We start from the raw sequence: 115,343 nt of genomic DNA, 5'->3' as shown, positions 1-115,343 counted from the left end.
CGATGGGGATAAAGGTGGAGGGTGGAATAAAACCAAGTGTGGGGTGTTGCCAGCGGCTGAGTGCCTCAACCCCGCACAGGGTGCCCGTCAAAGCACAGATCTGGGGCTGATAGACCAGATGGAGCTGTGTCTTTTGCAACGCATCGCGCAGAGCGGAGCCAATGATAAGGCGTTCGCGCACATTGCTGTTGCCTCCTTTGCCAAAAAACCGGAACCCACCCCGTGCCTGTTTTTTGGTCTGTCGCATGGCAGTTTCCGACGCGCCGAGTATTTCCTCTATTTCCGTGCCATCATCAGGGTAAAGGCTGATTCCTATGCTCAGGGAGGCAACCAGATCGCGGCCTTTCACCTCTATGGGTTCGCGGGATATGCAATTCAGTTCATGGGCCAGTTTGCAGGCCTTGTTGCGATCCGTATCTGGCATGACAACGACAAAATCATCTCCACCCAACCGGGCAACCAGATTGTGACCCCGACAGAAGGCGGCAATGCGGCGGGCAATGGTCTGGAGCAGGATGTCACCGCTATTGTACCCCATGACGTTGTTGACATCTTGCAAAAGATCAACGTCAAGCATCAGAATAGCAAAGGGAGCCTGTTCGGGCTGCGCTAGCATCTGCCTCAGGCGGGTGGCCAGGGCTGTTCTGTTCAAAAGCCCGGTAAGAGGATCAATATTGTTGAAATTATTGATTCTATCGAGTGTTTTTTCATGGCCAATAATAGATGCGCAGGATGGTATGCAACCTGTGACAATTTTCTGTGGCCAGTCAGTAATTTTTTCCTTGTTGCGCGAAAAAAGCGCAAAAATACCGATCAGTTCACCCGCGGCGTTGCATATGGCGGATGCCCAGCAGTCATGCAGGTCGCTGTGCTGGTTCTGCCCCTGTTTTGGGGTCCAGATCAGGGCGCAGGCGTGGTGCGGGTTTGTGCGCAGGTCCTGAATATCAGAAGCGGTCAGAATCAGATTGTCCAGCTTGTTGATCTTGCTGCTGGGCAGACTTTTCCCGGAAAGGATGGAAAGCCCACCCTGTGTGGTAATATGCAGGAGTGTGGCTATGCTGTTGGGAACAAGCTGCTCCACCTTGCCACACAGCATATCCGCAACATCCTGGATGGTTGTGTAGTCTGCCAGAGCCGCAAAAACCTGACTTTGCAGTTCCAGTAGCGTGCGACGGTGGACCTCTTCGGTTACCCCTTTGATAAAAGCCATATAATAGCGTTTGTTGTCTGCTCCGATCAGGGCCGTGGACAGTGAGAGTTCCGCAGCAACATAATCTCCGTTGCTTCGTACAAACGTAACCTCGCGCGATGTGTTGACAACGCGGTGAAGACCCGTCAGGCGATGACGCTCGATGTAGTCATCATGGTGCTTGCGGTGTTCCATTGGAACCAGCTGATCAACATGGTTCCCTAAAACCGCGGAGGCTGGACACCCCCACAGATGCTCTGCCGCGGCATTGAAAAAAACAATTCTGTTCTGGTCATCAATGATGACGACACCATCAGTCGCCTGCTCAAGTATGGCTGCGTAAAATTTATCGACATGGTTCAAGAATGTGAACGGGTTTGTAGGGTCTGGCATGGACTCAATCTTTAGGCAGAAGGCTAAACCAGAGGGATGTCGACCCCATGACACTCATGCCAGATAAAAGAGCAGGCACGGGGAAGGCATGATTTGTTATGGAGCATCTTTTGAAGTTTGAATATACGGGAAAGGGGTAAGTCAAATAAATTTTTCTGTAGGCAAGAGAGAATGAAAGTTCATTTTTCAACAACTGGATTAACATGCAAGGAAAAATAAGATAAACAGAATACAATATCAGTGTTTTTAAGTTGGTTTCAAAAATAACGTTCAAAATATACAAACGCATGCCACATATATTCCCTTGTGATGACATGGATGATGTTTCTATTTTTATTACGTGTGTTAAAAAATGTTTCAGGATTTTTTGAGATTGCGCTGTAGTAAAAAACCTTTCCCTCAAGTTTATCGTGATTTTCGTATCATCATTATCACATTGGCGTTATAAGGGTAGGGGGGACACATATTTGTTAACATTTGGTAAAAAAATATAATTTTACAGTGTGTTAACGGGAAATTCCCCAAGTCTGTTTTTGACGGGGAGAGTGGTTTTTCGCCACAAAATCATGGGGGACGGTATTGTTTGATTCGGTTTTAAATGGCCGAATTTTAATCTCAGGTTTCTACCTCCAGGCGTGATATGCACAACGATCCGTCTCTCGGGTTTATTGTGTGGTGCGTGAGGGATCAGATGTGTGTTTGTGACAAGTAAGGCATGAAGACGGGCTTGATTTTTCTGGCTGCCGCAATAGCCGAAATTGGAGGGTGTTTTGCATTCTGGATGTGGCTGCGTCTGGGAAAAACGCCTGTCTGGCTTGTGCCGGGTTGTTGTTGCCTGCTTTTGTTCGCGTATCTTTTGACGTTGATCGATACATCCGTAGCGGGTCGCGCCTATGCTGCGTATGGGGGTATCTATATTCTGGTTGCGGTTCTGTGGATGTGGTTTGCAGAAGGTATGCAACCAGATCGGTGGGATTTTCTTGGTGCGGGTCTGTGTTTGCTAGGGGCAGTCGTCATTCTGCTGGCACCACATACACGGTGAGTGATGATTTGTTCTGGCGGAGGCATGGTTGTTCATGAACGCAGAGTTCTGGCTTGCAAAATGGCGTCAAAACGAGATCGGGTTTCATACCCCATGCCCACATCATGCTCTTGTGGAGTATTTTTCCATCCTTGGTCTGGCTCCAAGGAGCAGGGTTTTTGTGCCATTGTGTGGAAAAACGCTTGATATCCACTGGCTCATGGCAGAAGGGTACAATGTTGTTGGTGTGGAACTGAGCCGTTTGGCGGTTGAGCAGCTTTTTGCTGAGTTGGGTATTGAGCCCGTTGTGTTCTCTCTGTCTCCAGACATTGAGGTGTTTGAAGGGCCTCATATAAAAATTTTCGTAGCAGATTTTTTTGTGCTGACACACGCCCTGCTTGGTCCGGTTGATGCAGTTTATGACCGGGCGGCTCTGGTGGCTTTGCCGGAAGAGATGCGCATACGCTATACGCACCATGTGATGGAGATTTCCTGTTCAGCAGAACAGTTTTTGATTTGTGTTGAATATGATCAGTCACGTTTGTCCGGCCCGCCCTACGCCATTATGGCGTATGATGTGGAACAGTATTATGGGCAGGTTTATAATATTGCGAGCATTGATCGCCAGACTGTGCCCGGAGGTATAAAAGGAAAAGAGCCGGGGTTTGAACATATCTGGATTTTGCGGAGGCTCAATGCAACACATGCGGGTAGCCGGGAAGTTTAATCTATATTTGGTTTGACTTTTTGCAAATTTGGCGGGTGCGTTGGCTCTTGTAAAAAATCTTTAAAATATTTGTATTCATTACTTAAAAAATATAGAATGTCCGAGAGGTCATCGTATATATTGGTTTTGAACCTGTTATAAAATCCAGCATACGGTTATGCGCGTGAGTCCATTTTCATCCTTCTTTGCTGTTGTTTATCAGGCTTTTAACGCCATAAAAAAGCCGGCAAGTGCGGTGATGGGTTACGGTCTTCCGGTTCTGGTTGTGGCAATCTGCGCTACAGCCGTCGAGTTTGACGAGTATCAGCACGTCGTTGCCAAGATTAACGAGGCTGCGCGTCGGGATAGTCAGGTTTATGCCAATCTGATTATGGAGCGGCTGGATACCCGCTTTACCGAACTGGATATGGCTCTGGCAGCGCTGCGTGGCTCGGAGAACAGGCTTGATCCCCCGCTTTCTCCTCAGGTTGAGATGTCGCTCCGGCATTATCTGCTTTCACGCCCGGCGTATTCGACGTTCAACGTGTTGGGGGCTGATGGTGAGAGCATACAATGGTCCACATCGGACCAGAAAAAAACTCGGGATGAACCTTTGCGGGATTTTTCCCCCGTTCCCAAAATGCCCTATCATTTTTTGGGGCCTGTGCATTATTCGGAAACTCTGGGGACTGTTGTGCTGTCCATGCGGGTGCGTGAGAAAGACAGTGGGAGTGCAGGGTATTTTTTAGGGTCTCCTTACCGGATCAGCAGATTTCTGGATGAGCAGGAGCTGCCGCCAGATTATCGGAACCGGGATTTTACGGTTATTGACACCCGAAGCGGGCAATCCCTGACGCAGTTGTTGCATATGCAGGGGCAGGTCCACCCTCCCTTATCTGCCAGGCAGGAAATGGTCGTGCTGGCTCCTGTGCCGGGTTATCCGTTTGTGGTGCAAACACCGGTGTCTTCCTCGCGCGTGTGGCACACCTACACCCAGCAGGCCCCCGCGCGCTGGAGTGCGGAGGTTCTGCTGCTTGTCCTGCTGCTGCTTTTCAGTGAGTTTTTAATCCGTCGGCGTGATCATGAGCAGATGGCGCATTTGCGCAGGCTGACCGCTTTCAACACGTTTATGGCGCAGGCCAGCCAATGTGCCAGTCAGGCAAATGATGAAGCAGGTCTTTTGCAGGAAATCTGCGACATGGCCATACGCTATACCCATTTTAAAATTGCCCTGATCGCCCGGCCGGATGAGGCGCAGTGGTTTCAGATGCTAGCTATGAGTGGTGCGCGGGCATATCTGGATAATATTGCGATCTCTGCGCGCGCGGACCTGCCGGAAGGGCAGGGCACTATTGGGCAAGTCTGGCGTACGGGTCTGCCTCTTTTCAATGTGTCTTTTTCAAAGAATGCTACTCTCGCACCATGGAAAGAGCGTGCGCTCAGGCTGGGGCTACGCTCCAATACCGCATTGCCGATTTACAGGGATGGAAAAGTCTGGGCTGTTTTTAGCGTTTATCATGAAAAAGTGGATATTTTTGATGACCAGCTTCAGATTTTGCTCAAGGAAGTCTGTATTAATATTTCCATGGGGCTGGACAGAATTTACAGCCAGCAGTTAAGAGCCGCCTTGCTGGATAATTCTCTTGTTGGAATTTTACTTGTAAAAAACAGAGTTGTTCAGATGAACAACTCATATGCCACTTATATGCTTGGCTTGGAGCCTGATGCTCTTGTTGGTAAACCAACCGAAATTATCTATGCGGAGAGAAGCGAGTTCGATCGTATAACCGAGGGTTATGAGCAGATTGCACAAAATCGTACGGTACGGGTAACCGGGGTACGCCTTGCCCGTTCTGATGGTCAGATGCTGATTGTCGATTTTTCAGGCGTGAAATTGTCTGATCTGCAAAATGACATTTCTGTCTGGACGTTGGAAGACGTCACCAGCAGGGAGGTGGCAAGGCGTCTGTACCATGCGCTGGTGAATACTGCCGATGCCGTGCTGCTGGCGACGAATGAAAACGAGATGTGTAGCCGTGCCTGCCAGGATCTGGTGCGGGATACGTTGTTCCATGCGGTGTGGATTGGTCGTGTAAGCGAGTTGGGGCAACTGGAGGTTTTGGCCCATGCCGGGGAGGGTACAGAAGGTATAGAGCAGATCAACACGTGTCTGGATGGATATTGTTCTTTGTCTCCGCCTCTTGTAGTCACGCGGGCATGGCGGGAAAAAGACGTTGTTTACAGTAACGATGAGTTGGCCGAACAGGCTGACAGCCCCTGTTTTGAGTTTATACGCACCAATAACTGGCGTGCGGTCTTGTCTGCTCCTATCCGGCGTGATGGGCAGATATGGGCGATTATGACCTTTGCCTCTCCTCAGATGCAGGTATTTGATGAGTCGAGCATCGCGTTGTGCAAACGGGTTACCAGCCTTTTGGGGCATGCATTGGACAAGCTTGACGTTAATCGACGGATTGAAGGTTTGCAGGAGCAGGAGGCCGCCCGTGCCCGGCATGATGTGCTGACCGGTCTGCCCAACCGTCTGGCGCTTACGGAATATCTGCCGCAAGCACTTGCCCGTGCACAGCGGCAGGCGACCAGCGTTGCCGTGGGTCTGATTGATCTGGATGGTTTTAAACTGGTGAATGATACATATGGGCACGAAGCGGGGGACAGGCTTTTGCAACAGCTAGGGCAAAGCCTGCAAGCCCGGCTACGCCAGACAGATTACGTTGCCCGGTTGGGAGGGGATGAGTTTGTTGTGGTGTTTGAAGGGCTGACAACAGCGCAGGCCGTTGAGCAGGTGGAAGTTGTGTTGACTACACTCCATGCTTCGGTTGAAAAGCCTTTCCCCGTTACGGCGGATGAGACAGCAACAGTGGGCATGACTCTGGGCGTGGCTTTGTACCCACAGGATGGTCTGGATGCCGAGTATTTGCTCAAACGGGCTGACAAAGCCATGTATCATGCAAAACAGAATAAAAAAACGCGTGAAAAATGGTGGTTCTTGGCAAAGGATCTTGCGGAAGAAGCACCAGATGCTCCTCTGCCCTGAGAGTTCTGTATTTTTTATGGTCAGAGAGGGGAGATTTGCAGTCTGTCTGAGTATGCCACCTGCATGCTGTAGGATTGATTGAAAAACCTGATACCAGCAATACAGCGCAAAAATTACCATTTTACTTTGTGTCGGCTGGCCGTTATTACTGCTAAATACTGTCCTGAATACAGGATATTCCTCACAGATATAGCGGCTTCGATGGACACCAAGACTCTTTTTTCCGGCATGGCTCTGGCGTTTGGCGCATATGCGTCTTTTTCGATAAGTGATGCGTTTTCCAAATTGCTGGCTGGCCAGCTTGATCCATTTGAAGTGGCTTTTTCTGGCGGGCTTTTTGGTTTCCTTATTCTTCCCTTTATCCGCAGGTCCGGTGAGTCCTATCTGGATATCGTCAGGCCGCAAAAATGGGGTATGTGGCTACTGCGTGCAGGGTGTGTGTTCGTAGCTACGGCAGCAAGTGTGGAAGCTTTTATGCTGCTTCCCATGCCGGAAGCTTTTTCGCTTATGTTTCTTATGCCGTTGTTTGTGACAATTCTATCGGTGCTGCTGCTTAAGGAAAAAGTGACATTCTGGGCCTGGCTGGCGGTTGTGCTGGGGTTTGCCGGGGTTCTTATTGTCCTGCGTCCCGGGTTCAGGGAGTTGCACTGGGGGCATCTGTGCGCGCTGGTCGCAGCTTTTGCCAATGCGGGGAGTGTTATTGCCTATCGTCTTGCGGATCAGGAGCGTACGCGTCTGTCCCTGTTCGGTTCAAGTCTGATTGGTCCTCTGGTTGGTAATGGGCTGCTTATGGGGTTGCATGCCCAATGGCCTGCAACCCTGACGGCGTGGGTTTACCTGTTCGGCTATGGGTTCCTCGCGGCCTTGGGGCAGTTGATGATGATGATGGCGACAGCCAGAGCCCCAGCCAACCGTGTCGCGCTGCCGCAGTATAGCCAGATGGTGTGGGGCGTGGCCCTGAGTTATCTTGTCTTTCACCAATCGCTGGATGTGTGGACATTTGTGGGTATTATTGTGCTGATGTCCTCTGGTGTCCTGAATTGGGTGCGTCAGAAAATTCGTTATGAGCGGATGGCCGTGAAGGAACTCCTTGCCCGCCGCAAAGCCCGTAAGGCGGGCAGGGCCGGTCAACTCGTGCGTTGACCGGATGGGCTGGATTTTTGGGGTAATGGTTCAGGTTTCGATAATTTTTGAACCAAAAATGGCCGATTGCAGGATAATCGTCATGGCGATGCGAACGTCCATGACCCTGAACATGGTATTGAACAGCATTCCTGTGGCAACGGTCATCGCGGAGCCCCAGAGCGGCTTGGGGAGCGGGCCATATGCTCCGGGTTGATCGGGGTAGTCCTGCTGGAAAATAGGTTCCATGTAAGCCCACATGGCTTCACGCAGGGTGTCCGTGGCAATCAGAGGGCGGAAATGGGCGTCAACATCAAGCATACCTTCTTCCGCTGTGCCAAGTCGGCTGGCAACGCTTGCGAACTGGGTGTTCAGGTCCGGCAAGTCCTGTGCGGAGCATCCGTTCTGTAGCGCAGGGCCGCTCAGGCAGGGCCAGAGGCCGGGGTTGTGTACACTGGCGTCGCCCTGCATCAGAAACTGGTTGAGCGGCTCGCCAAACAGGAAGGTCAGTCCCCCTGCCAGTGTGTGGGCCATTATATCCTGCTCTGGCCGTAATCCTGATTTTATGAGCGCAAGCAGGCTGGTCTGGGTGGCAAACCCACAGACACTCCCCAAGGCGGCAAACAGGGTAGGTGCATGTACGCGCCGGTGATCATCCTGCAAGGGACGCGGGAAGTTGCGCACGATTTCAGTTGTCACGAGATTAAGAAGGGCAGCCTGAGGAAAATCTTTCCAGACAACGCCATCAGAACCTGTTGTCTGGTTTTGTTGTGGGGGAGAGTGGGGCATGCAGACAGGCCTTGGCATTGTGTGTGGAGCAGAGCGTTCCATAACGTGAACAGCGGCTTCCATCCAGCGTGGAAGCGAAGTCAATTGATATTTAAAAAATTATAAAACGGGATATGTGAAAAATAAATCGGAATAGTTTTTAAATGAATATCCCATAAAAAATTCAATAATGTGAGGGGTTTGATTTATCTCATAAAATAAAAATTGAGCATTATGAAAATTATAACTTGCCTTTTTCTGAGGGATATGAGAGAAGAAAAAAGTGGATGCTCTTATGAGGCGGGTTGGTGCGCGTTGTGCCAGCATTGTCCTGTTAGAAGTTACGATTGCGCACGTGTTCTGTGCGCGACCACGACGTTAAAAAGGAGCCTAGTTATGACAACAGGCACCGTAAAATGGTTTAATTCGACCAAGGGTTTCGGTTTTATCCAGCCTGAGGATGGTGCGCAGGACGTGTTCGTTCACATTACTGCTCTCGAACGTGCAGGTATGGCTTCGCTTAGCGAAGGGCAGCAGATTTCTTACGAAATCGAAGCTGGCCGTAACGGCAAAAAGTCTGCTGTCAATCTCAAGGCAGTTTAAGACCAGATTAGCAGAAATGCTGTCTGAAGCCGCCTCTCGGGGCGGCTTTTTTTATGTCTGGGTGTAAGCCTTCAGGCGTGGTCTGGTGCGCGTGCTAACAGGTGGCTGATGACGGCTCCGATCAGGCAGCAGGTGGCACTGGCGAGGAACATGGCAGGATAGCCAGCAAGTTCAATAATCGGCCCCAGTGTAAAGCCTGAGCACGCAATGGCCAGGTCCAGAAAGATGGAATAAGCGCTTAACGCAGCACCGCGGTTATGAGGGCCAGCCTTGTTAACCGCGAGAACTCCCAGTGCGGGGAACAGGAGTGAAAAACCTGCTCCCGTTAAAGCCGCCCCCAGCAGCGCACAGGTATGGGACGGAAAAACACCAATGACAACAAGCCCTATGGCCTCGACCAGTAGGGAAACAATGGAGACAAGCACACCCCCGCGCCGTTTGATCTGTGCTGCAAAGAAAAACCGGATGCACACAAACACCGTGCCAAAAACAGCAAGTGCCGTAGCGGCTCCGTTCCATTGATGGGCCGCATAATATAGGGCCAGAAAAGACGAGATGGCCGCAAACCCAATGGAGCCTGCGGCAAGGGCCGCACCATGCCACAGAACCAGATGTAACGCCTTGCTGAAGGCAATGGGTGTTTCAGTGGAGGGGTGGGGCTGGGCTCCGTGGTAAAAGCCAATAAGGGCAAGCCCGACCAGCGGCAATGCGGCAGAAAGGGCGCCAACCGAGACAAGTCCCCCATACGGGGCAGGCAGAAGAGCAAGTACGGCACCAACCGGAGCCCCCAGAGCAATGCCCCCGTAAGAGCAGATTCCGTTCCACGATATGGCCAGTGCCGTGTTTTCAGCGCCCACGCGGTGGATGTTCCATATGATGACACCTGTTGCTGTCCAGCTTTCTGCCCAGCCCAGAAAAAGGCGGCTGATCAGCACAATACCAAGGGAGGCAGGCGGAGTGTTGTGCAGCAGGCCAGCCCACCCCAAGAGCAGGCCGGAACAGACACAGCTCAGCAATCCGCCAATAACCACGGGTTTTGGGCCTATTCTGTCTACCAGACGCCCGGCGGAGGAGCGGGCGGCAAAGGTGGCCAGATATTGCAGAGCAAAGGTCAGGCCGGCCAGCGTTGTGCTGTAGCCCAGTGTTGTATGCACAAAAATTGTCAGGACTGCGTTGGGCATGCCTATAACAATATAGACAAGCAGGTTGAACAGAACGACGGTCAAAACCTTCCTGATCGGGGATGTCGTGGATGTCTGTGCAATGGCCATGCTGTAATTGGAACAGATTCTGTGCTCTTTGCACAGCAAGTTAAGCGTATGAGCAGCAATGCGACGGGCATGTGGAACCTGAAGAGAGAGGGGCTGCCTGTTGCATGGATGGCGCTAAAGAATACGGCAGAGTAAAAACGGAATTTTGTAGACCAATCGGTCTAGTTGTATTGACTGGGCTCTGTGGATACTCTATTGAATACGCATGAATGTTGTAGAAAAGCATAATGCAGCCAAAAGGCGTATTGTAGAAGCCGCGCGATCTATTGTTGGGGAACGTGGTTTTTCTGCTGTAGGCATTTCCCAGATACTGGAGGCTGCAAGTATTCCTAAAGGATCATTTTACCATTATTTTGATTCGAAGGAAGCTTTTGGTGAAGAACTTTTGCGGATTTACATGGATGATTATCTGCAGAAAATGGACACTCTGTTCTCACCCGATGTCGGCAACGCGGCGGACCAGTTATTTGCGTATTTCCGCTTCTGGCAGGAAACGCATGTGGACGGAAAAACAGGCGATAAATGCCTGATTGTTAAACTGGCGGCCGAAGTATCTGACCTGTCCGAGCGTATGCGCAGAATTCTGGATACCGGTACAGCCAAAGCCATAGACCGCATTGCCCGCACTATTGCAGAAGGGCAGGCGGAGGGCTCGGTGCAGCGCGGTATGGAAGCTCAGGCGCTGGCGGGAGCTTTATACCAGCTCTGGCTTGGTGCGACCCTGATGGTCAAGATTACGCACCGCTCCCAGCCGTTTGACAAGACCTGGCAGGCATCCCAGCGGTTACTTCTGCCCTGATCCGTGCGCGTTATGGCTTCCGCAGCATGTGCATGTTGAGTTGTATCTGCCGGTGATTGATTTTTTTGATGTAATTCCTGGTTTCCAGATATTTGAAAATTCTGCTGGCTGTCTCAAATGTCATGCCCAGATAATCGGCAATATCCTTGCGGCTCATAATCAGTGTTAACACCTGTGTCGTTTGATTGAAGTATTCCGGCTGTTTGCTGTAAGCGAGTAAAAAACCGATCAGTTTGCTTGTTGCCGTTGGGTGGGACATAAGAACGATATGGTTTTTGGCCGCCATGAGGGCGGCTGTTTTCTGTTTGAGCAGTAAGTCCGTTATATCCGGATAATTCCGGGCAAGGGTTTGTACAGCACTCCGGCGCAGGCACTTGAGGTGCACATCCACCAGTGTAATGGCCGACCATGCGTAAACTGCGTCTTCCATAATGCCGAAAAACCTGCCAGGCCACAAAAAATCGAGCACCAGACTACGGCCATTCTCAAGCTGGTAATCCAGTCGGATTGCTCCGGATTGTAGGAAATAGATAAAATCGGCATTTTCACCTTGCCGGAACACAACATTTTTTGCAGGTTTTTTCAGATCGCAGCCAATGCGCTCCAGAGCCGTGCGTGCCGCCGCCATACGCGCATGTGGAGAACCCGGAGTGTGGTGGCCAGAATGCTCCGGATTATGCAGTGAGCGCGTGTACGGCACGGGATTGGTTACCATTCAGGCGGCAGCAAGGTGCCGGGCCGACGGTCTGGTTCATGATGTCTTCCTCCCATACCGGTCAATCCTTGCTGTCGTGATGATGGGGTTATGGTTGATTCCTAAATAAACGAAACGGAACCGTTTCGCAACAGCATCAGGTGCAGACCATTACGGTAGGGCTGGGCCGACCTTTTGTACTGCGGCGGCCATGCTTTACGCCGGGGATGCGATGCGCTTTTCTTCCGCAAGGGCCAGTTGTGTCAGACGTGTTTCGTTCTTGCGTAAAAAAAGACCCGAGCCAAGCAGGCCAATCACGGTCAACACCCCTATGGCTATGCCGGTCGGACCAGAAACTTCCGATATTTTACGTCCCAGCAGGTAGGTGCCCATTGCGTACCCGCCTGCCCAGCATGTGCCGCCCAGCGCATTAAAAAGCATGAAGCGCTTCCAGTGCATGTTACATGCTCCGGCCAGCAGGGCGACAAAAACGCGCAGGACAGAAACAAACCGCCCCAGAAAAACAATGGCGCTACCGTGGTGGCGAAACAGATACTGGCCAAGCACAAGCCGCTCGGGGGTCAGGCCAACCCTGCTTCCATGTTTTTGCAGGAGCGGAAGCCCAAAATGCCGTCCGATCAGATAGCCGAGATTATCTCCGATGATCGCCCCGGCAATGGCCGCCAGAGCAACACCCTGAATGGCCAGATGGTGGGTTTTGAGGCAGTACAGCGATGCGGTGATAATGCAGGTTTCGGCCGGAACAGGCAGACCCATGCTCTCCATCAGGACAAGCAGGGTGACGATACCGTACCCGTAATGCTGAAGCAGACTATCCAGATGATGTAACAGGGGAAGAGTCCTTTTTGGTGTTTCCGTTTTCTGATGCCGTCAGAGATACGCGGGTGGAAAGGTTTTCTGTTGCATGGCTGCGTTTCCCGGTAGGGGAAAGGGCTGCCAGAGATTGGAATGGCTGGAACGTGGTCATCTGACATTAGAGTGAAGAATATATCAAGTTAAAATAATAAAAACAAAAACATGCAGTCAATAAATTTTAAACATAAGTATTTGTGAGAAATTAAAAAAATATAGAATTTACAAAATGAATGTAAATAACCGTTTTTTTAACGATTAATATATTTTTGTTTGTTTTTATTGTTGAGACAAATTCCTGAATAGCGGTATTAACCTGATAAGGAATACAGGCGCATGAAATTTGATCGTGCAGGTGTTTCCATAAGGAAAAATAGCACTGTATTTGTACTGTTTTCTTGTCCCAAGGTTCGTCTGTTCGTTGTGACAGGTCTGGTTCCGGGTCTTCTGGTCGTGCTGAGCGTGGCGTTCCAGAAAGCTGCCCACGCAGAGAATACTCTGTATCTGACCGGGAGCCAGACAACATATAGGGTGAGTGGTCAGGAAAACTTTTTTGTTCCGGTCGGGAACTGTTCGGACACGATAGCCCCTTCCCCGCTCTGCGTGGATGGGGGCGCTACGCTGGAGATTGTGGGGGCAGGGGCTACGGTCGAGTCCACCGCACAGGTTTATGTTGGCTTTAAAACTTCGGGTACCAGCTCCCTGTCCATTCAGGGGGGAGGGGGCCTGCTTCTCAACCACGCGGTGATGCAGGTTGGCTGGAGCGGGGGGAATGGTCTTGTCAATGTTTCTGGTGCGGGTTCCCGGATTGTGACATCGCCAGAGAGCATTCTGGTGGTGGGAACGGGCGATAATGGCAATTATGGCAGTCCGTTCTTCGGCACGACAAATAAAACCTACGGCACTCTTAACATCACCAGTGGCGGGCAGGTTCTGGCGGGCACAGTCGCTGCTGGTCTGTATGGTGATGGTGTGGGCACTGTAACGGTTGATGGTGCCAATTCTCTTTTGCAGGCAAGCAGTGATTATTACGTCAATGGTGGCACGGGGATAGTCGGAGGCACGGGCACCACACAGGTCAGCAATGGCGGTACGCTGGTCGTGGGCGGGCAGGTCTATTTTGGTGGTGACAGGGTAGATGGAGATGGCAGCCTTATTCTGCAGTCCGGTGGCATGCTGGTGTTGGGGGACAGGACTGCCAATGGTCAAACGCTCAGTGCGCTGGTGGATCAGGAGGGGGGCGGGGGACAATCGCATCTGATTTTGGCTGGTGGGGGCATCAGGCTGATCAATTCCGGCCTGAACACGGACATGACCATGCAACTGACCGGTGGTGTGCAGTCTACCTTTGATACGAATGGCAGAACGGCGGTGTTGTCCGGCATGCTCACGGGCAATGGCGGGCTGGCCAAGCTCGGGGAGGGAACACTGATTTTATCCGGGGCCAATACCTATACCGGGGGGACGGATGTGCAGTCCGGGGTGCTGGAGGTTGATGGTGGGGTGGTCAGTCCGGTGAATGTGTATGACGGGGCGATTCTGGCCGGGGTGGGCAGCGTTGGTACAACAACGGTGGCTTCTGGTGGGGGTCTGTCTCCCGGTATGGGCAGTACGGGGGGAGCGTTGCATGTGGTGGGGAATCTGAGCATGAATCAGGGCTCTTCCCTGTTGGTTAATAGCCTGTCCACTACGCAGGGGCTGGTGCAGGTTACGGGGAGTGCGAGCCTGTCCGGCGGTACCGTGCGTCTGCTGGGAGTCGAGCAAAACCTGCATTACGGGGAGCAATATACCCTGTTATCCGCCGCTCAGGGGGTGAGCGGGCAGTATGAGGGGGTGAGTTTTGAACAGGCGGGCGCCTATCCATTTTTGTCGCCTTCCCTGCTTTATACGGCAAATACGGTAAACCTGCAGTTGTTGCGTAATGCCGTACCTTTTGCCGCCGTGGCGCAGACACGGAACCAGCGGGCCGCAGGGAACGGGTTGCAGGGGATGGCTGTGGACAGCTCCGTTGTGCGTGCAGTGGTGCAGCTTGGTGGCACCCGTGTGGTGGATGGGGCTCTGGATGCCTTGTCGGGCGAAATCCATGCGTCCATGCGCACACTTCTCCTGCAGGATTCCATGTATGTGCGGCAGGCTGTTTCTGACCGGCTGGCCGGAGCCTGGTGCGATAACGGGCCAGCAGGGCAAAGCGCACGGGGGATGGGCGTGCGGCTCGTGCGCGGTACGGATGAGGGGTGTGTGGCAGATCGCGCCGCGTTGTGGAGCCAGGCCTATGGTGGTTTTGGCAACAATAGCGGTGATGGCAATGCGGCCAGCCTGCGCCACTCTACCTCTGGATTGATCGTGGGGGCGGATACGCCTCTGGGGGAGGAGGCCCGGTGGCGGATCGGGGGGCTGGTCAGTTATGGCCGTTCCATGGTGGACGGCGGAGGGCGCAGCGCGTCCGGCCGGAGCAACAACATAACGCTGGGGGGGTATGTGGGGGCTCGCTGGGGCGGGTGGCGTCTGCATGTGGAGGCGGACTACGCATGGAACCTGCTTTCCCTTTCACGTCAGGTGACGTTTGCGGGTTTTGGTAATTCCCTGTCGAGCCATTATGATGGTGGCACCGCACAGGGTACGGGTGAACTGGGCTATCGGTTCCATATGGGCCGGGCAGTTCTGGTACCGTTCGGCAACGTGGCATACGTAAACCAGCATACCAGTTCCTTTCGGGAGCAGGGGGGTGTTGCGGCACTGCGTGGGCGGGCAATGGCCAGTGGGGTTACGTTTGCAACATTCGGGGTGCGGGCTTCAGCGTCTTTCCAGACACATGGGGTATGGGTTACCCCGCATGCCCTGTTGGGCTACCGGCATGCCTTTGGTATACTGACAGCCACAACGCATGAGGTGTTTGCCATTGGGGCTGGCGCATATGGCATGGAGGTTGCGGGTATATCTCTCAGCCCGGACGCGGTGGTCATGGATGTGGGGGGGAGTGTCAGACTGACAGACAGAATTGATATCGGAGTGTCTTATGTGGGGCAGTACGGTGGCCCGGCCGAAAGTAGTGGTGCGCATGGAAGTGTAACCGTGCGCTTTTAAACACATACAGCTCCGGTCTGGCTTTGCCTGTTTTGCCGCACAGAGCTGTTTCAGGTTTTTGTATCCTGTTCTGGTATCATATCCGCAGCCGCTGCGCTGGGGGTGGTGGTCGCCAAATCTACGCCACCAGAGTGCCTATAAGGGTGGCGGATAAGCCGTGCAGCAAAAATGCCCGACCCGGAGGGTGCGACGGAGGTCCATAAAGTCTGCCCCGTTACCGTCCAGTTATGGAGGCGGCCAGGGTAGAATGCGTTTGGGTACGAGGAGGAATGCTCTATACGAAAATAGTATAAGAAGGTAATTGGAGGCGTGTGGTGTCATACCTTGTCCGGTCAGGTGTTAAGGTAAAGCTATCAAAGCCGGTTGTGCGGTCGTAAGGTTGCTTGCATGTTGCGGCCTCTCTCGGCGATATTGGGTGTTGATGATTTTGGTTTGGGGGTTACGAGTGCAGGCAGCTTGCCAGAGCTGACAGAATCGTAACAAACTGGAATTATGTATTGTGTGGTCAGGTCTTTAGGAGATTTCCCATGTGGGAAAACCCAAAACATATTATCGTTCCCGTGTTCTTCAATTACCGTGGAACAGCCCTCTTTCATGAGGATCCTGTCAAGGTAAGGGCGAACCCTAACGGCCTGCAGAAATTTATGGGTCTGTTTAACCAGAAGTACCTGCCCACAGACGAAATCCGTTATCAGAAGCATTTTTATTATGGTTTTGAGTTCAACCCGCGTGAGGTCAAGGCAACCCAGTGTCTTATGGGAGGTATTTTTGACTTTTTCCATGCACGTGGACTGACGTTCAATTACCCCGATATTTCCAACCGCAAGGGAACGGAAATCTGGATTGGGGAGTATAAATGCCATCTGTTCGATATTATGGCGGATATCAGAAATCCGCATTTATGCGATTTCGGGTATTTTGATCCCAAAACAGGCGCTGTTGTGCTGGACGATAATAAAAACAGGTCCGATGGCCAGCACAAACCCGCAGATGTGTCCCGTCGGTTTGTGCGTGACAGTTTTTTGAACGGGAAAATTTTCGCCAGTTGCATCAAAGTTATGGAAATGCCGAAAGAAAAGGAACCAGATGCCTGATCTTGTGGTTGTCTGTAGAGGCTGAAGTGCGTGGGGTCTGGGCAGGTTTGAGGAGCAGGGTGCCGGGGCGTGCCGCTCTGGCATAGATGTGAGTGTGGAGTGATCTTTGGTATTTAAAAACACGTGGGAGTCTGCCTGTTTGCACAGGAGAGTACGGTTTTTTGTATGATAATGTATTTAATTATTAAATACATAGTATGTGAATAATAACATTATTTCTTTATGTGTTTGTTTATTTTTTATGATGGTTACGAATTGTAAACATATTTTGGTATTGTGTACTTTTGCTTTTGCGCAATGCATGCGTTTTCAGGAAGGTTCTAGGCTGCTTTATGGAGAATGCAACAAATCTGGATTTAGTGCAGAGACTGTATCGTGCGCTTCTCAACGCGGCCGACGCCGTGTTGCAGGCTTCCTCCGAAAGCGAGATGTGCGATAAAATATGTGCTGATCTGGTATCTGATGCGCTTTTCCATGCGGTCTGGATTGGTCGGAAGGATGAGTCCGACACGTTGCATATCCTCTCCTGCATGGGAGCTGGTGCGCAAGGAATCGCCAACCTGAAGTTTGGCTTCCATGAGAGCTTGCCCCGGTTTCCTGTCGCTGTGGAGGCATGGGACAGCCAGACTCTGGTTTGCAGTAACGATGAACTGGAAGAGCAGAAAAACACTCCGTGGTACGATTTTCTGTATCGCAATCAGTGGCGTGCGGTGCTGGCGGTCCCGATCTGGCGGGGAGGAGAGCGCTGGGCCGTTATTTCGTTCGTGTCGGCCAGAACAGATATGTTCGATGAACAGTGCATTGGCCTGTGCCAGAAGGTATCGGACCTGCTGGGTCATGCGCTGGATAAACTGGATGGCCAGAAAAGACTGGAAAAACTCCAGAATGAGGAAGCAAGGCGCACACGGCATGACCCGTTAACAGGTCTGCCCAACCGGCTGGCGCTGGAAGAATACATGCCACAGGTCATGGCCCGTGCGGTCCGGCAGGGTAGTTCGTTTGCAGTAGGCATACTGGATCTGGATGATTTCAAACAGGTGAATGACGATTATGGGCATGAGGCGGGGGATCGCCTTTTGCAGGCCCTTGGGCGTCGTTTGCAGGAGCATGTTAGGCATACGGATTATGTTGCCCGTCTGGGCGGCGACGAATTTGTCATTGTGCTGGACAATCTGGACCCGCTGTTACGGGTAACCCAGGCTACGAAAATTCTGGATAATCTGCACAAGGCTGTAGAAACACCATTTGCCATTGCACAGAATGCGTTTGTCATGGTCGGCATGACTCTGGGGCTGGCCCTGTATCCGGTTGATGGTGCAGACCCCGACACGCTTTTACGTCGCGCCGATGCGGCCTTGTATTTGTCCAAACAGAACAAGCCCAGCCGTCAGAACTGGTGGTGCATGGCCGACAGCACCCGGCAGTTACCGGCTGAGGAAGTCGTGGAACAGGCGGCTTTTAACCCATATGGGCCAGAATCTGCGGAATTGCTGACACGCGCCAAAACATTTCTGGTCCGGATACGGCAGAGTTTTATCGAATGTTTTTACGACAGTCTGGCAACAATGAGCGAGGCGCGCTTCATTCTGTCTGCCCTGACACCAGAGCAGCTTGAGCATCTGAAGCAGAAACAGGCCGCACATCTGGATTTTTTGCTGGGAGCAGAAACGCAACGACAGGATATTCTGCAACAGGCGGCAGAGCTGGGCGCCATTCACCTGCTCTGTGGCATTCCTCCTGCCCTGTTGGGGGAAGCTTACAGTATTTACAGACGTTTGCTGATTGATGGTCTGGATAAAGCCCTGTTACGCGCATATGACAGGTACCATATTCTCCTGACCACCGAAATGCGCTTGCAAGATGATAAAGGCGCGCAGCTTGAAGCCGGGCAAAAGGTTGAGGAAAAATATTTTGCTCTTCTTGCAGACCGTTTGCCCGCCGCAGGGTGTATCTGGCCGGATGTGAGCGCGCAGGGTGTGGAGGTTTTGGGCAACCTGCCGGGTATTCAGGCTGTCCTGCTATTCCGGATGAACCCGGCTGGTGAACTGGTTGTGGAGCATAGTGGGGGCAGTGCTGGCGCACGACTGACTCAAAAACTCAAGGAGAGAATCAGCCAGCCTGTTGTGAATGCACAGTCGGTATTTGGTAATACTGTTACCGGCCTGGCATGGCGGACACGACAGAAGCAGAGCTGCGCCTCTTATTTCACAAACCCCAATGCGGCGCCATGGCGTGATATGATGCAGGCTCTGGGCATCTCTTCGTCCATCAGCATCCCTGTTTCTGTGGAAGAGGAGCAGGTGGCGGTTGTGCTGACTCTGTTTGGGGCATGTCCAAACCAGTTTGAAACACAGCGGATGCAGCAGTTTGCCCGCAGTCTGCAACATCGCTGGGAACAGATGTGGATGCGGTGCTGTTTTCCCCGTGGTTCCGCCGTGACGGAAGAACAGTCCTGCCATCTGAGGGACAGGCTGTTCAGCGATGGGCTGCGTATGTACGTTCAGCCGATTGTGAACCTGCGTACGGGAAAATTGCTGGAAGTTGAAGCACTTGTTCGCATTCAGGATACAAACGGAATCATTATCGAGCCGGGGAGTTTTTTGTCTCTGCTCGGGCAGAATGAACTCGACAGGCTGTTCCACATGGGGCTTGAGGAGTCTCTGAGCCTGTTGCAGCAGTGGCAGAATGCTGGACAGATCATCAACCTCGCCGTGAATATGCCGCCCACTTATCTTTTGAATGAAGATGGTCCCTTGTGGGTCGAGAGCGCCTTGCAGCGTTATAATATCCGACCCGAGCAGTTAACGGTCGAACTGCTGGAAACACAGATGATCGATCCGACATTGCAGGATATAGCCATCCAGAAATTCAAGGCGATAGGGGTCAAGATTGCCATTGATGATCTGGGGTCAGGGTATAGTAACCTGCTCCGCCTTTCCTCCCTGCCATTTGATATTATCAAGGTTGATCAGGGGCTTTTGCGGAATATCCGTACAGCGCCTCTCCAGACATTCAGCATGGTCAAGTCCGTGTTGGATATGGGCGTTGATTTTCATGAACTGGTTATCGTGGAAGGTCTGGAGGATGATGACATGATCGAGGCCATCTACCATCTGGGCTGCCGTTATGGTCAGGGATATGGTATTTCTCCTCCCATGTCTCCCGAATATTTTACAAAATGGTATGCCGATTACCGCGTAAAAACCCATTCTTGCAGTTACGTCAGGGAACTGATGAGTGATCTGGGTGTACTGGCTTACCACTGGATGTCCACGCGGGGTGGGCAGAGTGCAAGCCGACATTCATTGCGGCATAGTCTTATAACGCATTGGCTGGTCGCGCAGGGGCTGGAAGGCTCGGAGGTGGAGCAATGGCATGAACAATGCCATTACGGAGATGATCCGGCGGAGGCTTCCCGCAAATTCATAGACTGGTTGGTTGAAAGAATAGCCCGAACCAATAAAGATCGTTTGTCTCTGGTGGAACCTCCACAAACGGGCAAATAGACCATGCGCATAGGGCTGCACTTCTGTGCGGTCCTGTATGGTTGGGTGGAAAAGGTCTCATTTCCTGTTTGCAGGATGCTTTTGATGCCTATCAGACGGTCTCATTTCTTCAGGACCGTATTCTGGATTGATCGCCAGTCAAGAATATGGGTGGTAATCATGCGCAGTTCCTCCGCATCATGCGAGACGTAGAGTGTATGTATTTTACATTTTTCTAAAAAATCTTTTATGTAAAAAAGAATATCAGTTTTTATATCCAGATCCAGAGCAGACAGAGGTTCATCCATGAGCAGTAGTCTGGGTTGTGTCAGCAAGGCGCGACCTATGGCCACGCGCTGGCGCTCTCCCCCAGAGAGGGCATGCGTATTGCGGTCAAGCAAGGGCTGGAGGTGAAGGGCGTCAACAATCTCCGTAAAAAATGGCTCTTTTTCGGGGATAAGACGCATCCCAAAGAGCAGGTTTTTTTTCACGCTCAGATGGGAAAATAACCCGCCATCCTGAGGCACGTAGCCGATCGGGCGTTTCCATGGGGGCAGAAAAACAGTGTCGTCCTGCCAGATTTCCTCAGCCAGACGGCAGTAGCCTTGTGGAAAATGATGCAGGCCCGCAATGGCGCGCAGCAGGCTGGTTTTTCCGCACCCCGACGGGCCTTTAATTCCTGTTATGCCAGGCGTGGCAATATCGAAGCGGATATTTATGGCAAGCTGGTTGATAGGACCGTTAAAATGGACCGACAGCCCTGATTGCAGGAGAGAAGGGGGTATCATGAGGGGCGTGCAGTCAGGCGTTTTTGTGTCAGGCGCAGGATCAGAATGGTCACGAAGGCAAATGCCACCATGCCTCCCGCTATGGCATGGGCAGAGGCCCAGTCTCCGGTTTCCACATTATCGAAGAGCATGATGGATAAAAGGCGCGTCTGGCCGGGTATATCCCCCCCAATCATCAATACCAGACCGAATTCGCCTATTGTATGGGCAAAGGCAATAACAGCCCCGGCGATAATACCCGGAGCGGCCAAAGGCAGCGCAACACTCAGGAATGCACGGAATGGTGGAGTGCGCAGCGTGTAGGCGATTTCAAGCGGTTTGCGGCCAGTGGTTTCAAAAGCGGCTTGTGTGGATTGTACAATGTAGGGCAGGGCGGCAATAACTGAGCCCACAGTTAAACCGGCAAAACTGAACGCAAAGGTTGATCTGCCGGTTATGTGGGCAGCCAGCGCGCCAAGTCCTGATGGTCCAAGAGCAAGGAGCAGATAAAAGCCCAGAACCGTTGGGGGCAGTACCAGAGGAAGTGTGATGATGCTGGAACACACATCGCGCCACCAGTTGCGCCGGTTAGCCAGCCACCATGCCAGAGGCACACCAATACCGAGTGCCATGACCGTTGTAACACAGGCAAGCGTAACACTCAGGCGCAATGCTGTAAAAATACTGTTGGGGTCAAACAGGGTGTTTGTTCCCATCATGGTACGTCATACCCATAGCTGGCGATAATGGCCTGTGCGGGTTTGCTTCGCAGATAGGCCAGAAAAGCGCGTGCCGCAGGGTTCTGCTCCCCCTGCCTGAGTAAAAGCGCGTTCTGGCGGATGGGGGGATAAAGTGTGGACGGAACAACCCAGACTGTGCCCGAAGGCTGGTTGTGCAGTTGCGAGAGTGCGATAAACCCCAACTCCGCATTGCCGCTCTGGACGAACTGGTACGCTTGGGCAATGTCCATACCCATGACAATACGGGACTGGAGGGACTGCTCCAGATGCAACTGCGCGAGTGTGGCTACGGCCGCAGCGCCGTAAGGGGCAATGTCGGGCTTGCAAAGGGCCAGATGGCTGTAACGGGCGGCGCGTAATGTGTTTTCGTTTGCCGGGTAGGCGGGGGTATTGCTCCAGAGCGCCAGCTTGCCAATGGCGTAGGTGAACTGGCTTTTATCAACGCCAAACCCATCCCTGAGCAGTTTTGCGGGTTTGGCTTCATCGGCCGACAAAAAGACATCGTAGTCGGCACCCTGTTCAATCTGGATCATGAACTGGCCGCTTGAGCCAAAACTGGGAATAATCACATCGCCCGTTTTGTGCATGAAATCCGCGATCAGTTCTTTGGACGGGCCAATAAAGTTCGCGGCAATGGCAATGCGGGCCTGTTCCGCCCGAGCCATGATGGGCAGGAAAAGCCCCAGAATCACACAGCAGGCCAGCAGAAGGCGGGGCGGTGGGAATGTCAGGTTCATACCATTCGTGTCGTTATAATAACGAGGTGAGTTCATGACATCATTCCAAGAACAGCCTGTATCCGTGACAACAGCAAAAAACGTGCCAAAAATATTCCGTTTGTGCACAGGAAATTTTTGTATGTCATTGCGATCAGGAAATGGCATGATACGAAAAGGGAGCGGAAAGTCCCTTGAATACTATATCTATATCCAAATGGGAATAGATATCCGATAAAAATTTTTGGAGAAAAAATCATGAAAATCAGCGCACGCAACCAGATCAAAGGTACAGTCAGTAAAATTGAAAAAGGTGCGACCACGTCTCACGTTAGTATCGAAATTGCCGGTGGTGTCATTGTCATGGCCGCCATTACCAACGAAGCCGTGGCAGAACTCGGGCTGAAGGATGGTGAGGCTGTTTATGCCGTTATCAAGGCCTCTGACGTTATGGTGGGTGTCGCCTGATCAGATACCACTGGTGGCACTGTACCCTGTAAGGAGGAGTTTTTTACAATACCGTAAAATCTGGCACGGTTTTTGCGTGGTTTTCATGAAACGTTTTTCCTAGCAACGTTTCATGAAACAACGGGGAGGACAGCTGATGTCCATGGGAAGATATCTTCTCTGCCGGATACAAATGACCGGGCAGGATGCAGGCTGATGTTGCAAGGTCAGGAAATGCGGCAAGGCCAGGGTCTGTTCATGAACGGGCAGATGCGTCAGGCGCTCCATTTGCTTCACCTTACCAATGCGGACCTGCAGGCTTATCTGGAGGAACAGGCAGCCTCCAATCCGTTTCTTGAGCTTCCTTCCGTTGACCCTGCCATTTCTTCTCCCGCACGGTTTGAACGCGGGCGGGCGGATATGTTTGTCCAGAGCGGGCAAAGAGATGATGACGGTACGGCCCGCTTGCCTGATGTTCCACTTTCCCTGACGGATCAATTGTATGAGCAACTCCGTCTGTCCACAGCCAGCCAGCAGGATATGCTGATTGGTGCTTATCTGATCGAAGCTCTGGATGCCGCAGGTCGCCTTACGGACAGTCTGGATGTACTTGTGCAGCGCACGGGGCAATCGGCGGAGGACATAGAGCGGGTACGCCAGAATATGATGCGGTTTGAGCCCGTAGGCATTTTTGCCCGCTCCTTGCGTGAATGCCTGGCTGTACAGCTTCAGGAACGTGGTAGTCTGGATCATGCGATGGAAAAGTTGCTGGACCATATGGATATGCTGGCCCGTGGTGAGATGCTGCGTCTTGCGCGGCAGTGCAATGTGGATCAGGTTACGCTGGACAGCATGGTGGCTGAGCTTAAGCGGCTTAATCCCAAGCCGGGGTTTGATGCCGGGGCCGATATGGTACCCGTGCGGGTGTCCGATCTCGTTGTGAGTGCTGATGGGCATGGCGATTGGGTGGTGGAACTGAATGCCCAGACGTTGCCACGAGTTATGCTGGCTCATGACCTGCAGACACGGGTGAGCCTGCGCGGGCAGGGCATACGGCCGCAGGATCGTCAAGTTTCCGGCTTTCTGGAGCAGTGGCGCACGCAGGCGCACTGGCTTGTCCGTGGCATGGAATTGCGTTGCAATACGCTTCTGCGCGTGGCGCGGGAGATTTTCCGGCGGCAGGAAGCTTTTCTGGTTCATGGTGCATCGGGGCTTGTGCCCCTTACGCTCAAGGATGTGGCGGAGGGCGTTGGCGTGCATGAAAGCACTGTCAGCCGGGCGGTTATGGGTAAAGCTGTTGCAACGCCACAGGGGCTTTTTGCCCTGAGGTTTTTCTTCTCATCCGTTCTGGCCGGGAACACACAGCAGGCACATAGTGCTGAAGCCGTGAGAGAGATTATCCGCCGTCTGGTGGCGGATGAAGGACCAAAAGCGGTTTTTTCGGATGATGATCTTGTACGCCAGCTTCGTGAACGAGGGATTGTTATTGCGCGCAGGACGGTCGCAAAATATCGGGATATTTTGAATATTGCGCCATCTTTTATAAGAAAGCGGAAAAATTTATTACGTGGAAGAGGCGCTTAGGCGATACACGGTTGTATTCTGCCATAACCATTCAAAAAGACTTGAAAATCATTATAAAAATTTATGAGATCAAGGGATATTTTTTCAACTATTGGATCAGAAAAAAGTATATTGATAAGTCTATTCGTTTCGGAATCGTTTCATGGTGTGCTGTAGGGGGCGATGTCGGAGGCCCACAGGGTCAGTTGGGTGATCATGCGGTTGCGGGAAAAATGACATGACGCTACGAAAAGAAAGTCAGGGCATTATGTCTGGTGCCACTGGCATAACGGAGACAAGCGCTGAAGTTGCTTTGTCCGGGTTATATGAAATTTCCCGGATACTGTGCTCCCCCATTGAACTGGGCGTTATGCTTGTTCAGGTGTTTGCAACGCTTGAGAATTTTCTTGATATGAACGCGTGCGTGTGTGTGCTGCTTGGTGAAGGAGACCGGGTGGAGCGGATTGTAGGCTCACACGGAGATCCTGTTATTTCCCGTGATTATTTCATGTCCATGCCGGAGCGGGTTCTCGGTCATATCGTTACGCACAAAGCCCCCCTGATTATACCGGACATTGCCAATGACCAGACTATCGGTTTTCGGGCAAAACCTGCGTGGGCCGTCAATCCCCGGCAGGTGGGCCTGATTGGTGTGCCCATTCCCGGACGGGATAGCATTATTGGTATTCTGGTCGTGGATTGTAAGGCTTTTTCTTCAGACTCTCCGGTTGTCGCACTGAATACACGTCTGCTGGCCATGGTTGGGCACCTGATCGGGCAGACCGTGCGTCTGCACAGGCTGGTTGAGCGTGACCGCGAAAGGCTTATGGGCGATCTGGATCGCCGGACCGAGGTGGCCAAGCTGGGGGCCGCAGTGCATGCCGACACGGCAGATGTCCGTATTGTGGGGGAAAGCCCTGCCATTACAGCGATTGTGGAAAAAATCCGCATTGTTGCGCGCAGTAACGCCACGGTGCTTCTACGGGGGGAGTCTGGAACCGGCAAAGAGGTCTTTGCCCGTGCGTTGCATCAGTTTTCACCGCGTTCCAAGGCGCCATTCGTCAAGCTCAATTGCGCAGCCCTGCCCGAAACGGTTCTTGAATCTGAGTTGTTCGGGCATGAGAAAGGAGCATTTACCGGAGCAGTTGCGGCTAGAAAAGGCCGTTTTGAGCTGGCCGACAGCGGTACATTGTTTCTTGATGAAATTGGTGAGATTTCAGCATCTTTTCAGGCAAAGCTTTTGCGTGTTCTGCAAGAAGGTGAATTTGAAAGGGTCGGGGGCACACGCACCTTAAAGGTGAATGTGCGTATTGTCGCAGCGACCAACCGGGACCTGGAAGACGCGGTAACCAAAGGCAAATTCCGTGCCGATCTTTATTACAGGCTCAGCGTCATCCCTGTTTTTCTACCTTCCCTGCGGGAACGTCCAACAGATATCCCTTTGCTGGCAAAGGAGTTTCTGGATCGTTTCAATCAGGAAAATGGTACTGAATTGCAGATTGATTCCAATGGGCTTGCCGTTTTAAGTGGCTGTTATTTCCCGGGGAATGTGCGTGAGCTGGAAAACTGTATCCGGCGTACGGCGACCCTGTCACGCGGGAGCGTTATTGGCGAGGATGATTTTGCCTGTCATAGCGATGGCTGTCTCTCTTCTGTGTTGTGGCAGGTTGGTGGGGCGGAGAGTGTTCTATCCTCTTCTGCCAAGCAATCCCTTCTGCTTCCCATGCGCGAAGAGTCTGCGCCATCCGCTTCGGTCGATACGACAGCGCCCGGACGTTCGGAGAAGGAAATGCTTGAAGATGCCATGGAAAAAGCGGGGTGGGTTCAGGCCAAAGCGGCACGTATCCTTGGTCTGACTCCACGGCAGGTTGGATATGCTCTGCGTAAAAATGGAATCTCGATCAAAAAGTTCTGAATCAGAACGTCAGGATTTGTTTTTTTAAACTAATCCGTTTTTATGTGGCGCTGTCATGGTTGTGCGCAGCATGCCTTGCAGGGATTATCCCCGGTAAATTCATCCCCCCTTTATTTAAAGCCACTGTGCAGTTTGGCACGAATTTTGCGGCTTTTCTGCTAAGCAACAAAGGGGAGAAGGGCAGATGGCCGGGCAGTTGATCGGCCTGCAGAATTTTGCAGGTAGTGATGCAGAAACCATGCGTGCAGCGCTCTCGGGCGGGTGCTCGTCGTCTCAGTGCGGGAGCTCAGACAAACCGGATTCCATGCCTGACGAAGTATGGGCAAAAATCAAGGATCATCCATGCTACTCGGAGGAAGCGCATCATTATTTTGCGCGGATGCATGTGGCTGTGGCTCCTGCATGTAACATTCAGTGTAACTACTGTAACCGAAAATATGACTGCGCAAACGAAAGTCGGCCCGGTGTTGTCTCGGAAAAACTGACACCAGAGCAAGCGCAGCGCAAGGTGATTACCGTCGCCAATGAGGTTCCGCAGCTTTCTGTGCTTGGGATCGCAGGACCAGGAGACGCCTGTTATGACTGGAAAAAAACACGCGACACATTTGGGCTGATCGCGGCGGATATTCCAGATATTAAACTGTGTCTTTCCACCAATGGTCTGGCTCTGCCTGATCATGTGGACGAAATTGCGGACATGAACATTGATCATGTCACAATTACCATCAACATGGTTAATCCTGAGATCGGTGTGCAGATTTACCCCTGGATTTTTTATAAAAATCGACGCTGGACAGGGCTGGACGCCTCAAAAATCCTGCATGAACGGCAGATGCTCGGTCTGGAGATGCTGACCGCGCGTGGTATTCTCACCAAGATCAACTCAGTCATGATCCCGGGAGTGAATGATACGCATCTGATGGAGGTCAACAGGGTTGTTAAGGAAAAAGGCGCATTCTTGCACAATATCATGCCACTTATTTCCGACCCGGCGCATGGCACCCATTATGGATTGACCGGTCAGCGCGGCCCCACGCCTGCTGAACTCAAGGCTTTGCAGGATCAGTTGGAGGATGGCGCAAAGCTTATGCGGCATTGCAGGCAGTGCCGGGCTGATGCCGTAGGGCTGCTGGGCGAGGACCGTGGTCAGGAGTTTACGCTGGATCAGCTGGAAGAGGCTGTTGCCTATGATCCATCCCGTCGGGGGAATTATCGTGCCCTTGTTGCGGAAATGCGCGGAGAACATGAAGCGGCCAAACGTGCAGCAAGTGAATCTCTGGTGGAAGTTCAACAGGCTCCGGTCGCGCTGGTCGCAATAGCGACAAAAGGTGGTGGGCGCATTAACCAGCATTTTGGTCATGCTACGGAATTCCAGATTTATGAAGTCTCCAGTCAGGGAATCAAGTTTGTCGGGCACCGCAAAACCGAACAGTACTGTGAGGGCGGTTGGGGAGAGGATGCAACTCTGGACGGGGTCATAGCCGCTCTGGAGGGAGTAAGCGCTGTGCTTTGCGGAAAAATTGGTGACTGCCCCAAGGAATCTCTGGCGGCGGCAGGAATTGTTGCAACGGATGTCTATGCCCTTGAATGGATTGAAGAGGGGATAGGTCATTGGTACGAACAGCTGAACGGGCAACAGGAACAGCGCCAGAGCGCTTGATCTAACAGTAGTTTTTATGAAAGGTTGAAGTCATGGCTTATAAAATTGTTACGTCTCAATGCACTGTATGTGGCGCTTGCGAATTTGAATGCCCCAATGCGGCAATTTCTCTCAAGAATGATCTGTATGTGATCAACGCCAAAAAATGCACTGAATGCGAGGGGCAGTTTGATACACCGCAATGTGCTGCGGTCTGCCCTGTTCCAAAGACCTGCATTCCAGCCTGAGGACTCCAGCGGCCGTGCCAGATCATGCCAGCGGAGACGATCAGCTCAGGGATATTTCCGCCTGGGAGACAGCCGAACCGCATGACTGGCTCGGCCATAAACTGCAATGTCAGGGTTGCCGCCATGAACAGTTGCACCGTGATGGCCGGTGCCGTCGCGGGCGTGTCTGTGTGCGTGATGCACGCGCACGCCGGATAGAGAGATTTTTCCGTGAAAATCCCTCAGGGGCTAATGATTATCTTGATCATCCCTATTTTGAAGTGCGGACATTGGCAGTGCGGTTTGCATCCGTATTCCGTCTGCCAGCACTGATTAACGATCCCGATGCCGAAGTCCGGGCAGGTGTTGCTCTGCGCCTGCCTGTAGCGCGGATTGAAGCATTGGCAAACGATCCGGACAGGCGGGTGCGCATTGCGGTGGCAAGCCGCCTTGGCGGTAAAGCCCTGATGAAAATGCTGGCTGATGAGGACTGGTTTGTACGTCTTATTGTCGTAAGACGTCTGTCAGCGAGTTGCCTTGTTGGTGCGGTGCATGATCCTGAGCCTGACGTACGCCGTTGGGTGGCGCGGGGCATTGACCTGAAATATCTGCCAGCCCTTGCATCCGACCCTGAACCAACCGTGCGTCAGATTGTTGCTACGCGTGCGCAGGAGGGGTTGTTGCACCAGCTCGCACATGATCCCGATATTCGGGTCCGGTTTACGTCAATTGAAAGATTGCCATACCCGATGCTTGCAGCGCTGGAAAATGATGAGGAAAAAATCATTCGTGATCTGGTTGCGCGTCGTCTCGCCGAGGAAAAGCAGACAGGTCATCCAGAAGGGGAAGATCATGGGATTGGGACGTGAGGAAGAAGTAGAAACACGCGGCAAGCCTGTTTTCATGCCCGGCGCTAAAGTCCGGGCAACACGATATGTCAAGAATGACGGAACTTTTGCTGGTCGTGAAATTGGAGAAATGCTCGTTCACAAAGGTGATGTCGGGTACGTGCGGGATATCGGTGTGTTCTTGCAGCGTTACTATATTTACGCGGTCGAGTTTGTAGAACGCGGCACCATTGTTGGCATGCGCGCTCGCGAACTTCATGCGGAAACTGAGAATAGGAAAATGCCATGAAGGTGATGTTGCGCCGGAATGACCGGGGTTTGTCGGTTTATGTACCCAAAAAAGATCTGGAGCAGCCGGTGGTCGCCCAGGAAAAAGAAACGTTGTGGGGTGGGTGGGTCCGGCTTAAAAACGGCTGGGTGCTTGAACTTCCTTCCATGGAACACGAAACAAAATTGCCGGTAACGGTCAATGCGCGTCGTATTGGCGAGGAGGGGGGTTTATGATCAGCTGGGATCATCTTTTTGCACGGATCAGTGCAGGACATCTGGTACCCTATCTTGGCCCCGGCATGACGGCGGTTGCTCTCGATCTACAAAAACAGTCTGCACAGGCTGCGGGACAGAGTAAGGAAACGGACAGCCCTGTTCCGTCCAATACAAAGGAACTGGCTGATTTTTTTGCACGGCATGTGGCGTTGCCAAAGCGTGCCAGGGGTAATCCGTGGGCTGCGGCACAGTATATTGAAAGCAAACGCTACCGCCAGACACTCGATGCCCTGATGGACCGCGCATTTTCCCTTCCCATTGCCCCTTCTCCCCTACATTTCAGTCTGGCGGCGAGTGCCCCCTCCATGATTGTCGATACATGGTATGATGGGATCATGCGGGTTGCTCTTGGTTGTGTCGCCGGTAACCGCTGGGGAGAAGTGCAGGGCACTCCACGGACAGGTGTGCGGGACTTTACCTGGTATTGTGCCTACGATGCACAGGGCGATGCCGTGACCATGCAGAATGCAACGGACTGGAAAACAGTACTTTACAAACCGCATGGTTCCGTTTCCCCGGCACATCATTATCTGGTCGCTGATTCAGATTATGTCGAAGTGCTGACAGAACTCGACATTCAGACGCCGATTCCTGACATTGTGCAAAAGCGCCGTACACAGGTCGGATTTTTGTTTCTGGGATGCAGGTTTGATGACCAGATGCTGCGTTCATATGCACGTCAGATCATGAAGCGTTCGAGCGGGCCACATTACGCGATTCTGCCAGATGTTGAACTGACACGGAATGAAAGGCGTTTTCTGGACGAAATGCAGATTACCCGGCTCGATCTTCCTCTTGTCGGGGCAGATTATGTCCACAATCTTGCATAAGGGCAGGTTGATGGAGGGGGTACTGGTTTTTGGGGTGTCATTATAAAAATATAATTTTTTCATAGAGATATTTTGAAACGGATTCGTCCGGATAAATCCTCCCTGTTTACATATTTCATGGTTTTGGGCCTGTGCGACGGAGAGTTTGGCACAGTATTTGCGGGATAACAGGGTGTGTCGGACGCGTTGTCCGAAACAGGCAGTTCCATCAATACAGGACCGAAATCATGGGTAAGCTTCGTCAGATCGCCTTTTATGGCAAGGGAGGGATCGGAAAATCGACCACTTCCCAGAATACGCTCGCCGCTCTCGTAGAGATGGGGCAGAAGATCCTGATCGTTGGATGTGATCCCAAGGCTGACTCTACGCGTCTGATTCTGAACGCCAAGGCGCAGGATACGGTTCTCAGCCTTGCTGCTGAAGCGGGTTCGGTAGAGGATCTCGAACTCGAAGATGTTCTCAAAGTTGGTTATAACGGGATCAAATGTGTTGAATCCGGTGGTCCGGAGCCCGGCGTAGGTTGCGCAGGGCGTGGGGTTATTACCTCCATCAACTTTCTGGAAGAAAACGGCGCTTATGATGATGTAGACTATGTCTCCTACGACGTGCTGGGAGACGTGGTGTGCGGCGGGTTTGCCATGCCAATCCGTGAAAACAAGGCGCAGGAAATCTATATCGTCATGTCCGGCGAAATGATGGCGCTGTATGCAGCCAACAACATTGCCAAGGGCATTTTGAAATACGCCCATTCTGGTGGTGTGCGTCTGGGCGGGCTGATCTGCAACGAACGCCAGACCGACCGTGAATATGATCTGGCTGATGCTCTGGCCAAGCGCCTGAACTCCAAGCTTATTCATTTTGTGCCGCGCGCCAACATTGTGCAGCATGCCGAACTGCGCCGCAAGACGGTTATTGAATACGCGCCGGAAAGCCAGCAGGCTGCGGAATATCGTGAACTGGCCCGCAAAATCCATGAAAACTCGGGTCAGGGGACCATTCCTACCCCGATTACCATGGAAGAGCTGGAAGAAATGCTGCTCGAATTCGGTATCATGAAGACCGAGGAACAGCAGCTGGCCGAACTGGCCGCCAAGGAAGCTGAAAAAACGGCCGCTGCAATAGCGTGATCCTGAGCCGGGCGGGTCGGGTTTGTTCCGTACCCGTCAGGCTTTTCGCTCTCGAAACCCAGGAGAAAGACGATGAGCCTCGATGAAGGGACCATCAACGACCCCACGCTGCCTGAACGCCTGATAGCAGAGGTTCTGGAAGCGTATCCGGACAAATCCCGCAAGCGTCGCCAGAAGCATCTGAGCGTTTCTACAACCCCTGATGCCGAAGAAAAGGCGGATGGTGCGCTAAGCGAATGTGACGTCAAATCCAACATCAAGTCTATTCCCGGTGTCATGACCATTCGCGGCTGTGCTTATGCCGGTTCGAAAGGCGTGGTCTGGGGGCCGGTCAAGGACATGGTGCATATCAGCCATGGGCCTGTCGGGTGTGGTCAGTATTCCTGGTCGCAGCGTCGGAATTACTACATTGGCAATACCGGCGTGGATTCATTTGTAACAATGCAGTTCACATCTGATTTTCAGGAACGTGACATTGTTTTTGGTGGTGACAAGAAGCTCGAAAAGATCATTGATGAAATTGATGAACTTTTCCCGCTGGCAAAAGGGATCTCCATTCAGTCCGAGTGTCCGATCGGTCTGATTGGTGATGACATTGAAGCGGTTTCGCGCAAGAAAAAGAAAGAAACCGGCAAAACAATCGTGCCTGTAAGGTGTGAAGGTTTTCGCGGTGTTTCGCAGTCTCTTGGCCATCACATTGCGAATGACGCCATTCGTGACTGGGTGTTCAACCAGGAGGGTGCGGAAGATAAATTTGAAACAACTCCTTACGATGTCAACGTTATCGGAGATTACAACATTGGCGGCGATGCCTGGTCTTCCCGCATTCTGCTTGAAGAAATCGGGCTGAGGGTAGTCGGCAACTGGTCGGGTGATGCCACATTGGCCGAGATGGAGCGCGCCCCCAAGGCCAAGCTCAATCTTATCCACTGCTATCGGTCCATGAACTACATCTGTCGTTATATGGAAGAGAAGTACAACATTCCCTGGGTGGAATATAACTTCTTTGGTCCGTCGCAGATCGCAGCCTCCCTGCGCAAGATTGCGGCTCTGTTTGACGAGACCATTCAGGCGAACGCAGAGCGTGTGATTGCCAAGTACCAGCCTCTGGTTGATGCAATTCTGGCCAAATACAAGCCGCGGCTCGAAGGCAAGACAGTCATGCTCTACGTGGGTGGTCTGCGACCGCGCCATGTGGTGAATGCCTATGATGATCTGGGTATGGTGATTACCGGCACAGGGTACGAATTTGCACATAGCGATGACTACCAACGCACCGGTCACTACGTGCGTGAAGGCACGCTGATCTATGATGACGTGACTGGCTACGAGCTCGAGCGTTTTATTGAAGGCATGCGTCCTGACCTTGTCGGGTCTGGAATTAAGGAAAAATACCCTGTGCAGAAAATGGGTATTCCGTTCCGCCAGATGCACTCGTGGGATTATTCCGGCCCTTATCATGGTTACGACGGCTTTGCGATTTTCGCGCGTGACATGGACCTGGCCATCAACAACCCGGTCTGGGGCCTGTTTAAGGCACCCTGGAAAAAAGAAGCAGCCTGACGCTGCTTCTTCAAAATGAACTGAACAGGCGTGTGGTGCCGTCTGGCGCACCCGCGACCTGAAGAGGAGCAAGGACAATGCCACAGTCCGTTGATAAAATTCTCGACCATGCGCCACTGTTTCGGGAACCTGAATATAAGGAAATGCTCGCTCGCAAGGCCGAGTTCGAGAACATGCCTCCGGTCGAGCAGGTTACACAGATTGCTGACTGGACAAAAAGCTGGGATTACCGGGAAAAGAACTTTGCCCGTGAGTCATTGAGCGTCAATCCTGCCAAGGCATGCCAGCCGCTTGGTGCTGTGTTTGTGGCCTCGGGTTTCGAGCGCACCATGAGCTTTGTGCATGGCTCGCAAGGCTGCGTGGCATATTATCGCTCGCATCTGTCCCGGCATTTCAAGGAACCATCCTCGGCTGTCTCCTCGTCCATGACGGAAGACGCGGCTGTGTTTGGTGGCCTGAACAATATGGTTGATGGGCTGGCGAATACTTACAAGCTTTATTCGCCCAAGATGATTGCTGTCTCCACAACATGCATGGCAGAAGTGATCGGCGATGACCTGAATGCCTTTATTGCCACAGCCAAGGAAAAAGAGTCGGTCCCGGCAGATTTTGACGTTCCTTTTGCTCATACACCGGCTTTTGTTGGTAGCCATGTGACCGGCTATGACAACATGCTCAAAGGAATTCTTGAGCATTTCTGGAAAGGCAAGACAGCCACCCCCAACGGCTCTTTGAACATTATTCCGGGTTTTGATGGGTTTGCTGTTGGTAATAACCGTGAACTCAAACGGGTTCTGGATCTGATGGGCGTGGATTACACGATCCTTTCAGATGTGTCTGACCAGTTTGACACGCCCTCGGATGGTGAATTCCGCATGTATGATGGCGGCACCCCGATTGAAGCGACCAAAAATGCGGTCAATGCTTCGGCCACACTGTCCTTGCAGGAATATTGCACTCCCAAGACGCTTGATTATGCCGCAAGCTTTGGCCAGAAAACAAAATCCCTGCATTATCCCATAGGTGTTGGCGGTACAGATGACCTGCTGGGCAGCATTTCCGAACTGACCGGCAAACCTGTGCCCGAAGCTCTGGAGCTTGAACGTGGGCGTCTGGTGGATGCCATGGCCGATAGTCAGGCCTGGCTGCATGGAAAGACCTACGCCATCTACGGTGATCCGGATTTTGTTTATGGCATGGCCCGCTTTGTGCTCGAAACGGGTGGTGAGCCCAAGCACTGCCTTGCAACAAACGGTTCCAAGGCATGGGAAGCCCAGATGCAGGAACTGTTTGACAGTTCGCCATTTGGTGCAGGATGCAAAGCCTGGGGCGGGCGTGACCTTTGGCATATGCGTTCGCTTCTGGCTACGGAGGAGGTCGATCTGCTGATTGGTAACTCCTATGGCAAGTATCTGGAGCGCGATACAAAAACACCTCTGATCCGGCTGATGTTCCCGATTTTTGATCGTCATCATCATCACCGTTTCCCGGTATGGGGTTATCAGGGTGGTTTGCGTGTTCTGGTAACAATCCTTGATAAAATCTTTGATTGTCTGGATCAGGATACGATCGAACCGGGTGTTACGGACTACTCATTCGACCTGACGCGTTAAAAATGTCTTTTATCCTGCCCCGTTCAGTCTGAATGGGGCAGCTCTCATAGGAGAATGGGCATGGCGGAGTCCCTGAACGCGAAGATAACCGCGCTCTTTGATGAGCCAGGTTGCAACACGAACGTCGCCAAAGGTGAGAAGGCGCGTAAAAAGGGATGCTCCAAGCCGCTTCAGCCCGGAGCTGCGGCCGGGGGATGTGCGTTTGACGGTGCCAAAATTGCACTCCAGCCTATAACGGATGTTGTGCATCTGGTGCATGGCCCATTGGCCTGTGAGGGGAATGGCTGGGATAACCGCCATGCAGCGTCGTCTGGCCCGACGTTGTACCGTATTGGTGCGACAACTGATATTACAGAAACCGATATTATTATGGGCAATGGCGAAAAGCGGCTTTATCGCGCCATGCGTGAGGTTGTGGAGCGTTATGCTCCTCCCGCCATTTTTGTCTATTCAACCTGTGTGACGGCCCTGATTGGTGACGATATTAACGCCGTGTGCCGCCACGCGACAGAGAAGTTTGGTATTCCCTGTATTCCTGTTAACGCACCGGGTTTTGTTGGTTCTAAAAATCTTGGGAATAAACTGGCTGGTGAGGCTTTGCTTGACCATGTGATCGGGACCATGGAGCCCGAGGTTACGACGCCAACGGACATCAATATTTTAGGAGACTATAATCTTTCAGGGGAGTTGTGGCAGGTCAAACCCCTTCTGGAGCAACTGGGTATTCGGTTAAATGCCTGTATTACGGGGGATGCCCGTTACCGTGAGGTCGCCACCGCGCATCGTGCACGGGTAAACATGATGGTCTGCTCCACGGCTTTGATCAATGTCGCCCGCAAAATGGAAGAGCGATGGGGAATTCCCTATTTTGAAGGCTCTTTTTATGGAATTAGCGATACATCGGAGGCTTTGCGCACTCTGGCTCGGCTGCTGGTTGCACAGGGGGCAGATGCCGGACTGATTGTGCGTGCCGAGAACCTGATTGAAGCGGAAGAAAAAAGAGCCTGGAGCAGGCTGGATGCTTATCGCTCTCGGCTGGCAGGCAAGCGGGTCCTACTTTATACGGGTGGGGTTAAATCCTGGTCAATCGTCTCTGCCCTGCAGGAAATGGGGATGGTGATTGTCAGCACTTCTGTTCGTAAATCTACCGATAATGACAAACAGAAAATAAAAGACCTTATGGGTGGAGACGCGCATATGGTGAACTCCATTCCCCCGCGTGAGATGTATGCCCAACTGCGCAGGGGGGATGCGGATATTCTTCTTTCGGGCGGAAGAACGCAATTTGTTGCGCTTAAAGCGCGCACTCCATGGCTGGATATTAATCAGGAACGCCACCATGCCTTTGCCGGGTACGATGGCATGGTCACTCTTGTGCGCCAACTGGATGCATCGCTGTCCAACCCGGTCTGGAAGGATGTCAGGCGACTGGCTCCATGGGAGCAGGAAGACGGCGAGACAGGATTTGATGATGAGGGTGTACCCGCCCTCGTACCCATCGGATAAGGGAGAAAACAATGGCGACCATTATCCAGCGCCGTAAGGCGGCTTCTCTCAACCCGCTCAAATCATCAGCTCCTCTGGGGGCCGCCCTTGCTTACCTGGGTATTGAAAAGGGCATCCCTCTGTTCCATGGCGCGCAGGGATGTACCTCTTTTGCGTTGGTTCTGTCGGTAAGGCACTTCAAGGAAGCCATTCCCCTTCAGACAACAGCCATGGATGAGGTGGCCACGGTTCTGGGGGGAGCTTCCAATCTGGAGGAGGCTCTTCTAACGCTGGTCCGGCGGATGAAGCCTGGTTTTATCGGGGTTGCCACCACGGCGTTGGTGGAAACGCGCGGGGAGGATAGTGAGGGTGATCTACGCCTGATTATGGAGCGGAATCCTGAACTGGCGGAGACAAAGGTGGTTCTGGCCTCCACCCCCGATTATGCTGGCGCGCTGGAGGAAGGCTGGGCAAGCGCGACCACCGCGATCATTAACAGTCTGGTCGAACCGTGGTCTCCTTCCATCCGTGCATTTCAGCAGATCAATGTCTTGCCCGGTGTGCACCAGACTCCGGCTGATATTGAAGCCCTGCGTGAAATTATTGAAAGTTTTGGATTTTATCCGGTTATTCTGCCCGATATTTCCTATTCGCTTGATGGTCATATCGCCGAAAGCTGGGTGCCGACCTCCCTTGGTGGCACATCGTTGTCGGAAATTGCGAATATGGCGCGCGCGGTACATACCATTGCTATTGGCGAGCATATGCGTGCGCCAGCAGATACTCTGACAGCCGTAACCGGTGTGCCTGCAACGGTGTTTCCAACACTCACGGGTCTGGAGCCATCAGACCGTCTGGTTTCTTTGCTGGCGCGTCTTTCGCTCAGGCCCGTGCCGGGTCGGTTGCGCAGGCAGCGCGCGCAACTGGTTGACGCCATGCTGGATGGGCATTTTCATTTTGGCGGCAAGAGGGTGGCTATTGCTGCTGATCCGGACCTTCTGTTCAGCCTTGCGCAGTTTTTTTCAGGCATGGGCGCATCGATCGTCACAGCCATTGCGTCCACGGGGGGGAATCGCAGCCTTCAGCACATCCCTGTTGAGACTGTTGTTGTGGGTGATCTTGTGGATCTGGAAGATGGTGCCGCGCAGGCGGGTGCGGATCTTCTGGTGACGCATAGCCACGGCCGACAGGCAGCGGCCCGGCTTGGAGTTCCGCTTATGCGCGTTGGCTTTCCAATCTTTGACCGGCTTGGTGTCTCGCATGAGGAAACAGTGGGTTATCGCGGCACGCGTTCACTGATCTTCCGGGTGGCCAATCAGTTCCTTGATGAGAGCCATGCGTGCGGGCCGGAAGATTTTGAAAGTGCCATTCCAGCACCAGTCATTATTACTGAGGAGGGGCGTCATGCCAGCGGTACATTTGCAACTCATTGAAACAGCACAGAACGGCCCGCAGGACGATCTGCCGCAGGACGCTCCACGCCTGCGGATTGCCATTGCCACGCGGGACATGAAGTCCCTGAATGCGCATTTCGGTTCGGCCCAGCGCTTTGCAATATGGGATGTTACGCCACACAACGCACGCTTTGTGGAAGCCGTGGCGTTTGATGATGTTTCGGACGAAAGTGGAGCGCACCAGACCGAAGGGGATGACCGCATTGGCCCCAAGGTGGAAGCGCTGGCCGGGTGTAACCTGCTGTTTGTGCTCGCAATCGGTGGTCCGGCAGCAGCCAAGGTCGTGCGGGCGCATATTCACCCGGTCAAGCTTTTGAACCCCGAAAGCATTTCTTCGGTCATTGAGCGGGTACAGGCCATGATGGTGGGCAATCCTCCACCGTGGTTGCGCAAGGCCATGGGCGTTAAACGGTCAATGGATTTTCTGGACGAGGATGATTGATATGTCTCACCAAGTGTCACCTGCAACGTTGGTGCAGGAAGAAGACCCAATGAAAAGTCCCTTTTTGAAGGCGTTAATCGGACGTATCCGTGCAGAAGATTCCTTTGGCGCATGGGAAAACAAGCCGGATGAATGGCTGCTGCGTGATTATGTTGTCAGCCGGGAAGAAAAACGCGCCATGCCTATCATCAGCGATCCTGATCCGGATGTTGTCTCTCGTGTGGAGCACTTTTATCAGGCCGTTGGTCTTGCTGTGGAACAGGAGTGTGGTCTGATGGCCTCTCCCATGATGAAAATGAGCCATGAAGGTTTTGGCCGTGTGATCCTGACGACTGGCAGGCTGGTCATTTTTTCAAAAACACTGCGTGATGTGCATCGCTTCGGTTTTGAGAATCTTGGCGTCCTTGCGCGGGAGGGTACGAAAGCCGTGCAGATGGCTCTTGATATTATCAGGGAATATCCCGAAGTCGCCAAAGCGTGAGAAGAGGGTATTATAATGGATGATATTGAAGAACTTCGTGCGGAAATAAAAAAACTTTCGTCACGGGCAGTCAAGGCGAAAATGGATCTGCATGATCTGTCAGAAGACCTGCCTGTCGGCTGGACCAATATTCCCGAGGTGGCTGCCCGTGCGCACGATGCCTACGCCATGTTGGAGGCGCGCCGCACGGCATTACGTGCGCTGGAAGAAAAAGGGGTTTGAATATGAGTGCAACAACCCGGGACGGCCGTAGTTGGAGTCCTTCCTATCTGGACGCCATAGACCCTGCGGTGTGTATTGGCTGTGGCCGCTGCTACAAGGTGTGTGGTCGCGGTGTCATGACCCTGCGTGGTGTAAATGACGAGGGCGAAATTGTTGATGACGAGGAAGATGAAGACGATATTGATCGTCGCGTCATGGCCATGGAGGATGCTGGTGCGTGTGTGGGGTGTGGTGCCTGCGCCAGAGTATGCCCCACGAATTGCCAGACTCACATAGCAGCCTGATAAGCCCGGAGGAACTGGTTATGGGAGCAGCAGATATTCATGCCTGGTTGATGGCGGCTGTTCATGGGGACATGTGCGAAGGATTTGATGCGCATGTTCTGGCTTCCATATTGGCTGTTGGTCTGGCGGATGCCAGAGAGCGTAACTGTCTGCCATCGGAAACGCTGGGAGTTGGCGGGGTGCGCCTGAGCCAGCTGGTAGGACAGGTGTTTCCATCCGTTCATGCGCTTTTTGAATCTTTTGAAAGTCAGGTCGAGCCCATACTGGATGAAGATGAAAGCTGCCTGCGCGATCTTTTGCGCAGAGCCACCACGGGGGAGGAGCGCGAGCTGCTGTTGGCCGATATGGTGGCGAGGCGCGCCATGGCGCCCAACCATTTATGGCAGGATCTGGGGCTACGCTCACGGCGGGAATTGTCCTGGCTTATGGAACGGCATTTTGAACCATTGGCCAGCCGCAACACGGGAGACATGAAATGGAAAAAATTTCTTTTTCGTATGATCTGCCGTGATGAAGGGTTTCGGCTGTGTAGTGTTCCGGTCTGTGCGGAATGCGATGATTTTGAGGACTGTTTCGGGGATGAAAGCGGTGAAAGCCGCATGGCGCGCATCCGAAAAGGGACCGATTGAGTTGTTCAGGCTGGTTCGTCGCTCTCATATAATCATCCGGTGTTTCCCCTGATGGCGCTTTGTGTCGCATTCCGCTCATAACGCGTGTACTCACGTTACAAACGGAACAGCGTTGTTTACTTCCATAAAAATAAACGTCTTTTTCATTCTGATATATATTCCCGTAGTCTGTGTTTGTCGTATGCACGGGCTGTTCTCATGGTCGCACAGCACATATTATTTTTTGCCATGCAGGCAGGCGGTTCTGGCACGATCCTTGCGACATTTCTTTTGAGGAAAAGAATTGAGGCGGAGGGGAAAATGATCCAGTTGACCAATGCAGCGCGCGATGCCGTGCGCTCAGCCATTGCCGGTTCAAGTAACCCGGCGGAAGGCATCCGTATCATGGTTGAAGCCGGTGGGTGCTCGGGCTTTAAATATATGATGGGTCTGGTCTCTGCGCCAGAGAAAGACGACATTGTTGTTCTTTGTGATGACGTGAAGGTTTTTGTAGATCGCGAGAGCAGTCCGCACCTTGAGGGCACAACGGTTGATTTTGTGGTCTCCCTCGAGCAATCCGGATTTTCATTCGATAACCCGAACGCGGCATCCAAATGCTCCTGTGGGAAGTCTTTTAATTAAAATCCCTGTTGGCGGGGGGAACGGGAGTAAGGGGTCATGTGGGAATATTCCGATAAGGTTAAAGAATATTTTTTCAACCCAAAGAATGTTGGGGTCATAGAGGACGCCAATGGTGTGGGTGAGGTCGGAGCCATTGCCTGCGGGGATGCGCTAAAACTGATGATTCAGGTTGATCCCGACACGGACCGTATTACCAGTGCACGGTTCCAGACATTCGGGTGCGGGTCCGCCATTGCGTCCTCCTCAGCCCTGACGGAAATTATCGTCGGCAAAACGGTTGATGAGGCTCTGAAGATTACGAACCAGGACATTGCCGATTTTCTGGGTGGTCTGCCGCCGGAAAAAATGCACTGTTCGGTCATGGGGTATGAGGCCCTGCGTGCCGCCGTTGCCAATTATCGGGGCGAAACATGGGAGGATGACCATGAAGAAGGCGCTCTGCTGTGCAAATGCTTTGGTGTTGATGAAGGCATGCTTGAGCGTGCGGTACGCAACAATAATCTGACCAGCATGGAGCAGGTCGCCCAGTACACCAAGGCAACGGCAAGTTGCTCCACCTGTGCAGAGACGGTTGAGGAGGCTCTGGAGCGTATTAACGCGGCAATGGTGAGCGAGGGTGTGCTGGATGCGCGGGATGCCTTTGTGGCAGGGGCGCTGCCCCCTACGCGGCGCGCGGCGCGCAAGACTTCTCCCCTTGTTGAACTGAGCACACCGACAGCTCCCGCCAGATTGACCACAGTGCAGCGTATCCGTGCGGTGGAGGAGGTGCTGACCGAATTGCGTCCGGTTCTCCAAGGCGATGGCGGGGATTGTGAACTGGTGGATGTGGACGGCAACAAGGTGATGGTCCGGCTTAGTGGTGCCTGTGTGAACTGCCAGCTTGCATCCGTTACGGTGCAGGGCATTCAGCAGCGTCTGGCCGAGCGGCTGGGTGAGCCGGTTCGGGTTATTCCGGTGCCAGCCGGTCATTGATGTTTGCCATGTGTTCCATGAGGTGATGACAAAAAATGCGCCGGAGGGTCACCGGCCACGAGTGGGGGAAAGCAGATGAAGCCGGTCTATCTCGACAATAATGCGACTACGCGGGTTGACCCGCGTGTGGTGGACGCCATGCTGCCTTATTTTACCGAGCAGTTTGGCAATGCCTCATCAATTCATGCATTTGGTGCCGATGTTGGAACGGCCATCAGACACGCGCGGCGTCAGCTTCAGGCATTGCTGGGTACGGAATTTGATCATGAGATTGTTTATACAGGCTGTGGAACGGAGGCGGATAATATGGCTCTCCTTTCCGCGCTGGAAACTCAGGCTGGTCGCAACGAAATTGTGACATCCGCCGTGGAACACCCCGCCATTTTGGCACTTTGCGCATGGCTTGAAAAAGCACGGGGTGTAAAAGTTCATTATATTGGCGTGGATTCTCGCGGGCGGCTGGATATGGATGCTTACCGCAAAGCGCTGGGGCCACGCACAGCCATTGCTTCCATCATGTGGGCCAATAACGAAACCGGCAATCTGTTCGATGTGGAAACACTGGCTGAACTTGCGCACGAGGCAGGGGCGTTGTTCCATACGGATGCGGTGCAGGCTGTGGGTAAGGTGCCCATGGATCTGAAAACGTCCGAAATCGACATGCTTTCGCTTTCTGGTCACAAATTTCATGCACCCAAAGGCATTGGCGCACTGTATGTGCGCCGTGGTGTGCGGCTGCGCCCCATGATCCGGGGTGGTCATCAGGAACGGGGACGGCGCGCGGGAACGGAAAATGCACCCTCCATTATCGGACTGGGTGTTGCCGCCGAACTGGCTCGCACGCATCTGGATGAGGAAAATACGCGAGTGCGTGCCCTGCGCGACAGGTTGGAAAGTGGCCTGCTCCAGCGGATATCGCACGCAATGGTTACGGGTGATCCCGAACGCCGCTTGCCCAATACAAGCAATATCGCGTTTGAATACATAGAGGGCGAAGGTATTCTACTACTGCTCAACAAGGCAGGTATCGCGGCGTCTTCGGGGTCTGCCTGTACGTCCGGGTCCTTGGAGCCTTCGCATGTTCTGCGGGCAATGAAAGTGCCTTATACGGCCGCGCATGGTGCAATCCGCTTCTCCCTGTCCCGGGAGAATACGCCGGAGGATGTCGAGCATGTGCTGGAGGTCATGCCCGGCATTGTCGAGACCTTGCGTGGCATGTCCCCATTCTGGGATGGCGCGTCAGCAACACGAAGTGCATTTACGCCCAGCTATGCCTGATTTTTCTTAATGAGATAAAGGGCGCGAGACATGACAGCCAAGCCGCTCAAACGGTCTTCATGCCGCCTGAAACTGAATGACAGCACCCTGCGTGATGGCGAACAGGCGCCGGGTGTTGCGTTTACTCCGGCTGAGAAATTGGCAATAGCCTGTCTGCTGGATGAGGCAGGGGTGGATGAGATTGAGGCTGGCACCCCTGCCATGGGGCCTGAAGAACAGGCAATTCTGGAACAGATCGGGCGTTCCGTTACCCGCGCGCGGGTTATTCCCTGGTGCCGGATGGTGTCAGGGGATCTTGCTCTGGCGCGGGCGACGGGGCTCGGCAGTGTACATCTTTCGGCTTCTACGTCTCCAATGCAGATTGCGGCAAAGTACCGCACAACACCTGCGCATGTGCTGGATATGACGCGCGATATTGTTGCGCGGGCAGTGGATATGGGGCTCATGGTGTCGGTGGGGGGGGAGGACGCCAGCCGGGCTGAACCGGGCTTTCTGGCTGATTTTGTTGGAATGCTCGGGCAGGCAGGTGCCATGCGTTTCCGTTACGCTGATACATTGGGTGTTCTGGACCCCTTTGCAGCCTTTGCAGCCATAACCCGGCTTCGTGAGCAGACGGAGCTGGAAATAGAATTTCATGGTCATGATGATTACGGTCTGGCGACGGCCAATACGCTTGCGGCTCTCAGGGCGGGGGCAGATGTTGCAAGTGTGACTGTTCTGGGTCTGGGGGAAAGGGCAGGGAATGCCCCACTGGAAGAGTTGGTATTGGCTGCCCCCCGTTTTCTTGGGTGTGAGACGCGTGTGGACCTGCTGCGCCTGACGGCTCTGGCGCAGCTTGTGGCACAGGCGTCTGGCCGTTGTATTCCCGAAGGCAAGGCCGTAGTGGGCTCATCGGTATTTCGCCATGAATCCGGTATTCATGTGTCGGGCCTGCTGCGTGATGTGAATACCTACGAAGCTCTGGACCCCGTACAGCTAGGCCGTGAACGCGAGATTGTTTTTGGCAAGCACTCCGGGCGGGCGGCCATCAAGCATGCACTGGCCTGTTTAGGCCTGCAAGCGTGCGATGGTGCCGCCACACAATTGCTACAGGCCGTGCGCCATCTGGCCGAACAACGCAAAAGAGCCATCACTTTGGATGAAATCGCACTTTTGTTCTCAGGCTTACAATGCCGTGCGGCCTGAAGCGTCGATGTTAGAAGGAAAAGTGAACAATGCAGGTTTTACAAGAACTCCGTCGTCTTTCAGCCGCCGAGGAATTTTTCGAGCAGCTTGGTGTTCCCTATGACCCTACCGTGCTGAATGTGGCACGGCTGCATATTCTGCGGCGCATGCGCTCCTATCTGGATGAACAGGGACTGGACACGGAACTGGATGAAGCAATGGTACGCGAACGGTGCCGTACGCTTTTGTCGCGTGCCTATCAGGACTTTGTCGTATCCACGCCCATAGCCGAACGTTCGTTCAAGGTACATCGCGATGCCATACGTCCGTCCCGTCAGATCATGGTGGGGCTGGAAGATCTGACTGTTGTGGCGGAACTGACGGAAGGCAGTAAGACATAATCTGGAAGTGTGAAAAAATAAGACCTTATTTGTCGTTTTTCCGACATGGAGGAAGGTGAATATTTCCTCTGTTGGTATCTTGGATCAAAAAGGTGGTTTTTCTGGCGCATGGCATCGGAATGGCATGCGGCTTGCGGGGATCACGGGGAAGGACAGATAAAAGGAAGTAGGGCGATGCGTATCTTTGTCTGCATTAAACAGGTTCCGGATAGCGCACAAATTCGTGTGCACCCGGTTACAAACACCATCATGCGGCAAGGTGTGCCGACAATTATAAACCCCTATGACCTGTTCGGGCTGGAAGAAGCGCTACGTTTGCGTGACCGTTTTGGGGGCACGGTGACAGTGCTGACCATGGGGCCGCCCATGGCGTCCGAAAGTTTGCGTAAAGCACTCGGTTATGGCGCAGACCGTGGCCTGCTGCTGACAGACCGTTTTTTTGCAGGGTCCGATACACTGGCGACAAGCTATGCTTTGGCCAGGCTGATTGAAAAAGCCGCTGAAGAAGAGGGCATGCCCCAGATCGTGTTTTGTGGCAAGCAGACCATTGATGGTGATACAGCTCAGGTCGGCCCGGGTATAGCCCAGCGTCTGGGGCTTTCTCAATTAACCTACGTGTCTGCCATTGATGAGATTGATCCGGAAAAAGGCAGCATTACGGTGCGTCGCCGGGCGGATCATGGTGTGCAGGTGCTGACCTCCCGTCTGCCAGCCATGATTACCATGCTTGAAGGGAGCAACCATATCCGCCGGGGTACCCAGTCTGACGTGCTACGCGCCGCACAGGCAAAGATCACCCAGTGGAACGCGGCAGCCGTTGGTATTACGGATCTGTCCCTATGTGGTCTGCGTGGTTCACCCACAGTGGTCAAGCGGGTATTTGCGCCTGCGGCCCGATCCGAAAAAGCAGACATGATTCCCGCAACAGGTGGTGGCAGTGCCACAGCCGCGGCGTTGATTGACGCCATTTTTGCGCGGCAGCCAGCACTGGAGGAAGACCTGATCAGCGCAGCTGGCGGGTATTGAGCGGCGCTGACGCCGTGAAAGGAAAAGGGCGACCATGAATACTTCACAAACCCCGGTCGCTGGCGCTTCAGGCTCGCGCGCTGGCATGAAAAAAGAACTGCCGGAACATTTCCGGTCTTACAAGCATGTCTGGGTTTTTATCGAATTTGAGCTCGGGCGTATTCACCCTGTTTCTCTCGAACTGCTGGGTGAGGGCCGGAAACTGGCTGACCAGCTTGGTGTGGAACTGGCGGGTGTGCTGCTTGGTAGTGGTGAGCATGGGCTGAATGACGCGACCGGAAGCTGCTTTGCCTATGGGGCGGACCTTGTTTATCTGGTCGACCATCCCGTTCTCGCGCAGTACCGTAACCAGCCTTACACAAAAGTCATGACCGAACTGGTGCTGAAGTACCAGCCCGAGATCATGTTGCTGGGTGCGACCGTTCTGGGGCGCGATCTGGCCGGGTCTGTGGCCACCACACTCAAAACCGGCTTGACGGCGGATTGTACGGAACTGGCAATTGATGATGAACGCTCATTGGCAGCCACACGGCCAACATTTGGCGGCTCCCTCCTTTGCACCATTCATACGCTGAATTATCGACCACAAATGGCAACCATCCGCCCTCGTGTCATGGCCATGCCCAAACCCGTAGAAGGGCGCGAGGGCCGGGTTGTGCCCTATACGCCAGACCTGCAGGAAGACAGCATTGTTACCAAGGTGCTGAGTTTTCTGCCCGATGATGCTTCGGAAGCGTCCGGGCTAGCCTTTGCGGATATTGTGGTCGCGGGGGGGATGGGCCTGCGCTCGGAAGAGAACATTCAACTTGTGCGCAAGCTCGCGGCAGTTCTGGGGGGGGACTGGGGTGGCTCACGTCCTCTTGTGCAAAAAGGCTGGATCGGGGCTGACCGTCAGATCGGGCAGACCGGCAAGACCATCCGGCCCAAGCTGTACATTGCCGCTGGAATTTCGGGGGCCATTCAGCATCGGGTTGGTGTGGAAGGCGCGGACATGATTGTCGCGATCAATACGGACCCTAATGCCCCGATTTTTGATTTTGCCCATCTTGGAGTTGTCGCGGATGCGGTTACTCTTTTGCCATTGCTGACCGAGGCTTTTCGCCAGCGTCTGCTTGTCAACCGCTTAGCTGGTTGAGGGAGATAAGACAGCCATGAGTAAAGTTGTATTTGACGCCATTGTGGTCGGAGCAGGCCCTGCGGGAAATTCCGCCGCATATACCATGGCGAATGCAGGGCTGAATGTGCTCCAGATTGAGCGTGGGGAATATTCTGGTTCCAAAAACGTGCAAGGTGCCATTCTATACTCGGACGCGCTGGAACAGATGATTCCCGACTTCCGCGAGGAAGCGCCATTGGAACGGCATATCGTTGAGCAGCGGATATGGATGATGGATGATCGTGGCCATACGGGCATGCATCATAGAAGCGATGATTATAATGAGGATCTGCCAAATCGTTATACCATCATCCGCGCCCAGTTTGATAAGTGGTTCAATCGTCAGGTGCGAGATGCGGGGGCTACGGTCCTGTACGAAACGACTGCCACAAGTCTGCTGCGTGATCCGGGCGGGCAGGTGATAGGCGTACAGACTGACCGTGAGGGCGAGGGTTTTTACGCCAATGTGGTCGTGCTGGCCGAAGGTGTGAATGGTCTGGTCGGGCAAAGATCAGGGTTGCGCTCGGAACTGCGTCCAGAAGACGTGGCGCTGGCGGTCAAGGAAATGCATTTTCTACCCCAGGAGACGATTGAAAGCCGTTTCAATATTACAGGAGATGAAGGTGTCGTTATTGAGGCCATGGGCACGATTACCGATGGCATGATCGGCACCGCGTTTTTGTACACCAACAGGGAGTCCATTTCCATTGGGATCGGGTGTCTGGTGAGTGAGTTGAGCCGCATTGGCAAGGATTCACCATACCAGCTTCTGGATCGGTTCAAGGCGCATCCTTCCATCCGGGGGTTGCTGGAAGGCTCGGAAATGAAGGAATATGCCGCACATCTGATTCCAGAAGGTGGATACAGGGCTATTCCGGACCTGGTGGGAGATGGCTGGATTTGCGTGGGTGATGCCGGGCATTTTGTAAACGCCGTGCATAGGGAAGGTTCAAACCTTGCCATGACAACAGGGCGGTTTGCGGCAGAAACCATTATTATGCTTAACAAACGCGGGCAGGCCTGTACCAAAAAGGCCCTTGGAGCCTACCGGCAGAGGCTTGATGACTCGTTTGTCATGAAAGACATGAAAAAATACAAGGATGTTCCCAGAATGCTGGAAAAGCAGGGGAGCACGATCATGGATACGTATCCCCGCCTGATGAACGGAGCCGCTCAGACATGGTTCCGTGTTGATGGGCGGGACAAGAAGACCAAGGAAAACGAGATTGTAAAATCGGCCTGGCGTGTGCGTGGCCTTGGGCTTTTGGGTGATGCTGTTAAACTGGCGAGGGCATGGCGATGAGCGACGATGTTGAAAACAGACTGTTTCAGAACCGCTATGTGGTTGATACAGGGAAGCCACATATTCATGTCGTCCCGCATGAAACACCATCGGAAGAACTGAAAGCCATGGTGCATGTCTGTCCAGCTGGCTGTTACAGTCAGAATGAACACGGACAGGTGGAAATTGTAGCGGATGGCTGCATGGAGTGCGGGACATGCCGTGTTGTGTGCCAGAACACGGGCGAGATCGAGTGGAATTATCCGCGTGGTGGGTTTGGCGTACTCTTCAAGTTTGGGTGACCAATGTTCCATGTGCCAACAAGTCTGCTGGATGCAATATTGGCAGAGGATGCTCCGTGCGGAGACCTGACAACCCGCGCTCTGGGCTTTGGCGGGCAAGGGGCACGGATCAGCTTTACCGCACGGATGCCACAGGTTGTTGCCTGTAGCGAGGTGGCTGCCGCACTCTTCCGCCACGTTGGGGGACATGTCTGTTTTAGTGCCCCCTCAGGGCAATGGATGCCTGCGGGGGAACAGATTTTGCAGGTAGAAGGATCAGCAGATGCTTTGTTTCTGGCCTGGAAGCAGGCCCAGACACTTATGGAATGGGCTGGAGGGCTTGCAAGTGATACCCATGATATTGTGCAGGCAGCACGGGCGGTAAGGCCCGATGTGGTTGTAGCCTGCACCCGTAAAGCCCCGCCAGGTATGCGCGGACTTGCTATACGTTCCATTATGGCGGGTGGCGCGGTTGTACACCGTGCGGGTTTGTCAGAAACTGTTCTGGTATTTCCCGAGCATCGTGCTTTTCTGCCCGAAGATGGACGCGAAGCCGTGAAGCACCTCAAGCAGAGTTTGCCAGAACGCAAGATTGTTGTGGAGGTGACCTCGGTCGAGGAAGCTATGGTTTTTCTGGAAACTGGAGCAGATATTCTGCAACTGGAAAAATTCTCGTTGCAGGATGTTAAAAAGCTCAGGACCTTCCTCAATGGTTTGGCCCCAAACCAGCCCGTGCCATTGTTGGCGGCTGCGGGAGCGGTAGGGCCCGATAATGCGGCAGATTATGTGCGGGCCGGAGCAAGTATTCTGGTCACGTCCCATCCTTATTTTGCGAAACCACGGGATATTCAGGTGTTGATACGGCCTCTTTCCTCCAAATGTGATCATTGAAGGATTGATGAGTGTATTGAATGAACAATCATGGAAAGCAATGTTAAGATAAAACACACTATGGCATCATTTTTGCGTCTTATTTTAAGATTATAGAATTGTCTGGGGAGTATTTATCCATGACAGAATCCAATTCTGTTGTAAGGGATAATAATTTTTCCAAATAAAGGAAGTATAACGGAGCCGGTGTTGAGTGCGTTCCTGCAAGTGTTAATGGTGGATATTTTTCATGATCGAAACAAAATCAGATATCCTGCCCGTCGAACATTGTGGAAATATGTATTACGAAATACTCAAGCAGGCGGCTGACGGTGTTATTATCATCAATGATGAAAATAACATCATTTTTTTTAATACCGCAGCCGAGCGTCTATGGGGGTATGAAGCTGCGGAGGTCATGGGGCAGAATGTTAAATGTCTGGTGCCACTCGAACATCGCGCCAGACATGATGACTATATTGCCCATAATCGTGCAACAGGTCTTGACCGTATTGTCGGTACGTCGCGCGAGATTACCTTTACACGCAGTGCCGGTGATTATGCGGTGGCCGAGATGTCTGTTTCAGCCATTACTTTCGCGCCTACGCATAAGCGTTATTATATGGCGATTGTAAAGGGAGTTACGGAAGAGAGCCATCGTAAAAAGCTTATAAACATACAGAACAAGGTTTTTACGGAACTGGTAGGAAAAGCGACAGAGCAGGATATTGCCGACATGCTTTGTGCCGAGGCCGAAAAGCTGGTGCTCAACAGCGTGGCTGTGCTGTTGCAGATCACGCCGGAGCGTGGTCTTGAGATATTGTCTGGTGAAAGTCTGCCACGGCGTAAGGGTAGAATGTTAACACGCATGACATTGTCCGAGGCGGATATGATCGCCCTGCGCACGCACCCGGAGGAAGCCAGAACGGTTGTCTGGCAAAACGCCAGTACCGTGGAGCAGGAAGTCGGGTTGCTGGATTGCTGGGCTTCAGCTGTGTGTGACGGCGGGGGCTCTCCAATTGGTATTTTTGCGCTCTACTCACGGAATAAGGACAAAATTACCAACTGGCCGCAAAAAATTGTTTCGGGGTGTGTTCCGTCATGTGCCGCGATTATTGAGCGCGGAAAAACGAGACAGAAGTTGCATCGCCTGGACCGGTATGACTCGCTAACAGGTTTGCTCAACCGCAATGCAGTAACCATTATTCTTAAAAACATGATGGCACAGCCAGCCGGTTGGCCATTTGCGCTGCTTGTTCTGGATATTGATCTGTTTCAGGATATTAACAACCTTCTGGGCTACGATCAGGGGGATCTGTTACTTCAGATTGTAGCGCAACGTCTGGCCGCGCAATGCCGGAGCAATTTTGTAACCGGACGTTTGGGGGGAGATGACTTTGTTATCATCATCCCCGGGGGAGACAGGAATACCGCCAGAAATTTTGCAGAAACATTAATCGAGATCATGCAGGAACCGATTATTATAAACGGGCATGAACTGATTGTATCTGTCAGCACGGGGATAAGCCTGTATCCGGATGAAAGCAGGGATGTGGAGCAGGTGCTCAACCGCGCGGAAGTGGCAATGTTGGAGGCCAAAAAAACGGCACGCGGCAGTTTCCGTATTCTGGATAATGCTTCTGACAGTGAAGTACAGTCTAGGCTTATCGTGGGTTCAGCTTTGCGTAAAGCCATCCAGAATTCGGAGTTATCATTATTTTACCAACCGCAGATCTGCGTTATAACCGGTAGATTACATGGTGTTGAGGCGCTGGCGCGTTGGCAGCATCCGGTTCTGGGCGCGGTGCCTCCTTCCCGATTCATTCCAATAGCGGAGGAAACCGGGCAGATTGAGGCGATCGGTCGGTGGTCTATTACTCAGGCGTGTCAGCAGCTTGCTCAATGGGACCGGCAGGGGATTATGGTGCCTGTTGTTAGTGTCAACATTTCAGCCGGGCATTTTGCCAGTTCCGAACTATTGCAACAGATTGTGGATGTACTGGACACCTATCATCTGGCCCCGGAGCGTCTGACAATTGAAATTACAGAAAGTGTAATGATGCGCCAGAGTTCGGAAGCGCTGGCGACATTGTCTGCACTACGCGGGATTGGCGTTGGGCTTTCGTTGGATGATTTTGGTACGGGGTTTTCCTCCCTGTCACGTCTGAGCACCCTGCCGCTGACGGAACTCAAGATTGACCGTAGTTTTGTTATGGATTTTGAAGAAAATATCAGTTCTCTCATCGTAACAGAGGCGGCAATTACCATTGGTAAAAGACTTGGTGTGAGAATTGTGACCGAAGGTGTGGAAGAGGGCTCTCAGGAAGAAATGCTGCGCTCAATGGGGTGTGATGTCATGCAGGGATATCTGTTTGGCAGACCTATGCCTCCCGCAGCCCTTAATACCTGGATTATGGAGCATCCGTCAGGAGAGGATAAACACTATCGAAAAATAGTGTGAAATATTTTTCAAGTTTTATCTTCCTGTAGAGATTTAATAGCCACCCTTTTCTGGATAGGGGAAACAACATGACCATCATTACTCCAACCACACATGTCAGTGATGGACAAAACCTTTCCGATCTGGAGTGCCGTCGGCAGTTCATGGGACTGACAGAAGCTGACTGTGAGGCTATTCGTTCTATAAAAACCATTATTGATAGGGAACTTCCGCAGGCATTGGACGGGTTTTATACGCAGGTACGTCGTACTCCGCAAACCAGTACGTTTTTTTCGTCCGAGACACATATTGAACAGGCCAAGGCAGCGCAACAGGAACACTGGAAAAACATCTCATCGGCCAGTTTCGGGCTGGAATATGCTCAGAATGTGGGGCAGATTGGCAGTATTCATGCAAGAATTGGACTTGAACCCAGATGGTACATTGGTGGGTATGCTCTTGTCCTTGATCATCTTATTCATGCCATTGTTGCCAGCGCTTTGCCTGGAGGTGGTCTGTTTGACAAAAAAAAGATGGTTCCCAAAAAACTTTCCCACCAGATAAGCAGTTTATGTAAGGCAGTACTTTTTGAAATGGATCTGACCATTTCAGTTTATCTGGCTGAAGCTGAAAAATCGAGAGCAACATTGCGGGATGAAGCCATATCCAAGGAACAGGTGTTTGTCGCTGAAAGTTTTGGTTCTGTTCTTCAGGAGATTGCAGAGCAGAATCTGACCCGGGATATGAAGAGTAATGTGCCGGAGCCTTATCTGCCATTACGGGATAATTTGAATGCAGCCCTGCATGCTCTTCGTACTACTTTGAAGGTAGCAAGTGATACGGCTTACAATATAGATGTTGTTACACAGGAAATCAGCGCTGCATCAGGCGAACTGGCGCAGCGTACCGAACGGCAGTCGGCATCGGTAGAGAAAACCGCTGCTGCTGTCGAGCAGATTACTGCTACGGTCAGTTCCACGGCGAGCCGTGTGTCTGAAGCCAATAATTTTGTCGCAAACTGTCTGGAGAGCATCCAGCACTTTGGTGGCATGATTGATCGGGCGAATGAGTCCATGGCGGAAATTGAACGTTCGACTGAAGCTATTAACAAAATTACGGATATTATGGATGCGGTTGCCATTCAGACTAATATTCTTGCACTCAACACGGCTGTTGAAGCTGCTCGCGCAGCAGGTGCAGGGAATGGGTTTAAAGTGCTTGCACAGCAGATTCGTGAACTGGCGAACCGCGCGGGGGTGGCCTCCAGAGATGTTCGTGGGTTGGCCAGTGCTTCTCAGGTGCAGGTAAGTCAGGGGGCTTCCATTATGAAAGAGGCGAGAGAGGATATGAAGTTCATTATTTCTGGTATTTTTGAAATTCGTTCTCGTCTCAAAGCAATAGAGGACGCGGCACGGGAGCAGGCTGCGGCATTGCAAAGTGTTAATGGCGCTGTAGCAACTATTGATGAAGGTACACGACAGAACGCTGCCATGGCAGAACGGACTTCCACGGCGAGCGAAGGCATGGTGCAAGAGACGAGGCAGTTACGGCTGCTGCTGGATGGGTTTCATCTCTCATAAGAATGGAATGTGCAGAAAATATTACACGAATTAGGAGGAATTAATTTGAGATATGTCAGTGCGTGACGGGGATTATATCTTTGGTCATGAAAAATGAATGACTGAATGATATCTGGTTGTTATTACAAATAAGCGACAAAAATGTGAATTGAAAATTTTTAAAATCCGGTTTATTTTGTAAAAAAGCAGTCATAAGAAAAAGAAAAAATGTCTGATAAAATGATGTCCCATGCTCTTCCGGACCTGAAACAGCAGAGTAAAGTGACCGTGGGCTTGTCTGCCGTACGCAAGCCGTAAACGCGCCCTTATTCTTCAAATTCAGGAATGTTGTGCCTCTATTCCAGTATGGATTGGAAGGGAGGCTTACAGCTTTGGATAAAGCCATGCCCACATTTTGGGATGATAGCTGCAAAGTTTATGCTTTGCGGTGTAATATCTTCTGTTTCCTGCCAAAAGCTCATGCAGCTTTTGGGCTTGTTCTGCTGGTGATGGCTCTTCCCTGCAAGGTGAAGGCGCAAGAGGTTAAAACCCCACCCTTATCTGTGGGAGTGGCGGCCAGTGGGGTGAATGGCGCTGCATCTCCGCCAGTTAAACGTAAACGGCCTATTGCGGAAGATCGTCTGGAACCTTTGTTTCAGACGGAAAGCATTTCCTCATTATTAAATCATAATGAAGATGCCTTGCGGCGGGGAGACGTTAGTGCTGGTTATTATGTTTCCGAGCAGGCTTTCGGGAACCTCATGCCCTCTCTGAAACCGCTGCGGGATCGTCTGGCCAACCATGGTTTCAGCTTTGAGCTGACCTATAAGGGGGAGGGCATGGGGAATATGAGCGGTGGTCTTTCAAAAGGAATGGACTATACGCACGAAGTTCGTATTGCCATGCTGTTTGATCTGGGCAAGCTGACGAAATGGAAGCCGCTGGATGGCTGGTTCCTGCATGGAATTGTTATGAACCGCGAAGGTCGGCAGGTCGGGTGGGATCATGTGGGTGAGCGCAATGTTCTGCTGACCGAGGTCTGGAGTATTCATGGCCCCGCCGCAGCACGTCTGGCCGATCTTTATGTGGAAAAATCGTTCCTGGACAAGAGGATCAATATCAACCTTGGGCGTATTGCGCTCACGCATACCTATTCCACATCAGTGTTGCTTTGCACGTTTATGACCATGTGTTCCGCGCCTATGGCTATTCGTGAACCTGCGGGTTGGAGTGTGTACCCCAAAACATCGTGGGGTGGGACATTCCGCATACGCCCCACGCGGGATCTGATCTTAAGAACAGGCGTGTATCGTATCGGTCCAAAAGCGGTTGATAATACAGGCTGGGCCTGGGGGAGCGAGCCGTATACCGGTATTCAGACCCCTGTGGAACTGACCTGGGAACCCTTTTTTGGCGAGCGTAAACTGCCCGGTCATTACAAAATCGGATATGGGCATGATACCTCCCCTTATGCTGATATGATCGGGATTGTTCCACCTGCGTTTGCCGGGTCGGTGCAAAAGCATAAGGAAAAACCCAGAGATACGTTTTATATCGAGACGGATCAGATGGTTTATCGCAGTCATGGTCAGCACCAGATGGCGGGTGGCTATGTACTGGCTGGATTTATTCATAATACACCAAGCAATTCTACATTTTCCAACGAGTTCTACTTTGGAGCCTCTTTGCTGGGGATTATTCCTGGACGCCCGTTTGACCGGTTCGGGGTCATGTATTCCTATTATCAACTCAGTCCCCGGACAACGTACGGGCAGCAATTACGCCAGTGGGCAGGCATGTCCATGGGGGCTTATGTAAATGCGCCTCAAACTCACTCTGCTATTCTGGAGGCGTATTATGGTATTCCCATCGTGCCGGGTCTGGTAGTGACCCCTGAGTTTGAATACATGATGCGTCCGGGAGAGACTTCCGTCATTCCCAACGCCGTTTTGGCAGGGCTTAAAGTGATCAGCGCTTTGTAAAGCAGGGCCAGTCGGGCGGTGTTTCAGGCCGCCCGCATCTTCCAGATTCCAGCGTGCTTGTTACAGGCCCGATCTTTTGGGTGTGAGTGTCTTCTTTGGTCGCCATATCTTAATTCTGGACATGTTTTTAGCCATTTGAGCTATTTATCATTCCGGAATCATAACTATAATTCAGGTCGTGCGCTATGTGAGGAGGCTCGATCTGTCAGAGATTCAGGAAACCGCATTTATCAGGCGTGGCGCCAATTTCTCGTTTGGTCAAACGGCTTACCCCGATGGAGGGGAGTTCAGGGTCACCAGTGGTGCCTATGCTGCTCTGATCCTGTTGGAAACAGGTGCCATGAGCACGGTTATTGATAGGAACCGGCGCGAGCTGCATGCTGGTGAATGCGGTATTTTTATCAACAGAACAGGCCGTCGCTCCACCTACGCTCCGGGCAGCCGTGTGATGTGGTGCGAAACACCGCTGCTCAAGTCTGCCCTACCTGCCAGAAGTGATTTTCTGGGGGACAGGGTTCGCGCATCCCAGCGCATTCTCACGTTGTTTCGTGAGGGCATTAACTGCGGTCTGCATAGCTCGCCCACGCTGGATACATTGCGCAATGCTTTGGGCGAGGCCCTGTTTGCGGCATGGCGTATAGAGGCGGGGCAGGACGTTATCGGGCATATGCCGCCCTCCCTGATTGCGGCAAAATCCTATATCGACCAGCATTATGCTGAAAAGCCATCTCTTGAGACACTGGCTAGCGTGGCTGGTGTTACCTCGCCTTACCTGATCGACCTGTTCCGCCGTCATCAGGGCACGACCCCTATACGGTATTTACGTAACGTAAGGGCCCAAGCGGCTTTGCGTCTTATACGGCATACAGACATGTCGCTTGCCAGTATTGCCGATATTACCGGGTACGGATCGGCATTTCATCTCTCGCGTGAGGTCCGGCTGATGAATGGCCAGAGCCCACGCAGTATCCGGCAGCGCGGTATTCATGGCCAGACATCCCATACTATGGGAGACGCCACCCGCCGGCCTGACGACCAGCATCTGTCTTTACGTCCTGCGTTTGAAAGGATACGTCCGATGGTACCCCCTATTCCTGTTATTGATATTGCAGCACTCCGGCATGGCAGCAGTGCGGAGCGTAAGGTAGTGGCTGCAGCTCTTGGCAGGGCATGCCGTGAAGCCGGTTTTTTTTACATTACCGGCCACGGTGTTGCGCCTGAAATGATGAGCAGGCTTTTTGAAGCTTCACGCATTTTCTTCAACCAGCCTGCCAGTGCCAAGGAAAAGGTCGCCATGAGCAGGCTTGGCAAAAATCGGGGTTATGTTGGCCTGGGCGTCGAGCGGCTTGATACGACATCCCTGCCCGATAACAAGGAAGCCTTCAATATCAGCCCCCATAATGTGGATGATGCAGACGTATGGCCCGATTTTCCGGGGTGGCGGGACCTGATGATGGCGTATTTTACAACATGTCTGGATATAGGTGCGGCCTTGCACCGTGGTTTTGCGCGTGACCTTGGTGTGGATGAGAACTTTTTTGTTGATAAGTTCAAAAACCCCATGGCAACGCTGCGTCTGCTGCGTTACCCGCCTTCTCTATCAAAACGTGCCGACCAGGCTCCGGGGGCAGGGGCGCATACGGATTATGGCAATGTGACCATTCTGGCCGTTAATGGTGTGTCCGGCCTGCAGGTGCGCCCGCGTGGGAGTGACTGGATGGATGCGCCACTTATTCCCGGCACGTTTATCTGCAACATTGGGGATTGCCTGATGCGCTGGAGTAACGATGTGTATGTCTCCACCCCCCATCGTGTTTTGCGCCCAGAAGGGGAGCGATATTCCATTGCCTTTTTTCTGGACCCGGATGCGGATGCACAGGTTGAACCAATTGTCAGCCAGCAAGGTGAAAGCGCGCACTACCCACCTGTGAGTGGCTACGAATATCTGCAGGAAAGGCTACAGGCAACGTATGGGCACCAGAGCTAAGGCTGAATAGGTCAGTTCATGTTTTCCATTTTGATCGTGAGTAGAGAACATGATCAATAATCAAAAGATTTCCTGAATCTCATAGTTCAGTCGTACATGGCCGGAAGGAACTGGGATGAAGTGCTGCGAAACAAATGCAGGTGTGTCAGGTTGTATAACAAAGGCTAAATCAGCACAGGATAATCCAGTTGATGAAGTGCTGCCCTTAAACAAGCTGATTATCTATGGTGTTCAGCATGTCTGCACGTTTTATGCCGCTGCGGTTATTGTGCCTATCATTCTGGCCAATGCACTTAACCTGTCCAGAAATGACCTGCTGCACCTGATCAATGCTGACCTTTTTACATGTGGTATTGCGTCTTTAATACAATCAGTTGGTATTGGAAAAATTGGTGTCCGTTTACCGCTGTTACAGGGTGTTACCTTTACAGCCATGGTGCCGATGGTCACCATTGGTGTAGCCGCAGGTGGCGGAATAGAAGGATTGCGAGAGATTTACGGTGCAATTCTCATAGCGGGTCTGTTCGCGTTTGTAGCGGGAAAATATTTTTCCAAAATTGTAAGGTTTTTCCCGCCAGTGGTCATGGGATCAACCATTCTTATCGTCGGGCTTGCCCTGCTTCCCATAGCCGCAAATGATATTGTTGGTGGCCAGAGCCCGAGCATTATGCAGAGCTCTGTTAATATCAGGAATATTTATTATGCGTTGGGTACTTTTTTTCTGATTGTCATCTTACAAAGAGTGTTACGCGGGTTTTTTTCCACCATAGCAGTGCTGTTGGGTTTGCTTCTATGTTCGGGCATTGCCATGATGCTGGGTGACATGAAAGTGCATGATTATAATGCCCTGCCTTGGGTGGCTTATACTCAGCCATTTTATTTTGGGCTTCCTGTTTTTCATATCGCTCCAATTCTGTCGATGACAGTTGTTATGATCATCGCCATGATCGAAACATCTGCCGGTGTTTATGCCATTGGCTCAATTGTAAAGCGTGATATTCATGCTGATGATATTGCCTCTGCTATTCAGGCAGATGGTTTGGCGACTGTTCTGGGCAGTATTTTCAACTCATTCCCTTATACATGTTATGCAGAGAATGTTGGGCTGGTGCGTATGACTGGCGTGCGGAGCCGTTGGGTTATTGTGTCCGCCTCTGTGATTATGATCATTCTCAGCAGTTTTCCGGTATCAGCGGCTCTTGTCGCCAGTATTCCGGCTCCGGTACTGGGGGGCGCTGCCCTTGCCATGTTTGCAACAGTCGCAATGATCGGTGTTCAGATCTTAAGTCAGGTTGATTTTGATGATCATAGTAACATCATTATTGCGGGGGCCAGCGTTGCATTGAGCATGCTTGTTACGGCTCAACCGCATATTACAGATAGCCTCCCATCATGGGTGCGGATTGTGTTCGGGAGCGGGATTACCGTTGGTGCTCTTACGGCTATTTTCCTTAGCCTTCTTTTCAATCATGTTTTGCCTCCTTCAAAGTCAGATAAAAATCTGGCCAGCAATTAACGGCGTTCGTAATTGCCAGAGGATATGCCGTGCATGTGTGGGAAGGGGGGTCAGTGTTTGAGAAGAATGCTGGATATTTGTGCAGGGATGCTCTGGTTACTGAATGGTTATCTGGAGCAGGGCTTTATAGTTTACCAACTGAATGTGGTCAGGACAGAACAGAGTGATTGCTGGTCAAAATAGGGCAGGGCATCTGTTAAGTTTCCTCTGCTCCTGAGGCGTTACCTGTGGGGCAGCGCGTTGCCGTTCTGGCATGGTAACGTAGCTTCTGCGTAGCCCGGCTGCTGGAGGATGCGCTTATCGCTACTCCAATGGGTTAATACCCCCTGTATTGTGTGTTGCAGTCTGGGTTTTGGACGCTCTGTTCTGGAGAGGAATAAAGTGGCTGGCGATGAATTGAACACCCTCTCAATTATTCAGGCTTGTATTCATAGCATATTTTTAGATACGTTATTGGAACATATTGGCCGGTTTCCGTTACAACAAAAGTGAACTTTTCTTTTCACCTCTTTTTCGTACAGTTCTGATCATTCTATTTTGGTCACCATGCTACTCTGCACGAGCAGTGTTTGAGCCAAAGAATTTTTCGCCAAGATTCCTTTCTTTCCCTGACAGGAGACATGCCATGGTTGCCCCTCTGCCACCGCACATACAGCAGGAGTTTCAGGAGCGTGGTTTTTCCCGCAGGCAGATCGGTCGCATTGGTCTTGTTCTGGGTGCAGGGGCTGTTATGGCAGGTATGCCCTGGCACAGGAGCCGGGCGGATACCTTGCCTCTAGGCGGGGTTTACCCTGCGGGGGCCATTCTGCTCAACGGGAATGAATTCTGGACGGGTCCTTTTCCTTCGGCCTTGCCTGCCGGGCAAAAAGCGCTGCTGAACGGCAACCGTTATCTGACCGGTAAGGAGCGTCAGGCGCTTGTTGAGGCCGTGGCAACGTACGACCATATAGGACCAGAACTGGTAACGCCCTGGCCGGGGTCGAGCGACCCGCTGTGCCGGACTGTGATTTCTTTCTGTTCGCCTACACAGGGCCTTGTAACCAGCAACCCTACATATGAGACGGTATGGGGTGTCGCGGAATGGCTACAGATTCCCCTGACCAGAGTCCCCCTACGGCCAGACAATGGCTACAAGACAGATGTGCGGGCCATGCTCAAGGCTGATCCGCATGCAGGCATGTATTATATATGTAGCCCTAATAATCCTACAGGCACCGTGACACCGTTAGCGGATATTGCATGGCTTGCCCGTAATATTCCTGAAAAAGCTGTACTGGTGGTGGATGAAGCCTATCTGCATTTCAGTAATGCGGCCTCTGCGGTTTCTCTGCTTGGGTCGTGCCGTAATCTTGTTGTTTTACGCACTTTTTCCAAACTGTTCGGTATGGCCGGTCTTCGTTTGGGGTTGAGTATTGCTCACCCTCATCTGCATGACCGAATGATGCGGTATGATGGGATTTACCAGACCACCATGCTCTCTGTTCCCGCTGTTTCTATTGGCACGGATAGTCTGAAAGATCAGTCTGAAATTGCAAAGCGGCGTTCTGAAACACGCCAAAATCGTCAAGTCATGCAGGAGTGTCTGAGCCATTATGGCGTCCGGACTGTTCCAAGTGACGCCAATATGCTTATGGCGGATTGGCGCACAGCACCCGGACCAATTGTGAAAACATTCGCCCAGAACAATGTGATTATCGGACGAAGCTGGGATATTTGGCCAACCTGTTCCAGAATTACCGTGGGCTCGGCCAGTGATGTGCAGGTTTTTTGTAAAGCTATGGAACAGGTTGCATCACTGATTAAGTGACAAGCTGATTGTGCTGCAACATCACTAGAAAAAGAGGAGGGAGAAGAGCTACTTCTCCCTCCTCTTTTTTATAAAGCGTAGTTTCCGGGTCTGGGTAGTCAGAAGAGACTTTGAAAAGTTGTAGTAAGGAAATATTTCTTTAAAAAAGATAATCAGCTTTCAGAACAGCGTTCAACAGAACATTGCTGCCCGCCGTGACATCTTCCGGTGTGGCGCTTTCTGCCTCGTTATGGCTGATGCCATGCAGGCATGGCACAAAGATCATGGCTGTTGGCACAACACGGGAGACATAAACGGCATCATGCCCGGCGCCGGAAACAATATTACGCATGCTGTAGCCAAGTTCTTCCGTGCTTTCCTTCACGCTGGCAATGCAGCGTGGGTCAAAATGAACGGCCGGGGAGTTCCAAGTTGGTGTAACCGTGACCTGCACATCATTTTCCAGCGCGCAGGCTTGCATACGCTGTAGAAAATCTTCTTCCATAGTCTGCAGGACAGATTCTGACGGGTTACGCAGGTCTACTGTAAAGCGGACCTCCCGCGGTACAACGTTGCTGCTGGCCGGGAGCGCCGTAATAATGCCAATGGTGCTCAACCCTTCAGGCGCATGGGCCAGAGCCACGGCATTGACCTGTTCAATCATGCGTGCGGCAGCCAGGAGTGCGTCCTTGCGCATGGGCATGGGCGTTGTGCCCGCATGGGCGGAGCGGCCACGGACAACAACCTCGTACCAGCGCATGCCCTGCACACCTGTGACCACACCTATGGTGCGGTCTTCGGCCTCCAGAACGGGGCCTTGCTCAATGTGCAGTTCAAAATATGCAGCGGCAGGATGCTGGCCACAGGGTTCGGTGCCAACAAAGCCACCGCGTTCGAGTTCCTGCCGCAAGGTTATACCGGCCCCATCGGCGCGCGAACCTGCGAATTCCTCGGTAAAGGCTCCCCCAAAAACACCCGATGCCAGCATGGGTGGGGTAAAGCGGGCGCCTTCCTCGTTGGTCCAGTTTACAACTTCCAGCGCATGCCTGGTTGTAACTCCTGCATCATGCAGGGCGCGCAAAACGGCAATACCTCCCAGCACTCCCAGAATGCCATCAAAGCGACCACCTGTGACCTGTGTGTCCAGATGGCTGCCCATCATAATAGGGGGGAGGCCATCCTGCGTGCCGGGGCGGCGTGCAAACTGGTTGCCCATGGAGTCATAAGTAACCGTGCAGCCAAGTGCCGTGCATGTCTGCTCAAACCAGGCGCGAACCTGCCTGTCTTCATCCGTCAGGGCAAGGCGGCAGACGCCACCTTTTTCTGTGCCGCCAAAGGCTGCGGTTGTGACAAGGTCCTGCCACAGGGCCTGTCCGTTTACTGTCAGGTTGGCGTGCTGGCTCATATCCTGTCCATTCCCTGTTTCAAGCTATTCGGTTTTTAGTAACCACGTGCTGTGTCACACAGTAACGCGGGCTTTTCCCCTCGTTCCAGACAGCGCACCACGTCGGCTACGTAACGGGCCTGCACCTCCCGTGCGGCCTCAGAGGCAACATGGGGGGTTATGGTCAGGCGTGGATGGTGCCACAGGGGATCTTCTGGTGGCAGGGGTTCTGGTGTCACCACATCCAGCACTGCGCCACAGAGTGTTCCATCATCCAGAGCGCGGAGCAAATCGCTTTGCACCACGTGGCGGCCGCGCCCGACATTGATAAACCCGGCCCCTCTGGGTAACTGGCTGAGCAGGGTGTGGTTGATCAGCCCATCAGTTGCTGGGGTTGCGGGCAGAAGGTTGACCAGAACATCCAGCCCGGCCAGAAAATCGGGTAACGTGTCCGTGCCACTCCAGACCGTTATGCCATCCAGTTCGGCAGGGGTACGCTTCCAGCCCGATACGCAAAAGCCGACCTGCGCCAGCACCTGTGCCACATAGGCTCCAAGGTGGCCCAGCCCCATAACGCCTACTCTGGTCGTGCTGGATGTGCGGCAGCATACATTGTTGCGCCATATGCCCTGCTGCTGCTGCAACGCCCATGTCCGGGCATCCCGCAGCAGAGTGATAACCGCCCACAGCACATAATCAGCCATCAGCCGTGCGGTTTGCTCCCCACCCATGCGTACAAGTGGCACAGTGCGGGGGAAGTGCTCGTGCGCCAGAAGGTGGTCAACACCCGCCCCGGTGCAGATAATCCCCTTCATGCCTGCAAGGCGTTCCATATGCTCCGGCTCGGGGGTCCAGACGAGTGCGTAATCATCCCCCCCGACTTCCCACGCAGGGTCATACCATGAGCAGACATCCAGATCAGGCGCGACGGCAGCAAAGACCTGATGCCAGCTTTCATACGCCTTCTTGCCATCTGCGCTGATAACAATCCGTGCTGGCATCTGCCCCTGCTCCTTTAGCTGCTGCCTTACGCGGTCTGCAAAGACTGACGGCGCAAGGGCATGGTCATGCAATGAATGCTGCCTCCCCCACGGGAGAACTGGTTCAGTTCCGGGTCAAGCACACTCAGCCCTTCGGCCCGCAGCATGGCATTGATGCGGGTGGAATGGCGCGGGCTTACAACCCGGTCACGCCCCAGAGCCAGTACATTGCATCCCATGTCGCGCATGGCTTCGCGGTAGGTTACGGGCAGAATACGGATACCCTGTGCACGGAACCATTCCAGATCAGCCTCGTCCAGCACATCGACTGCCGCAATCGCCAGATTTTCTGCAACCATGCAGAAAATAACGTCCAGATGCAGGAAATGTTCGGGAAAATGGATCATGCGGCAGGTCCAGCCTGCCTCTTCAAACCAGTTGATGAACTCGGCGGCCCCTTTTATATCCGTGCGCCCACCACTGACCCCTACGGCCAGAAGACCGGGGCGGATGATATGAATATCCCCCCCTTCAATCCGGCCTGCGGTGCAGGTGCGCCAGATTTCGTCGGGTGCATAAAAGGTGCGGATTTCCTTTTCTTCCCCCACCCGTTCGGGGCGGGAAAGGTTGGTGACCACCGTGCCAAATGGCGTGGTCTGCGAGCTGTCGCGGGTATAAACCTCGTAAGGCATGCCCTTGTGGGGCGTGAGAAAATGGCAGGAAACATCCGCCCCCTTGAGGGTGGAGACCAGTTCGTTGAACTGGCTGCTCAGGACGTTCCGGTCGATACTGCCACCGCCAGCCATGGTCTGAATGGCGATGTCGTTGCTCGGAATCCATTCATAATAATCTGGCGGGCATAAAAGAACATCTGTCAGCACACCGGTTTCGCTATCAATAAACCACCTGTTTGCAGCCATGTCTTGTCAATCCCCAAGGTATCTGTTTTCCCTCGCAGGCTATCCGAGCCTCGTTTCGGGCCCAATATGAACAGATATGAGTTTACTTTGGTTTTTTCGCAAACATAGACAAACAACGCGGAAAACCGTCATTCTCCTGCATTCTGGCGCATGCATGTTTATACATTGCGTCGGTTCTCTCTTCCCATCATATATTTTCCACGTCATAATTATTCTGGATAAAGAACGATAACGGTTTGCCAGCATAGAACAGGAGCTTTTGGCAGCACCTTCCGCCCTCTTCTTGACGCCCCATCTGACAGGAGCATTCAAACCATGACGGGAAGCAGCCATAAAACACCCCGCCCCAGAAAAAGGCCACGTGGTTTTCAGGGACATGTTTCCGAAATTGATCTGCGGCTGCTGCGCGTCTTTCACACTGTGGCGGAACAGGGGGGCTTCAGTGCGGCCGAAATTACGCTGGGTAAAAGCAAATCGTCCATCAGTCTGGATATTTCCGCGCTGGAAACCCGTCTGGGCCTGACCATCTGTCTGCGTGGCCGTAGTGGTTTTGCCCTTACGGACGAAGGGCGTGAGGTGCTGGAGGCCACCCGCAAACTCTTTGTTGGTCTGGAGCACTTCCGCCAGCAGATCAATCAGGCCAGTGGCGTGCTCAGCGGCACCTTCAACCTGTATGTTCCAGATAACATACAGACCCATGGCGAGACACCGCTGGTCAAAGCCATTCATACCTTTACGCAAAGCCACCCCAGTGTGTTCATGAATCTGCATTCCGCTTCCACCAAGGAGGTGGAAGTGGCGGTCATGACCGGGCAGGCCACGGCTGGCATTGCCCTTTATGCACAGGGGCAGGCCCCTTTGGGCTGCCGCCCGCTTGTGGCGGAGGCGTCTTTTCTGTTCTGTGGTTCCCGCCACCCCCTTTTCCATATGCCTGAAGAAGACATCACGCTTGATGTGCTGACCAGCCACAGCATGCTCAGCGTGGCGGATGCCGCCACATCCGACAGGTGGGAGGAGATACGCCCGCTGTTTACCTATCGCGCCAAGGCCGATAAGGTGGATGCACGCGCGCTCCTCATTCTTTCTGGCAGTTACATGGGCTTTCTGCCGGAAGTTTTTGCCGCCCCTCTTGTTGCACAGGGGTTGCTGCGCCGGATTGTTTTTAACGATCTGCGGCTGATTACCTGCTGTCATTTTCTGGCACGTACGTCTCCCGAAACCAGCCTGATGGTCGAGACGTTCCGTACCCTTCTGGAAGCTTCCTATTAATGACCAGCTTTTTCTCCCATCTGCGGCTTCCCCGCAGGCTTCGTCCGGTTGCGGCCCTTGCTGTTGCGTTCACCGCAGCGGTGCTGCCTGCTTCTGCCCGGGCTGAACAGATCCCTTCGTTCGTGCAGGATGGTACATTAACCATCTGCACCAACCCCACACTGCCCCCCATGACCTTTGTAAAAGGGCAGGATGTGACACACCCGGAAGGGTTTGACATAGACGTGGCACAGGCACTGGCCACGCGCTGGCATGCGCGCCTGTCTGTGATCACCATGGACTTTACGGGGCTGTTTCCCAGTCTTTCCGCCCAACGCTGCGGTCTGGTCATGAGCGGTATTATCCGCACTCCCGCGCGGGAAAAAAGTTTTGATGCCGTTTCGTATCAGGATACGGCGCTGGTTGTTGTCGGGCGCAAGGCTACCCCCACCCTGAGCAGTATGGATGAGCTTTCGGGCAAGGATGTCGCGGTGGAATCCGGCACCAGCTACGTAACCCGGCTGGGGGTTGTGAACGATGCCCTGATTGCTGCGGGCAAGCCCCCCATGATTATCCAGCAATATCCGACTGAAGAACAGGTGGTGCAGCAGGTGCTGATCGGGCGTGTTTTTGCCTTTGTCAGTCAGGATGTCGAACTTTTCTACCGCATGCGCCAACTGAGGGATAAGCTGCATGTGCTGATTACCCCCGATATTCCCGATTACCGCCATTTTGCCATTTATATCCGCCAGAATCCGGAGGACCGGACGCTGCTGCAGAACGCCATATCGGCGCTGGACGGTGATGGTACGTTGCAAACATTCCGCACCAAATGGTCTGTGACCGATCAGTCCACAAAAGGTGGCGCAGCGGAGGCAGGGACTGGCGGGATGTTTGACTGGGGCGCATTTTTTTCCGCCCTTACGTCCATGGCATTTCTGCATGGTGCGTTCATTACACTGAGTGCGGCGCTGATTTCGCACGGTATTGCCATCATCATTTCTGTGCCGATCGCCATTGTTTTGAACAGCCCGCAAAAATCACTGCTGAAAGTGACGCTGGAAGGTTATGTGTCCCTGTTCCGGGCCGCGCCTACATTGCTCCAGCTTCTGTTTATCTGGAATGCGGTGCCGCAGTTTTTCCCTATTTTTCGGGAACAGTGGTTTACGCCTTTTCTGGCGACCATTCTGGCCTTGTCGATTAATGAATCGGCCTATCAGGTCGAAATCAACCGTGCTGCCCTGAGCGCGGTTGATCTGGGGCAGGAACTTGGTGCAAGCGCTCTGGGCCTGAGCAGGCGCGATATTTACTGGCGCGTTATTTTTCCACAGGCTTTTCGCATTGCCCTGCCGCCAACCATTAACGAATTTATCAATCTGCTAAAAATCACGTCGCTGGCGTCCGTGATTTCGTTGCAGGAGTTGCTGGCTGTGACCCAGATACAGGTAGCGCGGACATTCGCCTTTACCGAGTATTATGCCGCTGCACTGATTTACTACCTTGTCATGGTGTTCTTTTTCCTTTTCCTTCAGAAACGGGTGGAACGACGTTTTTCCTGGTCTGACCGCAAAAAGGTTGTTTCCAATGCAGCATGAAATCACAACCAATTCCATGATCTCCGTGCGGGGCATGAGCAAACTGTTCGGCAAATTCGTTGCTCTGGACCGTGTGGATTTTGACATAAGCCGTGGTGAAAAAATTGTGGTTCTGGGGCCATCCGGGTCGGGAAAATCAACTCTCATCCGTACGCTCAACCAGATTGAACCGCATGACAGCGGTACGCTCATTATTGATGGCAAGCTGATCAACGCAAAGACCGACCCCATACAGCTCCGCTGCATGGTGGGCATGGTGTTCCAGAACTATAATCTGTTCCCGCATCTGAGCGTACTGGAAAACTGCATTCTTGCCCCCATGCGGGTCAGGCGCATGACCCGTATGGAAGCCACAGCCCTTGCCCGCCGTTATCTGGAACAGGTGGGGATTCCCGATCAGGCGGATAAATACCCCATTCAGTTGTCTGGCGGGCAGCAGCAGCGTGTAGCCATTGCCCGTGCCCTGTGCATGCAGCCAGAAGTCATGCTGTTTGATGAACCAACAGCCGCGCTGGACCCCGAGGCCATTGTGGGTGTGGTTGGCATTATGGATGAACTGGCAGAACAGGGCATTACAACCGTTTGCGTGACCCACGAAATGGCTTTTAGCCGCCGGATTGCTGACCGTATTGTTTTTATGGATCAGGGAAAAATTGTGGAAATTACGCCTCCGGAAACTTTTTTTACCGCACCCCAATCGGAGCGGGCCCAGAATTTTCTTAACCAGATGCTCCGTTATTGAAACGCTACAGGGCCGCATACCAACAAGCAAAAGTATGATTTAGTCATTTTCAAACGAATGAGTTGAATATTTCGTTATCAAATAAAAATGAAAAGACCGGTTGCCTTATAAGCCCAGAGCCGGTTCCAACTGGAATGAAATCAGGAATACGGGCATGAAATCCTATTTTTTACGTCGGTCCTTCCGCCTTCTGGCCTCGGTTCCAGTGTATGTTAGTCTGCCAGCTCTGCCCTGTCTGCTTTTGGCATCCACCTCACCACTGGCAACAGCGGCGCCCGCTGCTGCAAGCCCGCCGTCTGTCGATGCAAGCCACAGTGCCGCAGGCCATAAGCGTACGGGCATTGCGCCGCGCCGCAAAAGCTCTGCCCCCCGGCAAGGGGGGGCAGAGCAGGTTGACGTTACGCAGACCCACGCACATCGCTATCTGTCCGAGCCAACTACGGTCAACGTGATCAGCGGTCAGGAGCTTCGTTCGCTCCATCTTGAAAGCCCCAAGGATATCGCATCCTTTACTCCCGGTGTGACGGCTACCAACGCTGTTTCTGGTTCCGCTCCCATTTTTTCCATTCGTGGCGTTGGGCTGGATGACTATGTTGGCACAAATATGGGGGGGATTGGTATTTATCTTGATGGCGTTTTGGCTCCGTTCCCCGTGTTCTACACTGGCCAGATGCTGGATGTGGAAAGTGTTGCAACGGAAAAAGGCCCGCAGGGTTTTGACATGGGGCGCAGCACCACAGGTGGTAGCATTAACGTGCAGTCCGTAAAACCATCTGACAAGTTTGGTGGTTATGCGGAGTGGGGGTATGGAAGCTACAATACAAGCCGTGGCCGTTTTGCCATTAACACTCCCATTACAAGCAAGATTTCCAACCGTCTGGCCTTCAACTATGTTAAAGGCGATGGCTGGCAGAAAGATGTCGTAACAGGTGCGCGCTATGGATCGCAGGATTTGCTGGCGATGCGTAACCTGACCAAGTTTACAGTGGATGACACATCATCCTTCCTGCTGAACATCCACTATACGCGCGATAAGGGGAAATCCACGTCTCCGCAGGATGTGGATACGGTTGCCAATGGTGGTGTGGGGGCAAACCCCGATCCGCATGCTGTCAATGTTGGCGATACTCCGCCGCAACGCAACGAAAACGGTGGCGGTGTTTCGCTTAACTTTACCAAAATTTTTGATTTTGGTACATTCGCCTCCACAACCGGGATTGATTTTTACCGCCGGAACGATCTGGACAACTACGATGGTCTGGGCACCGTTGCTGGTGGAGTGCGCTCCGATGGTACAGGCGTGGTTGGCGGCATTGGTACCAAATATGCCGATTATCGCTGGAACGACACGGCCATTGCCCAGTCGCATGACATGCACCTGCGCATGAATCTGGCCAAAATTTTCCATCTGACCGTTGGTGTGTTCGAATCTTATGACAAGATTGACGGCAGTTACACCAGCTATCGCATGGATGACCCTGACAGCATGGTCAACCTGACCAACCATTTTTCGCAGCAGAATCTGTCTACCGGGGTTTATGTCAACACGGTCACCAACATCACGAAAAAGCTGGATTTTATCGCGTCTGGTCGTTTTTCTTATGATGAGCGTGGCTTTAATGGCGGTTCGGTGTATTCGGCTGTCGGGAACGGAAGCCCGCGTCTTGCCGCACCCTACAATGCAACGCTTGACGGCCCGATCAATCACCTGAACCAGCAGCACGATTACGAGCGTTTTACCGGGCGTGTTGGTCTGCGTTACCAGATTGTGCCGGGTACTTACGCTTATGGCACCATTTCCAACGGTTATAAGGCTGGCAGCTATTTTGCGGCCCCTGTGCTGGCTCCTGCGGCACTGGATTACGTCCGTCCGGAAAATCTGATTGCTTATGAAATCGGGATCAAATCCTCCCTTCTGCATAACAAGCTTGTTCTCGAAGGTTCTTTGTTTGACTATGAATATCACAACCGTCAGACACTCTTCTTTGGCACGTTCCACCCATATGCGAATTCAAACATCTCCAGCAACTCGCTGACGCTGGGCACGATCCCGCGTGCACGCACACGGGGTGGCGAAGTTTCCACCACTTTGCATAACGTTATTCCCAATCTTGATCTGCGTGGTTCCTTTGCTTACCTGGATGCACAGATCAAAAGCCCGGTTGACTCGCTACCCGGTCTGACACTGGACCCAAAGATCGCGCATAATTCCCAGCTTCCGTTTGCGCCACGGTTCTCATGGAGTGCTGTTGCACGCTACAACATCGACTTTAACCGTTACCGCACCACATTGCAGGCCAGCTACACATGGAAAGACAACATGTGGGCCGCATTGGGCGACAGTAACGCCCAGACCAGCAAGATCAGCTCACTTGGTCTGCGGATGGAAGTCGGGCCCAAAACCGGCAAATGGACGGCTGCTGTTTATGTGGACAACCTGCAGGACAACCATGGTTCCACCTACTCCTTTACCGGAAGTGACGGGAACCGCTCCCAGTACATCCAGACACCCCGCTGGGTTGGCTGCGATCTGCACTATAACTTCTGAGTCCTGAATGGGAACCGGGAAAGCGATGATGAAATTTGAACTTTTCCGAACGTTGTGGGGAGACGGTCGTCGGTGGGATATCTCACTGGCGGAAGCACGCGCCGCCGGGTTTGTCGGGTTGGAGGCGCGTATTCCTCCCACCCATGCTGCCGCGCAGGAATGCAGCACTATTTTGCGAGAAGAAGGAGCACCGTATATCGCCATTGCCATGACAGGTGGCGGCGTTATTCCCAACCAGAGCGCCTCCGTCCAAAACCATCTGGATGACCTGCGTTGTGCTGTGGACCGGGCATTGCCCATGACCCCCCGGTTTATCACCATTCTGGGGGGCAACGACCGCTGGCCTGCAAGCCAGCAGGCAGAGTTTGTTGCACAGGCACAGGAAATCTGCCGCTCGGCCAATATACTCTGCTGTTTTGAAACGCACCGCTCGCGTATTCTGGCGACACCGTGGGTAACACTGGATGTGCTTGCGCAGGTGCCCGACATGCTGTTTACGGCCGACATAAGTCACTGGGTTGTCTGTTGTGAACGCCTGCTGGATGACCCGGCAGATGACCTGTCCGCTTTTGTCGAGCGTGTGCATCATATTCAGGCCCGTGTGGGGTATGATCAGGGGCCACAGGCACCTCATCCCGGTGCGCCGGAATATGCGTCCGCCCTGCGGTTCCACCAGAGCATCTGGCAACAGATCTGGCAGAGCCAGCTTGCGCGCGGATACACGACAACCACCATGACGCCAGAGTGTGGACCAGACGGGTACCTGCACACCTTGCCGTTTACCAACATGCCGGTTGCGGACCTGTGGTCTCTTAACATCTGGACTGGCCAGACAGAGCGCCAGCATTTTCAACATGCCATGTCAGAGACAGGGCAGTAAAAAGGAACTGGGTTGATGTCCGTTTCCACCACAACTGAAACTTTCACCCGTATTCCCGTTATTGATATCAGTGGTCTGTACAGCCCTGATATTGCGCAACGTCAGGCCGTAGCGGACAAGCTGGGTGATGCTGCGCGCAATGTCGGGTTTCTCTTTATCTCCGGGCATAATGTGCCCGATGACCTGATCGAGGGTGTGCGCAAGGCTGCGCGTGATTTTTTTGCCCAGCCTTTTGAAAAAAAGATGGAATACTACATCGGCACTTCTGCCACGCACAAAGGGTTCGTGCCAGAAGGGGAGGAAGTGTATTCCGCAGGCCGTCCGGATCACAAGGAAGCGTTTGATATTGGCTACGAAGTTCCAGCCAATCATCCGCTTGTACAGGCCGGAACCCCGCTGCTGGGCCCCAATAACTGGCCTGAGCTTCCCGGTTTTCGGGCTGCGGCGGAGGCTTACTATCGTGCGGTTTTTGATCTGGGCCGCAAGCTCTTCAGCGGTTTTGCGCTCGCTCTGGGGCTGGAGGAAAACTACTTTGATTCCGTAGCCAATTTTCCGCCCTCCAAACTGCGTATGATCCATTACCCGTATGACGCACAGGCGCAGGATGCTTCTGGCATTGGCGCCCATACGGATTACGAATGTTTTACCATCCTTCTGGCAGACAAGCCGGGGCTGGAAGTGATGAACGGGCACGGAGACTGGATTGACGCGCCGCCCATCCCCGGAGCCTTTGTGGTCAATATTGGTGACATGCTTGAGGTCATGACCGCGGGCGAGTTTGTGGCAACAGCACACAGGGTACGCAAGGTTGCCGAGGAACGCTATTCCTTCCCGCTCTTTTACGCCTGTGACTACCATACCCAGATCCGCCCGTTACCGGCTTTTGCCAAGGATGATGCGGCTTCCTACGAAACCATCACCATTGGCGAGCACATGTGGGCGCAGGCCTTGCAGACATACCAGTATCTGGTGCGCAAGGTTGAAAAAGGGGATCTCAAGCTCCCCGCAGGGGCACGCAAAACAGCAACGTTTGGACATTTCAAGCGCGTTGCCTCAGCCTGAAACCAATTTTGTGAATTTAAGGACACCATAACAATGACAGTACAGCAGACAGAACAGGAACTGCGCGAGGACCTGGCAGCCGCATATCGGCTTATCGCGCATTTTGATATGACGGATATGGTGTATACGCACCTTTCCGTCCGTCTGCCCGGTGAGGGACACCGTTATCTGGTTAACCCGTATGGGCTTCTGTTTGAGGAAATTACGGCCAGCAGTCTGGTTATTGTGGACGCAGATGGTGTTCCACAGCAAAAAACAAGCTGGAACATCAATCCTGCCGGGTTTGTTATTCATTCCGCTATCCATGCCAACCGGGCGGATGCTGCCTGTGTCATGCATACGCATACCCTTGCCGGTATGGTGATTGCTGCACAGGATAAAGGGATTCTCCCGCTTAACCAGATCAATATCGAGTTCTACGGCGCGGTTGCCTTCCATGCTTACGAAGGCATTGCAGCGGATGACAATCTGAGCGAACGTGAGCGTCTGGTGCGTGACCTTGGCACACGCAATGCCATTATTTTGCAAAACCACGGCCTTCTGACAGTGGGCAGCACTGTGGCGCAGGCATTTTACCGCATGTATTACATGGAACAGGCCTGCAAGATCCAGATTGCGGCCCAGTCCACCGGGGTGCCGCTGCACATTCCGTCGGAAGAAAAAATGCTCCGCGCCAAAAACCAGTTTGATACCGACCCTGATCAGGGGCAGATGATCTGGAAGGCCCTACGTCGCAAGCTCGACCGGGAACAGCCTGACTATAAAAACTGATCAGTCATGCCTGACCTTGCAAGGGAGAGGTTTTCGAGCTTCTCCCTTGCATCTGTCCGCCCATCTGCGCCAGAGGCAGCACAACAGATGCGGCCAGCCCGCCAGAAGGAATGCTTTGCGGGATGCAAAGTGTGCCCAGCCAGATTAACAGTCATTTTGCAGGCCCATGCGTGACCGTTTTGCGCACAGGGGTAGCGCATGCACGGCAAACTCCCTTATGCTAGGTCTTCTATTCGCCAGTTGACCACATAATTAGGAATACGCAGCTTGAAACGCAGAGACCTGTTTGCGGCCTCTCTGGCAGCCGGAATAATGGGGAGCACTCGCCGGGTCCGGGCCGCAACCCCAGACGCATCGGCTGCTCTTGGGCGTACGGCCCTGCACGGCACCATCCCGCGTATTGTGCCTGTTCGCGCTCACGCGGACCAGATCATGGATATAAAGGTCTGCCTGCGTCCGTTCCGTCCCGCTGGTCCACGCATGGATGTGGAGCATGTGGCGGGCAAAACAGTGGTGCATAATTACGGCCATGGCGGGAGCGGCTGGTCGCTTTCATGGGGGGCGGCTTACATGGCGGTTGGGCACGCCGCGGCTACGCTCGAACGCAAGGTGGCGGTTGTAGGCTGTGGCATTATTGGCCTGACTTCGGCCCTGACCGCGCAGCGCGCGGGGCTTGATGTCACCATCTATACCCGCGACCTGCTCCCCCATACCCGTTCGGTGCGGGCGAATGGGAGCTGGACGCCAGATTCGCGCATAGCCCTGACCCAGCAGGCTGGCCCCGAATTTGCCAGAACGTGGGAAAAAATGGCCCGCTACTCCTGGCAGACCTATCGCGACTATCTGGGCATGCCGGGCAATCCAATTGATTTCCGGGATAACTATACCCTGTCCGATACTGCACCGGATGCGGCAGACCATGTGCCTGTTCCAGCAGATGCGGCCAAAGGCACCTTTGCCACCACAGGCATGCCGCAGAGCAGTGCGGAATTCGCTGAATATGCCAGCCGGATAAGCGATATTATTCCCGCACCCGAACTGCTGGCCGGGGCCGATAACCCGTTCCCCGTGGCCTATGCCCGGCGCACGCCGCTCATGATCTATAATTTTGGCGCCTATGGCCACCTTCTGCTCGAAGAGTTCCATCAGGCAGGCGGGCGGATTGTGATCCGCGAGTTCCATACGCCTTCCGATCTGGCGGACCTGCCTGAGCGTGTGGTGATCAATTGCCCCGGTTATGCCGCGCGGGACTGGTGGAACGATAAATCCCTTATTCCCGTCCGCGGGCAGACAAGCTGGCTTCCACCACAGCCCGAGGCCCCTTACGCGCTGGAGTACAAGGGGGCAGCCATGATTTCCAAATCCGATGGCGTGATGATTCAGGGCTATGACATGTACGGACTGGGCGAGATGGATGGCGTGGGCAACAGTTTTGAACATCCGGACCGCGCCGAAGCAGAAAAGGCCATTGCCATTATTGGCGATCTTTTTACCCGCTTTCAGCTCCGTGACGGATAAGAGTGCTATCATGACCCTTTCCTTCACTCTGCGTGTTACTTTTGTGGTCTCTGTGCTGGTGGCCTGCCTCCATATAGGTCAGGCATGGGCCGGTCCGCATTCTACGGCTCAAGCTGGTAGCCAGAGCGGCAGTGGACATGCAGTCTCGTTTTCGGCTGAGCAGGTGGCCCATGGTGCGCAGATTTATGCTGGAGCCTGTGCCATGTGCCATGGTGCGGACCTTGAGGGTGGGCATGACGTGCCGGACCTGGGTACGTATTTTACCGCACGCTGGGCCAATACCCCGATTGATCAGCTGGCCGGATATATATCCCGCGCCATGCCCCTGATGGCTCCGGGCACCCTGCCGCCGCAGGATACGGCCGCTCTGGTTGCGTTTCTGCTGCACCAGAATGGTGTGATCTCCGCCACCGATGCGCCTTTGCCTATGGAAGAAGCCCGATTGGCCAAACTCCGTTTTCCCGTCCCCTCTGCCAGTTCTGTTATGGGTGGTAAGCCGTGAAGGGGAGTTCTGTTTGTTCCCGGTGTCGAACCGTGTTGTCGTGACATGGGCTGACATCCAGAGGCCGCCGCAATTTGCCTCCACATCCGCGCCGTAGCACGGGGATTGCTTTTGTACGCCCACATTGTTGTACGGTAAATCCTGATGCACACAGCATAAAAGGCTCTGACAACCTGGGCTGAGGCTGGGTTTCATGCTGCGCAGAAATCACATGCATTCGTGATTAAGTTCAGATAGATAAGCGTTTCCTGAAAGTTCGGGGGGCTTCATATTGAGGAAAGTTCTGCGTCTCGATATGGAGTTGAGCTGAAGTGTGAGTGCTTGATTCAGGTATAAAGTACATCAGTATGAGTTTTGAAGATTGGGCAGATGATCTTCATGTGGTGTAGAATGAAGGTTTTGGCATGTCTGTTTCTAAATATATAAATATATCACTATCTGATGTACAAGGAGTTCTTATTGATCTGGATGATACACTATATGTGTATGAGGATAACCATGATCGCGCCTTAAAAGATGTTCATAAAGAATTTTTTTCGGATATGGACTATTCGGAATTCGCCCGATTCTACAGAAACGCACGGAATGCCGTTACACAGCGTCTGGTGCCGCAGGGGGCATGCCGGTCCCGGCTTTTTGCTTTCCAGAATATTTTTGAAACGCTTGGAGTACAGCAACCCTTTGTTAGGGCTTATGTGGCAGATGCTCTTTATTGGGACAGTTTTATAGCCAATATGGTGCTCGCACCTGCGGCGGATGCTTTTCTTGTGCGGTGTGAGACATTGGGACTACCGGTCTGTATTGTGAGTGACATGACTGCTCATGTGCAGATCCGCAAGATCGAGAAGCTCGGTTTGGCGAAGCGTATTGCCCATCTGATCACCTCGGAAGAAGTCGGTGCGGAAAAACCAGATGCCCGTATGTTTCTGGCTGGAATGCAGAAGCTTGGAATCCGCCGGGGTGAGGATGTTATCATGATTGGGGATAGTCTTGAGAAGGACATAATTGGGGCGCAGACTATAAACATAAGAGCATATCAGGTATCTCTTACGCAGGAATTTTAGTCTATGCAGCGGTATAGGGATATATATATTCATTTTTTTCGGTTTATAATTGTTGGTGGTATAGCAACCATTGTAAATTATTTGGTATTTTTGGAGCTTCTCGACTCTGTGGGCGTGCAGTACCTGATAGCCGCATCCTGTGGTTTTCTGGCTGGGGTAATGGTCGGGTTTCCACTTAACAAGATGTGGACCTATCAGCATGCCTCAACCATCAGCTGGGGCATGTTGAGTAGATATGGGTGTGTTTATCTTTTTTCTTTAATTGCCAACATATGCGTTTTGAGTTTTCTGGTAGGTATTTTTCGAATAGATGCACGTATTGCAAGTATTGTTGGAATAGGATTTACAACGGTAACTAATTTTATTGGAACAAAATTCTGGGTTTTTGGGTCTAAATAGGTTTTGATGGGATGTGGAAGAACTTCTGGCTAAACGCACAAGACCGCCTGCGGTTGAGTGACATAATCCGTAGCCCATTATTCTGGAGCATGGCGGTACTGAAACTGCTGTCGGGGATGTTTCTGGGGTCAAGCTATTTCAGTTCCCTGTTCTTCCCATTTTTTGAAAACTTTGCAACCAATCCCTTTCAAAGCCCGTACGTAATCTCGTGGCATGAAGGAGATGCCGCGGCCTTTCCCTACCCGGCTTTCATGCTTTACTTCATGGTGGCCCCCCGCCTTTTGATGGCCCCTTTCGGTGCGGCCATGTGGCCTCTGCCGCTCAAGTTTCTTCTGTATCATATCCCGTTATTCGTCGCGGATCTGACCATGCTTGCGGTGTTTATCCGCTGGTTTCACGGTCGTAGCCGACGGGTTATCCTGCTGCTGTGGTGTTCCCCGGTCCTGTTTTATATCAGCTACATTCATGGACAACTGGATGTGGTGCCGATCTCGCTCCTGAGCGTTTCGCTCTATCTGCTGTTCCGGGAGCGTCTGACGGGTTCGGCCATTGTTCTCGGCCTTGGTCTGGCGGCCAAAACGCATCTGGTCATGACCTTACCGTTCTTCCTGCTGTATATCTGGCGGCACCGGGAGCGCACACAGGCCCTGTTGAGCTATGTTGGCCTGGTTGTGTTGACCTTTGTTCTGGTTAATATGCCGTTCCTGTTCGACCATGCTTTCCGGCATATGGTGTTTGAGAACCTTGAACAGAAGAAAATCGGGCAGGTTGCTTTCCGTCTGGCACGGAATAGCCCCGAATTTTACGCCATTCCGGCGGCTTACATACTCCTCGTGTTCTATGCCTTGCGGATAAAGATACAGAACCGTGATATTTTCATCATGTTTCTGGGCTTTGCTTTCGGGGTTATGCTGCTTTTCATTAATCCCATGCCCGGCTGGTATTACTGGGTTGTACCTTTTCTGGTTTATTTTTTCTCGCGGGCTTCTCTGGTCCAGTGCCTGCTGTTTGTGGCCCTGCAATTCTCATACCTGCTGTATTTCGGGTTAAGCCCGACTTCGGATTATCGCGAGGTTTTTCAATCCGTATTGCCGCAATTTGCGCAGGGGCCGAATCTTTACACCCTTTTTGCTTCTGCCGGCTTTAATGCACCCATGCTGTCTGATGGGGCGTTTACGTTGATGCAGACGCTGCTGATAGCCAACTGCCTGTGGATTTACTGGCGTGGCATCAAGGCGCTCCAGTATAACAAGTTCAGTTCCCATTCATTTCTGATCGGGATTGCCGGGGATTCAGGGAGTGGCAAGTCCACCCTTACAGAAAACCTTCTGGAACTCTTTACCCCCAGCCATATGACGGCTCTGTGCGGCGATGATATGCACAAGTGGCAACGCGGGCATGCCAAATGGAAGGAATATACGCATCTCAACCCCAAAGGGAACGAGTTGCATCAGGAGTTGCACTACCTTGCTGCCCTGCGGCAGAATATGACCATCTTCCGGCGGCATTACGACCACACGACCGGCGAGTTTACAGAGGCTATTGCCATCACGCCCAAGCCACTCATGGTTATGGAAGGGCTGCATACCTTTCTGCTTAAACCCACCCGGACCATGCTGGACCTCAAGATTTTCATGTCACCGGATGAAATGTTGCAACTGCACTGGAAGATCCAGCGCGACATGCTGAAGCGTGGCTACAGTAAGGAGCAGATTATTGCATCGGTTGAGGCACGGCGGACTGATGCGGAGCGCTATGTTAAAGTACAGGCCCATGCGGCGGATATTGTTTTTACTTTTTTCCCGATAGAACCCATTGGTGATCGTTTGGGCGATCTGGACTACAATCCGGCGGTGGGTCTGCGGATTATGCTTTCCAACAGGTTTTATCTTGACCCTCTGCTGGATGGAATTTCCGCTCTATACCAGCAGAACGTTAAGCATTATTACGAATGTGAAAACTGGCAGATAATCGAGTTCATGGACTTCCTTCCATTTGAGGCGATTGAACAAATTGGAGAAAAGTATGTCTCTGACATCCAGGACTTCGGGATCTACGCACCAGCCTGGAAAGGTGGATGGGAAGGCGTGCAACAAATTATCGTCGCCTACATTATCTTCCATGACGGAACCCGTTTCCCCGAATTCTGACGGCCTGCACAAGCTGGCGCATATCTCTCGCCAGCTTGGTCGCAACAAGGCGTTTGTGCAGGGTGGGGGCGGGAATACCTCGTTCAAAAATGATGCCCACTGCATGTGGGTCAAGGCGTCCGGGAGCGAACTGGCGCATGTAACCCCCGATAACGGCTTTGTCGCAGTTGATTATGCCGGAATACGGAAAGGCTTGTCAGCCTGCGGGACTGAGTCGGAGTATACGGGCCTTGTCCGTTCCGCCATTTTATCTGAGTCTGATGCTGCAAATGTACGCCCTTCCATCGAGGCAGGCTTTCATGCACTTCTGGGGCCCTGCGTTCTGCACAGCCATTCCGTCATCACCAATCTGCTCGCCTGCGCCAAGGACGGCGCTGCGCTAACTGCGGCCATTCTGCCTCATGCTGTGTGGGTGCCCTATGCGTCTCCGGGGCTGCCGGTTACGCAGTCGGTCATGGACAGGATCATAGCCCTGCAGGCCCTTGCCAACGGGACGGCGGTGCTGCTCCTGCAAAACCATGGGCTGGTTGTGGCGGCGCATACGCCGGAGGAAGCCTGGCAACTACATGAAGAGGTGAATGAGAGCGTTCGTTCCCATTTCCATCTGCCTCCCCCTGTTGTGGAAGAGGCCCCCTTCTGTGCAGCGGATGCCGAGCACCTGCTTTTCCCCGATCAGGCTGTGTATCTGGGGCACGAAACCCTGCGTCTTTCCAAGGCGGGGGAAGAGACACAGCAGGCTTATAATTACCTGCGCCAGACCATGCAGGCACTGGGTCTGGCACCGAATTTCCTTCCTGTGGAAGAAGCCGATTTCCTTCTGAACATGGAAGCAGAGAAGTACCGCCAGAAGGTCGCAAAATCATGAATGAATGGCAACTGATCATCCCCATGTCAGGATTGGGGTCGCGCTTTGTGCGCGCGGGTTATACAGACCCCAAACCCCTGATCACGCTTGATGGTCGGCGTCTGATCGAATGGGTGCTGCGCATGTTCCCCGGTGCGGAAGATCCGCTGTTCATCTGTCGGCGTGAGCATATTGAAACCACCCCGATGCGGAGCATTCTGACCGCTCTGCGCCCCAAGGGGCGCATTGTGGTTATCGAAGGCGCCAAGCTTGGGCCGGTTGATGCCCTGCTCAAAGCCGAAGATGCCATTCCCGATAACCGGCCCGCGTTAGTGAGTTACTGCGATTACTACATGCACTGGAATTACGCCGCTTTTCGCGGTGCAATGGAGGCGGTGGGGGCTGCCGGGGCAGTACCGTGCTATACGGGTTTCCACCCACACCTGATGCCCGAAAAAAACCTGTATGCCTGTTGCCGCGTAGATGGCGAAGACCGGATGCTGGAAATTCGGGAAAAATACAGCTTCGAAAAAGACAAGACACAGGCCCGTCATTCGCCAGGGGTCTATTATTTCAACTCCGGCGCGACCTTGAAAAAATATGGTCATCAGTTGATGGCACGCGAAGATTCCCTGAACGGTGAATACTATGCGAGCATGATTTTCAATCATCTGGTCGCAGATGGATTGCCCGTCTACGCCCCGGCCAATGTCAACCATTTTTGCCAGTGGGGCACGCCACAGGATGTGGATGAATACCACTACTGGACCAAAATTGCTGCGAGACTTGCCAAATGAACATTCTTATTCCCATGGCAGGAGCGGGCAGCCGTTTTGCCCAGCAGGGCTACAGCCTGCACAAGCCGGTCATCCCCACAACACTGCGGCGTACAGGCACAAAAGTACCCATGGTGGTTGCCGCCGTAGCAGACCTGCCAATCAACCCGCAGGCAGCAGGGACAAACCTGACATTTGTGGTCCGCGACTTCCATATTCGTGATGGAGTTACGGAGACAATCCGCAGCTACTACCCCAACGCGGATTTTATTCCCGTGGACCGCCTGACAGAAGGGCAGGCTTCCACCTGCCTGCTGGCCCGTGAACGTATTAATACGGACCAGCCCTTAATGATTGCAGCCTGTGATAACGGCATGGACCTGCTGCCCTCAGCTTTTGAACAGGCGGCAGAACAGGCTGATGCACTTATTTTCACCTTCCGGCAGAACGAGGCAGTCTGCGCCAATCCCCATGCCTACGGCTGGGTGCGGACAGAAGGCGATAAAGCACTTGGTGTGTCCATCAAAACACCCATCAGCGACACACCGCAGGAAGATCATGCCGTAGTTGGCACTTTCTGGTTCCGCCGGGGGTGTGACTTTGTTTCCGCAGCCGATGCCATGATTGCCGCAAACGACCGGATTAATGGCGAGTTCTATGTGGATCAGGTGTTCCGTTACCTGATTGAACAAGGGCTGAACGTGCGCGTCATCGAAATTGATCGGTATCTGTGCTGGGGCACCCCGGCTGATTACGAACTTTACGAAAACACGATCCAATACTGGGTTGATTTTCTGACGGAAGAAAAGGCACGATGAGCCTCCTTTCCATAGTGATCCCCTGCTATAATGAAGCAGGCAATATTCCCCTGATTTTCCGCCGACTGCGCGAAACCCTTGGGTCGCGGCAGGATGTGGAAGTCATTCTGGTCGATAACGGGTCTGGTGATACCTCTCCGGCCGTTTTTGAGCAGGAAATGGCCACACACGCAGATCCGCGCTTCCGCGTTGTGCGGGTGCCGGTCAATCAGGGCTATGGTTATGGGATCACACAGGGGCTTGCCGCTGCACAGGGGGATGTTCTGGCATGGACCCATGCGGATATGCAGACCGACCCCAAAGACGTGCTAACGGCGTTTGACCTGTACCAATCCCTGCCTCCGGCGCAGCGGATTATTAAAGGCAAACGGCGTAACCGCCGCCTGCTTGAGGCTCTTTTTACATTCGGCATGCAATGCGTGGCTTCTGCGGCACTGAAGGTAAGGCTGGATGATGTGAATGCCCAGCCCAAACTCTTTTCCCGTACATTTTATGAGCGTTATATCCGGCACGATGCCCCCAAAGACTTCTCGCTCGATCTCTACCTGCTCTATCAGGCGCGCCGGAATGGTTATGAGATTGTCACCATCCCGGTCGATTTTTCCCAGAGGCTTCATGGCGAAGCCAAGGGGGGCGGAAGCTGGAAAACACGCATCAAGCTGATCCGCCGGACGTTTGCCTATATTTTTGAGCTGCGGAATACCCTGATCACCGTCGTAATGCGCTGACGCAGATCGAAGCGACACCAGTACGGTTCGGGGTGGAAATTGATCTACGGAACCACGGGAACGATATTCTGGTGACGCATGATCCGTTTATGACCGATGCACCCCGGCTTGAGGAATGGTTGGAACAGTACAAGCATCGCTTCCTGATTGCCAATGTCAAGGAAGAAGGCATGGAAGAACGCCTTCTGCCCCTGCTTGAGCAGTATGGGGTTCAGGATTTTTTTATTCTTGATGAGAGCTTTCCGTTTATTCGCAAATATGCGCGCGCGGGAGTGCCCAACTTTGCCCTGCGTGTATCAGAATTTGAAGATTACCGGACAGCTCTGAACCTTGTCAGTGACCTCAAAGTCGTAGAGCGCCACGTGGACTGGGTCTGGGCAGACAGCTTTACGGGAAATCCGTTACATGCCGACGTGATGAAAGCCTTACGAGACGCAGGTTTAAAAATCTGCGCAGTCTCGCCCGAGTTGCACCATGTTCAAGAACCTGATGTATGGGACAATCTTGTCCTGAGCATGCAGGGTAAATTATCAGATTTGAATATTATGCCAGAAATGGTTTGCACCAAGTGCCTCACACTCTGGGAAGATTTTTCAAATGCGTAACAGGCAGAACCTACGGATTTTTTGAGGAAACAAAATGTCTGGTAATAATAAAATCTATACCAATCTGGTGTTGAGTTTCCTTGTCGGAATAATTCTTTCTGGCATACCTTTGCTGATTGATGGGAACGCATATTATCGGGATGATATGCAGACCCAATATATGCCTACATTTTACTCTATCGGCAGCATGCTTCTGAACTACCATCAAATTCCATTTATGACCACGCATAGCTGGTTCGGTGGGAACATTGTTGGTGAGTTTCAATATGGTATATTTAATCCGGTAGAATTGGTTCTGTATTCTTTTCTGCCCATTATTCAGTCCTTATCGGGTGGGGCTGGGTTTCTGGCAGTTATCCATTACGGCATGCTCTCTTCTGGCATATTTTTTCTAAGCAGAACTCTGGGTATTTCTAATAAATATTCATATCTTGCTGCTATTACCGTTGTTCTGAACAATTTTATTTTTTACTGGTTTGCAGAAAGCTGGTTTCCTGAATTTTCTTCCATAGCGTTCATGGTATGGGCTGTAGCATTTGTTTTTCGGGCCAAAGATTCAAAGTGGGATTTCTTGGCTGCTGTTGTTGCGACATATCTCACCATTACAAGCGGCTTCCCGCAAACGATCGTCGCTTTTGGTTTATGTGGTCTGATCTATTCAGGCATGGAAATATACCAAAACAGAAACCTGCCTTCCTGTTTACCTTTTCTTTCCCTTTGTCTGGGAGGAATGGCGGCTTTAATGGCTGTTGTGCCGACATTGGCTATGGTGCTGATTTCAGACAGAACCAAATCCGATATGACAACCGTGACGTCCATGATTCCAAGTCTGGGCGATTTGCTGGCGGTCTTCAACCCTATTCATCCCTCACATATTCTGTATCCGACAGAGATGAATATTAAAGCATCCATATACTATGTGGCGTGGTTTGTTTTGCCAGCATTGATATTTACCAACTGGCAGTCGGTACGACGTATTCCACAAAAAAATATATGTATTTTCATTTATGTTATTGTATTTTTGGTTCTGACACAGGGGGCAGGGGGCATCAATGTAATGAAGCTTCCTATTAGATTTGCAGTATTTTTCCAAATTTTCCTGACTCTGGCCACACTCTATCTGTGGAGCCATTACAGGGGTAAAGAATTATCTAAAGTGAAAGTATACAGTTTTATATTGGTTCTGATAGTAACAGGGATAATGTCAATTCTGCAATATCCGCATAAAATTATTGGTATTGCTCTTGCCGTCGCTCTGTGCGTATATTTTGGTTTGAAATTTGCACAAAAAGATTTGAGTTTGGCTAAACTGATTGCCATGACTCTTGTGCTTGCGGTTGTCTCTCGCGTGTCCGGTGGGGGATATAATAATCTATTTCCAAAAGCAATTTTATACCCTGAAATATCCCAAAACATTAATTTAAATACAACTGATACCGATTATAACATGTGCCTTATTTATGATGTGTATAATGATACTTGGATTGTAAAAGGGAGTGACTATATAAAATACATCTGGTTCGGCAATATGGGGCTTGTTTCCGGGCGACCGAGCGTTAATGGGTATTCGCCAATCAAACAGTATGCTTTGCAAAAAAGATTTTTCCGAATGGTTCAGGGATTTACGCCGATAGAGTCCGGAATAGCTGGTCTGGAACTGGAGTCCTCTACCGGAATGTCCTTTTTTGATCTGATGCGTGTCAAAAATGTCATCGCTACAAATGGGCCGCAGGTTGACGTCTTTATGCGCGAAAAACCGTCTGACTGGCAGGAGCTGGCTGCAACTAACCCGTATACCCGTACCTTTTCTCACACTCTGCCGAATGAAAAATTGCCGGGAACATTATCGTGGCCGGTGAATGGTGTATCCGTTGTGGAAAGCTCGACTGCCAGTGCTGCGCTTGAAACACTGGCTATTACATCTCGCAGTAAAGGTGTGAACAGGCTTATTTTCGCCCGGACTTCCTGGCCGGGTTATGAGGCGGTCTTTAATGGTGTGTCTGTGCCTGTTTCCACGGTTGCAGGCTTCCTGCTGGCGGTAGATCTACCCGATGATGGTTCAACAGGAATTGTGCAGCTTACTTATCATGTGCCCGGTATACGCATCACGTTGCCTCTGTTTGGACTGAGTATTGTTCTGACAATTTTGATTATGAACATGAATTTTTTATGGAATGGACTTTACAGGATTCCTTACAGAAATAAAGAAGAGGCATAGAGAGGCCGTTATGGACCGCATGATTTTTCTTAAAATAACCTTGTTATTTCTTGCAGTTTCAGTCGTATCTCCTTTGTCGACGTGTTTTGCTGAGGAAATGTTTGTATGCAACAATGCTGGTATCGCAAATAAATACTGGGGTTATATGAATGAAAAAGTACAACTGGATCAACATATAAACCGGGAGTATATTGATAGAATTTATAATATTTTCATTCATGATGATTCTGAATATGTCGATCCCAAGATAGATCAATGTATGTGGATAGAAGGGAAGGATTTAAGCTTTTTTACAAGCGATGGATATGGCGCCTTGGCTGTAACTGATGGTGTGCATGATATATGGTTCAAAAACAAAGCGTCTTTTGGTTGGATTAATTCTCAATTTTATAGTTATTTCAAAAAGACTATTTCGAAAAATCAGGATTAAAAAATAGAGTCAAGGGTTTTTAGGAAGTCTTCATCTTCTACAAAACTCTGGGCAGACAGTCTGCCTTTAATATCCCTCCTGTTCTGATTTTCTACTTTTTTCATGTCGTTCAGGTTCACGTCATTTTCCCCTGTTATGAAGGTTATGACTTTCAACAGGGTGATTATGAACGTGAGTGTAAAACGAGGACAGGCAAATACCGCAAACCAGTTCGCCCGTTATGGGGTCATGATCCTGTGTCTGGTTTGTGTGAGTCTCCGGCCCGCCCATGCGGACGATGCTGCAGATGATATTTGCAAAACTGCCGGGCAGGGCATTCGCCTTCATATTGATGGCACTTATGGTGGATACCCCTTTTCCGTATTGCGTGATGCGGTATTGGGTGGTTTGGCCTGTCCATCCGACGCACTGCAATTGCAGGCCTTTGCGGTTATAGCAGTCCCGCCGCCACATCTGCGGATCACCGTCATGCGGCCTTTGGGGCAAGGGCAGCAGGGTACAATCTCTGCCATGCTCTATGCTCAGGGACGCTTTGTCATTGGGGAGCGGATGTCACTCTCCTCTTTCTCCCGCACACAATCTCCGGCTTCAGTCAAGGCAGACATAAACCTCGTAACCACGAATTTATGGACCGATCTGGCGGCGCGCATCACACATCACAAGCCCATTATTCCTCAGTGATTGTGCCATGAGTCATCCAACGTGGTCCTTCCTTTTTGTGGGTGTGGCTTTCTGGATTGCAGGCATGTCTTCCCTACAGGCCCAGACATCCCAGAAAATGCTGTCCTTTCATGATGCGGTCAGCATGGCCTGGAGCATTGACCCCGTGCGTAAGGCACTTCAGGTGGGGCATCATTCCGCCAAAGCGCGTGCCAGTGCGGCTGGCTCCTGGTTTGCGGGTGGGCCAACGCTTTCGGGCGAGTATATGGATGATCATGCGATAGGCAGTAATGAGGGATATACAACCTATCAGGGTGGTCTGTCCGTACCGCTCTGGCTACCGGGGCAGGGGAGTGCCACCCGCGAGGTCGCTGGTGCGGAATCTGAATCCATTAATGAGCAGCTTAATGTCGAGCATATGGTGCTTTCGATCAAAGTGCTGGAAGCTGCCGCCGCATTGCAGATCGCGCAGGCGCGCCTGAATGTAGCAAACGCGCTGTACAGTGCCACAAGCCGGATCAACCAGAATGTGACGCACGCAGTGCATGCAGGCGAACTGGCTCTTTCTGACAGCCAGATGGCACAGGCAGGACTGGAAAATGCCCGCAACGAACAGACCCTGGCGCAAGAGGCCATGAATAATGCCCTTGCCGAGCAGGAAGTCCTGCTGGGGCGTGCCAGTGACGTGGACTTTAGTAGTGGTGATGGGCTGGCACATGCACGTTTTGTGGACCCTCATGATATGGAAGAGAACGACCCGCGCATAAAAGTCGTGCGCCATAATGTTGAGGCAGCGGAAGCAAACATGAAGCTGGCGCGCCGGTCTTTTATGCCTAATCCCGAAATTGGCATTGATGCCATCCATGAAAAACAATACGGCAGCCCATGGGATGACCGTGTAGGCATTAACTTCAGCGTTCCGTTGCCGAGTGAAGTGCGTAATACCCCCATCATGTCCGAAGCCAGCAACCGGCTGGCCACGGCCAATAGTGAGGAAATACAGGCGCGCCGTATGGTGCATCTGGAAATTACGCGGGTCCGCGAGCGCCTTATGGCGGCAACAACCGCCCGGCAGACCATGCGCACAGCCGCAGACAGTCTGGAAAAACGCGCCGTGGCGCAGGAGCGGGCATGGCGGGTTGGTGAGGTCGCCTTGAATACGGCCCTGCAAGCCCGGCAGGAAGCCTGCAACGCCCAGATGGCCAGTGCGCGGGCAGATATAGAATGGCGTGTTGCAACCATCCGCATGCTGCTTGCCATGGGCGTCGTGCCATGAAAAAACTCCTGTTCCTTTGCTTTGCAAGCGCCTTCCCGCAGTTTTCCGCCTATGCCGCAGAACAGGCGTTACCGGCCGATATCTCCCTTGATGCCGCTGCGGTCAGCCATGAAGGAATTACGGTTTTTACCGTTGCATCTGGCACGGTTTTTCCGACCATACCGGTCGTCTGTCAGGTCATGCCCGACACCACGCGGCTTGTGCACATTCACCCTGCTGGCAGTGGTAAGGTACTCGCAGTGCTGGTCCAGCCCGGAACACATGTGCGCTCCGGACAGCCATTACTGCGTTATCAGGACCATTCCCTGCACGTTGCCCAGTTGCAGGACGCACAGACACAGGCAGCCCTGAATGCTGCCATTGCAGCGCAGCATGATGCAGCACAGGCTGTACAGCGTGCGCAACTGCTGGCGGGGCAGGCCGTATCCATTGCCGAGTTACACCGCAGACAGGATGCGCTGGCGCAGGCCAATGCCAATGTGCGGACCCGTCAGGCCGATGCCGATACGCTGGGCCATCGCTTCAAGGAGGAGTTCAACTCGGTTTCGGAACAGGGCGGACGTAAAGGCCGGGACGAAACGTCTACCCTGATTGCCCCTGTGGATGGCGTGGTGCAGACACTGGATGTGAGCGTTGCGGCAGACCTTTCTCCCGCACAGGATGTCATGACACTGGCGGATCTTTCCAGCGTATGGATCGTCTCCGATGTGACGCCGGAGCAGGCAGCGCACATTCAGCCCGGTGCCCGGCAGAGCACGGAGACAACAGCAGGACCGGTTGTCTCACGCATTAATACGGTGGGCGCAATGGCCAGTGCCCTTACGGGGCTGGTCAGGCTGATCAGCGTTGTACCCAACCCGACTGGCGCACTGGTGCCCGGTATGGTGCTCAATGGAACACTTTCCGAAAAAGACGGTATTCGGGGTCTGGTCGTGCCCTCCGAAGCCATACAGAAAATTGCAGGCCAGTCCATTGTGTTTGTCCAGAAAGACAACACACATTACCATCCGGTTGTGGTGGATGTTGTCATGGACAATGGTGAGCAGGCCGTTATCCACGCAGGACTGAAGGAAGGGGAACACGTTGTAGCCCACGGCAGCTTTGCGTTGCGCTCCGTTGTGGAGCTGGCCGGAATGGACGCGGACTGATGGTAGGTCAATACCTGCAAGCGCTGCTGCGCAGCCGTCTGCTGGTCATGGGGGGGCTGGGCCTGTTCATGGCTGCCGGGGTTATGGTGGTCATGGGGCTGCCGGTGGAGGCCGTGCCCGATATTTCTCCCAAGCAGGTCCTTGTGTCCGTTGTCGCCCCCGGCCTTGCGACCGAAGAAGTGGAAAAACTGATTACATTCCCTGTGGAAACAAGCATGACCGGCATTCCCGGCATGACGGATCTACGCTCTGTTTCCCGCAGTGGGGTTTCGGTTGTTTACGCACAGTTCGCTGATGATACGGACATCAACCTTGATCGCACACGTGTCAATGAACGGATCCAGCAGGCCCGTGCGACCATATCCGTTCCCGGTATTACACTCAGCATGGGGCCACTTGCCACCGGCATGGGTGAGATCATGCAGTTCCAGATCAAGGGAGCGGGGCATTCACTTACAGAACTGAACCGTCTGATGAACTGGGTAGTAGTGCCCCAGATGCGTCTGGTGCCCGGTGTGGTGGATGTAAACGTGAACGGGGGTGGAGAGGAAACATATGAAGTCACACTGGATCAGGCACGGCTGATTGCCAGCAATCTTTCTGCTGGAGACGTCTACCGCGCTGTGGATGGCAACAACGCCGCATCTGGTGGTGGGTGGATTACACACCATGCCGAGCAGCAGATTGTTGTCGGTCGTGGGCTGGTGCGCAGCCTGAATGATTTTGGAAACATCCCGGTCCGGAGCAACAGTGATGGTTCCATCCTGCGCCTGAGGGACCTTGGACATGTGGGCATGGGAATGCGCACCCGCCTTGGTGCAGTCACCCGCGACGGACAGGGTGAAATCGTCATTGGTGTGGTGATGATGGAAAGCGGGGCAAGCTCGAATGCAACGCTGGCGGCCATAAAGGACGCCCTGCCCCGCATCCGGCAGTCCCTGCCGGAAGGCGTTACGCTTGACCCTTATTATACCCGTGCCACACTGACCGACACAACCATTGCCACAGTGCGTGACAACCTGCTTATGGGGGCCGTGCTGGTGCTGGGCGTGCTGGTTGTTGTGATCGGCAACTGGTGGGCAGCTCTGGTTATTGCATCCGTTATTCCGGTAGCTCTTGTCACAACCATGGCTGGCATGCGGTATTTTGGCATTTCAGCCAATCTGCTGAGCCTTGGTGCCATTGATTTTGGCATGATTGTTGATGGCTCACTTGTTGTTGTCGAGCATATTCTCGCACGGCGGGAAGAGGAACCTGATGTGGACTTCACGGCTCTGGTTATCTCATCCGTGCAGCAGGTCATACGCCCGGTAGGGTTTGCCATACTTGTCATCATCATGGTGTATCTGCCGGTGCTGACGTTGCAGGGCATAGAAGGACATATGTTTCGCCCTATGGCGCAGACTGTCATTATGGCGCTTCTGGCTTCCCTGCTGTACTGCTTCACCTGTGTTCCCGTTCTTTCCGTTTTGCTGCTGGGGCGCGTGCGCCCTAAAGGCGAGACGTATCTGATAACCACCCTGCGCGCCCCCTACGCCACCATGGTCGAATGGGGGAAAGGCCACCCCGGCATTCTGTTTGGTGGCACTCTGGCCATTCTGGTGCTCTCCGCCGGATTGGCAATACGGCTGGGCGGAGAGTTTATTCCCCAACTGGATGAGGGGGCTCTAACAGTAACAACAACGCGCCTGCCCTCGGCATCCTTAAACACGGTGCTTGCATCCGTTTCTCTGCAGGAGCAGATCCTCCGCCGTTTTCCTGAGGTCAAAGCCGTGGTCAGCAATACCGGCACCTCCGCCATTCCAACCGACCCGATGGGCGTGAACGAAACAGACAGTTTTATTTTTCTCAATGACCCATCAACCTGGAAAACAGCGCACACTCAGGCCGGGCTGGTTGCCGCAATGGATGAAACCCTGCGGCGGGAACTCCCCGATGCGCTTTACTCCTGGAGCCAGCCTGTCCAGATGCGTATGGACGACCTTCTGTCGGGTGTCAGAACCCAGATTGCCGTGTCCATTTATGGTGACAACCTGCAAACCCTTGCCAGATTAGGCGATCAGGTGGCTGCGGCCATGTCTGGCGTGCAGGGAGCAGCAGACGTGGCCCCTGCGGGTGATGGCACCGTGCCGCTGATTGTCATTAACGTGGACCGCATTCAGGCGGCCAGCCGCAATGTTGCCATGCAGGATATTCTGGATACGGTAGAAGCTGTAGGTGGCCACATAGGACGCCCCGTGACTGTTGGTAATGCCATGATCAGCACTCAGGTCCGGTTTGATGCCCGTCAGGTCGCGTCCATTGCTGCCATCAGCGCACTGCAGATCAGGCGGGCTGATGGTCTGGGGCGTGTCATGCTGTCACAGGTTGCGCATGTGCATGAGGTGGACGGCCCGCCACGTATCAGCCGGGACAGGGTGCGCAGGCGCATGGTCATACAGGCCAATGTCAGGGGCAGGGACCTTGCTTCCTACGTGGCGCAGGCACAGGCCCGCGTCAGGCAGGAGGTCAAACTCCCCGCAGGTTATACAATGGAATGGCAGGGGCAGTTCCAGAACCTGCAATCCGCCACACGTCGGCTGGAGCTTGTTCTGCCCATTGCTCTGGGGCTGATTTTTGCGTTGCTGGTTCTCGCGTTTGGTGCCCTGCTTCCGGCCCTGCTCGTGTTTATCAACCTGCCGGTGGCTGCAACCGGCGGCGTTATTGCCCTTACACTCAGGGGAATGCCGTTCAGTATTTCCGCTGGTATCGGGTTCATTGCCCTGTTTGGCGTTGCTATTCTTAATGGCGTTGTGCTGGTCAGTGAAATATCAGCTTTGCGCGCCAGAGGCATGCAGGTTGCTCAGGCTGCTTTCAGGGCTGCCCAGTCGCGCTTCCGGCCGGTCATGGCTACGGCTCTTGTGGCAAGCCTCGGATTTTTCCCCATGGCGTTTTCCCAGAGTGCCGGAGCAGAAGTGGAACGGCCATTGGCCAGTGTTGTCATCGGTGGGCTTGTATCCTCCACTCTGCTGACGCTTCTGGTGCTCCCTTTGCTATATGCCCGGACCGTGCGGGAAAAGGAGCAGAGTTAATGCGTATCCTTATCGTTGAAGATGAACAGGATCTGGGGGCGGCGGTACAGGAACGGATTGGTCTGGAAGGGCATGCCGTGGACTGGTTCATGACACTGGAGGACGCCCGGGCGGCCCTTGCTGCGGTAGAGTATGACTTCATCTTGCTGGATATGGGATTGCCAGATGGCCATGGACGCGAATTACTGCGTGAAATCCGCCAGACATCGCGCAATGTTGCCATCCTGATTACCACGGCAGAAGACCAGATTAGTGACCGGATTACCGGCCTGTCTGATGGGGCGGATGATTACATCGTCAAACCATATGATCTGAACGAACTGGTCGCGCGGATTGCGGCTGTCGCGCGCAGATATGTCGCACCCCGTAAGCAGGTGATCCACCACCTTGGTGAACTGACCATTGACCGCGAAAACCAATCTGTCTCGCGCAATAACCAGAGACTGGACCTGACAGCCCGTGAGTGGGCTATCATGGAACTGCTGTCGCGCAATCCGGGCAGGATTTATTCGCGCCAGCAGATTGATACCGCACTCTATGCCCTCGATCATGAGGTGGACAGTAACACCGTGGAGGTTTTTATCAGCCGTTTGCGCAGAAAAGTAGGGAATACGGTCATACGAACCATACGTGGCCGTGGGTACTGCCTGAATGACAAGAAGCACAACGTATGAAAAGCTGGAAGCTTTCGACACGCATTGTCAGCGGCATATTGATGGTGGTCATGCTGGGCATGCTGCTGCTGAGCACGGCCGTGGGTGGGTTTACCCGTTATGAGGTGACGGAAAGACTGGATAATTCCTTGCAGGAAGTCTCTGAACGCCTGCAGACGATTGTAGCGGACCGGGTGCGCAACCAGACCTCTGTTTCCGTCGCATGGTTACCAGAAGTTGGCCCCCGGACACTGGCCTATCAGGTGCTGGATGATGCAGGGCATGTTGTACTGCGCTCCCAGAATGCCCCCACTACTCCTTTTGTGCAGGATGGCAAGGTCGGGTTTGTCAACGTGGCGCAGTTTCGTGTTTATGTCGCAGCCCCCTCGGCTGATCATTACCATGTTCTTGTGGGGGAGCCTACGTTCCACCGGCAGGAGGCCGTCCGCCGGGCAATCATGATTTCCATCGTCCCGATGCTGCTTTTTATGCCGGTCATCTGGCTGCTAGTGCGTCTGATTGTGCACCGGGCCCTGCGCCCCATGGACCGTCTGCACGATGAAATGCGCGCCCGTGGGAGCGGGAACCTCCGCCCCATTCTCTCCCTGAACCTGCCAGATGAGCTGCTTCCCATCCAGCGTTCCGTCAACACGCTTATGGAACGACTGGAAACCGCCTTATCGACTGAACGTGCGTTTGCCGCCAGTGCAGCACATGAACTCCGTAACCCGCTGGGCGCACTTATGGCGCAGGTGCAAATGCTTGGCCGTATGCTCCCCGCTGGCTCGGAACTGGAAGAGCGCGTGGAACTCATAGCCAGCCGGACCCGCAGACTGGCCCGGACTGTAGAAAAACTGCTGCAATTATCACGTGCATCCTCCGGTATTGCATTCCGCCGAGACCGTTTTGATCTTTTGGCTGTCATACACGTTCTGGTCGATGACCTTTCCTGCAACGTGTATGGTGATGTGCATATTATTTTAAAAACAAATGAAATATCAAAAATATTTGTCTATAGAGACATGGATGCCACGGGTATTCTGATCCGTAATCTTCTGGAAAATGCCCTGCTGCACCGTCATGCGGCAACACCTGTTATTGTAACGGTTTTGCCCGATGGTTGTATAGACATTACAAATGATTGTGTTGCTTTACCTCCGGAAACTCTGGCCAGATTGACAAACCCGTTTGTACGGGGTGCTCACGCAGTGCATGGTAGTGGGCTGGGGCTGGCTATTGCCAGTAATATTGCCAAACAAATGGACGCTACACTTTCGCTCTGCTCTCCCCTTGCCGGAACAACACGTGGTTTTGGTGTTTCCATCCGCTTTCCGGATCTGGAAATCCAGAATGAAGAACAGGGTGATTAAGACAGGCCGCCAATAGTCATGCCTGCTCAGGACAGGATCATTCTGCTCCTGACCTTTCCCCGCAAACACGCAGAGGACCAGTAACACCACTACATATCTACATTGCAAAAGAGATTTTTTCACTTCCGTGATCTAAATTAATAATTCCCAATCTTTGTGCAAACATATTGTGTGTTGATAAATAGTGTCGTATATTCTATTATAAATAATAACAGATCAGTGTGTGAGTTTTTCACAATAACTGCTTATATTAAATACAATAATTCACAAAATAATAAGCAGTTGTTTGCGTGCGACCCTCATACAGGAGCTGGAATAAAATCAATCATGCCGGGCATGTCTTCTCACCCAGATCGCCACTTCAACACTTACCCCAAAGGGAATCCCTTCATGTTCTTGTTGCAGAGGATCGGTGTCTTTTGTGAAATCACTGGGTTACAAAATAAACGGCATTTTACCTGCACTGACGATCAGACAACCTTGCAACAATGGCGGTTTGCAGCATGACTAGTCTGTGCAAGATTCTGATGATCTTTCCACTTTTCAACGCAGGGTCATTCTGGAATTATAAGGAAACCTGTGCTCTGACCGGCGCGCGCTACCCGGCGGCGCCACTCGGTCTCATTACCGTTGCAGCCTTACTTCCTAAAAACTGGGAAGTAAGGCTGGTTAACCGTAATACCGAAGACCTGGCTGATACGGATCTTGACTGGGCGGATATCGTGATGACTGGCGGCATGCTGCCCCAACGCAACGATACTCTCTTTCTAATCGAGATGTGTCGCGCTCATGGTAAACCAGTGGTGGTCGGTGGTCCGGATGTCACATCCAGTCCTTTTCTCTACGGCACTGCCAACTTTCAGGTTCTGGGCGAAGCTGAGGAGATCATGGCCGACTTTATCACCGCCTGGCAACGTGGTGAAAGACGTGGCACATTCAAAGCCCCAATGGGCAAAACAGATGTTACAAAAAGCCCTCTCCCCCGTTTTGACCTGCTGAAACTCAACCAGTACCTGCATGTTGGTGTTCAGTTTTCGCGGGGATGCCCGTTCAACTGCGAGTTCTGCGATATTATCGAACTGTATGGCCGGGTTCCCCGTACCAAAACCAACGCGCAGGTCATAGCTGAACTTGATGCCTTGTACGTGCTTGGCTATCGTGGATATGTGGATTTTGTTGATGATAACCTTATTGGTAACAAAAAAGCGTTAAAGACATTCTTGCCAGATCTCAAACACTGGCAAAAAAAGAAAAACTTCCCCTTTGAATTTTCAACTGAAGCATCTATCAATCTTGCTGATGATCCTGAACTGTTGCGCAGCCTGTCTGACACCAACTTCTTTGCCATTTTTGTTGGGATAGAAAGTCCGGATACGGATTTACTTGTCCTGATGCAGAAAAAGCAGAACACACGGCGCAGCCTGCAACAAAGCATTGAAACAATCCACGGGGCCGGGATTTTCGTTAATGCGGGGTTCATTGTCGGGTTTGATAGTGAAAAAGGCAGTGTTGCCCACGGTATGATTGATTGCATTGAAGAAACATCAATCCCGGTCTGTATGGTCGGCCTGCTGTATGCCTTGCCCACAACCCAGTTAACACGGCGTCTATTGGCCGAAGGGCGTCTTTTTTCTGGCGACGAACAAACACAGTCTGGAGATCAATGCACGGCAGGTCTGAATTTTAAAACAAATCGTCCACGTCAGGATATATTAAACGACTACAGGACTGTTCTGGCAACAATCTATGCTCCTTCGGCCTATTTTGGTCGCGTGCGCAGGCTTGGCCGGATGTTAAGGCGTGAACGCGCCCACAGGATGATAAAAGGAGATCTGCGCAGCTTTGTCCGTCTTATCACCCGTATCCATCAAGCAGGACCAGGCACTGCCGGGTCATTCTGGCGCATGTTGCTGGACTGCGCCTTGCATAATCCTAAAGCCTTGCCGTACGTTATTATGATAAGCGCACTTTACCTGCACCTTGGTCCTTTTTCACGACAGGTCATTGCTGAAATTGACCGAGAAATTACGGATATAGATCGTGGTCTCTGGCATACACCGCCCCTGAAGCATCTCATCGAACCAGAACTTGTACCTGCCTGACCTGTTTGAAGAAGTAAGCGTGATGCAGCATCATTGTCGCATGTATTTTACAGTCAAACGCCTTTTATACAAATTGCAGCGCACGGGTGCCATTTCGCTCATGAAAATATACATGGAACTGATAAAGAGAATATTTTTTTGATTTTATTATATTTTTTGAAGGGTATTCATTTCAATCCACGCTATGTCAGCATCATTCAGGGCCTTGTTTGTCAGTTTTTCTGCTTTCGAATACAGGCAGGTTGATGGCAGTCTGTTCAGTTTTGCATCATGTTTGAATGGATACGTTCTTCTGAATGAACGAAAAATCCAGTCTTTCTCCAATACATTGTGATAAAATCAAAATCCTTTTTCACTGGATTTATACAACCATTATCATGGTACAATTCGTGACCTCGAATGTATTGGGGCTGTTTCAGAACTCGCTCTTCCTGCTCCAAGATCATGAACCTCATTGAAAGATGGACGGGCATTTCAGCCTATATCAAACAATATCACCCACGTTCGCGCTCATAACATAACCACTCCCTCTGACGGTATGAAGCAGAGGGGGAGCATCCTGCCCCAGTTTTTCCCGCAGGCGACAAACATGTGTTTCAACAATATTTGTACGAACCGGAAAATCCATATGTCAGACATCTTTCAGCAACATCTGACGGGAAAGAACTGTGCCGACATTACGCATAAAATATTCAAGGAGCTTGAACTCCTGTGGTTGCAGAAGAATTTTTTCTCCGTTACGGGTCACGACCAGTGTCAGCAAATTCAGCTCTACATCATCTACATTCAGGATTGCCGTATTCGGGAAAGAGGATGCTCGGCGGAGCAGAACCTGCACACGCGCAACGAGTTCAGGCAAGGCAAAAGGTTTAACCATGTAGTCATCCGCACCATGCCGTAAACCGGCTACGCGGCTTGGCACATCGTCCATGGTGGTCAAGAACAGCACGGGTGTCATAATGCCCTGAGCGCGCATACGCATAAGAATACTCAGCCCATCCAGACCCGGCAACATCCGGTCCAGAATAATGACATCCCATGGCAGGGAGAATACATAATGCGATCCGTCATTTCCGTTTGTCACGGAGACGACATCAACCTCGCATTTTTCCAGCCCCTGTTGCAGGTAATCCGTCGTAACAGGGTCGTCTTCAACCAACAGCAGGCGGGGACGTGTGACCGATGTCATGACTGTAGACCAATCACCAGTTTTGCATCTTGCTGAAAGCGCATTCTCTTCTGTCTCACGGTATCAGGATCAGTTCTATATGGCACTACCTATGATACAAAACCGGGCATGATTGGGAATTTTTTAATTTATCAATTACTGGATATGGAACACACCCTCACCTTCATACCTTGCGAGATTACGACAATGCGTCATTATACTCCATGATATTCGGGAACAGATCACTCAAACGCCAGAGTGCCGCGGCACGGCGTATCATGGCCACAACATCGTTTCGTATTGTCACGCTGTTTACCAGTCTTTTTATACTGGGTGGCACGGTCATGACCGTAACATCCGGCCTTTACAGCCAGTCCACCCTGCGCCAGCAAATCCTTCAGGCGGTAGAAAACGAGGGCTACGAGACATTTGCTGATGCAGGCACGGCAGATGTGCGCCACCTCCTGCCTGTTGTGCAGGGGCTGATCGAACATGAACCCGGCTTTCATTATCTTCTCCAAGGCCCTGGTCAGGGAGTTGTTACGGGTAATATGCTGCACCTGAAACCCATAGCAGGAGAACGCTGGCTAACCTGGTCCCACCGTCTGCCAAAGGAAGAAAATCAGAACATTGTTTACGGCATAGGCTACCTTCTGGATGATGGCGGTTATTACTTTGTCGGCATGGATGCCTCCTCTCTGACGCATTTACAGCATGCCTTGTGGACTACACTCCTATGGGGAGTTGCCGGTTTCGGGTTGATGGGAATGGCTGGCGGTCTTTTCCTGAGCAACCTGATCCTGAAGTGGATCGAAACCATAAACAGAACGGCGCGCAGCATTATGCAGGGGGACATGTCGCGCCGTATTCCTCTGCGTGGCACGAATGATGAGCTTGACCATCTCTCTGAAAGCCTCAATGCCATGCTTGATCAGAATGAATTCCTGATTGCCAGCTTAAAACAGGTTTCCAATGACATTGCACACGACATGCGCCGCCCACTGGCCCGCATGCGCCAGAACCTTGAACGTGCCAGTCTGGCCCGTTTACCAGCCGAAAACATGCAGGAGCAGGTCGAGCTTGCGATTGTGGAACTGGATGCAGCACTGAAAATATTTTCCTCCCTGCTCAAACTCGCCCAGCTTGAAGCAGGCGCATGGAACAAGGAAATGGAACTACTCGACCCTGCTCAACTGCTGGAATCCGTGCTGGAACCCTATCGTTCCGTCATAGAGGATCATGGACAGCACTTGCTCGCCCCACCTATGCCAGCCTGCCCTGTCATTATTGGGCATCCGGTGCTTTTGCGGCAGGCTTTCTCCAACCTGATTGAAAATGCCATACGGCACACCCCCAGCCAGACCACCATTACCGTGGCCATTAAGGTAATGGGCAACAATATCCACATAGAAATAACCGATAACGGACCCGGTATTCCGGACGAGGCCATGCTTCGGGTTTTTGATCGTTTTGTCCGGCTGGATACAAGCCGCACGCATGATGGCAATGGACTTGGGCTCAGTATGGTCAAGGCGATCATACAACTGCATGCAGGTACAATTACCTTGTGCGATCATAAACCCGGTTTACGCTGCATGATCTCACTACCTATAAAAACTCATTAAGAAATCATAATTTATCGTGGATGTTATTATATGACTTCCTTATTCCAACCGCACTTTGGCGGAAGATTGGGGGATTGTAAGCTGACACCGCCAGAAGCCTGAGCCAGATGTGGTGCCCAACCTACATTTTGAGACGCAATTGCATGCAGTGCTCCCAATATGCAGGAACCAACATCCGGGGTCTGATAACGAATGCTCCTCTGGCTCCTTATTCTGGTTGCATCAATCGCAGCATTTGGCCTGAGCGCTGTATCCGGCGGTGGGGCAGGACTTATTCTGATGCCCCTACTGGGGTTGGTATTGCCGGGTAACCAAGTGCCTGCAACCCTGTCGATCGGCACAGCCGCCAGTTCCGCAGCGCGCATTCTTACCTTCAGGCATGCAATCCGGTGGGACATTGTCCGCCATTTTGCCCCCACGGCATTACCGTTTGCAGGACTAGGCGTCTGGGCTCTGAGCTGTATGAACCCGGCTTATCTTTCCCTCCTTCTGGGCCTGTTCCTTATGGGGAACCTACCGCTTCTTTTTCGTAAACCCATGCCCAGCCGCGCTGTTGCGACAGTTCCTGTTGCAAAACTGCATATGCCGGGGGCTGCGGCTGGCTTCATATCCGGTTTTACGGGAGCCGTTGGTCTGGTTTTTAACGGGTTCTATTACCGGCTGGGTCTGCGGAAGGAGGAAATTATAGCAACCCGCGCAGCCAACGAAATCCTGCTACATCTGCTCAAAATCATTCTTTACGCTGCATTGGGCCTGCTCAGTGCCCATGCAACTGTTGCGGGGCTTGTCGTGGCAATGGCCGCAATCCTGTCTTCCATGGGCATGAAGTACCTTCTGCCTTATCTGCATGACCGCCTGTTCCACTATATTGGTCATGCAGCCATGGTGATAGCCGGTATCATGATGGTAATCATTGCTGGTGAGCAGATTGCACAACAGGAGAACATTACCGTTTATTTCGCCCATGCGGATGAAAGAACTCAAAGAGATTAACTGACTGTCTCATTGCCCTGTCGTACCATGGAAGGATGACTGGTAAATGTGCATTTGATGATTCAGGATACTGATTCCATCGACGAGCAGTCAGGGCTGATCGAGGGCCAGATCCCTGACGTTAGTATTGTTCTGACTTGCGCAGTTCTGTTTTTTTGGTTCCGCGCACTTAACCGTGTTGACGGCACTTTGTTCAGGTTCGTGTCATATTTGCATGATAGGATTAACGGGATGAAAGACAAATCCAGTATTTCTGCAACGCGCTATGATAAACCAACAATTTTTCATTGGGGTGTGCAGTCATTATCATGGTGTTGTTTGCAACCGCGACGGTAGGGAGGTTGTTTCAGAATCCGCTGCACCATCAAATAGTAGTCATGCCTCTGACAGCAGGAATAGTTTGGGGCGTTCTGTTCCCCGCTCGGCTGTTGTGGCGTCTGGGGTGGGGGAGCGTATTCGTGCCGTTTGATGCCATGCTGGCGGGGAGTGTGGCATATGGCCTGTATGGACGGGTCTTGCTGGAAATCCAGCTTGGTTATTTGTGGCGGCGGGGTAATGGGTAATCCATGAGTTTCCTGCCCTGTCAGATCAGGCCACCTTTTGGTAAATTTTCCGCATCAACCATGAACTGGTTACACGGGTTGTAACAATGAAATGATTGACTGATTATCGTGCTGGCTACAGGTCATGTGCTGGCCGCATGTTTTCATGACTTTATTCTCAAAGATAATGTTTTTCAAAGAATGCTTGTGACAGAGGATCATTCCGATGCATACAGAAAGTAATATACCGGCATACACCAAGGAAAACCACGTAACATCCCGACTAGGGTGGTTACGTGCCACGGTTCTGGGGGCTAATGACGGGATCCTGTCAACATCCAGCCTGATTATTGGCGTTGCCAGCGCTCATGCAACACAGGCAAGCATTCTGCTGGCTGGAATTTCCAGCCTTGTGGCCGGAGCCATGTCTATGGCGGCTGGAGAATATGTATCCGTCAGTTCACAGGCAGATTCAGAAAAAGCAGACCTGAACCGTGAGAAAAAAGAGCTTAGTAACAGTTGGGATGCCGAAGTCAATGAACTGGCCAGCATATACCGCCAGCGCGGGTTGGATGATGCTCTGGCGCACGAGGTTGCCCTCCAGTTGATGAAGCACGATGCACTGGGATCTCACGCGCGGGATGAACTTGGCATTTTTGAAGCAACAGCCGCGCGTCCGGTGCAGGCTGCTTTTGCATCCGCAGGTGCGTTCTCATCCGGCGCCATACTGCCTGTGCTGGCTGCGTTGATGTCTCCAGCAAACGTGGTCTCGTGGACTGTATCAGCCGTATCCCTGATAAGCCTTGCTGTGCTCGGGATTGTCGGGGCACGCGCTGGTGGTGCTTCTCCTTGGCGTCCGGCAATGCGGATTCTGTTCTGGGGCATTGTGGCAATGATTGTAACTGCTGGCATCGGGAAGATGTTTGGTGTGCAGGCTTGAGGTTTTCTGGTCTTTCATTGATCTTGTTTAAAATGCGATGGGTTTTCTACGCTCTGTCGTCCGTTCAGTCCTGAATGTGGCAGATAAGGAGTGTACTGTCTGGTGAGCTATGCAGGGTGTCCCCCATTTTATGGGGAAATAGACGGATACGATGCTAACGTTCAGTGAGTTGCAATCATTGTCCGTCTTAACTGGCGACACATGCTAAAATTAACTAAGGGCAAGGCTTACTTTAATTGCCTGATCTACTTTTTCCATAACGTGTTCTGGCAATCTGGAGATCACGACAGATATACGGTTTTTGTCGATAGTTCTAATCTGTCCACACTCAATTACTGAGTCATGACCATTGTTCCCTCGCTCTTTTGATGTGACAGGTACTTGTATTGGTAGGTTTTTATTCTGGTTATGATCGGTCAATGGGACAATGATTGTCATGGGAGAAAATTTGTTTCCCACATCATTCTGTACTATGAGGCAGACAATATCTTTTCCATTCCGCTCTGTTCCAAGAGCACCCTTTAGATTGGCCAGTACGACATCACCACGGCGGAGAGTGTTTAAATTAAGTGACATATTCAACGCTTTGCAAAAAATTATGGACCTTGCTGATGCAAGGCCCATAACCCTTTAGATTACTGGAAGAGAGACAGAATGTTCTGAGACTGACCATTCGCAATCGTCAGGGACTTGATGGCCAAAGACTGCTTGGTTTGCAGGGAAGTCAGTTTTGCGCTTTCGGCGGCCATGTCGGCATCGGTCAGTGCACTCACACCGTTTGTCACAGCATCTGTGAGGGAGGACGTATAGGTGCTCAGGCCAGACAGCGTGTTGCTGTAGTTGCCAAGGTTCTGCATGACGGAACTCATGTTGGTGATGGCAGACTGAATGGCAGAAACTGCGGTTGTTACCCCCCCTTTAATCCCAACAGCTATCTGGTCGGCAGCGGAGCCGTTCGTGGCTGTAATTGCTTTAATCGCTACAGAAGTTCCGGGAGTGTCCGCAGCATCAGATGAAGCAGCATTGCCCTGAGTAACAGAGAAGGTGCCAGCGGTCGCACCGGGAACTGTGTAGGTTAACGTAGAGCCGCTGGCGGTTAGACCCGTGATACCTGCATTGGCAAGAGCCGTAGCAACATCGCTAGCAGTCGGAGTAGTGGAACCAACGGTAATTCCGATATGTCCGCCTGTTGTTTTGCCGTTGGTCAGATGAGCAGTGCTGGTTACAAGTTCATAGGTGGTGCTACCGATTGTGAATTGATCACCTTTAGCTGACCCGTCAGCTCCATCGCCCACAGCAAATGTTGAGCCTGTAAGAGTATGCGTCTGAGATGTAGCAATTGTAGAACTGAGAAGGGTGCCAGTAACATCGGTTGCTGGGTCAGTTCCTCCTGTATAGACGGCAATGGAATTGTCGCTGTTGAGAGAAGCGTTGACGCCAGCGCCATTCATGGAACTGACCAAAGCTGACAGAGCATTTTTGGTCGAAAAACCGCTATCAAGGCTAACTGCAATATTTGACGAAGTGGAAACACTTGCACCACTTTGTACAAATTCAAAAGTTTTCCCGCTAATCGTAACAGTTGAACCAGCGGTGGTGCCGTCACCTAACGAAATCCCACTAGGCGTCAGATTACCTGTCTGCAGTTCAGCAACATTGTTTTTATTAAGAGACGAAAAAATGCTCTGCGTGGAATCTGCCGCGCTACTACCGGCAGCAGAGTTGCTTGTAAGGCCCAGAGCATCCACGAGCGTTGTGTTGGAGCCAGACATTGTTTTGAAAGTCTGTGTCTGTCCCTGCACATTCGCAAGAGTCTGCAAGGTCGTGCCATTGTAAGCATTCACAGCATCGCTCCCGCTGGTCAGCAGATTGACACCAGAGAACGTGGCGTTGCGCGCATACGAGTTAATGCTATCAAGTGTGCTCAGAATCTGGGTAGCCATGGCGCTGGCGTCAGTTCCGGTCTGGCCTGCTGTGGTGACGGTATTCTGCAAAGTTTGCAGAGAAGATACAATTTTATTGCCAGCAGTATTGGCGGTGGCAACGACCTGAGCACCAAGAGAAAGAGAATCAGATACGGCAGTCATACCCTGTAAATTGCCGTTCATTTGTGCGGCAATAGAGTAAATAGCCGGGCTGTCGGCAGCGTTATCAACTTTTTTACCGGTAGAAACTGTGTTTTCTGTTTTGCTCAATTCCGTCTGCGTAGCATTAAGTGCTTCAAGAGCGACCAGAGACGACGAGTTGTTGTTGATCGAGAGTGACATTTTCGAACCTAACCTCTAGGTTTCGAAACACTTCGGCCAACGGCAGAAAATCGTTTGTGTATTGTCGTAAAAGGTTGTCACGAGATGCTTTATGGATATGCGCGTGTTTCCACCTCGAGAAAGGATGAGGAAGGGGTTTTTGTTCAGACAACATCTTCTCAAATTGAAGCATTGATAAATTCTGGAGTAAATTTATCGAATATTTTTGAAGATAGGGTATCTGGGAAAGAAAAAAATCGTCCAGGTTTGAACGCAATGCTTGAAAAAGTTCAATCTGGAGACGTAATTATAGTTTGGAAGCTTGATAGACTAGGGAGATCGGTACGAAATCTTTTAGAATTGGCAGAAATTCTTAAATCAAAAAGTGTGACAATCCGCTCTATAAGTGATGGCATAGATACTGGTGGTGCCTTGGGTGGTTTTTTGATGACCATTCTGGGTGCCGTGGCGGAATTGGAACGTGAAACGATAGTGGAACGTGTAAAATCAGGTCTACAGGCAGCTAGAAACCGTGGAATTCAAGTTGGTCGTAAACGGGCATTGTCTCCTCAAGCCTGTAAAGATATCCGAAATTCTATTAAATATGGGGAAAGAGTGTCTGATATTGCCAGGCGTTATAACGTTAGTAGGGCAACTGTGTATCGCTCTATTGAGAGAGCTTAGAGTTTCACTTTGTTTCCGCATGAAAAGAAGAAGGAAAAGAAACATCATAAAGAGGAACTTAATTTTTTTTCAGGCTGAAAATATTTTCTTTCCATTAACCTTCTGATAACCATTCACGGCTAGGCTTCGAAGTGTCGCAAAAACTAGTGTTTCCGGACGCCCTGAAAGTTTTTGTGCAGCCTATTTTCCTTTGTCACGATCAGGCTGCCAGCCAGAAATGTGCAATTTTATGGAAACGAGGTCACGTTTCGTCCACGGCAGAAAAAGGGTCAGAGAATTCTTGCTGTGATGGTGGTGGATGAATGGTGCCGTCAGCGTTGCCCCTGACGGCATAATCAGACCCTTTAAGGAGTTAACGCGCTTATAGGGCTGTCGTTCATTATTGCGGGGGTTTAAGCTCAGAATTCATTCTTTGAGATAGAATAAAAGTCTGCCGCGATGTGGATTATGGACATGCATGTATGAGCGCGGCGGTCATATCTGGTGACAATACGCCGCCAGTCTTTCAGTGTTGCGAACATGTTTTTGATCAGATGGTGTTTTTTATACACATGCCAGTCGTAAGAGGGTTTTGATTTCCGGCCTTCTTTGGCGGAATACAGAGCGAGGTATTCCTCTTTACAAGAGGCTGCCTGATTTTGTTACTGTCATAACTACGGTTCGGTCGCGTAGATGGTATTTACTCTTCTGGGGTGAATAGTGTTGCCAGTTCCATGCCTGGTGGGAAAATGGTTGTGAATGACTTTTCGCAATCCAGGCGCAGACCAGGACCAAGGCCACCTTCAGCATCCAGAAAAACAATCCCGAGCGAGCAGAGAGTCTCGCGGATCGCCTTCAGGGTACGAGGGTGTGGCGATCGTGTTCCCGTTTCAAAATCAGCCAGTGTTCTGGAGCCAACCTCGGCTTTTTGAGCAAGCTCCTTTTGGGAGAGTCCAAGCATGGCGCGCGCGGCTCTGCATTGTGAAGCCAGCAGAATGGACATTTCGGTCATCCTTGTCGGTTGCGGGACGTGTTTGCGTCTGCACTTCCATGTTGCGCTAAAATTGCAGTTCCCATGTTGGTTGTCAAATGAACTTGGGCATCTGACACCGAAAAATTGTTCGTAGATATACATAAATAAGGCAATATGGAACCAAATATGTTTGCAATTGCGTTTTGGCGCGATAAGGAGGTGTTCTAGAGAGTGACATTCTGCGTCGATCAGATGTCAGATGGGATGCTGAGGGGTAATGGGCGTGGCGCGGTATGGATATGCGAGGGTCTCAACGGAGGATCAGGTTAATGAGCCTCAGATTCTTGCGTTACAGCGTGAGGGTATAGAAACGATTATTACTGAGGTCGTGTCAGGAGCCGTGCCCGCGCGTGCTCGGCTTGAGTTGTCCACCTTACTGGGGCGTCTGGGGCAGGGAGATAGTCTTGTTGTCGCCCGTCTTGATAGATTGGGGCGTGATACGATGGACGTATTGGCCCTTCTGCGTGAGCTGGATGCGCAAGGTATCCGTGTGCGCATTCTCAACGTCGGAGCGGAAACCGGGACGGCCAATGGAAGAATGTTTTTGACGATCCTGATGGCTATAGCGGAATTTGAACGTGAACTGATCAGGGAAAGGACACGTGCTGGGCTGGACGCGGTAAGAGCTGCCGGGAGAAAACTGGGACGTCCCTGTTCTCTGTCAAAACTTCAGAAAATACATGTGCGGCGCCTGCTTGATGAAGGGATGTCTCTGCGGGCAGTCGCTCTTTTGTTCAAGGTCAGCAAGTCAACGATCCATCGTGTTATCAGTGCGTAATGGGTTGATTTATGCGCCGAAGGACATGCCGAGCGAACACTGTTCGCCGGATTGTTTCGTGAAGTGGGTAAAACATGGCTTACATTTTTATGAGTCACGTAATGGCTGAGCCAATCAGGCTTCCATGCGGATAGTAAGTCGATACGGAGGAGACCATCATTTGGTATAATGGTTCGCTGATCTGGCAGGAGTAATGCCCGGTGCTGTGGCATTACATCGCGCCGGGTAAGCTATACCAGAACGGGTTCGTCGAGAGTTTCAACGGCAGATTCCATGACGAATGCTTCAATGAGCATCTGTTCCGCAATCTCTGTCACGTCCGTTCAGTCATCGACGCATGGTGGGCTGACCACAACGCCATCAGGCCCTAACTCAAAACTGAGGGCACGTTCGGGGCAGGGTCACTGCCCCCAATGCCTCCATGTTCGCCTGAGTTTCCCTTCCACTTACACTGGCCCATCCCGTTAGTCTGGAATTCTCAAAACAGCTTCTGACTCACGCCAAAATAGCCGTTGCCGCAGGCGTCAGATATGGTGCAAATGGTCAAGGCGTCCGGATTGCTCTGGTGGAAAACGAACAACGCATCCGGCAGGCAGCCCGCAACGTCAAGCGCTACCTGAAGTCAATGGGCGTCAATGTTCCATCCGGTAACAAGGTCTAACAATGTCGATCTTTCACGGTCTGTCCGCTTTCCCCATTACGCCCGCCAACGAACATGGTGTGGTGGATATGGAGGGTGTCATGCGCCTGACATCACATCTATCCAGCAACGGTGTGGACTCCATTGGCCTGTTAGGCAGCACCGGAACCTATGCTTATCTGAGTCGCACCGAGCGGTGCCGCGCCATTCGCGCAGCCGTCAAAACGGTCGGAGGGAAAACGCCGCTGATCGTGGGGATCGGCACGCTGCGCACCGACGATGCCCAGAGCCTTGCACGCGATGCCGCGGCCGAAGGTGCCGACGGTCTGCTGATGGCGCCTGTATCCTACACGCCACTGACGCAGGAAGAAGCCTATCAGCATTACAAGGCTGTAGCCGAGGTTACGTCTCTGCCGCTCTGCATCTACAACAATCCCAGTACAACCCATTTCAGTTTCAGTCGTGAACTGCTTGAACGGCTGGCGGACGTTCCCAACATCGCTGCTGTCAAAATGCCCGCTCCGGCAGAAGGCACGATCGCGCAGGAACTGGCCGCACTACGATCCAGCCCGATTGGAAAACTCGCTATAGGCTACAGTGGAGACTGGATTGCGGCGGAAGCCCTGCTTGCCGGAAGTGATGGCTGGTTTAGCGTTCTGGGCGGTTTCCTGCCAAAGCTGGCCAAAGCGATGGTGACAGCCGCACAGGAGGGCGATGCCTGTACCGTAAACCAGTATCAGCAGATGCTGGAGCCGATGTGGACACTTTTTCGGAAATTTGGAAGCCTGCGTGTTGCTTATGCTGCCATCAATCTTCTGGAATTGTCGTCCGCCCAGCCTCCCCGTCCAATTTTGCCTTTACCATTGCAAGACCGGAAGAGAACCATGGATGCTCTGAAAGCATGCACCGCATCTTAAGATAAATAGCGACGTCTGCTTGCGAATTTCATCAATCGAAAGCCGACATTCCATTTGCTCCCTAAGCGGCCTGTCTGCTCAATGATAAGAGAGCAGACAGGCTGCGTTCGCCTACATCTCGGTCATACGCTGGGCCGTTCGAGTTTCCCGCAGGCGGACGGTCGGCAATAGTTTTCGTTATTCGCGTCCGCAAATCAGACCGCTCTGAAACCTGCGACATTGTAGTGAGCGATGTTAGCCCACATCAGGCGGATTGGCTGAAAAATGGAAAACTGGTTATAAAATGAATTGAAAGTGCAAGAGGATTTCATTTTACCGCACACGAATATCAATAGTCGCATGGGCGTTTTGCGCGTCCGCAAGAGTGATGTGAGCAAAGCCGGGTGCATCGGGCGTCCAGGACGGTTGCGCACCGGGCGGCACCTCCAGCGGAATGCCATTGATATACCAATGATAGGGCGGATGGCCACCAGAGCCTTCCAACCCGACGGGAAGCATCGTGCCCCCGGAAGAGCGGCTTTCAATTTCGGAATGATTGCGCGGAAAGATGATCTGCGGTGCCTGCTGTTGTTGCAGGGTACGCAGAGCAGGTGACAGGACTGCAACAGCACGATGAAGTTGAGCACTGGCTGGCGGGGCTGATGTATGCAGGGGTGAAGAAAGCAGAGAGAGAAGAACTGCCAGCACTGGTCCTGCCGTATCCCGTCCTGTCAGCCCGGGAGAGGCAGTGCCATCCGGGCGTCCGGCCCAGACACCGACTGTTGCCTGTGGGGTGGAGGCCATCGCCCATCCGTCACGATTGCCGTAGGATGTGCCTGTCTTGAAGGCAATTCCCTCCCATGATGGGACGCCAGCTGGTGGAGCGGTGCCGCGCAGGATTGTACGAATATCGGCATTTGCTCTGCTGGACAGCAGGACTGTCTCGGATGCAGGGCCTGCCGATTTCAGGTCTGTTGGTTCACGGCGTAGGGGGGCGACGTGACCATTATGGTCGAGTGCCGCATACAGCATTGTCAGGTCATGGAGTGAGATGCCTGCTCCCCCGAGAACGATCGCAAGGCTCGGTGCGCTTTGTGTGCCATCCGGGTTTTCTGGCAGTCGCAACCGCACACCGCAGGCGGAGAGGCGGTCCATGAACCGGGAGGGGCCAACCCGCTCCAGCGCCTGAATGGCAGGCACATTGAGTGAAAGCTGAAGGGCTTCACTCACGGTGGTTTCACCCCGGAAAGCATGGTCAAAATCCCTGGGGGCATAGCCGCTAATGGCAAGTCGGCTATCGCGCACACGTGTGTGGGGTGTCATCCAGCCTTTTTCGAACGCCATGCCATAGACAAACGGCTTGAGTGCGGAGCCGGGGGAGCGGGGCGCCAAAACAGCATCTATTGCATTGCCCGGAGCCTTATGCTCGGCTCCTCCGACCCATGCAACGATCTGCCGTTCATGGTCGACAATCAGTGCAGCAAAGGTTCCACGCAGCGGGGCAGGGTGGCTGGCAAGCACCTGCCGTGCGTTGCGCTGGAGCCTTGCATCAAGCGTTGTCACCACCACGCCGTTGCGCCCTGCGCTAAGAAAATGACCAGCGAGTTCAGGGGCGTCATGCGGTACGCCGCGTGTGTCTGGTGTTGGCCATGCAACAGGCTGTAATGAAGTGGCGCGTTGTAGTGTGCGGTGTGCAGCGTTCAGCAGGGCGTCAGGGTGGCGGTCCGGGCGGAGTGCGGCGGGCCGCCGGGGTAAAGTCACAAGAAACGCGGCCTCGGTGGGTGTCAGATGGCTGGGCTCATGTCCGAAATAGAGCAGGGATGCCGCACGGATGCCTTCGATATTCGTGCCTTCAGGAGCCAGCGTGAGGTAAAGGTTCAATACACCCCGACGCCCGAAACGCCATTCAAGCTGAAGGGCGCGCAGGATATCGCGCAGCTTGCCGCCCCATGTATGACGGTGCGGAGTAAGGAGGCGGCTTGTCTGCATGGCCAGCGTGGAACCACCCGAGACAATATGACCACGCCGGGCCAGTTGCCAGATGGCACGCGCAAGGGCTTGCGGGTCAACGCCCGGGTGGCTTTCAAAACGGTGGTCTTCCGTTACCATCAGAAGTTTTATGTAGGTCGGGTCAACATCCTGGCTTTCAACCGGCATACGCCAGAAGCCATCGCGGCTTGTATGGCCGTCAAGCAGTGTATGGTCGCGGGCTTGAACAAGAAGGGCGGCTTGCCCGGCCCGATGCAGGTCTGGCGGATTAAAATGGTCGGCCACCAGCAGACCAGCCGGAATGAGGCTGGTGAGCAGCAGGCCGAGTGTACAGTTTCTGACGAGGCGGCGGGAAGCCCTCAATGTGCGGTGATCTCGACAGTCCCTGATGCCGTGCGCGCCATCAGGCTCGGAAGACTCCGTGCGCTGACCATCGCTTCAGGCAGAGTGAAGTGGCCCGGCGTAATGGCGCGGACGATGTAGGCGACATGGAAACTCCGCGCTGCAAGGTCTGGAGACTGCGTTGTGAAGCTTACCGAAGCGTTGAACCGATCATCCAGCGCGGCCGCATGTTCGGTGCTACTGAGTGTGCCCAGAAAAGCGTAAGGGGGCTTTGTGCTGTCGTTTTCAGTGTTGTCCCCGTCATGGTCGTCGTTGTCCCTGTCATGGTCGTCAGGTGCGGCATCCCCAGGAGACACAATGCTCTCGATTTCCCATCCGGCAGGAAGCAGGCTGGTGATGCCCACCAGATAATGACCGGGATGGAGGGCCGTGCCTTTGAGACTGACGATAAACCGGTCATTCTGTTGCATGTGTGTCAGGTCAAATGGCTGGCCAGTCAGGGTAAAGCCCTGCATGGCCAGTGTCAGTCCGTTGGTGAGAGGTTTGACATTCCCGGCTGGCTCACCCTGCACGGTCAGGGTGCTGAACAGCATCTTCCTGCCGGTATTTTCAACCTGAAGACCTTTTCCGAGTGCAGCGGACTCAAACGGATAGGCAAGCGGCAGGCGCAGCGGTGTGGCGTTAGGGCGCCCCTGCACACGCACACTCCGTCCCTCAGTATCCTTGTTCAGAGCGCTGGCGGCTTCGAGCAGGGCCGTTCTGGTTGCGGTTGTCAGCGTATCAGGCGATAGAATCAGCTTGCCAAACCGCTCGATGAGCAGGTGGGTGCGCCGGTCGTCATGCGCTTCGGCGGTCAGGGCAGCAAGCCCGGCCAGATCGCGCACGTAGGTCCAGTATCTGTAATCCCACAGATCCGGCTTTCCGATGCGGGGCGGCCCGAGTGCCGCGATGGCTGCGTCCAGCAGTGCTTCTGGCGATGTCGCGCTGTTGTCCTTCGGTGCATCATCCATTGCGAGTGCGACAGCGAGATGCCCAAGGGCCAGAGGATTGGCCTGTGCATTGGAGCCAGCCGTGTCAGCCCAGACATAGCTGACACGGGTACCATCCTGCCGCGCGACGAGCGAGGCCGCGAGCGTATGGATTGCATCAGGGTGGAGGCGACCAGCACGGGCCAGCACGTACGCCGCGTAAGCGCGAGTATTCAGCTGTTCTGCCTGCCTTTCACTATCATCATCATCGACGCCTTGAGACTGGAGCTGCTCGCTTTCAATATGGTCGAGCAGCAGGCCGAGCCGGTCCTCCGGCACGGTGTAGCCAGCGGCTTTTGCCCGGATCAGGAAATCGGCAAGATAGTCCAGATCATCAGGGAGGCTGAGGCCATCTGAGCGGTCCCACTGGCCAATCTCACCTGACGGGTTCTGGCGATCAAAAAGCGTATTGATGGCTGACTGGATGGATTTACCCGGAGTGTCGCTGTGGTCGTGAGTCTCGGAGGAGGCCGGGTTGCCTTGTTGCAGCAGCGCACGAGCCTGAGCCGCCAGTGTATCAGAATCCCCCCAGACGCTGGATTGCAGGGATTCTTGCAACCCGACCGTATCAAGACCGTCCGATGCGGAGATGTTGAGGGTTATCCGCGCGTCTGCCGGGTTGAAGCCCGCCAGTTCCGTGCGGTCCCATGTCTTGTGGCCACCGGGTGGGAGCGGTGCAGTCCGGCTGACGGTCAGCGGAACATGCGCCAGCCGGATGCCGATGGGCCAGCTTCGCGTCAGCAGCGCTTTTGATGAGCCGGATCGACGTAATGTAAGATGGACATGCGCAATGGCGGTACGGTCCGGCAGGGTGGGGGTGGCAGCCAGCGCAACACGCAGGTCAGCGCGCTCACCGGGTTTGACAGGGGCGCTGAGTGTGCCGGAGCCAAGAACACGGAGCGGCCCATCCGTGGTGATCTGGATCTCGTAAGGAGCTGATGGCGCATCAACATTGATGATGGAGACCTGTGCCTGTGCCGTATCCCCTGGGGCGAGGAATCGTGGCAATCCCAGGTCGGGAAAAACCGGGTCTCGTGTAGTGATGTCTGCCTGTGCGTTGCCAACGGCATCTTTGCTCCAGGCTGAGGCCATCAGGTGAAGCTGGCCGTCAAAATCCGGCACATCGAACGAGAGCGTGCCGTGCCCGGTGCTGTCGAGTGCGACCGGACCATCGAACAGTGCGACGCTTTCCGTTGTCCGCACGGGCGGGCCGTCCGCGCCGCTGCCGTTTGACGCTGCATCCCCCCCAGAGCGGATCTGGCCATTTTTCGCATCACTGAGCAGAAGGGACCCGTAGTTGTCCAGCATGTCCAGTCCAAGACGGGGGCGACCGTAAAGGGCATCAAACAGGTTGAGCGGCGTGAAATGCGTGAGGTTGAGAATACCCTGATCGACCGCGGACACCGCGACCTGCACCTGCCCTACCGGGAGACCCTGACTGGCCTGCACTGTCACGGGAATGGTGACGCGACGGCGCGGCGTGACCGTGCCGGGCACATCCAGCGCTACGTTCAGCCGATGTGTGTCCTGATTGACACCAATCCATGTGACACCAACCGCCCGCACGGGGTCATGCGGGCGCAGGCCGGAGGGGCTGTTGAGGGGGCGATAGAGTGTGACCAGTGCATAGGCGCCGGAATGCCAGTCCGGTGTGGCGGTTACGGGCACGTCCAGCCCTTCTTTCGGAACATCCACAAAGCGTGTGTTCAGCACACGGTCTGTTGCAAGCGTTATCTGGGCCTGCCCGGCAAAACCGCCACCAATGTGGATGACCGTACTACCGCCTGACATGATATGGGTATCGCGCACGCTGAGCGGCAGATGGTCCGGTGTGCTGGCATCACCGCTACCACCCCAGCCGACCTGAAAGCGGAGTGAACTGCCTGTTACGCCGCCACTTTCGCTCGGGACGGCACTCAGGCGATATTCACCCCAGTCCAGTGTTGGGGTAATCCGTGCTGTGCCTTTGGCATCTGTTACAAGATCGCCCGAGCGCATGGGCACGTCCACGGTGTGGCTGCTGAAGGTCCAGCCGTTGTCGGACGTGTGGGACCAGTTATAGATATGGTTGACGCGTGACAGGGTCCAGTGAATTTTGCCGATGGCAACCGGACTGTTGTCAGGTGCGAAACCTGCAAGATCGATGGGGATAACAGCACTGCCCATGCTGGCGGAGGCATCGGTCGCGACATGGAGGCCGATCAGCGGTGCGGTGCGGCGGACGGGAATTGTAAAGTGCTCTCCCACGCGCCGCCCCATGGGGTCAAGAAAACCGGCACGCACATCAAGGGCGAGCGGCCGGGTAAGGTCCTGAGGAATATCCGGGGTGAAGGTCAGTTGCGTATGGCCTTCTTGATCGGTTGGATCCGCGCTGATGTCGCCGCTGTCTGATGGTGGCTCTTCGTTCTCAAACCCGAAAGCCCAGCCTGTGTGGTCAGGGATTGGATCGGTCGCGGGAACAAGTTTGTAGGAACTGTCACTTTTAAGGTTTGCACCGGGCGCGCCGTAGAGAAAACGTACCGAGGCATCAATCACAACGGTCTGTTCGGCGATTGCGGAGGAAGGTGGCTTGAAGCTGGCTTCGATACTGGGTGGTACGAAATCCTGAACGCTGAAACGGGCCGAACCGATGGCAGGCAGGGAAGGATCGAGCAGAATATCGGCACGCCACAGGCCCGTGGGAGCGCTGGCGCTCAGGGGCAGGGTGGTAGCGTAGCCGCCCTCTGCCGCACCTGTAAGCGGAATGCGCCGTTCTTCCATCATATCGGGACGGTACAGAACAAGAACCGGGTGCGCGTCTGGAATAGCCTGTCCTACCCGGTCACGTAGAAGAGTGAGGAGATGCACGCTCTCACCGGGACGATAGATCCCGCGGTCAGGCTGCACGAGTGCGCGACTGTTTCCCTGAAAAGGGCTGACTGCTCCTTCAAGATGCTGTTCTGAAAAATCGAACCATTGCCGGTCAAGATGCAGAAAGCCGAAATCCTCTCCCTTGCTGGCCAGCAGGACCGAGGAGCGGTCTGCCATGGTACCACGGAGCAGGGGGGCATCAAAATGCCCGAGGCCACTCGCATCCGTTGTGACTGTTGCCAGAGTGCCGCCATCACGGGCGCGCAGTGTCAGCGTGACATCAGGAGTAGGCTGCCCGCTCATCAGGGAACGGGCACTGACTGTCAGCCCGTCTTCACCCCGCAGCATGGTCAGGCCAAGGTCGCTCAGATTAACCCAGTGGGCAGCAATAGGCCTGCTTTGCAGAAGATCGGAGTTGGTGTTCCCACGTTTCAGTGCGGTTTCCACGGGGCTTTTTTCGGGCGGCGTAGCGGCGTCTTCAACCGTCACCAGATAAAGTCCGTTCTGTCCTGCGCCAATTGTTTCTGCCAGCGGGAAGCCAGTTGTCACAGATTGGTCTGGAGCATGATCGATAGCCATGGTGCCATGCCAGATTTCACGCATGGTCGTGTCCAGCAGGTTCTGGAACGTATAAAAGTCAAAACTGGTCTGGTTCAGATCAGGAAGTGTGTTGTCGATATGATCTGTGCCGGGAAATTGCTGATATGCAGCGACCCGAAAGACGTGGAGACGAACCGTGGAGACGTTAACAGTTTCAATAGCGAGGGCAGGCGTGTGCCCGGTCGTGCGTCCGGGTAGGATAAAGCCATCTCCTGTCAGCCCAACGCGCGCATCACGACGCCCAAAACGGGCGCTGAGCGTGAGGGGGGCGGCGAGATACTCGCCATCGGCTGAAGTAAAATCCGGGTCGACCTTCATTGTGTAACTTTGCCCGAAGGCAAGCTTGCCAAGGCAGAATGTGTCATTCTCAACACGCGGCGTGAAGGCGCTTTCTGGTGAGAGATGGACCGAATGGGCCAGCGTTGCTGTTTCCCGTGCGTTCAGGTTCTGATTGAAATGCAGGCAGATTTCAGGGTGTTCACCTGTTGCATCGAGAGAGGTGCGCTGGAACGCGAAAGGCGCGGACTCAGCGGAGGCCGCCCGACTGCATGGCGCGAGGTACAGAGCCGGAAGGGCAACAAGGCTCAGGGAAGAAAGCAGAAGGCGTGGCGACAATGTCTTGAACCCTGAACAGTTTATGCTGAATTACGCGATGTAAACAGTCCCAGAATGAGTGGGGACCGGGTTTCACAAACTACGCGGCCAAGAGGATTTGGTCTATAGCAACGTAAAAATGTTATTCGGTCTCGGCGGGCGTGACGTTGAACGGTATTGGTTGCCGGAAAATCGTTATTCACTCTTCGCATTGCTATGACAAAACATTCAGGAGCATGGGTAGGGTAATCCCCCCATAAAAAGAGTAGATTTTGAATGAGAATTTTCTCAGCGTATGGAATGATGAGATTCTGATGAAGAGTGATCGCTTTACTGACGCACCGATCACCTGCCTGACGGCCTCAGCCTTTGCGGGAAAAGCGCAGGCCTGCGGCACGGAGTGTTACTGCGACAGTCTCGGTGTCCGGCGTGAGTTGAAGGACCATCTCAATCGTTCGTTCCGTCAGCTTTTCACGACCGAGGCGGTGGACTGAAGTAGACAGCCCGGCACCGACCTAAAGAGGATTATCCGCGCTTATCTTGCCGTTCCGACAGCAATCACCTTTAACGCGCCTTTGTAAAAGTCACACACTCCACACCGGCTCCAGTCGGTCACTAAAACCACCCAAGGTTGCCCAGTCGTTCTACAACCATATGCTCCGTATGGATTAGCCCCACCCGCTGGGTGCCGTCCAGAGGGGCATATGACGTATCAATTGTAAAATCTGCCGACCCTGTAGAGCAGTCCGGCCGGCCGGATTACGAGCATGCCCAATGGAGTATCAATCACTCAGTCGAACAGACCGAAACTTTCCGAGCTATCAACCTCGTATGCCGGATAGTCTTATATTTTTGAAAGTGGGATCCAGCCTGATGTCGTCAGGCTAGATTTTTTATTCCTGCGATTAACCGCTGATGCCTCCGTGCGATGTCACTGCGGAATTCGACAAGGAATGGTGCCAGACCGTATTCCCATTGAAAATTATGGAAAGCTGCTTCTCAGATCCGTGGGAACCAGATGAGAATATGCCGTAGTAAGGGATAAAGTTTGTGCCGTCCTCCTTGGATTTGGTGAAAGCGTATTTCCAAACTTCATGCCCACTATCAGTGAAGCTGGTATCCATCGGATCACCAAATTGAGCACGAACCTGATCTTTGGTTGTGACGCCGTCCTGAATTTTCTGGTCGATAGTCGTCCCAGTTTCGTTCTTGATGGATTCATTCCCGCTTGAAGCACAGGCAGACAGGGCCAGAATAGCCGTCAAGCATCCAGCCACGGTAACATTTTTCATAAGCAAACCTTCAATGCATAATTTCTAATTTAAGATTCCGCGAACAGAGCCGCAGTAATTGTATAGCACATATCTGGACTTTCTGTGAATAATAAGCCTAAGTTTAGCAATATTTTTCAGTCGTTAAGCGCTGAATTGGATATTTCCGTATAAATAATTTCTAAATTTATCTTATAGAAATTCTCTATTTGTGAGGTGTAAGAAACATGTAGCTGCCTTGCCCAGAGGCTTCACCACAAATGAATGATGCCAAAACGGATCAAGACCTTCGTAAACAAACCGCTCAAGGCTCTACGGGAAATAGGGAGGTCGAAGATCGATACCCGGTTTCATAGTCGGATCCTGCGTCGGCTGGATGTTCTTGATGCGTCTACAAGCGCGGATGACATGAACCTATCTGGGTTCGATTTTCATGCCCTGAAATATATATCAACCCGTTATGCAGTTCATGTAAACGGTCCTTGGTGTATTACCTTCGAATTCAGAGATGACGATGCTTACGTTCTTGACTTTGAACAGTACTACTAGGAGATAATTATGGCTCTCATTGTTAGCACTACAGTTGCATTTTATGTTGAGTTCTGAATCTATGGGTAACCATGATTCAGGATATGATGAGTGGCGGCGCATCTGTTAAAGAGACGCT

General features: G+C 52.8%; 96 protein-coding genes and 2 pseudogenes (1 of these 98 running past the window's edge). 80 read left to right on the top strand and 18 right to left on the bottom strand.

Annotation, left to right across the window (positions count from 1 at the left end):
* Positions 1-1,582 carry the 5' portion of an EAL domain-containing protein gene (locus tag HNR55_RS06405; RefSeq protein WP_166114055.1) on the bottom strand. It extends 623 nt beyond the left edge of the window, so 1,582 of the gene's 2,205 nt are visible here — the first part of the coding sequence; it begins with the start codon at positions 1,580-1,582; the stop codon falls past the left edge of the window.
* A 715-nt stretch (positions 1,583-2,297) separates the two neighbouring features.
* Here HNR55_RS06405 and HNR55_RS06400 point away from each other — a divergent pair.
* The 4 genes from HNR55_RS06400 to HNR55_RS06385 all read left to right on the top strand — a co-directional run bounded on the left by HNR55_RS06400 (position 2,298) and on the right by HNR55_RS06385 (position 7,507).
* Positions 2,298-2,624, top strand: a complete 327-nt coding sequence (locus tag HNR55_RS06400) for a YnfA family protein (protein ID WP_166114059.1) — start codon at positions 2,298-2,300, stop codon at positions 2,622-2,624.
* A 34-nt stretch (positions 2,625-2,658) separates the two neighbouring features.
* Complete coding sequence (tmpT, locus tag HNR55_RS06395) at positions 2,659-3,330, top strand: thiopurine S-methyltransferase (protein WP_166114062.1); 672 nt, start codon at positions 2,659-2,661, stop codon at positions 3,328-3,330.
* Between the two features lie 157 nt (positions 3,331-3,487).
* Positions 3,488-6,364 (top strand): sensor domain-containing diguanylate cyclase, encoded by a 2,877-nt coding sequence (locus HNR55_RS06390; protein WP_221441732.1) that lies wholly within the window; start codon positions 3,488-3,490, stop codon positions 6,362-6,364.
* A 201-nt stretch (positions 6,365-6,565) separates the two neighbouring features.
* Positions 6,566-7,507, top strand: a complete 942-nt coding sequence (locus tag HNR55_RS06385; RefSeq protein WP_242005511.1) for a DMT family transporter — start codon at positions 6,566-6,568, stop codon at positions 7,505-7,507.
* A gap of 30 nt (positions 7,508-7,537) precedes the next feature.
* On the opposite strand, the gene HNR55_RS06380 is transcribed toward HNR55_RS06385, so the two are convergent.
* On the bottom strand, positions 7,538-8,275 hold the full coding sequence (locus HNR55_RS06380; protein ID WP_166114068.1) for a hypothetical protein: 738 nt from the start codon (positions 8,273-8,275) through the stop codon (positions 7,538-7,540).
* 375 nt (positions 8,276-8,650) lie between these two features.
* Between HNR55_RS06380 and HNR55_RS06375 the strand changes: the two genes are divergently transcribed.
* The gene (locus tag HNR55_RS06375; RefSeq protein WP_166114071.1) at positions 8,651-8,857 is read left to right on the top strand and encodes a cold-shock protein; all 207 of its coding nucleotides are present in this window, start codon (positions 8,651-8,653) and stop codon (positions 8,855-8,857) included.
* Positions 8,858-8,928: 71 nt separating this feature from the next.
* Here HNR55_RS06375 and HNR55_RS06370 read toward each other — a convergent pair whose 3' ends face one another.
* A complete protein-coding gene (locus tag HNR55_RS06370; protein ID WP_166114074.1) occupies positions 8,929-10,128 on the bottom strand; it encodes an MFS transporter in 1,200 nt (399 codons plus the stop codon).
* A gap of 205 nt (positions 10,129-10,333) precedes the next feature.
* Here HNR55_RS06370 and HNR55_RS06365 point away from each other — a divergent pair, with 205 nt between their 5' ends.
* Positions 10,334-10,927, top strand: coding sequence for a TetR/AcrR family transcriptional regulator (locus tag HNR55_RS06365; protein WP_166114077.1), 594 nt, complete (start codon positions 10,334-10,336; stop codon positions 10,925-10,927).
* Between the two features lie 10 nt (positions 10,928-10,937).
* On the opposite strand, the gene HNR55_RS06360 is transcribed toward HNR55_RS06365, so the two are convergent.
* Together HNR55_RS06360 and HNR55_RS06355 are read right to left on the bottom strand one after the other, a co-directional pair.
* Positions 10,938-11,642 (bottom strand): Crp/Fnr family transcriptional regulator, encoded by a 705-nt coding sequence (locus HNR55_RS06360; RefSeq protein ID WP_166114080.1) that lies wholly within the window; start codon positions 11,640-11,642, stop codon positions 10,938-10,940.
* A gap of 195 nt (positions 11,643-11,837) precedes the next feature.
* Positions 11,838-12,398 carry a DedA family protein gene (locus HNR55_RS06355; RefSeq protein ID WP_242005512.1) on the bottom strand — a complete coding sequence of 187 codons (561 nt, stop codon included), beginning with the start codon at positions 12,396-12,398 and terminating at the stop codon, positions 11,838-11,840.
* A gap of 432 nt (positions 12,399-12,830) precedes the next feature.
* Between HNR55_RS06355 and HNR55_RS06350 the strand changes: the two genes are divergently transcribed.
* The 3 genes from HNR55_RS06350 (at position 12,831) to HNR55_RS06340 (ending at position 20,178) form a co-directional block, all read left to right on the top strand.
* Complete coding sequence (locus HNR55_RS06350; RefSeq protein WP_166114083.1) at positions 12,831-15,578, top strand: autotransporter outer membrane beta-barrel domain-containing protein; 2,748 nt, start codon at positions 12,831-12,833, stop codon at positions 15,576-15,578.
* Positions 15,579-16,222: 644 nt separating this feature from the next.
* Positions 16,223-16,672, top strand: a complete 450-nt coding sequence (locus HNR55_RS06345) for a hypothetical protein (RefSeq protein WP_166114086.1) — start codon at positions 16,223-16,225, stop codon at positions 16,670-16,672.
* Between the two features lie 332 nt (positions 16,673-17,004).
* On the top strand, positions 17,005-20,178 hold the full coding sequence (locus tag HNR55_RS06340) for a bifunctional diguanylate cyclase/phosphodiesterase (protein WP_166114089.1): 3,174 nt from the start codon (positions 17,005-17,007) through the stop codon (positions 20,176-20,178).
* 101 nt (positions 20,179-20,279) lie between these two features.
* Here HNR55_RS06340 and HNR55_RS06335 read toward each other — a convergent pair whose 3' ends face one another.
* The 3 genes from HNR55_RS06335 to modA are packed head-to-tail and all read right to left on the bottom strand — an operon-like array spanning position 20,280 to position 22,437.
* Entirely contained in the window at positions 20,280-20,945 is a 666-nt protein-coding gene (locus HNR55_RS06335) for an ATP-binding cassette domain-containing protein (protein WP_166114092.1), read from the bottom strand.
* Complete coding sequence (modB, locus tag HNR55_RS06330; RefSeq protein WP_242005513.1) at positions 20,942-21,643, bottom strand: molybdate ABC transporter permease subunit; 702 nt, start codon at positions 21,641-21,643, stop codon at positions 20,942-20,944. Before modB ends, HNR55_RS06335 begins: the two co-directional genes overlap by 4 nt.
* Positions 21,640-22,437 carry a molybdate ABC transporter substrate-binding protein gene (modA, locus tag HNR55_RS06325; protein WP_198911915.1) on the bottom strand — a complete coding sequence of 266 codons (798 nt, stop codon included), beginning with the start codon at positions 22,435-22,437 and terminating at the stop codon, positions 21,640-21,642. Before modA ends, modB begins: the two co-directional genes overlap by 4 nt.
* A 201-nt stretch (positions 22,438-22,638) precedes the next feature.
* Here modA and HNR55_RS06320 point away from each other — a divergent pair, with 201 nt between their 5' ends.
* The 35 genes from HNR55_RS06320 to HNR55_RS06150 all read left to right on the top strand — a co-directional run bounded on the left by HNR55_RS06320 (position 22,639) and on the right by HNR55_RS06150 (position 60,037).
* Positions 22,639-22,848: a TOBE domain-containing protein gene (locus HNR55_RS06320; protein WP_166114095.1), complete on the top strand. Its 210-nt coding sequence runs from the start codon at positions 22,639-22,641 to the stop codon at positions 22,846-22,848.
* Positions 22,849-23,043: 195 nt separating this feature from the next.
* Positions 23,044-24,411, top strand: a complete 1,368-nt coding sequence (gene rpoN / locus HNR55_RS06315; RefSeq protein ID WP_166114098.1) for an RNA polymerase factor sigma-54 — start codon at positions 23,044-23,046, stop codon at positions 24,409-24,411.
* A gap of 217 nt (positions 24,412-24,628) precedes the next feature.
* On the top strand, positions 24,629-26,305 hold the full coding sequence (nifA, locus tag HNR55_RS06310) for a nif-specific transcriptional activator NifA (protein ID WP_242005514.1): 1,677 nt from the start codon (positions 24,629-24,631) through the stop codon (positions 26,303-26,305).
* 184 nt (positions 26,306-26,489) lie between these two features.
* Entirely contained in the window at positions 26,490-27,965 is a 1,476-nt protein-coding gene (gene nifB / locus HNR55_RS06305) for a nitrogenase cofactor biosynthesis protein NifB (protein ID WP_166114101.1), read from the top strand.
* Positions 27,966-27,997: 32 nt separating this feature from the next.
* Positions 27,998-28,192 carry a 4Fe-4S binding protein gene (locus HNR55_RS06300; protein WP_166114104.1) on the top strand — a complete coding sequence of 65 codons (195 nt, stop codon included), beginning with the start codon at positions 27,998-28,000 and terminating at the stop codon, positions 28,190-28,192.
* Between the two features lie 14 nt (positions 28,193-28,206).
* Positions 28,207-29,040 (top strand): 4Fe4S-binding leucine-rich repeat protein, encoded by an 834-nt coding sequence (locus HNR55_RS06295; RefSeq protein ID WP_253545285.1) that lies wholly within the window; start codon positions 28,207-28,209, stop codon positions 29,038-29,040.
* Complete coding sequence (locus tag HNR55_RS06290; protein WP_166114110.1) at positions 29,024-29,308, top strand: nitrogen fixation protein NifZ; 285 nt, start codon at positions 29,024-29,026, stop codon at positions 29,306-29,308. The genes HNR55_RS06295 and HNR55_RS06290 overlap by 17 nt, the downstream gene beginning before the upstream one ends.
* Positions 29,305-29,523: a putative nitrogen fixation protein NifT gene (nifT, locus tag HNR55_RS06285; RefSeq protein WP_166114112.1), complete on the top strand. Its 219-nt coding sequence runs from the start codon at positions 29,305-29,307 to the stop codon at positions 29,521-29,523. The genes HNR55_RS06290 and nifT overlap by 4 nt, the downstream gene beginning before the upstream one ends.
* Positions 29,520-30,395, top strand: coding sequence for an SIR2 family NAD-dependent protein deacylase (locus HNR55_RS06280; RefSeq protein ID WP_166114115.1), 876 nt, complete (start codon positions 29,520-29,522; stop codon positions 30,393-30,395). The genes nifT and HNR55_RS06280 overlap by 4 nt, the downstream gene beginning before the upstream one ends.
* Positions 30,396-30,622: 227 nt before the next feature.
* Positions 30,623-31,522 carry a nitrogenase iron protein gene (gene nifH / locus HNR55_RS06275; protein WP_166114117.1) on the top strand — a complete coding sequence of 300 codons (900 nt, stop codon included), beginning with the start codon at positions 30,623-30,625 and terminating at the stop codon, positions 31,520-31,522.
* Positions 31,523-31,594: 72 nt separating this feature from the next.
* Positions 31,595-33,085: a nitrogenase molybdenum-iron protein alpha chain gene (gene nifD, locus HNR55_RS06270; RefSeq protein ID WP_166114120.1), complete on the top strand. Its 1,491-nt coding sequence runs from the start codon at positions 31,595-31,597 to the stop codon at positions 33,083-33,085.
* A 77-nt stretch (positions 33,086-33,162) separates the two neighbouring features.
* A complete protein-coding gene (gene nifK / locus HNR55_RS06265; protein WP_166114123.1) occupies positions 33,163-34,698 on the top strand; it encodes a nitrogenase molybdenum-iron protein subunit beta in 1,536 nt (511 codons plus the stop codon).
* 60 nt (positions 34,699-34,758) lie between these two features.
* The gene (gene nifE / locus HNR55_RS06260) at positions 34,759-36,204 is read left to right on the top strand and encodes a nitrogenase iron-molybdenum cofactor biosynthesis protein NifE (protein ID WP_166114126.1); all 1,446 of its coding nucleotides are present in this window, start codon (positions 34,759-34,761) and stop codon (positions 36,202-36,204) included.
* 11 nt (positions 36,205-36,215) lie between these two features.
* Entirely contained in the window at positions 36,216-37,616 is a 1,401-nt protein-coding gene (gene nifN / locus HNR55_RS06255) for a nitrogenase iron-molybdenum cofactor biosynthesis protein NifN (RefSeq protein ID WP_166114129.1), read from the top strand.
* The gene (gene nifX, locus HNR55_RS06250) at positions 37,588-38,079 is read left to right on the top strand and encodes a nitrogen fixation protein NifX (RefSeq protein WP_166114132.1); all 492 of its coding nucleotides are present in this window, start codon (positions 37,588-37,590) and stop codon (positions 38,077-38,079) included. The genes nifN and nifX overlap by 29 nt, the downstream gene beginning before the upstream one ends.
* 49 nt (positions 38,080-38,128) lie before the next feature.
* Positions 38,129-38,560, top strand: coding sequence for a NifX-associated nitrogen fixation protein (locus tag HNR55_RS06245; protein WP_242005515.1), 432 nt, complete (start codon positions 38,129-38,131; stop codon positions 38,558-38,560).
* Between the two features lie 15 nt (positions 38,561-38,575).
* On the top strand, positions 38,576-38,782 hold the full coding sequence (locus HNR55_RS06240; protein ID WP_166114138.1) for a CCE_0567 family metalloprotein: 207 nt from the start codon (positions 38,576-38,578) through the stop codon (positions 38,780-38,782).
* A 2-nt stretch (positions 38,783-38,784) separates the two neighbouring features.
* Entirely contained in the window at positions 38,785-39,066 is a 282-nt protein-coding gene (gene fdxB, locus HNR55_RS06235; protein WP_166114141.1) for a ferredoxin III, nif-specific, read from the top strand.
* A 20-nt stretch (positions 39,067-39,086) separates the two neighbouring features.
* Entirely contained in the window at positions 39,087-39,695 is a 609-nt protein-coding gene (locus tag HNR55_RS06230) for a nitrogen fixation protein NifQ (protein ID WP_166114146.1), read from the top strand.
* 198 nt (positions 39,696-39,893) lie between these two features.
* Positions 39,894-40,316 (top strand): HesB/IscA family protein, encoded by a 423-nt coding sequence (locus HNR55_RS06225; RefSeq protein WP_242005516.1) that lies wholly within the window; start codon positions 39,894-39,896, stop codon positions 40,314-40,316.
* 36 nt (positions 40,317-40,352) lie between these two features.
* Positions 40,353-41,288, top strand: a complete 936-nt coding sequence (gene nifU / locus HNR55_RS06220; RefSeq protein WP_166114149.1) for a Fe-S cluster assembly protein NifU — start codon at positions 40,353-40,355, stop codon at positions 41,286-41,288.
* Positions 41,289-41,363: 75 nt separating this feature from the next.
* The gene (gene nifS / locus HNR55_RS06215; RefSeq protein ID WP_166114152.1) at positions 41,364-42,566 is read left to right on the top strand and encodes a cysteine desulfurase NifS; all 1,203 of its coding nucleotides are present in this window, start codon (positions 41,364-41,366) and stop codon (positions 42,564-42,566) included.
* Between the two features lie 30 nt (positions 42,567-42,596).
* Complete coding sequence (gene nifV / locus HNR55_RS06210; RefSeq protein ID WP_166114155.1) at positions 42,597-43,751, top strand: homocitrate synthase; 1,155 nt, start codon at positions 42,597-42,599, stop codon at positions 43,749-43,751.
* A 29-nt stretch (positions 43,752-43,780) separates the two neighbouring features.
* Positions 43,781-44,131, top strand: coding sequence for a nitrogenase stabilizing/protective protein NifW (gene nifW / locus HNR55_RS06205; protein ID WP_166114158.1), 351 nt, complete (start codon positions 43,781-43,783; stop codon positions 44,129-44,131).
* A 174-nt stretch (positions 44,132-44,305) separates the two neighbouring features.
* Positions 44,306-45,157: an electron transfer flavoprotein subunit beta/FixA family protein gene (locus tag HNR55_RS06200; protein WP_166114161.1), complete on the top strand. Its 852-nt coding sequence runs from the start codon at positions 44,306-44,308 to the stop codon at positions 45,155-45,157.
* A 34-nt stretch (positions 45,158-45,191) separates the two neighbouring features.
* A complete protein-coding gene (locus HNR55_RS06195; RefSeq protein ID WP_166114164.1) occupies positions 45,192-46,292 on the top strand; it encodes an electron transfer flavoprotein subunit alpha/FixB family protein in 1,101 nt (366 codons plus the stop codon).
* A 16-nt stretch (positions 46,293-46,308) separates the two neighbouring features.
* On the top strand, positions 46,309-47,616 hold the full coding sequence (locus HNR55_RS06190) for an FAD-dependent monooxygenase (RefSeq protein ID WP_166114167.1): 1,308 nt from the start codon (positions 46,309-46,311) through the stop codon (positions 47,614-47,616).
* The gene (locus HNR55_RS06185; protein ID WP_166114170.1) at positions 47,613-47,897 is read left to right on the top strand and encodes a ferredoxin family protein; all 285 of its coding nucleotides are present in this window, start codon (positions 47,613-47,615) and stop codon (positions 47,895-47,897) included. The genes HNR55_RS06190 and HNR55_RS06185 overlap by 4 nt, the downstream gene beginning before the upstream one ends.
* A 3-nt stretch (positions 47,898-47,900) precedes the next feature.
* Positions 47,901-48,767: a ModD protein gene (gene modD / locus HNR55_RS06180; protein WP_166114173.1), complete on the top strand. Its 867-nt coding sequence runs from the start codon at positions 47,901-47,903 to the stop codon at positions 48,765-48,767.
* A 229-nt stretch (positions 48,768-48,996) separates the two neighbouring features.
* On the top strand, positions 48,997-51,207 hold the full coding sequence (locus tag HNR55_RS06175; RefSeq protein ID WP_166114176.1) for a sensor domain-containing protein: 2,211 nt from the start codon (positions 48,997-48,999) through the stop codon (positions 51,205-51,207).
* Positions 51,208-51,275: 68 nt separating this feature from the next.
* Positions 51,276-52,766: a globin-coupled sensor protein gene (locus tag HNR55_RS06170; protein ID WP_166114179.1), complete on the top strand. Its 1,491-nt coding sequence runs from the start codon at positions 51,276-51,278 to the stop codon at positions 52,764-52,766.
* Positions 52,767-53,254: 488 nt separating this feature from the next.
* Positions 53,255-54,727: a carbohydrate porin gene (locus tag HNR55_RS06165; protein ID WP_166114307.1), complete on the top strand. Its 1,473-nt coding sequence runs from the start codon at positions 53,255-53,257 to the stop codon at positions 54,725-54,727.
* Between the two features lie 187 nt (positions 54,728-54,914).
* Positions 54,915-56,714: a 2-oxoglutarate and iron-dependent oxygenase domain-containing protein gene (locus HNR55_RS06160; protein ID WP_166114183.1), complete on the top strand. Its 1,800-nt coding sequence runs from the start codon at positions 54,915-54,917 to the stop codon at positions 56,712-56,714.
* 115 nt (positions 56,715-56,829) lie between these two features.
* Entirely contained in the window at positions 56,830-58,230 is a 1,401-nt protein-coding gene (locus HNR55_RS06155; RefSeq protein WP_166114186.1) for a nucleobase:cation symporter-2 family protein, read from the top strand.
* 625 nt (positions 58,231-58,855) lie between these two features.
* Complete coding sequence (locus tag HNR55_RS06150; protein WP_166114189.1) at positions 58,856-60,037, top strand: aminotransferase class I/II-fold pyridoxal phosphate-dependent enzyme; 1,182 nt, start codon at positions 58,856-58,858, stop codon at positions 60,035-60,037.
* A 139-nt stretch (positions 60,038-60,176) separates the two neighbouring features.
* On the opposite strand, the gene HNR55_RS06145 is transcribed toward HNR55_RS06150, so the two are convergent.
* From HNR55_RS06145 to HNR55_RS06135, 3 genes are read right to left on the bottom strand one after another with little or no spacing between them, the layout of a single operon-like run.
* Positions 60,177-61,421 carry a M20 family metallo-hydrolase gene (locus HNR55_RS06145; protein WP_166114192.1) on the bottom strand — a complete coding sequence of 415 codons (1,245 nt, stop codon included), beginning with the start codon at positions 61,419-61,421 and terminating at the stop codon, positions 60,177-60,179.
* A 35-nt stretch (positions 61,422-61,456) separates the two neighbouring features.
* Complete coding sequence (locus tag HNR55_RS06140) at positions 61,457-62,401, bottom strand: 2-hydroxyacid dehydrogenase (RefSeq protein ID WP_166114195.1); 945 nt, start codon at positions 62,399-62,401, stop codon at positions 61,457-61,459.
* Between the two features lie 26 nt (positions 62,402-62,427).
* Complete coding sequence (locus HNR55_RS06135; protein WP_166114198.1) at positions 62,428-63,300, bottom strand: dimethylarginine dimethylaminohydrolase family protein; 873 nt, start codon at positions 63,298-63,300, stop codon at positions 62,428-62,430.
* Positions 63,301-63,615: 315 nt separating this feature from the next.
* On the opposite strand from HNR55_RS06135, the gene HNR55_RS06130 reads away from it, so the two are divergent.
* From HNR55_RS06130 to HNR55_RS06005, 26 genes are all read left to right on the top strand, one after another.
* Positions 63,616-64,569, top strand: a complete 954-nt coding sequence (locus HNR55_RS06130) for a LysR family transcriptional regulator (RefSeq protein WP_166114200.1) — start codon at positions 63,616-63,618, stop codon at positions 64,567-64,569.
* Positions 64,569-66,143, top strand: a complete 1,575-nt coding sequence (locus tag HNR55_RS06125) for an ABC transporter substrate-binding protein/permease (protein ID WP_166114203.1) — start codon at positions 64,569-64,571, stop codon at positions 66,141-66,143. Before HNR55_RS06130 ends, HNR55_RS06125 begins: the two co-directional genes overlap by 1 nt.
* Complete coding sequence (locus HNR55_RS06120; RefSeq protein WP_276509725.1) at positions 66,133-66,885, top strand: amino acid ABC transporter ATP-binding protein; 753 nt, start codon at positions 66,133-66,135, stop codon at positions 66,883-66,885. The genes HNR55_RS06125 and HNR55_RS06120 overlap by 11 nt, the downstream gene beginning before the upstream one ends.
* Before the next feature lie 154 nt (positions 66,886-67,039).
* Positions 67,040-69,433, top strand: a complete 2,394-nt coding sequence (locus HNR55_RS06115) for a TonB-dependent receptor (protein WP_166114206.1) — start codon at positions 67,040-67,042, stop codon at positions 69,431-69,433.
* A 28-nt stretch (positions 69,434-69,461) separates the two neighbouring features.
* Complete coding sequence (locus HNR55_RS06110) at positions 69,462-70,313, top strand: sugar phosphate isomerase/epimerase family protein (RefSeq protein ID WP_166114209.1); 852 nt, start codon at positions 69,462-69,464, stop codon at positions 70,311-70,313.
* A 15-nt stretch (positions 70,314-70,328) separates the two neighbouring features.
* Positions 70,329-71,375, top strand: a complete 1,047-nt coding sequence (locus HNR55_RS06105) for an isopenicillin N synthase family dioxygenase (RefSeq protein WP_166114212.1) — start codon at positions 70,329-70,331, stop codon at positions 71,373-71,375.
* 33 nt (positions 71,376-71,408) lie between these two features.
* Entirely contained in the window at positions 71,409-72,146 is a 738-nt protein-coding gene (locus HNR55_RS06100; protein WP_166114215.1) for a class II aldolase/adducin family protein, read from the top strand.
* A gap of 267 nt (positions 72,147-72,413) precedes the next feature.
* Positions 72,414-73,664 carry an FAD-dependent oxidoreductase gene (locus HNR55_RS06095; RefSeq protein ID WP_166114218.1) on the top strand — a complete coding sequence of 417 codons (1,251 nt, stop codon included), beginning with the start codon at positions 72,414-72,416 and terminating at the stop codon, positions 73,662-73,664.
* A 10-nt stretch (positions 73,665-73,674) separates the two neighbouring features.
* On the top strand, positions 73,675-74,166 hold the full coding sequence (locus HNR55_RS06090; RefSeq protein WP_166114221.1) for a c-type cytochrome: 492 nt from the start codon (positions 73,675-73,677) through the stop codon (positions 74,164-74,166).
* 404 nt (positions 74,167-74,570) lie between these two features.
* Positions 74,571-75,230, top strand: coding sequence for an HAD family hydrolase (locus tag HNR55_RS06085; RefSeq protein WP_166114224.1), 660 nt, complete (start codon positions 74,571-74,573; stop codon positions 75,228-75,230).
* 3 nt (positions 75,231-75,233) lie between these two features.
* The gene (locus HNR55_RS17260) at positions 75,234-75,629 is read left to right on the top strand and encodes a GtrA family protein (protein ID WP_166114227.1); all 396 of its coding nucleotides are present in this window, start codon (positions 75,234-75,236) and stop codon (positions 75,627-75,629) included.
* A gap of 89 nt (positions 75,630-75,718) precedes the next feature.
* Positions 75,719-77,779 (top strand): hypothetical protein, encoded by a 2,061-nt coding sequence (locus tag HNR55_RS06075; RefSeq protein ID WP_166114230.1) that lies wholly within the window; start codon positions 75,719-75,721, stop codon positions 77,777-77,779.
* Positions 77,751-78,644 (top strand): class II aldolase/adducin family protein, encoded by an 894-nt coding sequence (locus HNR55_RS06070; RefSeq protein WP_166114233.1) that lies wholly within the window; start codon positions 77,751-77,753, stop codon positions 78,642-78,644. Before HNR55_RS06075 ends, HNR55_RS06070 begins: the two co-directional genes overlap by 29 nt.
* On the top strand, positions 78,641-79,420 hold the full coding sequence (locus HNR55_RS06065) for a glycosyltransferase family 2 protein (protein WP_166114236.1): 780 nt from the start codon (positions 78,641-78,643) through the stop codon (positions 79,418-79,420). Before HNR55_RS06070 ends, HNR55_RS06065 begins: the two co-directional genes overlap by 4 nt.
* Positions 79,417-80,217 (top strand): glycosyltransferase family protein, encoded by an 801-nt coding sequence (locus HNR55_RS06060; protein WP_166114239.1) that lies wholly within the window; start codon positions 79,417-79,419, stop codon positions 80,215-80,217. Before HNR55_RS06065 ends, HNR55_RS06060 begins: the two co-directional genes overlap by 4 nt.
* A complete protein-coding gene (locus tag HNR55_RS06055) occupies positions 80,214-80,945 on the top strand; it encodes a glycosyltransferase family 2 protein (RefSeq protein WP_166114242.1) in 732 nt (243 codons plus the stop codon). The genes HNR55_RS06060 and HNR55_RS06055 overlap by 4 nt, the downstream gene beginning before the upstream one ends.
* Before the next feature lie 119 nt (positions 80,946-81,064).
* Positions 81,065-81,550 (top strand): PI-PLC domain-containing protein, encoded by a 486-nt coding sequence (locus HNR55_RS06050; RefSeq protein ID WP_166114245.1) that lies wholly within the window; start codon positions 81,065-81,067, stop codon positions 81,548-81,550.
* 34 nt (positions 81,551-81,584) lie between these two features.
* A complete protein-coding gene (locus tag HNR55_RS06045) occupies positions 81,585-83,768 on the top strand; it encodes a YfhO family protein (RefSeq protein ID WP_166114248.1) in 2,184 nt (727 codons plus the stop codon).
* A gap of 10 nt (positions 83,769-83,778) precedes the next feature.
* Complete coding sequence (locus HNR55_RS06040) at positions 83,779-84,198, top strand: hypothetical protein (protein ID WP_166114251.1); 420 nt, start codon at positions 83,779-83,781, stop codon at positions 84,196-84,198.
* 228 nt (positions 84,199-84,426) lie between these two features.
* On the top strand, positions 84,427-84,879 hold the full coding sequence (locus HNR55_RS06035; RefSeq protein ID WP_184382612.1) for a hypothetical protein: 453 nt from the start codon (positions 84,427-84,429) through the stop codon (positions 84,877-84,879).
* Positions 84,880-84,886: 7 nt separating this feature from the next.
* Positions 84,887-86,134, top strand: coding sequence for a TolC family protein (locus tag HNR55_RS06030; RefSeq protein WP_166114257.1), 1,248 nt, complete (start codon positions 84,887-84,889; stop codon positions 86,132-86,134).
* Positions 86,131-87,282 (top strand): efflux RND transporter periplasmic adaptor subunit, encoded by a 1,152-nt coding sequence (locus tag HNR55_RS06025; RefSeq protein WP_242005517.1) that lies wholly within the window; start codon positions 86,131-86,133, stop codon positions 87,280-87,282. The genes HNR55_RS06030 and HNR55_RS06025 overlap by 4 nt, the downstream gene beginning before the upstream one ends.
* Complete coding sequence (locus HNR55_RS06020; protein WP_184382603.1) at positions 87,282-90,353, top strand: efflux RND transporter permease subunit; 3,072 nt, start codon at positions 87,282-87,284, stop codon at positions 90,351-90,353. The genes HNR55_RS06025 and HNR55_RS06020 overlap by 1 nt, the downstream gene beginning before the upstream one ends.
* Entirely contained in the window at positions 90,353-91,027 is a 675-nt protein-coding gene (locus HNR55_RS06015; RefSeq protein WP_184382600.1) for a response regulator transcription factor, read from the top strand. The genes HNR55_RS06020 and HNR55_RS06015 overlap by 1 nt, the downstream gene beginning before the upstream one ends.
* Positions 91,024-92,376, top strand: coding sequence for a sensor histidine kinase (locus tag HNR55_RS06010; RefSeq protein ID WP_166116948.1), 1,353 nt, complete (start codon positions 91,024-91,026; stop codon positions 92,374-92,376). The genes HNR55_RS06015 and HNR55_RS06010 overlap by 4 nt, the downstream gene beginning before the upstream one ends.
* 503 nt (positions 92,377-92,879) lie before the next feature.
* The gene (locus HNR55_RS06005; RefSeq protein ID WP_166116950.1) at positions 92,880-94,478 is read left to right on the top strand and encodes a B12-binding domain-containing radical SAM protein; all 1,599 of its coding nucleotides are present in this window, start codon (positions 92,880-92,882) and stop codon (positions 94,476-94,478) included.
* Positions 94,479-94,962: 484 nt separating this feature from the next.
* Here the strand turns inward: HNR55_RS06005 and HNR55_RS06000 are convergent.
* Positions 94,963-95,667: pseudogene (locus HNR55_RS06000) on the bottom strand (response regulator transcription factor).
* A 257-nt stretch (positions 95,668-95,924) separates the two neighbouring features.
* On the opposite strand from HNR55_RS06000, the gene HNR55_RS05995 reads away from it, so the two are divergent.
* From HNR55_RS05995 to HNR55_RS05980, 4 genes are all read left to right on the top strand, one after another.
* On the top strand, positions 95,925-97,271 hold the full coding sequence (locus HNR55_RS05995; RefSeq protein WP_306309601.1) for a sensor histidine kinase: 1,347 nt from the start codon (positions 95,925-95,927) through the stop codon (positions 97,269-97,271).
* A gap of 192 nt (positions 97,272-97,463) precedes the next feature.
* On the top strand, positions 97,464-98,264 hold the full coding sequence (locus HNR55_RS05990; RefSeq protein WP_166116954.1) for a sulfite exporter TauE/SafE family protein: 801 nt from the start codon (positions 97,464-97,466) through the stop codon (positions 98,262-98,264).
* 377 nt (positions 98,265-98,641) lie between these two features.
* On the top strand, positions 98,642-98,827 hold the full coding sequence (locus tag HNR55_RS16895; protein WP_242005651.1) for a hypothetical protein: 186 nt from the start codon (positions 98,642-98,644) through the stop codon (positions 98,825-98,827).
* A 205-nt stretch (positions 98,828-99,032) separates the two neighbouring features.
* Positions 99,033-99,746 carry a VIT1/CCC1 transporter family protein gene (locus tag HNR55_RS05980; protein ID WP_166116955.1) on the top strand — a complete coding sequence of 238 codons (714 nt, stop codon included), beginning with the start codon at positions 99,033-99,035 and terminating at the stop codon, positions 99,744-99,746.
* Positions 99,747-99,956: 210 nt separating this feature from the next.
* Here HNR55_RS05980 and HNR55_RS05975 read toward each other — a convergent pair whose 3' ends face one another.
* Together HNR55_RS05975 and HNR55_RS05970 are read right to left on the bottom strand one after the other, a co-directional pair.
* Positions 99,957-100,322 (bottom strand): type II toxin-antitoxin system PemK/MazF family toxin, encoded by a 366-nt coding sequence (locus HNR55_RS05975; protein ID WP_166116957.1) that lies wholly within the window; start codon positions 100,320-100,322, stop codon positions 99,957-99,959.
* A gap of 59 nt (positions 100,323-100,381) precedes the next feature.
* A complete protein-coding gene (locus HNR55_RS05970; RefSeq protein WP_166116959.1) occupies positions 100,382-102,013 on the bottom strand; it encodes a flagellin in 1,632 nt (543 codons plus the stop codon).
* Positions 102,014-102,097: 84 nt separating this feature from the next.
* Between HNR55_RS05970 and HNR55_RS05965 the strand changes: the two genes are divergently transcribed.
* A complete protein-coding gene (locus tag HNR55_RS05965; RefSeq protein ID WP_166116961.1) occupies positions 102,098-102,676 on the top strand; it encodes a recombinase family protein in 579 nt (192 codons plus the stop codon).
* Positions 102,677-103,355: 679 nt separating this feature from the next.
* Here the strand turns inward: HNR55_RS05965 and HNR55_RS05960 are convergent.
* The gene (locus HNR55_RS05960) at positions 103,356-103,658 is read right to left on the bottom strand and encodes a helix-turn-helix transcriptional regulator (protein WP_166116963.1); all 303 of its coding nucleotides are present in this window, start codon (positions 103,656-103,658) and stop codon (positions 103,356-103,358) included.
* A 247-nt stretch (positions 103,659-103,905) separates the two neighbouring features.
* Here HNR55_RS05960 and HNR55_RS05955 point away from each other — a divergent pair, with 247 nt between their 5' ends.
* The 3 genes and pseudogenes from HNR55_RS05955 (at position 103,906) to HNR55_RS05945 (ending at position 106,023) form a co-directional block, all read left to right on the top strand.
* Positions 103,906-104,466: a recombinase family protein gene (locus HNR55_RS05955; RefSeq protein ID WP_194300290.1), complete on the top strand. Its 561-nt coding sequence runs from the start codon at positions 103,906-103,908 to the stop codon at positions 104,464-104,466.
* A 200-nt stretch (positions 104,467-104,666) separates the two neighbouring features.
* Positions 104,667-104,834 (top strand): annotated as a pseudogene (locus HNR55_RS05950) (integrase core domain-containing protein); the annotation flags it as partial.
* 295 nt (positions 104,835-105,129) lie between these two features.
* Positions 105,130-106,023 carry a dihydrodipicolinate synthase family protein gene (locus tag HNR55_RS05945; protein WP_166116965.1) on the top strand — a complete coding sequence of 298 codons (894 nt, stop codon included), beginning with the start codon at positions 105,130-105,132 and terminating at the stop codon, positions 106,021-106,023.
* 312 nt (positions 106,024-106,335) lie between these two features.
* Here the strand turns inward: HNR55_RS05945 and pbpC are convergent, their stop codons facing one another.
* Together pbpC and HNR55_RS05935 are read right to left on the bottom strand one after the other, a co-directional pair.
* Positions 106,336-108,354, bottom strand: coding sequence for a penicillin-binding protein 1C (pbpC, locus tag HNR55_RS05940; protein WP_166116967.1), 2,019 nt, complete (start codon positions 108,352-108,354; stop codon positions 106,336-106,338).
* The gene (locus HNR55_RS05935) at positions 108,351-113,426 is read right to left on the bottom strand and encodes an alpha-2-macroglobulin family protein (RefSeq protein WP_166116969.1); all 5,076 of its coding nucleotides are present in this window, start codon (positions 113,424-113,426) and stop codon (positions 108,351-108,353) included. Before HNR55_RS05935 ends, pbpC begins: the two co-directional genes overlap by 4 nt.
* A gap of 251 nt (positions 113,427-113,677) precedes the next feature.
* Between HNR55_RS05935 and HNR55_RS05930 the strand changes: the two genes are divergently transcribed.
* A complete protein-coding gene (locus HNR55_RS05930; protein ID WP_166116971.1) occupies positions 113,678-113,899 on the top strand; it encodes a hypothetical protein in 222 nt (73 codons plus the stop codon).
* Between the two features lie 411 nt (positions 113,900-114,310).
* Here HNR55_RS05930 and HNR55_RS05925 read toward each other — a convergent pair whose 3' ends face one another.
* Positions 114,311-114,697 carry an outer membrane protein assembly factor BamE gene (locus tag HNR55_RS05925; RefSeq protein WP_184382597.1) on the bottom strand — a complete coding sequence of 129 codons (387 nt, stop codon included), beginning with the start codon at positions 114,695-114,697 and terminating at the stop codon, positions 114,311-114,313.
* Between the two features lie 243 nt (positions 114,698-114,940).
* Here HNR55_RS05925 and HNR55_RS17255 point away from each other — a divergent pair, with 243 nt between their 5' ends.
* Positions 114,941-115,225 (top strand): type II toxin-antitoxin system RelE/ParE family toxin, encoded by a 285-nt coding sequence (locus tag HNR55_RS17255; protein ID WP_198911937.1) that lies wholly within the window; start codon positions 114,941-114,943, stop codon positions 115,223-115,225.
* The last annotated feature ends 118 nt before the right edge of the window (positions 115,226-115,343 follow it).

This window comes from Acetobacter lovaniensis (genome assembly GCF_014207635.1).
Taxonomy (GTDB): Bacteria; Pseudomonadota; Alphaproteobacteria; order Acetobacterales; family Acetobacteraceae; genus Acetobacter; species Acetobacter lovaniensis.
Note: the sequence above shows the minus strand (reverse complement) of the source record. Positions and strands in the feature narration are given on the sequence as shown.

Coding starts and splice junctions, on each gene's coding strand:
- HNR55_RS06040 (WP_166114251.1), top strand. CDS start 83,779: ATGGACCGCATGATTTTTCTTAAAATAACCTTGTTATTTCTTGCAGTT.
- nifS (WP_166114152.1), top strand. CDS start 41,364: ATGAAGCCGGTCTATCTCGACAATAATGCGACTACGCGGGTTGACCCG.
- HNR55_RS06380 (WP_166114068.1), bottom strand. CDS start 8,275: ATGCCCCACTCTCCCCCACAACAAAACCAGACAACAGGTTCTGATGGC.
- nifU (WP_166114149.1), top strand. CDS start 40,353: ATGTGGGAATATTCCGATAAGGTTAAAGAATATTTTTTCAACCCAAAG.
- HNR55_RS06195 (WP_166114164.1), top strand. CDS start 45,192: ATGAATACTTCACAAACCCCGGTCGCTGGCGCTTCAGGCTCGCGCGCT.
- HNR55_RS17255 (WP_198911937.1), top strand. CDS start 114,941: ATGATGCCAAAACGGATCAAGACCTTCGTAAACAAACCGCTCAAGGCT.
- HNR55_RS06025 (WP_242005517.1), top strand. CDS start 86,131: ATGAAAAAACTCCTGTTCCTTTGCTTTGCAAGCGCCTTCCCGCAGTTT.
- nifE (WP_166114126.1), top strand. CDS start 34,759: ATGGCGGAGTCCCTGAACGCGAAGATAACCGCGCTCTTTGATGAGCCA.
- HNR55_RS05960 (WP_166116963.1), bottom strand. CDS start 103,658: ATGTCCATTCTGCTGGCTTCACAATGCAGAGCCGCGCGCGCCATGCTT.
- HNR55_RS05990 (WP_166116954.1), top strand. CDS start 97,464: ATGCTCCTCTGGCTCCTTATTCTGGTTGCATCAATCGCAGCATTTGGC.
- HNR55_RS06145 (WP_166114192.1), bottom strand. CDS start 61,421: ATGAGCCAGCACGCCAACCTGACAGTAAACGGACAGGCCCTGTGGCAG.
- HNR55_RS05970 (WP_166116959.1), bottom strand. CDS start 102,013: ATGTCACTCTCGATCAACAACAACTCGTCGTCTCTGGTCGCTCTTGAA.
- HNR55_RS06375 (WP_166114071.1), top strand. CDS start 8,651: ATGACAACAGGCACCGTAAAATGGTTTAATTCGACCAAGGGTTTCGGT.
- HNR55_RS06200 (WP_166114161.1), top strand. CDS start 44,306: ATGCGTATCTTTGTCTGCATTAAACAGGTTCCGGATAGCGCACAAATT.
- HNR55_RS05975 (WP_166116957.1), bottom strand. CDS start 100,322: ATGTCACTTAATTTAAACACTCTCCGCCGTGGTGATGTCGTACTGGCC.
- HNR55_RS06135 (WP_166114198.1), bottom strand. CDS start 63,300: ATGGCTGCAAACAGGTGGTTTATTGATAGCGAAACCGGTGTGCTGACA.
- HNR55_RS06245 (WP_242005515.1), top strand. CDS start 38,129: ATGAAAAGTCCCTTTTTGAAGGCGTTAATCGGACGTATCCGTGCAGAA.
- nifW (WP_166114158.1), top strand. CDS start 43,781: ATGCAGGTTTTACAAGAACTCCGTCGTCTTTCAGCCGCCGAGGAATTT.
- HNR55_RS06225 (WP_242005516.1), top strand. CDS start 39,894: ATGGTCGCACAGCACATATTATTTTTTGCCATGCAGGCAGGCGGTTCT.
- HNR55_RS06070 (WP_166114233.1), top strand. CDS start 77,751: ATGACGGAACCCGTTTCCCCGAATTCTGACGGCCTGCACAAGCTGGCG.
- HNR55_RS05980 (WP_166116955.1), top strand. CDS start 99,033: ATGCATACAGAAAGTAATATACCGGCATACACCAAGGAAAACCACGTA.
- nifV (WP_166114155.1), top strand. CDS start 42,597: ATGACAGCCAAGCCGCTCAAACGGTCTTCATGCCGCCTGAAACTGAAT.
- HNR55_RS16895 (WP_242005651.1), top strand. CDS start 98,642: ATGCCTCTGACAGCAGGAATAGTTTGGGGCGTTCTGTTCCCCGCTCGG.
- HNR55_RS06190 (WP_166114167.1), top strand. CDS start 46,309: ATGAGTAAAGTTGTATTTGACGCCATTGTGGTCGGAGCAGGCCCTGCG.
- HNR55_RS06175 (WP_166114176.1), top strand. CDS start 48,997: ATGATCGAAACAAAATCAGATATCCTGCCCGTCGAACATTGTGGAAAT.
- HNR55_RS06240 (WP_166114138.1), top strand. CDS start 38,576: ATGGATGATATTGAAGAACTTCGTGCGGAAATAAAAAAACTTTCGTCA.
- HNR55_RS06140 (WP_166114195.1), bottom strand. CDS start 62,401: ATGCCAGCACGGATTGTTATCAGCGCAGATGGCAAGAAGGCGTATGAA.
- HNR55_RS06150 (WP_166114189.1), top strand. CDS start 58,856: ATGGTTGCCCCTCTGCCACCGCACATACAGCAGGAGTTTCAGGAGCGT.
- HNR55_RS06365 (WP_166114077.1), top strand. CDS start 10,334: ATGAATGTTGTAGAAAAGCATAATGCAGCCAAAAGGCGTATTGTAGAA.
- HNR55_RS06130 (WP_166114200.1), top strand. CDS start 63,616: ATGACGGGAAGCAGCCATAAAACACCCCGCCCCAGAAAAAGGCCACGT.
- HNR55_RS06385 (WP_242005511.1), top strand. CDS start 6,566: ATGGACACCAAGACTCTTTTTTCCGGCATGGCTCTGGCGTTTGGCGCA.
- HNR55_RS05965 (WP_166116961.1), top strand. CDS start 102,098: ATGCTTTATGGATATGCGCGTGTTTCCACCTCGAGAAAGGATGAGGAA.
- nifB (WP_166114101.1), top strand. CDS start 26,490: ATGGCCGGGCAGTTGATCGGCCTGCAGAATTTTGCAGGTAGTGATGCA.
- HNR55_RS06155 (WP_166114186.1), top strand. CDS start 56,830: ATGAAGTGCTGCGAAACAAATGCAGGTGTGTCAGGTTGTATAACAAAG.
- HNR55_RS06185 (WP_166114170.1), top strand. CDS start 47,613: ATGAGCGACGATGTTGAAAACAGACTGTTTCAGAACCGCTATGTGGTT.
- HNR55_RS06290 (WP_166114110.1), top strand. CDS start 29,024: ATGGGATTGGGACGTGAGGAAGAAGTAGAAACACGCGGCAAGCCTGTT.
- HNR55_RS05925 (WP_184382597.1), bottom strand. CDS start 114,697: ATGAAAAATGTTACCGTGGCTGGATGCTTGACGGCTATTCTGGCCCTG.
- tmpT (WP_166114062.1), top strand. CDS start 2,659: ATGAACGCAGAGTTCTGGCTTGCAAAATGGCGTCAAAACGAGATCGGG.
- HNR55_RS06400 (WP_166114059.1), top strand. CDS start 2,298: ATGAAGACGGGCTTGATTTTTCTGGCTGCCGCAATAGCCGAAATTGGA.
- HNR55_RS06170 (WP_166114179.1), top strand. CDS start 51,276: ATGACCATCATTACTCCAACCACACATGTCAGTGATGGACAAAACCTT.
- nifA (WP_242005514.1), top strand. CDS start 24,629: ATGACGCTACGAAAAGAAAGTCAGGGCATTATGTCTGGTGCCACTGGC.
- HNR55_RS05995 (WP_306309601.1), top strand. CDS start 95,925: ATGGCCACAACATCGTTTCGTATTGTCACGCTGTTTACCAGTCTTTTT.
- HNR55_RS06060 (WP_166114239.1), top strand. CDS start 79,417: ATGAACATTCTTATTCCCATGGCAGGAGCGGGCAGCCGTTTTGCCCAG.
- HNR55_RS06090 (WP_166114221.1), top strand. CDS start 73,675: ATGACCCTTTCCTTCACTCTGCGTGTTACTTTTGTGGTCTCTGTGCTG.
- HNR55_RS06020 (WP_184382603.1), top strand. CDS start 87,282: ATGGTAGGTCAATACCTGCAAGCGCTGCTGCGCAGCCGTCTGCTGGTC.
- HNR55_RS06300 (WP_166114104.1), top strand. CDS start 27,998: ATGGCTTATAAAATTGTTACGTCTCAATGCACTGTATGTGGCGCTTGC.
- HNR55_RS06035 (WP_184382612.1), top strand. CDS start 84,427: ATGATCCTGTGTCTGGTTTGTGTGAGTCTCCGGCCCGCCCATGCGGAC.
- HNR55_RS06100 (WP_166114215.1), top strand. CDS start 71,409: ATGACAGTACAGCAGACAGAACAGGAACTGCGCGAGGACCTGGCAGCC.
- HNR55_RS06230 (WP_166114146.1), top strand. CDS start 39,087: ATGGGAGCAGCAGATATTCATGCCTGGTTGATGGCGGCTGTTCATGGG.
- HNR55_RS06370 (WP_166114074.1), bottom strand. CDS start 10,128: ATGGCCATTGCACAGACATCCACGACATCCCCGATCAGGAAGGTTTTG.
- HNR55_RS06335 (WP_166114092.1), bottom strand. CDS start 20,945: ATGATACCCCCTTCTCTCCTGCAATCAGGGCTGTCGGTCCATTTTAAC.
- HNR55_RS06030 (WP_166114257.1), top strand. CDS start 84,887: ATGAGTCATCCAACGTGGTCCTTCCTTTTTGTGGGTGTGGCTTTCTGG.
- HNR55_RS06340 (WP_166114089.1), top strand. CDS start 17,005: ATGGAGAATGCAACAAATCTGGATTTAGTGCAGAGACTGTATCGTGCG.
- HNR55_RS06085 (WP_166114224.1), top strand. CDS start 74,571: ATGTCTGTTTCTAAATATATAAATATATCACTATCTGATGTACAAGGA.
- HNR55_RS06320 (WP_166114095.1), top strand. CDS start 22,639: ATGAAAATCAGCGCACGCAACCAGATCAAAGGTACAGTCAGTAAAATT.
- nifH (WP_166114117.1), top strand. CDS start 30,623: ATGGGTAAGCTTCGTCAGATCGCCTTTTATGGCAAGGGAGGGATCGGA.
- HNR55_RS06165 (WP_166114307.1), top strand. CDS start 53,255: ATGGCTCTTCCCTGCAAGGTGAAGGCGCAAGAGGTTAAAACCCCACCC.
- rpoN (WP_166114098.1), top strand. CDS start 23,044: ATGTTGCAAGGTCAGGAAATGCGGCAAGGCCAGGGTCTGTTCATGAAC.
- HNR55_RS06355 (WP_242005512.1), bottom strand. CDS start 12,398: ATGGGTCTGCCTGTTCCGGCCGAAACCTGCATTATCACCGCATCGCTG.
- HNR55_RS06075 (WP_166114230.1), top strand. CDS start 75,719: ATGGCGGTACTGAAACTGCTGTCGGGGATGTTTCTGGGGTCAAGCTAT.
- nifT (WP_166114112.1), top strand. CDS start 29,305: ATGAAGGTGATGTTGCGCCGGAATGACCGGGGTTTGTCGGTTTATGTA.
- HNR55_RS06110 (WP_166114209.1), top strand. CDS start 69,462: ATGAAATTTGAACTTTTCCGAACGTTGTGGGGAGACGGTCGTCGGTGG.
- HNR55_RS06280 (WP_166114115.1), top strand. CDS start 29,520: ATGATCAGCTGGGATCATCTTTTTGCACGGATCAGTGCAGGACATCTG.
- HNR55_RS06010 (WP_166116948.1), top strand. CDS start 91,024: ATGAAAAGCTGGAAGCTTTCGACACGCATTGTCAGCGGCATATTGATG.
- HNR55_RS06115 (WP_166114206.1), top strand. CDS start 67,040: ATGAAATCCTATTTTTTACGTCGGTCCTTCCGCCTTCTGGCCTCGGTT.
- HNR55_RS06345 (WP_166114086.1), top strand. CDS start 16,223: ATGGGTCTGTTTAACCAGAAGTACCTGCCCACAGACGAAATCCGTTAT.
- HNR55_RS05955 (WP_194300290.1), top strand. CDS start 103,906: ATGGGCGTGGCGCGGTATGGATATGCGAGGGTCTCAACGGAGGATCAG.
- modD (WP_166114173.1), top strand. CDS start 47,901: ATGTTCCATGTGCCAACAAGTCTGCTGGATGCAATATTGGCAGAGGAT.
- nifK (WP_166114123.1), top strand. CDS start 33,163: ATGCCACAGTCCGTTGATAAAATTCTCGACCATGCGCCACTGTTTCGG.
- HNR55_RS06045 (WP_166114248.1), top strand. CDS start 81,585: ATGTCTGGTAATAATAAAATCTATACCAATCTGGTGTTGAGTTTCCTT.
- nifN (WP_166114129.1), top strand. CDS start 36,216: ATGGCGACCATTATCCAGCGCCGTAAGGCGGCTTCTCTCAACCCGCTC.
- modB (WP_242005513.1), bottom strand. CDS start 21,643: ATGATGGGAACAAACACCCTGTTTGACCCCAACAGTATTTTTACAGCA.
- HNR55_RS06055 (WP_166114242.1), top strand. CDS start 80,214: ATGAGCCTCCTTTCCATAGTGATCCCCTGCTATAATGAAGCAGGCAAT.
- HNR55_RS06005 (WP_166116950.1), top strand. CDS start 92,880: ATGACTAGTCTGTGCAAGATTCTGATGATCTTTCCACTTTTCAACGCA.
- HNR55_RS06360 (WP_166114080.1), bottom strand. CDS start 11,642: ATGGTAACCAATCCCGTGCCGTACACGCGCTCACTGCATAATCCGGAG.
- HNR55_RS06120 (WP_276509725.1), top strand. CDS start 66,133: ATGCAGCATGAAATCACAACCAATTCCATGATCTCCGTGCGGGGCATG.
- HNR55_RS06390 (WP_221441732.1), top strand. CDS start 3,488: ATGCGCGTGAGTCCATTTTCATCCTTCTTTGCTGTTGTTTATCAGGCT.
- HNR55_RS06105 (WP_166114212.1), top strand. CDS start 70,329: ATGTCCGTTTCCACCACAACTGAAACTTTCACCCGTATTCCCGTTATT.
- HNR55_RS17260 (WP_166114227.1), top strand. CDS start 75,234: ATGCAGCGGTATAGGGATATATATATTCATTTTTTTCGGTTTATAATT.
- HNR55_RS06350 (WP_166114083.1), top strand. CDS start 12,831: ATGAAATTTGATCGTGCAGGTGTTTCCATAAGGAAAAATAGCACTGTA.
- HNR55_RS06125 (WP_166114203.1), top strand. CDS start 64,569: ATGACCAGCTTTTTCTCCCATCTGCGGCTTCCCCGCAGGCTTCGTCCG.
- modA (WP_198911915.1), bottom strand. CDS start 22,437: ATGAACTCACCTCGTTATTATAACGACACGAATGGTATGAACCTGACA.
- fdxB (WP_166114141.1), top strand. CDS start 38,785: ATGAGTGCAACAACCCGGGACGGCCGTAGTTGGAGTCCTTCCTATCTG.
- nifD (WP_166114120.1), top strand. CDS start 31,595: ATGAGCCTCGATGAAGGGACCATCAACGACCCCACGCTGCCTGAACGC.
- HNR55_RS06015 (WP_184382600.1), top strand. CDS start 90,353: ATGCGTATCCTTATCGTTGAAGATGAACAGGATCTGGGGGCGGCGGTA.
- nifX (WP_166114132.1), top strand. CDS start 37,588: ATGCCAGCGGTACATTTGCAACTCATTGAAACAGCACAGAACGGCCCG.
- HNR55_RS06065 (WP_166114236.1), top strand. CDS start 78,641: ATGAATGAATGGCAACTGATCATCCCCATGTCAGGATTGGGGTCGCGC.
- HNR55_RS05945 (WP_166116965.1), top strand. CDS start 105,130: ATGTCGATCTTTCACGGTCTGTCCGCTTTCCCCATTACGCCCGCCAAC.